Raw genomic sequence first — 115,343 nt, 5'->3', positions numbered from 1 at the left:
GATCCTCTGGCCGCTCAACGGCCGGACGTTCGAATCGTTCGACGCGTTCCGCACGTTCTTCTACGCGCTCATGCGCGACGACCTGCGGCACGCGCTCCTCGGCAACCTGACGAGCCCGGTCAAGGCGGCGACCGACGTGTTGCGCGACACGCGCGAAGCGTTGCGCGCGGCAGTCGAGTACGGCGGGCTGACGCCTGATTCGCATCGATACTTCGTCGACGAATTCAACGCCATCACCAACCGCGTGTCGTTCGGCCCGCCGCTGCGGCGCAATCGCGAGCATCTGGCCCTGCACCGCGCCGGCCTGCTCGACATCGCCGGCGGTCCCGGCGCGCGGGTTGTCGCCGACGAGACGTGCGCGCACTTCCGCATCGAAGCGCATTACGGCGAGCGGGTGGAACGCCGCTACGCGGACGTGCTCGTCGTCGCGCGGCTCGATCCGTATTCGCCGGCGACCGACGGCTCGCCGCTGTCGGCGGCGCTGCTCGGCCGCGGCATCGTCCGTCCGTACCGGAACGGCGACTACCACCCTGGCGGACTCGACGTCGATCTTGGCATGCATCCGCTCGGCCGGGACGGGGAAGCACGGACGCGCCTCTGGGCCGTCGGATTTCCGGTCGAGGGCGCGCACTTTTACACGCATGCGCTGCCGCGTCCGGGCATTGCGTCGCGGCAGACGCGCGACGCCGAGCGCTGCGTGCTCGAACTGCTCGACATGATCGCGGCCGAACAGGCGACCGGCCCGGCCCGCATCGGCCTGCCGGCCGGCGACGCCGCCCCGGCTCGCGATCCGCTCGCGTCCGCGCTGGAACCCGCGTTGACGTCGGCGCTGGAGGACAACTGACCATGCTGACCCTGCATGATTTCCACCGCTCGTCGGCATCGTTCCGCGTGCGCATCGCGCTCAACCTGAAGAACGTCGCGTACACGTCGGTCGTTCAGGATCTCGACGCGCGCGCGCATCGCGCCACCGCGTATCTCGCGCTCAATCCGCAGGGCCTGCTGCCCGCGCTGCAGATCGGCGACCATGTGCTGACGCAGTCGTCGGCGATCGTCGAGTATCTCGACGATCAATATCCGGAGCCGCCGCTGCTGCCTGCCGGGGCGCTGGAACGCGCGCGCGTGCGCGCGCTGTTCCAGACGATCGCATCGGACACCCACCCGGTCACGGCGATGCGCGTCGCCCAGTACCTGAAGCAGGCGACCGGCTGCGCCGACGATCTGGTGCTCCGCTGGAAGCAGCACTGGATCGTCGAGAGCCTGGCCGCGCTCGAAACGATGCTTGCCGGCAGTCCCGAGACAGGCCGCTTCTGTCACGGCGATCGCCCGTCGCTCGCCGACATCGCGCTCGTGCCGCAGATCGTCTCTGCGCGCAACGTCGGCGTCGACATCACGCCGTATCCGACCGTATCGCGAATTCACGATGCGTGCATGCAGCTTGCCGCGTTCCGCGACGCCCATCCGGATACCTGTTCATCCAACCCTGCGTACCACAAGGAGTAACCATGCAGACGATCGAAGGCGACATCCTCTCGTTCTCGGAATATCTCGAACTGACGTCGAAACCACCTGCCGACCCGGTGGTCTGGAAGTGGCAGTCGATCGAATCGTTGACGGGCAGCCGCCCGCATAACCCGCAGGGCACGCTTGCGCTGTCCGGCGGCAACGTCGATGAGCACGGGACCGTCGCCCCCGATCTGTCGCTCGTCATTCAGGTACTGAAGCCCGGCGAGATGACGGAGCGGCATCGCCATTCGTTCTGGCATCTCTACATCGTTCATTCGGGGTCCGGAGAGATGGCGTTCGGCGACGACCAGACGAGCGACCGGCTCGTGCCGGGCGACACGGTGTACGTCCCCGCCTGGTGCTACCACGCCGTCGGCAACCAGTCGGGCACCGAGCCGTTCGTGCTGTTCCGTATCCAGAACCTTCCGCAGAACGCGAGCTCCGGCAACCTGATGCGCGAAATCCAGGGGGAGCTGCAAATCATCTATGCCGGTGCGGGGCTCGCATCCCATCGGTAAAACGACGCGCGGACCGGCGGCACGCGGCGGCCGGTCCGCCTTCAAATGAAGGAGGTGTTCGTTGGCTTACACGTTCGAGAAGGGCCGCATCTATCGAATGCCCACGCACTTCGGACCGGCGCCGGGCCCCCGGCAGGTGCCGGACGCGCTCGCAGGCGACCCGCACCGCAATCCGACGCGCATGACGGTGTCCGCGTCGTTTCTCACCGATGCCGCCCGGCTGGAACGGCATCTTCCGGAACGCTTCACGCTTGCGGGCGAACCGGTCGTGACCGTCGAGTTCCACTACCTGACCGGCATCGACTGGCTCGCCGGGCGCGGCTACACGATGGTGCACGTGAGCTGGCCCGCGATCTTTGCGGGAACGCGCGACCGCGCTGCCGGAAAGTTTCTCGCGGCGGTATGGGAAAACCTCGCGGATCCGATCATCACCGGCCGCGACGAGATCGGCCATCCGAAGCTCTTTGCGGATGTCGCGGCGCCGCGGCACTTCAACGGCGAACAGCATTGCGAAGCGAGCTGGATGGGCTTTCGCTTTCTCGAGCTCGGCGTGGCGGGACTGCGGGAACCGGCCGCCGACACGCCGCCCGCCCGGCTCGACGGCACGTTGATGCTGAAGTACACGCCGCGCACCGGCGACTGGGGCGAGACCGAGCTGTGCCAGGTCACGCTGACGCCGGTTCACGACCCGTACGTCACGGTCGACCGGCGGCACGTCGGAGATGCGCGCGTGCGCTTCAACGTCGCGAGCTGGTCGGACCTGCCGACGATGGCGCACGTCGTCAATGCGCTTGCCGAACTGCCGATCATCGAGATGCGCGGCGGCTCGATCGTGCACGCGCATGGCGGGAAGCCGTACCTCGACCAGCGTGTGCTGTCGTAGCGCGCCCATGCTGCCGCCGGATGTTCAACCTTTGCTTGACCCGACCCGCCGGGCAGTCCGGCGGGCACAACCTCAACCCACAGGTGCCAAAATGTCCCGAGCCTTCACACAGAAATTCGACGTCACGTATCGCGACCAGGATCCCGCCGGCCACGTCAGCGCGACGATGTATTACGTGTACATGCTGAATGCGTACATGGCTTACGCGCATGAACTGCTGGAGGTGCCGCTCGATCGGGGCATTCCGCAGATCATGCTGAAGACGTCGTGCGAATACGTCCGTTCCGCGAAATGGGGGGAATCGCTCGAAGTGAGCGCGCGCATCACGCGCCTCGGCACGAAGAGCTTCGACCTCGAATACCTGATCACGCTCGCGAACGACACCGACACCGTGATCGCGCGAGGCGCGTCGACGCACGTCGCTTACGACTATGCGACGGAATCGACGGTGCCGCTTTCGGACACGTTCCGCGCTCGCGTCAGGCAATACCAAGAGGAGGAGGCGCCCGAATTGTCCGAGGTCGCCTGACTGCCCACGCCCATGCGGTGCCCGGTCCGAGGCCGGGCGCTGCCTCTCGACCGGTCCAAGGAGACTGGCATGTCCACTGTCGTCTCGATCCAGAATGGCGATCGCACGTCGGCGCTGTATCGCCGGCTCGACCGCCGCCTGCTGTCCTTCCTGCTCATCTGCTATCTGTTTGCGTGCCTCGACCGGCTCAACGTCGGTTTCGCCCGGCTGCACATGCAGTCCGACATCGGCTTGACCGATGCGCAATACGGCCTGGCCGCCGGCATATTCTTCATCGGCTATGCGCTCTTCGAGGTGCCGTCCAACCTGCTGCTGCCGCGGATCGGCGCACGCAAGACCATCAGCCGGATCATGGTGCTGTGGGGCCTGACGTCCGCGGCCATGGTCGTGACGCGCGATGCGACGACGTTCTATGCGCTGCGCTTTCTTCTCGGCGTCTTCGAGGCCGGCTTCACGCCCGGCATCCTGTTCTATCTGACCTGCTGGTATCCCGAATCGCGCCGGGCGAAAGCCATCGCCGCGGTCATGATCGGCGGCCCCCTCGCGGGCGTGCTCGGCGGCCCGGTGTCGATGTGGATCATGACGACCTTCGCAGGCTTGGGCGGCCTGTCCGGCTGGCAGTGGATGTACCTGCTCGAAGGCCTGCCGTGCGTCGCGCTCGGCCTCATGGTTCGCGTGCTGCTTGCCGATCGCCCCGAGACGGCGTCGTGGCTGTCGCCCGAGGAACGGCAGGAACTCCTCGACACGGTCGCGAAGCCCCGGCATGCGGAGCGGCACGGTTTCGCGGAGGTCGTGAAGGATCCGTACGTCTATTTGATGAGCGCCGCCTATTTCTGCATCATCTGCGGCATCTACCTGATCAATTTCTGGCTGCCCGGCCTGCTGGCGGCCGGCGGCGTCACCGATCCGATGAAGATCGGCCTCTATTCGTCGATTCCGTTCGTTGCCGCGACCATCGGCATGGTCGTCGCCGGCCGCAGTTCCGATCGCCGCAACGAGCGGCGCTGGCACAGCGCGATTCCGGCGCTGGTCAGCGCGCTGTCGCTCGCCGCCACGGTCGCGTCGAGCGACAGGCTCGACGTCTCGCTCATTTGCATCACGGTTGCGACCACCGCGATGTGGATGGCCTACACGGTATTCTGGGCCATTCCATCCACCTATCTGAAAGGGCCCGCCGCCGCGGGCGGCATCGCGCTGATCAATACGATCGGTGTGCTGGGCGGCTTCTTGAGCCCTGCGGCGATCGGCTGGCTGCGGACGTCGACCGGGAGCTTCCGCGCGAGCCTGCTGTTGATGGTGGCAATCATGGCCATCGGCGCCGCGCTGCTTGCGGCCACCCGGCCCTCGTTCGCCTCCACGCGGGGAAAAAGTAAAATAAGTGATTAAAAATATCGAAATATTGAATTATTGTTAGAGGAATTGATCGATCGAATATTGCCTTTCTTTACGAAAATATAATCAATGCCTGTCAAAAATCGGCGGTATAGTTCCATATCCGCCCCACGCAACGATATCGCAACATTTCAAGTTGACTAAAATCGCTCGCCGCTGGCCGGAAAAGAAACGGACGAACAGGCTTTTTCGTCTTCCAGAATAACTACATTCTTCCGATCCGAGGGACTATGGATTTGCTGGCGGCCATGCGAATTTTCGTGCGGGTTGTCGAGCGTGGCAATTTGTCAAGGGCCGCGAAAGATCTCGGCCTGGGCCAACCTACCGTAAGCGACCGCGTCGAGCGGCTCGAACGGTTTCTCGGCGTCAGATTGCTGCTCCGGAGCACGCGCGCGGTGTCGTGCACGGATGAAGGCATCCTGTTCTATCAACGAAGCAAGATCGTGCTCGACGCGGCCGACGAAGCGCGGGCCGTCGTCACGCTCGGCAACAAGATCGTGCGCGGACGCATTCGCATTGCCGCGCCACATGGGCTCGGCGAAGTGGTGCTGCCGGAAATCCTCACAGTCATTCGTGAACATAATCCGCAGCTCTATATCGATCTCATCCTGAACGACGAGATCACGGACCCCGTCACCGAGGGCGTCGATATTTCGTTGCGGCTCGGCCAGATCGGCGACGGCAATTTCGTCGCGCGTCGATTGGGCTACGTGCGACGCGTACTGGTCGCGTCGCCGTCTTATATCGACAAGCACGGGCTGCCGGAGGAGCCGACCGACATCGTCGGGCACCCGTTCATTCGCGTCACGGGGCTCTTCAACGACGGCCAGCTTCGCCTGATGAGCGCGTCGAAATCGGTGCGGCCAACACCGATCAACATCGTGATCAGCACGAGCCACTGGCGGCCGGTGTACGAGCTGCTGCTGAACGGCGCGGGCATCGGCGTCCTCCAGGAACACGTGTGCGTCGACGCGCTGGCGTCCGGCCGGCTCGTCAGGCTGCTGCCGGATTACACGGTGCCGGGATTCGACCTGCATGCGCTGTTGCCGGTCACGCGGCCCGTTCCGTCGAAGACCCAGGTCGTCGTGAAGATCCTCGAGGAGTATCTGCCGAAGGCGATGGCGCGGGCTGCGGACCCAGCCACGCTCGACGTATAGCGGCCGCGCCATCGCCACGCTCACGAGCGCCGCGACGGCAGCGCGTCCAGCCCCGCCCCCGCCGGCGCGTCGCCTGTCGCGCCGCCGTCCGAAATCTCGTCGAGCGCCCGGTTGTTGGTCTTCGGCCCGAACACGCCGATCGACACCATCACGATCAGCATGCTGCCGCCGATCAGCACGAACACGGCCGACACCCCGGCGCGCTCGAGCAGCAGCGCGACGATGAAACTGCTCGCGATGCCCGTCAGGCGGCCGATCGAGTGCACGAAACCGAGCGCGCGCCCGCGGATCTCGGTCGGAAACACTTCCGACTGGTACGCGGTGCCGTTGCTCGCCAGCACCGTGCTGGACAGCGTGACGAGCAGGCCGAACGCGATCACGAACGGCGCCTGCGCCGACATCGCGAACGCGGTGCCGAACAGCGCGACGCCGAACGCCGACGCGACGATCAGCCATTTGCGCTCGATCCGGTCGGCGAGCAGGCCGGCGACGAACGGCGACACCGGATACGCGAACGCGATCACGAACGCATACCAGAGGCTCTTCGTGACGCTCGCGCCTTGAGCTGCGAGCAGCGTCGGCAGCCACTGGCTGAAGCCGAAGAAACCGATGCTCAGGAATGCATTGAATGCGATCAGCATCGTCGTGCGGCCGCGATGCCGCGCATCCCACATCGACGGCGCGCGCTGAGCGGCCGGGGCCGGGGCCGGGGCCGTTGCAACGGGTGCCGGGACCGCGGGCAGCGGCCGGCCGGATTCGCGCTCGACGGCCTGCTCGAGCCGCTGCAACACGGCTTCGGCCTCGGCCTCGCGACCCGTGCGGGCGAGCCAGCGCGGCGACTCCGGCAACCGCGACTGCAGCCACCACACGAAAATCGCGCCGCTGCCGCCGAGCAGCACGACCCAGCGCCATCCGGAGAGGCCGAGCGGATCGCGCGGCACCCATAACCACGACACCAGCGCCAGCACGGGCATCGCGAGATAGCCGACCGCGAAGCACAGCGCGAACGCGCGGCCGCGCACCGCCTTCGGCACCAGCTCGGTCAGGAACGCGCCGATCGTGATCAGCTCCGCGCCGATGCCGCAGCCCGCGATGAAACGGCATACGAGAACGCCGAGCGCATGTGTCTGCACGCACATCGCCAGGCTCGCCGCCGTGTAGAGCAGCAGCGCGCCGGTGAACAGCACGCGCCGCCCGTAGCGGTCCGCGAGGCGCGACACGAACATCTCGCCGACGAACAGCCCGGCGAACGTCGCCGCGCCCAGCGCGCCCTGGTCCGACATGCCGAGCACGCCGTGCGAGCCCGCGTGAAAGATGCCGTCGCGGATCAGCCCGGGCGGCAGGTAGGTCATCTGGAACAGGTCGTAGACCTCGAAAAACCCGCCGACGCTCAGGAACAGCACGAGCGTCCAGATGGTGGCCGTCGCGGGCAGGCGGTCGATGCGGGCGGCGATCGACGCCGCATGGGAATGGGACATGGCGATTCCTCGATGATCCGCCCGCGCGGCCTGCGCGAAGCGGCGAAGCGGCAAACCCGGCGCCGGCGCGGCGTGCGCGCGGCGCCGGCGTTCATACGGTGGCGACCGGATTGACCGGCGACCCGACGAGCCCGCGCAGGTGCAGCGGCGGCGCGGTCAGCAGGAAGCGGTTGCGCCGGTGCGCGCGCAGCCAGTCGGCAAGCGGCGTCAGGTGCCACAGCTCGCCGAGATGAATGCCGAGCTTGAACAGGCACAGCTCGTGCAGCGGCATCAGCGCGCCCGGCCGCTCGCGCGCGCGCGCATCGCGCGGCCGCTCCTCGACCGCGTGGTTGTCCGCCGCGAGCGCGGCGAGCCCCGATGCGTCGATCCATTCGAGCAGGCGCGGGTCGTGGCCGTCGAGCACGCAGCACACGTCCGGCGCGCCGGGCTCGCCGCGCGCGTCGGCGTCGAGCAGGCGATCGGCGAAACCCGTATGCACGCACACGATGTCGCCGCGCTCGACGATCACGTCGTCCGCGCGCAGCACCGCCATCCACTCCGCGTAGCCGATCTTGCGCCGCTCGTCGCCGAAGTGGCGCCGCAGGTCGACCAGCACGCCGCGCCCCTGCACGCCCGTTTGCGCCATCACCTCGATGCCGAGCGCACGCGCGCCGCCGCGCGGCGCACCCGCTTCGGGCACCTGGATGTGCTCGTCCATCCGGTAGCCGTTGTAGAACACGCGGGCCCGCTCGCCGTCACCCGCCGGATCGAACAGCGAGCCGACGTGCGACAGCGCATCCCACTGCGTCGAGAACTGCGAGTGCATGCAGAACGCATCGTCGCAGACGACGTCGGTTGCGTTCGCAACCTGTTCATCCGCGCGATAGCCGAAGTACGGCTTGTCGCCGAGCAGCGCCGGCATGATCGCCGGCGGCCGGCGCCGCGCGTTCAGCCCGCCGCCGCGCGGTACGTCGAGCGGCAGGCTCAGCGAAAACACGCGGCCTTCGCGCACCTCCGCGACGCCGCGCAGCACCGCGTCGGCGGTCAGCCAGTTCAGGCGCCCTTTCTGATCGTCCGGGCCGAAATCCCCCCAGTTCGAGCCGGGCGGCCGATGGGTCCAGCGTGGCTTCATGGTGTCTCCTCCATGCAATGTCCAGGGTGCGGCGGCCGTCGTTCGCGACCGCGTCGCGCGTCGCGCGTCGCACCTAGCGCGTGCGGATCACGCCCAGCCCCGCGAGCCGCTCGTATTCGCGTTCGCCGAGCAGCGGCAGCAGGATCTCGCGATTGTTCTCGCCGAGCGCGGGCGCGGGCCGGCGGAACGTGCCGGGCGTGGCCGACAGGCGCGGCGTGATGTTGTGCATCGGCAGGCTGCCGACGTCGTCGTCCGGCAGCTCGACGAGCGCCTCGCGCTCGATCACATAGTGATCCTGAACGATCTGCGCGATATCCTGGATCGGCCCGACCGTCACGCCCGCTTCTTCGAAGAACGCGAGATTGGCGTCGAGATCGCGCGCGGCGATGAATTCGCCGACGATCGCGTCGAGCGCTTCCGCGTGCTGCACGCGCTGCACGTTGGTCGCGTAGCGCGGATCGTCGATCAGCTCCGCGCGGCCGATCGCGCGGAACAGCCGCTCGGCCATCGCCTGCGTCGAGCTCGACAGGCACAGCCACTTGCCGTCGCGGGTGCGATACGCATTGCGCGGCGCCGTGTTCGACGAGCGGCTGCCGGTGCGTGCCTTGATCTCGCCGGTCATCACGTAGTTCGCGGCGGCCGGGCCGAGGATCGACAGCAGCGGCTCGAACAGCGACACGTCGATCACCTGCCCCGCCGCGCCGTGCGCGTCGCGCGCATGCAGCGCGACCAGCACCGCGATCGCGCCGGACAGCCCGGCCGTCATGTCGCCGAGGAACATCGGCGGCAGCACCGGCTCGCGATCGGCGAAGCCGTTGATCGCCGCGAACCCCGCATATCCTTCCGCGAGCGTGCCGAAGCCCGGTTTGTGGCGGTACGGCCCCGTCTGCCCCCAGCCGGAGATCCGCGCGATCACCAGCTCGGGACGGATCGCGAGCAGGTCGTCCGGGCCGATCCCCATCTTCTCGGCGACGCCGGGCTTGAAGCTTTCGACGAACACGTCCGCGTCGCGCACCAGCCGGCGGACGATCTCGATTCCGTCGGGCGCGCGCAGGTCGACGCACACGCTGCGCTTGTTGCGGCCGTATACCTTCCAGTTGGTGCTGATCCCGCCCGCGCCGACCGCGCGCAGCGTGTCGCCGCGCTCGCTCTCGACCTTCACGACGTCCGCGCCGAAATCGGCGAGCTGCACGCTCAGCATGTTGCCTGCCATCAGGCGCGACAGGTCGACGACGCGCACGCCCGCGAGCGGCCCCTGCGCGCCGGCATCGAACGGTTTCGGATGAATCGGGCCGGTGGACGCGCGACGGTGCGCGCCGGCCGCGTGAGCGGCCTGCGGGTCGGGAACGAACATGCTTGTCTCCTGGTTGGTGTGTGTGCGTCGTTCGATGCGGACTTCAAGGCTGACTTCGAGGCGAGGCGCGCTCAGCCGCGCGCGGCGCTACTCGAGCAGCGCGCCGAGCTGGTCGGCCGCGCGGAATGCCGCGCCTGCCGCGGGCAGATCGCCGCCGAGCGCATGCGTCAGCTCGGCGGCCGCCGCCTGCACGCGCGGCAGGTAGTCGGCCAGCACCTTCTTGTTGAAGCGATAGCGCGGCACGCCGAGCGAGATCGCGCCGCTGAGCACGCGGCCGACGCCGAAAGCCGGGCACGCGATCGCCGCGCTTTCCGGGTCGCGCTCGGCGATCGACACCGCGTAGCCCTGCTCGGCCGTCTTCTCGTAGTCGCCGCCGCGCGTGCCGCTGAACGCGAGCAGCACACGGCCGGCCGCGCCGACGTCCAGCGGGAAGCGGTCGCCCTCGCGCAGGTGCGTGCGTACCGAGCGCTGCGCCTGGATGCGGAACAGGCACACGCGCTGGTCGGCTTCGCGCACGTAGAACGCGGCCGTCTCGCCGGTTTCCGCCGACAGCCTCGACAGGATCGGCATCACGTACTCGCGCAGCTGGAACGACTCGCGATACATCATCCCGAGCTGGAACACGGCGGGCCCCAGCACGTAGCGCCCGTCCGGCAGGCGCTTGATGAAGCGGAACTGCTCGAGCGACTCGAACATCCGCAACAGCGTGCTCATGTTGAGCCCCGTCTCCTCGCTGACCTGCGCGAGCATCAGCCCGCCGGGGGCGTTGCCGAACGCCAGCAGCGCGGTCAGCGCGCGGTTGACCGCGGCCACGCCGCCCTCTGCGGGATTGCTTGTCTCCACCTTGTTCATGTCCACCTCGTGCGATGCCGGGCTGTCCGTGTCACGTCGGTGGTGTCACCACGGTGCCACGGTGTGGCGGCCGGCATCAAAAAAATGAAAGTCACTTTCATTATACGCAGATCGCCGATGACATCAATATGAATCCGCGCAGCTTCGTTCGTTCATCATCCTGCCATGTTCCTTGATACTAGGCGTTAACGATAATCTTGACGAATGCGGCCATCAACCACAAAAATGAAAGTGACTTTCATTTTATGAGATCGCAGATGAATCCATCATCCCAACCCGTCTGGCGCTCGCTGCTGTACGTCCCCGCCCACGTGCCCCGTTTCGTCGCGTCGGCCGCCGCGAGCGACGCCGACGCGCTGATCCTCGATCTCGAGGACAGCGTTCCGCCCGCATGCAAGGCGGCCGCCCGCGACGGGCTGGCCGACGCCGTGCCGGCGCTGCGCGCGCCGGGCCGCGACTTGCTGGTGCGCGCCAACGGCCCGCTCGACCAGCTGGTGCCGGACCTGCGCGCGGCCGTCCGGGCCGGCGTGGACGGCGTCGTGCTGCCGAAGGTGCGCGGCGGTTCGCACGTCGAGGCGATCGACGAACTGCTGGCCGCGCTCGAAGAAGAAGCCGGCGCGCCGCCCGGCCGCACGCGGATCGTCGCGATCGTCGAAACGCCGCGCGCGTTCCAGGCCATGGACCGGATCGCGCAGGCGTCGCCGCGCGTCGTCGCGATGATGCTGGGCGGCGGCGACTTCGCGCTGAACTGCGAAAGCGGCGCGAACGCCGACGTGCTGCGCGTGCCGAAGCAGTTGCTGATCATCGCCGCGCGCGCCGCCGGCATCCTGCCGCTCGGCCTCATCGGCGGCCTCGACGAACTGCGCGATCTCGACGCGTTCGAGCGCATCGCGCGCGCGTCCGCGGAGCTCGGCTATGCGGGCGCGACCTGTATCCACCCGCTGCAGGTCGGTGCGCTCAACCGTGCGTTCCGGCCCGACGACGCCGCGGTGCGCGACGCGCACGCGGTGCTGGCCGCCTACGACGACGCGCGCGCGAACGGGCGCGGCGCGCTGCGCGTCGACGGCCGGATGGTCGACGCGCCCGGCGTCGCCCGCGCGAAGCGCGTGCTCGCGCGTCACGCGGCCGTACAGGCGCGCGCGGACGGCACGCCCCGGTGATGCCAGCGCCGCCCGTCATCGCTGCGCGCCGTTCCCATGCCTGCGCGCGTCGCGCGATGCGCGCAGGCGTCCCGTCACGATGCCGCCCGTTCGCCACCCGGCCCGGATAGCGTCGCCCCGCAGCACCGCCGCACCGCTCGACCGGCGCGGCGCCGAACTCGAACAAAGAACAAAACCCTGGAAGGAGACAAGCCATGGGCAAGCGGATGTCCGCACTGTGCGGACTGGGCCTCGTATCGGCCGGCGCCTGCGCGCAGAGCACGATCACGCTGTATGGCGTGGCCGACATCTATACGGAATTCCTCACCCACCAGGCCGCGCCCGGCGACAAGTCGTCGGCGTCGCTCGTGCGGATGGCGTCGGGCGGCAAGAGCGGCTCGCGCTGGGGGCTGAAGGGCGTCGAGGACCTCGGCGGCGGCTGGCAGGCCGCGTTCCGGCTCGAAAGCGGCATCAACCTGAACAACGGCACCGGCACCGGCGCGGGCGGCTTCGACCGCTCCGCGTGGGTCGGACTGCAGCACGAGCGCTGGGGTGCGTTGCGGCTCGGCCACCAGTACACGACGCTGTTCGACGTCATGGAGCGCTATTCGCCGACGGGCGCGTACTCGACGCTGTACGAGCCGGCCGGTGCGATCGTCGGCGTCAACTTCCGCGAGAACAACGTCGCCAAGTACCTGGCAAAGATCGGCCCGCTGACGCTCGAAACGCACTATTCGTTCGGCGGCACGCCCGGCGCGTTCCAGTCGAACGCCGCCTACGGCGCCGGCTTCGACTATGCCGGCGGCGCATTCTCGTTCGCCGCCGCGTTCGACAACGTCAACACGCCGCAGCCGGGCGGCTTCGCGCATTTCCGCCGCTACGCCGCCGCCGCGATCGTGTCCGTCGACCGCGCGCAACTGCTGGCCGGCGTCACGCACGGCCAGGGCGGCGTCGCCGCGCCGTCGGTCGTGACGCGCTACACGTTCTGGTGGGCCGGCGTGCGCTACGCGATCACGCCTTACCTGCAGGCGGTCGGCGCGTTCTATTACGAGGACATCCGCGCGCAGAACGCGCCGAACGCGCAGACGCCCGCGCCGCACCCGGCCAACCCGCAGCAGGTCACGCTGCAGTTGAACTACTTCCTGTCGAAAGCCGTCACGCTGTACCTGGCGGGCGGCTACGCGCGCCGCGCCGCGCTCGATTTCGACAACTACAACTACAACTTCCTCCACTACACGCTGGCCGGCGACCGCGCCAGCAGCGCGGGCGTCGCACTCGGCCTGCGCAAGCTGTTCTGACCTCGCCTCTCCCCAGTTTCAGGAACCTTCGGAGTCTTCGCACAATGAACCGCCGCCACTTCCTTTCCACGCTGACCGGCGCGGCGCTCGCGCTGCCGTTCGCCCATGCCCGCGCCGGCGCGTCGCCGGCCGCCGGCGCCACCGCCCCCCACCCCGATCTCGCGCAGCAGCTCGCCGACTACGCGGCCGGGCTGCAGTATCGCGACCTCGACGCCGCGACGATCGAGACGATCAAGGCGCACCTGATCGACGCGCTCGGCTGCGCGATCGCCGCGCACGACGAACGTCCGGTGCGGATCGCGCGCGACGCGGCGCTCGCGTCGCCGGGCGGCGTGTCGACGATCGTCGGCACGAACCGGCGCACGAGCCCCGATCTCGCCGCGTTCGCGACCGGCACCGCGCTGCGCTACTACGACTTCAACGACGCGTACGCCGGCAAGGAGACCGGCCATCCGAGCGACAACATGTCCGCGTGCCTCGCGGTCGCCGAAGCGCAGCATGCGAACGGCCGCGACCTGGTCCTGTCGATCGCGATCGCTTACGAGATCGCGTGCCGGCTGATGGACGCCGCCGCGATCAGCCCGCGCGGCTGGGACCACACGTGCTACAGCCTGCCCGCCGTCGCGCTCGCCGCGGGCAAGCTGATGCGCATGCCCGCGCCGCAACTGGTGCAGGCGGTGAACCTGTCGATCAACGGCCATCTCGCGCTGAACCAGACGCGCGTCCAGCAGTTGTCGAACTGGAAGGCGCTCGCCGATGCGGACGCGGCGCGCAACGCGGTGTTCTCGACGCAGCTCGCGCGCGCCGGGCTGACCGGCCCCGCGCCGATCTTCGAGGGCATGGCCGGGTTCTTTCCGCAGGTGTCCGGGCCGTTCACCGTCGATACGCGCGAATTCGGCGGGCGCGGCGGCACGTTCCGGATCGGCAAGTGCTTCGTGAAGTTCTATCCCGCGCAAGGGCTCACGCAAACCGCGATTCCGGCGGCGCTCGACGTCGCCGCGCAGGTCGGCGACCTGCGCCGCATCCGGCGCATCGAGATCGCCACGACCGAAGTCGGTTATGTGACGGCCGGCCGCGACCGCGAAAAATGGGCGCCGTCGACTCACGAGACCGCCGATCACAGCCTGCCGTACATCGTCGCGCGCGCGATGCTCGACGGCGACATCACGACCGAGAGCTACCGGCCCGACGCGCTGCACGATCCGGCGCTGCACGCGTTGATCGAGCGGATCGCGGTGCGCGAGGACCCGGCGCTGACCGCCCGCTATCCCGCGCACGCGCCGAACCGGGTGACGGCCGTGTGCGAAGACGGGTCGACCTGCACGAAGCAGGTGGACGACCTGCCGGGCTCGCCGACGCGGCCGATGCGGCGCGACGACTACGAGGCGAAGTTCACGAAGAACTGCCGGCGGCACTGGAGCCCGGCGCAGATCCGCGCGGCGCTCGATTACCTGTGGCGGCTCGACGAACAGCCCGACGTCGCGACGCTGCCGCCGCTGCTCGTCGTCGGCTGAGCCGCGGGAAGAGCCGCTAAGCCTCCGCCGCGACGCCGTGCCGCTCCAGTGCCTTCGCGACCTCGACGATGCGGCTGCGCAGCCACGCGTGCGCGTTGCTGCCGTCGTAGCGCCGGTGCCAGTACAGCGACCACGCGACGGGCTCCATCGCGAGCGGCAGGTCGCGGATCACGAGCCGCGCATCGTCGAGGCTCAGCGCATGCCGCTCGGACATGATCACGGCGTACGGCAGCGCATCCAGCATGTTCGGCACGACGAGCCAGTGCGGCACGTTGAGCGCGATGCGCCGCGTGCAGTTCATGTTCGCCAGCAGGTTGTCGACCAGGCTGTGGTCGACCGGATTGATCGTCACGTTGAGGAAGTCGAGCGCGAGGAACCGTTCGAGCGTCAACGGCGCGCCCGCGTCCGGATGGCTGCGGCTCATCACGCAGACCATCCGGTCATGAAACACGATTTGCGACGACAGCGTGCCCGAATGTTCGAGGCCGGCGCTGATCGCCAGGTCGAGCAGCCCCGATTCGAGTGCGTCGGCGGTCTTGGCGGCACTCATGTGCACGACGTCCATGCCGATATTCGGGCTCGTCAAGCGCATGCAGCGCAGCAGCGCCGGCAGCAAAAGCAATTCGGTGAGATCCGACATGCGCAACGTGAAATGGCGCTCGGACGTAAAAGGATTGAATTGATAATCCGATTCAAATAATTCCTCGATTTGTTGCATGATCTGTCGAATCGGCATCGCCAGCGCCTGTGCGCGCGGCGTCAACTCCATGCCGAGCGCGGTGCGCGCCAGGATCTCGTCCTTGAACAGGAACCGCAGCCGCGCCAGCGCGTTGCTGACGGCCGGCTGCGTGAGGCCGACCTTCTGGCCGGCCCGTGTGACCTGTTTCTCCGTCAATAGCGCATCGAGTATGACCAGCAGGTTCAGATCGATCGAACGTAGATTCATGTTTGCGACCATCCACTAAACAGGTTAATCACCGCCTGCGGCTGCTGCATTTCGCAACCGGAGCAATCCCCTGATATTTAGTGCAATGCACAAGAATAGTCCAATCTTGACGCATCGATATTTTTTAGATAACGGGCGATATTAGTTATATTTTTAAATTAAATCGCCCGTTTCGCGCCGATTCTTCTGAATGCCTTGCCAATCGACAATTTAATTCACGCTTTGCGCCAGCCGATCGCATTGCAAAAAAAGTGCGGGCGGCCACCGCCACAGCCACCGCCCGCAGGGTCAAACGGTCGCGACGGGATTCGCCGGCGCGCCGACCAGGCCGCGGATATGCAGCGGCGGCGCTGTCAGCAGAAACCGGTTCCGGCCGTGCGCATGCAGCCAGTTCGCGAGCGGCGTCAGGTGCCACAGCTCGCCGAGGTGAATGCCGAGCTTGAACAGGCACAGTTCGTGAAGCGGCATCAGTGCGCCCGGCTGCGCGAGCGGCTGCGCATGCTGCGGACGTTCCTCGATCGCATGGTTGTCGGCCACGAGCGCGGCCAGCCCCGATTCGTCGATCCATTGCAGCAGCCGCGCATCGCTGCTGTCCAGCACGCACGCGCTCGCGACCGTCGCCGGTGATCCGCCGTCATCGTTCAGCAACAGGTCCGCGAAGCCGGTATGAATGCAGACGATGTCGCCGCGCTCGACCTGCACGTGGTCCGCCTCCATCACCTGCATCAGTTGCGCGAAGCCCACCTTCGTGCGCGCGTCGCCCACATGACGCCGCAGGTCGATCAGCACGCCGCGCCCCTGCACGCCCGTTTGCGCCATCACCTCGATACCGAGCGCGTGCGCGCCGCCCGTCGCGTCGCCCTCCCGCGGCACCCGCAGATGCTCGCCCATCCGGAAACCGTTGTAGAACACGATTTCAGGCACGCCGTCGTCGTCCGCGTCGAACACGCCGCCCACGTGCGACAGGCCGTCCCATTGCGTCGAGAACTGCGAGTGCATGCAGAACGAATCGTCGCAGACCACATCGGTTGCGTTCGCAACCTGTTCGTCCGCGCGATAACCGAAGTACGGCTTGTCGCCGAGCAGCGCCGGCATGATCGCCGGCGGCCGCCGCCGCGCGTTCAGCCCGCCGCCGCGCGGCACGTCGAGCGGCAGGCTCAGCGAGAACGACAGCCCTTCCCGCACTTCGGCTGCGCCCTGCCGCACCTTGTCCGGCGTCAGCCAGTTCAGCCGCCCCTTCTGGTCGTCGGGACCGAAGTCGCCCCAGTTCGAGCCGGGCGGCCGCTTTTTCCAGCGGGGTGCATTCAAGATCGGTGTCCTCCTTCCGTGCCCGAGATCAGCGCCGCGAGCGCATCGAGCGGTGTATCGTCGGCAAGCGCCTGTACCGCGTCGCGCAGCGCGAGCGCGCGCGCCATGCCGAGCGCCGAACTCGCCGCCAGCACGAATTTTGCGGTGAGTTCCTGTTCGGTCAGCGGCCGCGAATTCGTGCCCTTGCTCGACTCGATCCGCGCCTCGCGCACTTGCCCGTCGCGCAGCTCGACACGCAGCACGGCCGGCAGGAAATGCGGGAAGCGCGCATCGCACCATGGATCGGCCACGCAACGCACCTTCGCGGCCAGTGCGCGCCGTGCGGGGTCCTGCGCACGCGCATCGTCGAAATCGTCGAACCAGACGCCGAGCCCGCCGCCGCCGAGCAGCGCCGCCGCGATCGTGTACGGCCCCGAGAACGCCGCCGCATAACCGTTCGGCGGATTCGCCTTCAACTCCGCCGGCTCGCCGATCGTGCGCAGCGTCGACGTCGCGACCCGCAGCTCGGCCGACACCACGTCGTCCGCCGTCACGCCTTGCGCCTTCAGTTGCAGCGCCGCGTCGATGCCCGGATGCGTGAAGTGGTTGCACGGATACGGCTTGAAGATGATCCGGCTCGTCTCCCATTCGTCGCCCAGGTCGCGCAGCACCGCGTCGACGTCGGCGAGGTCGCCGCACCACGCGTGGAAAAAGCCGAAGCGGCCTTCGAGCGCGGTCGGCGGCGCGGTGACGCCCGCGCCCGCCAGTTCCGCCGCGCTCACGCCCGCATGCGCCGCCCAGCCGCAGTGGATCCGCTTCACCGAGCCGCCGGTGCGGTTCGCTTCGAGCAGGCCCGCGCCCATGCTCGCGGCGATGCCGAGCGCCGCCGCGATCTGCGCGGCGTCGAGCCCGAGCAGCATCGCCGCGGCCGCCGCCGCGCCGACCGTGCCGCAGATCGACGTCGCGTGCTGGCCGCGCTCGAAGAACACCGAATTGCCGAGCCGCTCGTTGTAGGCGGCGACGCCCAGCCGGATGCACACCTCGGTGCCGACCGTGATCGCATCGAGCAGCGCCGCGCCCGACGCGCCGCTCGCCTGCGCGGCGGCGAGCGCGGCCGGAATCACCGACGCACTCGGATGCAGCACCGACAGCATGTGCGAATCGTCGAAATCCATCGCATGCGCGAGCGTGCCGTTGACGAGCGCGGCGCTCGCGGCCGGCAGCCGGTCGGGCGCGCCGATCACGCTCGCGGGGCCGGTGCCCGCCCAGCGCCGCGCGACCTGCAGCACCGACTGCGCGACCGGTTCGTCGTGGGCGATCAGGCTGTTGCCGACCACGTCGAGCACGCGCGCGGCGGCCTCGATGCGCAGCCGGTGCTCCAGCCCGCCGGCGCGCACCTCCGCCGCAAAGCGGCCGAGCGCGCCGACGATGCCGTCGGGCGGCGCGGGGCGGTCCGGCGCGACCGGCGCGGCGGCCGCCGCCGGAGCGGAAAGCGTCTCGGGTGTGCTCATGCCAGTGCTCCACTGAGTCGAAGATTGTTCGCGAGCGCGAGCGTCACGCGCGCGTTGGCGATCAGCGGCGGCGCGACCACGCGGCCGTCCGGCAGCACGAACACCGACGACGCCGAGGCCTTGCCCGCCGCCGCATCGACCGCCTCGAGCACCCGCTCGGCCGCGCGGATCTCGTCTTCCGACGGCGTGAACACCTCGTTGATCACCGGGAGCTGCGACGGATGAATCGCGAAGCGGCCGAGGAACCCCATCGATTTCGCGCGCAGCGTCGATTCCCTCAGCCCGTCGAGATCGGGCAGCGTGTGATAGACGGTCTGGATCGGCCCGCTCAGCCCCGCCGCGCGGGACACCACGACGCAGCGCGCGCGGCACACCTCGAGCGTGAAGTTGTCGACGCCGATCTGCAGGTCCGCGCGCAGGTCGCTCTCGCCGAGCCCGATGCGCTCCAGCCGCGGCGACGCGGTCGCGAGCTGGTAAGCCGTCTCGACACCGTACGCCGACTCGATCAGTATCTGGATGCCCGCATCGCTGCCGAGCGCGTCGAGCCAGCCCGCCACTTCCTGGATATGCTGCGGCAGGTCGCATTTCGGCAGCCGCAGCGCCTGCAGCGCCGGCTGCGCGATCGCGTCGACGTCGTCGCGGCACCACGGGCTGCCGATCGGGTTGATCCGCACGTACGTCGGCTTCGGCGGGCCTTCCGCGAGAATCGCGGCGGCCGCCTCGCGTGCTTCGGCCTTGTGGCTGGCCGGCACGGCGTCCTCGAGGTCGAGCACGATCGCATCGGCTTCGCTTGCATACGCCTTTTCCACCACCTGCGCCTTGTGCGCGGGCACGTAGAGGTAACTGCGGTAGGTTGCGCTGGTTTTCATACGATGCCCCGTTCGGTCAAATCGGCGATCTCGTGCCGCGCCAGTCCCAATGCGCCGAATACTTCGTCGTTGTGGGTGCCGCGCGCCGGCCCGCCCCAGCGGATCGCGCCGGGCGTGTCGGACAGCCGGAACGGCACGTTGTGCGTGCGGAACGCGCCGAGTTCCGCGTCGGGCACCGACACGACCGAGCCGAGCGCCGCGTACTGCGGATCGCGGAGCACGTCGGCGACGTCGTAGATCGGCGCGACCGCCGCCTGCGCGCGCTCGAACTCGGCGATCACGTCGTCGCGCGAGCGTTGCCCGATCCAGCCGCCGACCGCCGCATCCAGTTCGTCCGCATGCTTCGCGCGCTCGGCGCCGTTCGCGAACCAGGGTTCGTCGATCAGGTCCGCGCGGCCGACGAGGCGCATCACGCGCTCCGCGATGCTGTGCGCCGACGTCGACAGCGCGACCCACTGGCCGTCCGACGTGCGGTAGACCCCGCGCGGCGAATTGTTCGGCGAACGATTGCCGGTGCGCTCGGGCACCCGGCCCGTCTGGTCGTAGCTCGCGACCTGCGCGCCCATCGCGGCGAGCATCGTCTCGATGATCGCGAGATCGACGACCTGGCCGCGCCCGGTGTGCTCGCGCGCCTTCAGCGCGGTCATGATCGCGAACGCGGCGGTCAGCCCCGCGACCGTGTCGGCAAGCGGGAACGACGGCAGCAGCGGCGGCCCGTCGGCCTCGCCGGTGATCGACGCGAGCCCGCTCATCGCCTCGGCCAGCGTGCCGAAGCCGGGGCGGCTCGCATACGGGCCGAACTGGCCGAAACCCGTCACCCGCACGAGCACGAGCCGCGGGTTGAGCGCGGACAGCACGTCGTAGCCGAGCCCCCAGCGTTCGAGCGTGCCGGGCCGGAAATTCTCGACGACCACGTCCGCCTGCGCCGCCATTTCGCGGAAGATCCGCTGGCCGTCGGCCGTGCCGAGATTCAGCGTGACCGCCCGCTTGTTGCGCGCGAGCACCTTCCACCACAACGGCACGTCGTCGCGACGCGCGCCGTACTTGCGCGCCGGATCGCCGTCCGGATGCTCGACCTTGATCACGTCGGCGCCGTAGTCCGCGAGCATCGTCGCCGCGAGCGGGCCCGCGAACAACGTCGCGGCGTCGATCACGCGAATGCCGTCGAGCGGCGCCGGTTTGGACGCGTCCGACGCCGCACCGGCGTCGACGCCCCCCATTTCCACAGTGGCCATGCCGTTCTCCAGTCAGATGGATTGCACGGCGCGCCGCCCCACCGCAATCATCTGCATGACTAATCGTCTTGCAGCGATGCGGGCGCGGCGCGCGACCTGCCGCTCAGACGGCGTTGATCCGGTAGATCGGGAAATACGTCTGGATCTTCCCGTTCAGGTAGTCGGACGCGAGCTTCGGCACCTCGTCGAAATCGAAGATCTCGGTCGGCTCCTGGCCGATCCAGCCGCTCGTTTCCTGGAAATCGCGGATCGCGATGCTGTCGTCGTAGCGCCACGCATGCGTGTGGATGTGCAGGCGGCGGTTGATGCATTCCGTCGCGCGCAGGTTCCACAGGCGCATCCCGGTCTTCCAGCCGACCGTCGCGATGATGCCGGTGCGGCCGACCACGCGCATCGTCGCGCGATACAGTGCGCCGCCGAGGTTGTCGAGGAAGATCGCGACGCCGCGGCCGCCGCTCAGTTCCGCGATCGTCTCCGCGAACGCGCGCTCCGACTCGCGATAGCTCGCCTGGTACTCGGGATCGGTCTTGTAGCGCTCGTCGTCGTACGCGAGGTTCGGGAACTTGCGGCGATCGACCGGCGTGATGCCGAGCTTCGCGAGCTCCTCGAGGCGCCGGTCGTTGCTCGCCGTCATCGCGACGCGAAAACCCTCGCGCTTCGCGAGCTGCAGTTCGGCAAGCGTCGTGCCGCCGCCCCAGCCGAACACCAGGTAGTCGGCCGGATCGACGTCCGGCAGCTGCGAGCGCCAGCACGTCGACGCCACCTTCCAGTTGTCCCACGCGGTGAAGTAGCGGCCGTACGTCGCCCATTGCAGCAGCGAATGCCGGCTGTCCGTCGGCACCGCCACGAGGTTGTCGGCACGCATCTTGGTCCGCTGCGCCATCACGCCGATCGTGCCCGGCGCGTCGTACGCGTAGACGAGCTCGGCGAACCCGTATTCGTCGCGCTTGCCGAACGGCATCACCATGCAGATCTCGCCTTCCTTCAGCGTCTTCACGCCGCTGCCGCGCTCGACGATGCGCACCAGCGCACCGTTGCCGAGCACGATCTTGTCCTCGCGGCGCTGCCGGCAGATGTCGACCGGATTGCGCGACAGCGCGTGGTCGAGGTTCGCTTCCCACGATCCGTACAGCGGCTCGACCAGCACCTCGTCGGCTTCCAGATCGGAGAATTCGAAGGTCTCGCGACGCAGCTCGCCCGCCACGGGCGCCTGCTTCCTGCTCGGTTCCGGTCCTGCGTAGAGAACCCATGCATCGGTCTTGATCATCGTCATGCCTCGGTAAATGACTCTGTTTGAAGGGTGCACGCCGAACACGCCGCTTCGTTCAGCGCGAATACGCCAGCTCCAGTGCCGCCTCCACGTCGGACGTCGCGGCGACCTGCCCGAGTTTCGGGAAGATCTGCGTCAGCGCGAAGGTCTGTGCGTCGGCGGACGACGTGCTGACCGCGTCGCTGACGACGACGACGTTGTAGTTGTTCTCGTATGCCTGGCGCGCCGTCGATTCGACGCCGATGTTGGTTGCGATCCCGGTCAGCACGATGTCCGTGATGCCGCGCCGGCGCAGCTGCACGTCGAGGTCGGTGCCGGTGAACGCGCCCCACTGGTGCTTCGTCACGACGATGTCGGACGGCCCGACGCCGAGCGCCGGCGCGAACGCGCTCCATTCGGGGTCGAGATTCGGCGGCGCCGACGGCGCATCCGTCCTGACCTTCAGCGCAACGCCGCCGTCCGGCTGGTAGCTCGTGTGCACGTAGATGACGGGAAGCTGCAGCGCACGGAACGCGGTCGCGAGCTCGACCGTCTTCGCCACGACCTGCGCGCCGGTATAGGGCACGACCGGCAGCGACACGATGCCGTTCTGCAGGTCGATGGCGACCAGGGCGACCGTGCGATTGAGCGTCGGAGTGGACATGTCAAAACCTCACTTCTGTTGGGGGATGGAAGAAGCGGCGGCATCCAGGTGCCGGCTCGACGCAGCATTGAGCAGCAGCAGCACGCTGATGACCGCCAGGACGATGGCCAGCTCGCGCAGGCCGCGATCGCTCGCCGGATGGCCGAGCGCCAGCCCGACGAGCGCAAACGACAGGCTGCCGCCCACATACTGCGCGGTGCGGTACAACCCCGAAGCCGTGCCGATCCGGTCGTGCGGCGCGCTCCGGTAGAGCGCGGCCTGGTTGCCGAGATTGTTGAAGCCGTTCGGCACGCCGAACACGATCGATAGCAGTACGATCGACCACACCGGCATCGCACTGGTGAGCAGGTTCATCACGACGCTGCCGGCGCACAGCATCGCGGAGCCGATGATCAGCACCGGCCGCGAGCCGTGACGGTCTGCGAGGCGGGTCGCCAGCATCGTCGCCACGGTGCCGATCCCGGCGACCGGCAGCATCACGAGGCCGGCGTCGGCGGCGGACAGGTGCTTGGCCTCCTGCAGCCACATCGGCAGCGCATAGAAGATCGCGTAGAACACCGCGTAGGTGCCGACGCAGCGCAGGTACGTACTCGTGAGCGCACGGTTGTCGCCGAGCATGCGGATGTCGATCAGCGGCGTCGCGGCCCGCCGCTCGTGCCCGACCAGCACCGGGCACAGCACCAGCGTCGCGGCGAGCAGCAGCCAGTCCGGATCGTGCGTGACCGATTGCAGGAACAGCAGCAGGCTCGCGAGCGTCAGGATGAACAGCACGACACCCGGCAGATCCAGTTCCTTCAGCGTGCCCGGCAGCGTTCGGCGTGGCTGCGCGCCGCGCGGGGCGACGTCGGCCGGAATCCACAGCCACGCCAGCGCGAACGCCAGCAGCACGATCGGCACGTTGATCCAGAAGATCGCACGCCAGCCGGCGAACTGCACGAGCGCGCCGCCGAGCGGCGGCCCGAACGCGACGGCCACCTGCGCCGCGACCGAGATCGCGCCGAGTCCGCCCGTCGGCGTCGCGCCGTTCGCGTGCCGCTGCGACCACGTGCGGATCATCGCCATGCCGGCCGGATATGCGGCGGACGTGCCGATGCCGAGCGCGACGCGCGACGCGATCAGCCACCCGAGCGACGGTGCGAACGGCGCGAGCGCGGACGCGATCAATACGATCGCGAGGCCGACGCAGAAGATCCGCTTCGCGCCGAACCGGTCGGCGAGCCGCCCCATCGTCGGCTGGCCGACGGCCGTCGCGAGATACAGGCCCGACACGAGCCACATCGTGTCGATGCGTTCGTGCCCCTGCGGATGGAACGCCTGCTGGATGCTGACGAGCGCGACCGCGATCATCGACGAGTTCAGCGCATTGAGCAGCGTGCCGAGCACGATCGGGCCCACCAGCCTGGCCGGCAGGCGCGGGCCCGCCGCACGCGCATTGCCGCCGCCTGCCGGCGCGCCGCCGGGGGTCGAGGGTGCTGCTTGCGCAGGTCGATCGGAAGTCGTTTTCATGGCGTCGTCGAGTGGTGATTTCGCATCGCTCGATCAAATTCGAACGTGCGTTCACCTTACCGTTACGATTGCCGCGAATGAAATGGATTGTTGCGATGCACACATTCGTCGCTTGAATGCGGATCGCGAGCGGCGCAAGGGGGCGGATACGCTTTGGCGCATCGGGCGGCATCGCGAAGCGCCGCGCCGGCCTTGCCTGAAGGACGGTAGCGACGAAACGCCGAGGGTCGCTCGCGCAACGTTCGGCATGCCGCGCGCGCGGTCGCCGCAGGCGCCGGATGACAGTTTTATGCGGCGGTGCGAGGTGAAATCAGAGGGTAGGCTCTAGCCACGCCAAAGCCGCTCATGCAACGGTCGCGTGCCGACCGGCCGGCGACATCAGGCGTGCATGCGAAGCGCGCTCGAACGCGACGGCGCGCGTACCTGCTTTTCCAGATACGCGAGCGCGTCACCGATCGACAACGCATGCCGTTCGCCGTTTCTCAACCTCAGCGACACCGCGCCGGATTGCGCTTCCTTCGGTCCGGCTACCGCGAAGATCGGCGCAGCCAGTTCGCGCGCGTCGAAGATCTTGCGCGGCAGGCGTTCCGGGCGAAAGTCGCGCAATACGCGGCAGCCGATCGTTTCGAACGCGAGCGCCGCGCTGTCCGCAAACGGGCGCTCTTCGTCGCCGATGTTGGCCACGACGATCTGGTCGGGAGCAAGCCACGTCGGCAGCCATCCCTCATAGTGCTCGAGCAGGATGCCGATGAATCGCTCGAGGCTTCCGAGGACCGCATGATGCAGCATGACCGGCGTCGCCTTCGCGCCGCTCTCCGACACATACGTTGCGCCGAGCCGCTCCGGCAGCACGAAATCGAGCTGGATCGTGCCGCACTGCCACTTCCGTCCCTGGCGGTCGAGCAGATGGAATTCGAGCTTGGGCCCGTAAAACGCGCCTTCTCCCTGCTGTATCTCGAAGTGCAGTCCGGCCGAGCGCGCGGCAAGCGCCAGCATCGATTCGGAGCGGTCCCAGAGCGCGTCGTCGCCGGCGCGAACCGACGGCCTCGTCGACAACGCGACATCGAAGCGGTCGAACCCGAAATCCGCGTAGATCGTCTTCAGCAGACGGCAGAACCGTGCGACCTCGGCTTCGACCTGATCCTCCATGCAGAGCACGTGGGCATCATCCTGCGTGAACGCCCGGGCGCGCATCAGGCCGTGCAGCGAACCGGACGGCTCGGCCCGGTGGACTGCGCCGAATTCCGAATATCGGACGGGCAGGTCGCGATACGAGCGCGACCCTCGCTTGAATACCTGCACATGGCAGGGGCAACTCATCGGCTTGAGGCAGAACGGCTGCCCGTCGCTGTCGAGCGAGAACATGTTCCTGCCGAACTTCTCCCAATGGCCGCTTTGCTCCCAGAGCGCGCGCGACGCGATTTGCGGCGTGCGCACTTCCGCGAACCCGGCCTGCCTCATCCGTTCCCGAACATATTCCTCGACGACGCGATAAAGCGCCATTCCGCGCGGATGCCAGAAAACGGCGCCGGGACTTTCATCCTGCTGGTGAAACAAATCGAGCTTGTTGCCGAGCACGCGGTGATCGAAAGCATCCATCATGTTCTCCATTCACGTTGATGCCGACGAAAACGGAGCATGAAAAAAGCCCCGTCGTCTCCGGCGGGGCTTTGGGGTGATCCGACGCATCGATCTACGACGCGCGACCTCCTCCACGCCCGCCATATGCGGTCGCGGTGGTGGTGGTCGTAGTCGTGACGAAAAATGCGTTCATGCGAGCAATCTAGCGACGCGATTTGTCGTTGTCAACACGCGCCTTCTTCGGATTCAAGGCGCGCGCCCGATCTCGTCGATGTCCGGCTTGAACCGAAGCACCGTGTATTCCAGCACCGATACGCTCGACCATCCGGCCGGGCCTTGGACGACGATCGCACGGACCGCGCCTTTCCGGTCGAATTTCAGCGTCGTGCCGGTTGCATCGTTGCGCAGCGCGTCGAGCTCTTCGATGCGCGCCACCGCGAGTTTGCGCACCGCCCCGCAGACATACACCGGAAGAAACGCCAACGCGATGAACATCGAGAACGCGTCCTTGATCATCGTGTCGAGCAGCATGTGGCCGTACAGCGCGAGCGACACCGACGTCGCATGGACGAAGATCGCCATCACGGTCGCGCCGGCGCCGAGCGACGAGAAGCGTTCGGCGGCCTGCTTCGTGCGCGCTCTCATCACGGCTCGCGTCGTGGGCGACGACACGAGAATTTCGCGCTTCGCGCCGTAATAGCCCGCCACGCCAACGAACAGCGTCACGGCGGCGCTCAGCAGGAGCGCCCAGCCGATCTGCTCGAACAGGACGAGCACGAACAGCAGCACGAAAATGCCGGCCAGCGGATACAGCAGAAGCCTGAAATCGTAGCCGTCCTCGCCGTGCCCCCGGACCCACCGTTTCACCAGTGTGTTTTCCCAGAGCCGGCTCTCTTCGTGCAGCGGAATCTCCTGACTATTCGACAATTTTTCACCTGTGGGGGGCCGGCGCCGATCATCGCCCGCAACGGTGTAGCGATCGCGCAGCCATTGTGAACATTCGATGGAGACGTTTGCATTTCCGCGGATTTTCGCGTCGAATCAGCCGGCAGTATTGCGAGAAAATGGAGATTCCATGGCTGACGTTGTTTCGAGCCCGACGCCACGCCAACATTGCATCACACTCCTGTTACGCGAAACGCAGCTGAACCAATGAATGCGCTGATACTGATTGCTGAAGACGAGCCGGAAATTGCGGAAATCCTCGACGCATACCTGACCCGCGAGGGATTTCGCACTTACCGGGTCGGCAACGGGCAAGCCGCACTCGACGTGCAGCCCGTGCTGAAACCCGACCTGATCCTGCTCGACGTCAGGATGCCGAACAAAGACGGCTGGGAGGTGCTCATCGAGCTGCGACGCCGCGGCGACACGCCGATCGTCATCATCACGGCGCTCGACCGCGAAATCGATCGCTTGCAGGGGCTACGCTTCGGCGCGGACGACTACATCACGAAGCCGTTCAACCCGGCCGAGGTGGTCGCCCGCATCCGGGCGGTGTTGCGGCGCTCCGGCACGTCCCTGCAAGGGGGCGTGATGCGGGTCGGCAACCTCGAGATCGACACCGAAAGCTATCTGGCCAGGGTCCGGTCGGACTCCGGTGAAACCCAGGTGTCGCTGACGCTGACCGAATTCCGGCTGCTCGCCCACCTGGCCGGCTCGCCGAACCGCGTGTTCACGCGCAGCGAACTGATCGACGCCTGCCTCGCCGACGTCGATGCGCTGGAGCGTACCGTCGACAGCCATATCAGCCGGTTGCGCAAGAAGCTCGAATGCGCGGGCGCGTCCGGGATGCCGGAGGTGATGCGCGGCGTCGGCTACCGGCTGCAGAGAATCCAGTGAACACGCGCAGCAAGCTGAGCCGGCAGATCGTGCTGTCGATGGGGCTGGTCTCGGTCACCACGACGCTGATCATCTTTGTCGGCCTGTTCGTCATCTACGGGTTGCTGTTCACCTTTTCGCCGCCCACGCACGAGCGCGTCATCGATGTGCTCATCCCGCACGCGGCCGATTACCTGATCTTCGCGATCCTGTTGCTGACGGGGCTGATCGCCGCGGTCGTGATGGCGACCCGGCTGGCCCGGCGCATTCTCAAGCCGCTCAACTCGCTTGCGGAAAGCGCGCGCAGCATCGCCGCCGGCGACCTGGACGCCCGGGCGATTCCCGGCGACCGCTCGCTCGGCGAGACGGCACTGCTGGTCGACGACTTCAACGCGATGGCGATCCGGCTGCAGGGCATGACCTCCGAGATGACGGCGTGGAACGCGGCGATCGTCCATGAACTGCGCACCCCGCTCACGATCCTCAGGGGCCGGCTGCAGGGCCTGCGGGACAAGGTGTTCGAGCCTGACGAATCGCTGTTCCGGGGCCTGCTGAATCAGGTCGAAGGCTTGTCCCGGCTCGTCGACGACCTGCACATCGTCACGCTGCAGGACATCGGGCGCCTGGACATGAACATCCAGCCGACCGACATCGAGCTCGAAGTCCGGAGCGCCGTCGATTCCGTCAGCGACGCGCTGCACGACGCCGGTTTTGCCGTCGAAATGGCGACCACCGCGAGCGTCGTGCCATGCGACGGCGCGCGCATCCGGCAGGCGCTGCTCGCGCTGCTCGACAACGCGCGCCGCTATGCGGTGCCCGGCAAGCTTCGCATCGAGATGGCGGTCCAGGGTTCGAGCGTCGTTCTTCGCGTGGAAGACGAAGGCCCCGGCCTCAGCCCCGAATTCGCGCGACATGCGTTCGAGCCTTTTACGCGTGCGGACGTGTCGCGTTCCCGCAAATTCGGCGGCTCCGGCCTCGGCCTGTCCGTCGTCCGCGCGATAGCGCAGGCGCACCAAGGCCAGGCGCGGTATGTCACGTCGCGCGCCGGCGGGTCGATCTTCGAGCTGGACATTCCGCGTCGCAAATCGTGACCTCGATGTTCGTTTAAAGTGCTCCCGTTGACGAACCCCTCTTCAGAGGACAGCGCTTGAAAGTCCCGTACGAATGGCAGATCGGGTTGCGGTACACCCGCGTCGGCAAGCGCACGACCGGCACGACAGGCAACGGCTTCATTTCGTTCATCGCCGTTGCGTCGATGTCGGGCATCGCGCTCGGCGTGGCCGCGCTGATCATCGTGCTGTCCGTGATGAACGGGTTCAGGAGCGAGGTGCGGGACCGCATGCTTGCCGTGCTCGCGCACGTGGAAATCTTCTCGCCCACCGGCGCGCTGCCCGACTGGAAGCAGACCGCCGGCGAGTCGCTGCGCAATTCGTCGGTCAAAAGCGCGGCGCCGTATGTCGAGGCCCAGGCGCTGCTCACGCACGGCGGCAAGGTCACCGGCGTCGCGTTGCGCGGCATCGACCCGCGGCTCGAGCCGCAGGTGTCCGGCATCGCGAAAGACATGAAGAGCGGGCGCCTCGACGCGCTCGCGCCGGGCGAGCTCGGGATCGTGCTCGGCGCCGCGCTCGCGTCCACCCTGCAGGTGCAGGCCGGCGACCGGCTGACGTTCTTCGCGCCCGGCGGCGGCGCGCAGATGCGCAATCTCCTTCCGCAATTCAGGCAGTTCAACGTGGTCGGCACGTTCGAGTCGGGCCATTACCAGTACGACAGCGCGCTCGCCTACATCCATATCCGCGACGCGCAGACGCTGTTCAACGTGCGCGCGCCGACCGGCATCCGGCTGCGCCTCGACGATCTGCAGCGCGCGCCGGACATCGCGCTGGAACTGTCGCGCTCGCTGTCGGGCGATCTCTACATCCGCGACTGGACGCGGCAGAACCGCACGTGGTTCGTCGCCGAGCAATTGCAGAAGCGCATGCTGTCGCTGATCCTGATGCTGATCGTCGCGGTCGCCGCGTTCAACCTCGTGTCGTCGCTCGTGATGACCGTCACGCAGAAGCAGGGCGACATCGCGATCCTGCGCACGCTCGGCGCGCCGCCCGGGTCGATCATGAAAATCTTCGCGATCCAGGGGATGACGATCGGCCTGGTCGGGACGATGACGGGCGTGGTGATCGGCTGTGCGATCGCAGCGAGCATTCCCTGGTTGCTGCCCGCGATCGAGCACATGCTCGGCATCCGCTTCCTGACGCCGTCCGTCTATTTCCTCGACAAGCTGCCGTCCAAGCTCGTCGTGACCGACGTGATCGAAGTCGGCGCCATTGCGTTCCTGCTGTCGGCGCTCGCGACGCTCTACCCGAGCTGGCGCGCCGCGCGGGTACGGCCGGCCGATGCATTGCGCTACGAATGAGCGCCGCCTCTACGCCGGCCGCGCCCTTTTCCGCTACAGTAAGCGCAGGGGCCGCGAATGCGGCCACACTTTCTTCAAGCACATGGGGTCGCGATGCATTCTCCACAAGCCTATAGCGCCGATGCGCCCACCCGCGCGGAGGTCGAAGCGCTCGCCGGCGCAACCGTCATCGAATTCGGCGCGAACTGGTGCGGGATCTGCCAGGGCGCGCAGCCCGCGATTCGCGACTCGTTTTCGGCGCACCCCGCGGTCCGGCATCTGAAAATCGAAGACGGTCCCGGCCGCCCGCTCGGCCGCTCGTTCGGCGTGAAGCTGTGGCCGACACTCGTCTTCCTGCGCGACGGTGTCGAGGTCGCGCGCGTCGTGCGCCCGGCCGACGCGAAGCAGATCGAAGCCGACGGCTTCGCCGCGCTCGCCTGAGCACATCGGTATTGCAACGATCATGAAACAGGCGATTCAACACGTTATCGTCGACGCACGCGGGCGCGGCCTCGTCGAATTCACGCCGCAGGTGCGCGCATTCGTCGACCAGCAGGCGATCCGCACCGGCCTGCTCACGGTGTTCTGCCGCCATACGTCGGCGTCGCTGCTGATCCAGGAGAACGCGGATCCGTCGGTGCAGCGCGATCTCGAACGCTACTTCGCGACGCTCGCACCGGAGGACGCCACGCGCTACGCGCACGACACCGAAGGGCCCGACGACATGCCCGCGCATCTGCGCACGGCGCTCACGCAGGTACAGCTGTCGATCCCGGTCGAGCACGGACGCATGGTGCTCGGCACGTGGCAGGGCATCTACCTGTTCGAGCATCGCCGCGCCGCGCACCGGCGCGACATCGTGCTGCATCTGATCGGGGAGTGAGGGCCCGTCGTTTGCGGTGGCCGAAGCGAGATGCCGTGAATGCGGGTACCGCAGGATCGAGGCCGTTGACGCAGGGTCACGCGCTTCGCGCGTGACGATCTAGCGGCCGACGAATGGAACCGCAGTGAACACCCACATTCCGATCAGAATCAACCACTCAATGGTGAACATTGCCTCGTCATATGCGTTGCGCGGTGCCGAGCGCCTCGCATAAACGATGTAGATCAACGTAAAGAGTGGCGTCACGACCCACGTGGCAACGGTGAATCCGAGGAATTCCATGAGTCCGGCGGCGAAGATTCCGCCGTCCTGTGCATACCAGTACGCGAAGCCGATCCACGGAAGCCACAATCCGATGAGGGTGGTAAGGGCGAGTTTGATCGCGCCGGATGACGGTCCAGAGTCGGCGTTCTCGGGATCTTCGGTCCCACCGCTGGCGTTATTCATCCCCATGGATCAGGGTTGACGTTTGCCACGGCCGCCGGCGGGTTTGCCGGCCGGCTTGCGCGATCCCGCAGCCGGCTTGCCCGCCGGTTTGCCGCGCGGTTTCTGCACGCTGAACGGGTTCCCGCTGGACGAACTTGTGCCTTTACCTGCGGCGACAGCACGCTGCGCCGCAGGCTTGCGTTTGTTTTCGCCACTTTGCGGGCGCGGTTTCTTGCTGAGCGCCTGCGTGGCGCCCGGCGCCGCTTGCGGCACTTTGGGCTTCTTCGGCTTTTTGGGCTTCTTGATGATCTGACCCGTCGCGCTGGTTTCCGGCACGCGGTGTTCGGCCTCGAAACCCGGCTCTTCCTCACGGCGCAGCGTTTGCCGGATCAGCGCTTCGATCGCGGCCAGTTGCGGCGCTTCGTCGGCACATACCAGGGACACCGCGACCCCGCTGGCGCCCGCGCGCCCGGTACGGCCGATCCGGTGCACATAGTCTTGCGCGACGATCGGCAGATCGACGTTGATCACCAGCGGCAGGTCGTCGATATCGAGCCCGCGCGCCGCCACGTCGGTGGCGACCAGCATCTGGACGTCGCCCGTCTTGAAGCGCTCCAGCGCCCGCAGGCGCGCGGGCTGCGGCTTGTCGCCGTGGATGGTGTCGACCGCATAACCCGCTTCGTCCAGCATGGCCGCCAGGTAATCCACGCCGTTGCGCGTCTTGACGAACACCAGCGCATGCTCCCACTTGTTCTCGGCCACGAGGTGCATGAAGAGGTCGGGCTTGTTCCGCTTGTCCACCGGCACCACCCACTGCTTGATCTTGCTGGCCGTGGCATTGGGCGGGCTGACGCTGATGTTGACCGGGCCGCGCAGAATGCTCGCCGCCATCGCGCGAATCTCGTCGCCGAACGTGGCCGAGAACAGCAGCGTCTGGCGCCGGGCCGGCAACGCGGCAAAAACCGCGTTCAGTTCGCGCGCAAAGCCGAGGTCCAGCATGCGGTCGGCTTCGTCCAGCACCAGCGTCTGCACCTGATCGAACTGCACCGCGTTCTGGCGATTGAGATCCAGCAACCGGCCCGGCGTGGCCACGAGCACATCCACGCCCTTGCGCAACTTCATCATCTGCGGATTGATGCTCACGCCGCCGTACGCGGCCAGGAATCGCAGGTCGAGGCCCTTGCCGTAAGCGATGAAGCTTTGCAGCACCTGTTCGGCCAGTTCCCGCGTGGGCACCAGCACCAGGACGCGCGCGCGGTTGCTGGACACCGCCGGGCCGTGCTGCACCAGCCGCTGCAACAGCGGCAGCGCGAAACCTGCCGTCTTGCCGGTGCCGGTCTGGGCCCCGGCCATCACGTCCTTGCCGTCGAGCACGGCAGGAATCGCCTTGGCCTGCACCGGCGTAGGAGCCTGGTAATTGAGGTCCTGCAGGTTACGCAGCAAGGGATCGATCAGGCCGAGCGAGGCAAAGGACATGGACGTATTCCGGGCTAAAACCGCAATTCTAGCGGTTGCCGCGCTGATTGCACCGGGCACCCCGCATCGCCACCCACCGTCCGAAACAAGGCCGAGGGAAAGTCGCGACGGCACGAACAGGAATGCTTATTTCCAATGCGTCGACTCCCAATCCGATTACTCGCCTGATCATGGCGTTCACCTAACATGCCGTGCCGCCCTCGACACGCAGAGTTTGGGTCGCGCCCCCGTGGGTGATTGTCAGGAAACCGGTTTGTTGGGTCGAATCGGCTTGCTCATTCGTGGCGCCATTCCTGAGAGTCTCGACCACCCGAGTGTTGCGCGAAGCATCTTCGAACACGTGGGTGTACCGGAGTACTCTCTCGGCGCTCGACTCATCCACCTTGCTTGCTGTCAAATGTACTCGGATGAGCGTGCCATCAATCCGAATGAAGCCGGTTCCTTCGGTATCCGAGCTACTATCGCGGAAAACGGCCCCGGCCGACTCCGGCGCCCCCACACGCGTCAATTCGGTCGTGCAGCCATTGAGCTCATTTTCACCGTCGTCGAGCGAAAGCGTATTGACTGCAAAGGCACGAGGCGACGGGCGTGTCGATGACTTACGCTGCTCCGTTTCAGCGTGATAAGTGGCGGCATGAGATGGCGTTGCCGAATGGTCGTTGCAGGCCGTGAGCGAGCTCGCTGCACCGCACAGCATCAGCAAGAGCGGGATGACTTTTATTCTTGACATCGATGGATGAGCCGAATTTTCTAAAATTTATATATTTAGTATTCCGTTATATCATCAAACTCAAGTAGCATCCGCATCCGCCATCGGTGGCGGATATGCGGAAGGCGACAGGTTTCGAATGACCATGCGGTCGAGTTCGGCTTGTGCCTGCGCAATTTTCGCATCGGCTGCGGCAATTTTCATTTGGTGGCGATAACGCGCCACGAGTACCGAACCGATTATCACGAGACCGAAAACGACATTCGCAACGGCAGGCGTATTGTCTGCCAGTTGACCGGCCACGGTACCTACGATCGCGCCGATAAGCACGCCGAACGCAGCAGCCAGGATGCCATCGACGATCCAGCTCTTCGAAGGGTATTTGAGCCGCGCAACGTTGATTGCGACAACGGCATCGACCATGCCGTCCACCTTGCCCTGTACGGCATCAAGCTGCTCCTCGATGACCTCCATCAGGTGGTTGGCATGCTCCTTGTCCGATTTGGCAAGCACACCGGCGCTGGAATAGGTTTGCAGGATGCGTTCCACTTCTTTCCACGTGGCTTCCAGATCGGTTGAAACCAGACCTTCTTCCCGCAGATGGCGCCAGCCGGTATCCACATCGTTGAGGTCGACGTAGGTGCCGTGCGATGCACAGCATTCGAATACCGCAAATGCCCGGCGCAGCTCGAGCTCCGTGGTGAAGTTGTCGTTCGCTCGCGACCGCTGGCTTTTCGCCATGTCGGTCGTCGAGTTGCCGGTTGATTCGCTGCGTTTTCCGAATCCGAATCCCATGCGCGTCCTTTGTTTGTCTGGAGGTCAGGATTCGACATGTTGAGATTTCCCGACCGACCAATTTTACGACGATTACATCTTCAGCTTCCAAACGTGCCAAGCCCGTTATTCACGATTCAAATCCTGCTCGCGGACAGGCCGAAGCATTCCCCGCATCGCCGCGCTATACTCCCCCCATGGATACGAACCCGACCTCGCTGAACCTGCATCGTTGGTGGCACGCCTGATTCCGGCGGCCCGTTTCCCCACGCATTTCGCAAACGTGATGCCGCCAGCCATGGCGGCATTTGCGTTTCAGCGCGCTGATGGCTGGTGGCATCCAAACCATGAGGCTCCAGTCCATGACACACGCAAACCACCCCGTTATCCTCACCGGCGACCGCACGACCGGCCCGCTGCACCTCGGCCACTACATCGGCTCGCTGCGCGCGCGCGTGCAGATGCAGCACGAAGCGAAGCAGTTCCTGCTGCTCGCCGATACGCAGGCGCTGACCGACAACGTCGGCCGGCATCAGAAAGTGACCGAAAACGTGATCGAAGTCGCGCTCGACTATCTCGCCGTCGGCATCGATCCGGCGATCTCGACGATCGTCGTGCAGTCGCAGGTGCCCGAGCTCGCCGAACTGTCGCAATACCTGCTCAACCTCGTCACGGTCGCGCGCCTCGAACGCAATCCGACCATCAAGGAAGAAATCCGCCTGCGCGGTTTCGAGCGCGACATCCCGGCCGGCTTCCTGACCTACCCGGTGAGCCAGGCGGCCGACATCACCGCGTTCAAGGCGACCCACGTGCCGGTCGGCGACGACCAGTTGCCGATGATCGAGCAGACCAACGAACTCGTGCGCCGCTTCAACAACACCGTCGACCGTCCGGTGCTGGTCGAATGCGAGGCCGTGCTGTCGGCGGTCACGCGGCTTCCGGGCATCGACGGCAAGGCGAAGATGAGCAAGTCGCTCGGCAACGCGATCACGCTCGGCTCGACGCCGGACGAGATCACGCAGGCCGTGAAGGACATGTACACGGACCCGAACCACCTGCGCGTGAGCGATCCCGGCCAGGTCGAGGGCAACGTCGTGTTCACGTTCCTCGATGCGTTCGAGCCGGACACGCAGAAGGTGGACGAGCTCAAAGCCCGCTATCGCCAAGGCGGACTGGGCGACAGCGTCGTCAAGCGCGTGCTGAACGAGCGGCTGCAGGCGCTGATCGAGCCGATTCGCGCACGCCGTCTCGAACTGGAGAATGACCGGGCCGAGGTGCTGGCGATCCTGCGTCACGGCACGATGCATGCGCGGGACGTGGCCGGCGCGACGCTGTCCGAGGTCAAGCGCGCGCTGGGTTTGACCTACTTCCAGAGCTGAACAGCGGTTTTCGGCCGAACTGACCGGCGACGTGAAGGTACTGATCGACGCTCGTGGCCGCGCCCGTTGGGCGCCGTCTCGGCATCGTCATTCGCCCATCTTGATCCCGTCCGCCCCGTCCCTTGGCCCGTGCCCCGTCCACCGCTTGAACGCGCGCCGGAAGTTGTGCGCGTCGCTGAACCCGACTTCGTGCGCGACGTCCTCGATCGACAGCCGCGGATTGCTCAGCAGCGTGAACGCGCGCTTGCGGCGGATCGTGTCGATCACCGTCTGGTACGACACGCCCTGGTCGGCGAGCCGCCGCCGCAGCGTGCGCTCGCTCATGCACAGCTGCGCGGCGATCGCCGCGAGCGACGGCGCGTGCCGCAGGTCGCGCCGCATGATCCGTTCGATCGATTCGAGAAATTCGGTGCCTTCGGGTTCGGGCGGCAGCGCGTCCTGCAGGAATTCGAGCACCTGGCGATGCGCGAGCGGATCGTGGGTCGCGATCGCCCGATCGCCCCACGCGGCATCGAACGCGAACAGGTTCTGCTCCTGTTCGAACCGCACCGGGCACGGGAACACGCGCATATAGTGCACCGCGTAGTCGGGCCGCGGGTAGCTGAGATCGACGACCTTCGGCTGGAACGCGGGGCCGACGAGCGAGCGCCCGATCTTCATGAAGCTGCCGAACGCCTCCTCGACGAGGAATGCCTCGATGTCGGGCTCGAGGAAGACGTTGGTCGCGCGGACCGACAGCGTGCGCGCATCCGACATCACGTCGAAGCGCATCAGCGGCCCCGTGTGGCGCTGCAGCCGCATGCCCACTGCGATCGCATCCTTGACGGTGGGGCTCGTCAGCATCGCATAGCCGACCAGCCCGATCGACGCGATCGTCTCGCTCGTGCCGAGTTCGAGGCCGAGCGCCCGCCCCGGCGCCATCTCGAGCGCGCGGCGGATCATCGTGCTCGCCTGGCGCAATGAAATCCGGCACGACGGATTCGACAGGTCCGCGACGTCGAAGCCGAGCCCGAGGCACAGCCGCGTGGGGTCGATGCCCAGTTCCTTGCTTGTCTCCGCGAGGCACCGCAACAGATGGACCGGCAGATTCGCCGTCGTATAACGGTCGGTATCGTCCATGGATGCTCCGTATTTTTTTCCATGGATTGTACTCGTCCCGCCCGGCCGGGGCGCCTCCGCCGCCTCGGCCATCACCCGTCGGTTCCGCTCAGAAGTAGTGACGCAGGCCGACCGTCGCGCCGAGCTGCGTGGTGGCGGTGCTCGGCGCCTGCCCGTTCACGCCGACCAGTTGCGCGCCGACCAGCCCGCCGCGGTAGATCGCGTAGTCGACTTCCGCATAGAGCATGCTGCGCTTCGACAGGCTGTAGCCGGCGATCACCTGGAACTGGCGCGCACGGCCGTCGAAATCCGCCGTATAGCCGGACTGCTGCGTCCACCACGCGTTGACGGCCGCCGTGAACGCCGACGTGAAGCGGTAGGTCAGCCCCGCGAGCGCCATCTTGCGGCGGCGGAACCCGCCGGGCACCGTCGGGTCGACCACCTGCGCGGGCGAGATGATGCCGAGCCCCGCCAGATCGGTCGGGCTGAACGGGCCGTTCTCGAACGACGTGAAGTCGTTGTCGCGCGCGTTCTCGATGTAGCCGGCGTTGACGGTCGCGTTGCCGATCGTCACCGAGCCGCCGCCCGTGTAGATGTCGAATTTCCCGTGCGTGACGTCGTCCCAGCTGCGCATGAACGATGCGCCGACCGTGAACGGCCCCTTGTCCGGCGCATACGCGGCGGCCGCGCCGAGCTGGCCGCCGCGCACGCCGCCGCCCGCGTGGCCGCCCGGCGCGTATTGCGCGAGCAGGTAGAAGCTGCCGAGCTGCGCGCCGTACTGGATCATGTTGCTGGTGCGCGCGCCCGCGAGCATCGTCTGCTCCGGCTTGAACAGGTTGAAGTACGGGTCCTGCGGGCCGGCCCACAGGTTCGAGCCATAGGTCAGCGACACCATCTCGAACGGCACGTTGTACTGGCGCCCGAGCGAGAGCTGGCCGAGCGACGTCGACGTCAGCCCCACGTACGCGACCTGGAAGAAATTCGGCGAGCCGGCCGGCACGATGGCGCCGCTGTTGGGGCCGAAGTGGCTTTCGACGTTGAACTGCGCGGACAACCCGCCGCCCAGGTCCTCATTGCCCTTGAGCCCCCAGTAGCTTTCCGTCAGGCCGCCGCCGTCGGCCATCGAGATCTTGCGGCCCGTCGACACCGGCGTGCCGTCGGCGCCGTAGGACACGCCGTGCGTTTCGTAGCGGATGCCCGCATCGATCACGCCGTACAGCGTCACGTTGCCTTGCGCGTGCGCACCCGTACCGGCCAGGACCATCATCGCGCAGCACGCGGCGCGAACGCTATCGTGACGATTCATGCTTCTGGACTCCGCATCGAACAGGGGACGGACGGCTCGCACCGTCGGGAACGACTGTAGAAAGCCAAATTTGCACGGGCCAAGGCCGCGGCGGCCATTCTGGTGGTGCGTCGCGGCCACGGCATGGCGCACTGCGGTCAGGGCGCCGCGCCGGCCACGGCAGCGGGTGCCGCGCGGCGCAGCGCCAGCCGCACGAACGGGGCGGCGGCCAGCACGGCCACGCACAGCACGTGGGCGACGTGCGTGCCGCCGAAGCGGCCGAGCAGCGCGCCGGACAGCGCGGTGCCGATGCCGGCCGCGAAGAACGTGACGACGAGCGTGCGCGCGACCAGCGAGCCGTCCGGGTCGACGTCGGACAGCATGCCGGTGAGGAACGGCACGATCACGAAGAACGCACTGTTCAGCACGAACTGGCTCAGGAAGTACGCGCTGCCGCCGCGCGCGCCGAAGAACCATTCGATCGACGCGATCATCGCGAGCTGCGCGGCCCAGATCAGCGCGAGGCGGTGCTTGTGGCTGGCCGGATGCGACGGTATCGCCGCGCCGACGAAGCCGAGCAGCGACGACACCGACAGCAGCACGCCGATCGTCGTCGGCGACAGCCCGGCACGCTCGCCGACGAAGCCGGCGATCGCCCATTGCGACGCCTGCACGCCATAGACGAGCGCCGTCACGACCCAGATCGCGACGATCGGGCGCCAGGGCAAACTGCCGTCGTGCGTCCGCGCCTGGACCGGCTGCGCCGCGAACGCGTCGATGCCGCGGATCGCGGGCGCCAGCACGGCGACGACCGCGGCCAGCAGCGCGAACACCCAGCGCCCCAGCCACGCGGCCGGCAGCGCTGAGATCAGCACGAGGATGCCGCCGTTGATGACACCCGCGAGCAAGTTGATTTGCCCCCACAGGCGGTCGGTCGATGCGCGCTGCGACACGCCGGACGCAACGACGACGAACAGCATCCCCTCGAACAGCCCCGTCATCCCGCGCGCCGCGCCGGCCGACACGATGCCGGGCGCGACCGCGCCGAGCGCCTGGCCGGCGATCGCGCCGGTCAGCCCGGCCAGCGTGAACGGCCGCGCGGCGCGCGCGATCCGGTGCGACAGCAGCGCACAACTGATCGCGATGCCGAGGATCTCGGCGCTGACGAGCGCGGTCGCGGTGCCTTCGTCGAGCCGGAAGCGCGTCATCACCGCCGCGACGAGGAACGGCGACAGGATCAGGCCGTTGGTGGCGGCCGCGAACGCGAGCGCCAGGCGGACGACGGCGCCGGTCGACGGATCGGGACGCGACCGGCCGGCGGAATCGAAAGCGGTTGATCTCATCTGCTCTCCTGATAAATAGGTCCGATCCATCGCGAGCGGCGCAAATGCACCGCCCGCTATACACCGAACAGATCACGCAGGTACGGGGTCAGGAAGCGGCCGTGCGGGTCCATCCGTTCGCGCAGCGCGAGGAAATCGTCCCAGTGCGGGTAGCACGTCGCCAGCTCGGCCGCCTTCATCGCATGCACCTTGCCCCAGTGCGGCCGCCCGCCGTGATTGCGGCAGATGGCCTGCACGCCCGAGAAATACGCGTCGAACGGCATCCCGCGATACTGGTGCGCCGAGATGCGCACGCTGTCGCGTCCGTAGTCGGGGCTCAGCCAGATGTCGTCGCCGCGCACCCAGCGGTATTCGATCGGGAACATCAGCGGGAAGCTGCGGCGCGCGATGAAGTCGCGGATTTCGCGCAGCGCGTCGGCGCCGCGCTCGGCCGGCACCGACCATTCCATTTCGTTGAAGCGCACGCGGCGCACCGTCGACAGCATCGCGTAACTCGCATCCACGTGCCGGCCGGCCGACACGGTCGACGCGCACAGCCGGCTCAGCGCCGGGCACAGCGACGGCACGCGCCGGCCGAGCCCGCACAGCGCGCCGAACACCGTGTTCTCGAGGAACGCTTCGGCGGCGCGGCCGGCCCGGTGCGCGGCGTCGATCGCCTCGTCGGTCATGTCCCACGCCTTGGTCAGCACGGTGTCCGTATGCGGGAACCAGTAGAACTCGAACGAGCGATGCTTCGCGATCAGCGTGTCCGCCTGCGCGAGACAATCGTCGAGGCGCATGCCGCCGCGCTCGAGACGCAGCTTGAACGCGGGCACGAGGCGCAGGCCGATCTCGGTCAGCACGCCGAGCGCGCCGAGCCCGATCCGGCCGCCGGCGAACAGCTCGGGATGCGTGTCGGCGCTCGCGCGGATCTCGCTGCCGTCCGCGCACAAGAAGGTCAGGCTGTCGATCTGCGTCGCCAGGTTGCCGAGCGTGATGCCGGTGCCATGCGTGCCGGTGCTGGTCGCGCCGGCGATCGACTGCACGTTGATGTCGCCGAGGTTCTCCATCGCGAGGTCGTGCGCGGCGAGCGCCGGGCCCAGCGCCCACAGCCGCGTGCCGGCATGCACGCGCGCGACGCGCCGGTCGCGGTCGACGTCGATCACGCCCTGCATCGCGTCGAGCGACAGGATCACGTCGTCGGTCTGCACGAGCGGCGAGAACGAGTGACCGGCGCCGGCCGCGCGCACGGTGGCGCCGGCTGCCGCCGCGTCGCGCAACACGGCAGCCAGCGCGTCGCGCGTCGCCGGTGTCGAGACGGTGGCCTTAGGACTGCGTACGTATCCGGACCAGTTGCGCCACATGAAGGTTTCCTTGTCGATTGCGTGTTATCTGAAATGCCGCCTAGAAAAAGCTCTTGCCTTCGCCGCGATAGGTGGGCGCCTCGCCGACCACGCGGCCGCCGCGGATCAGCAGCAGCGTGTTGAAGCGCTCGCACAGTTCGCCGGCCTTCGCGTGGCGGAACAGGATCGGATCGCCGATCGCCGGTGCGACGCCGCGCGGCACGCGCACGGGTGTCTGCACCTCGCCCGCGCCTTCGTTGTCGATCAGCGTGCAGCCGGCCGGCAGCCACGGCCGCGGCAGCCGGCTCTTGCCGGCCGGGCCCGATGCGATGTAGCCGCCGCCCGAGCAGGTCACGATGCCGGGCTGCGGAATCCGCACGACCGGCAGCGCGAAGCCGGCGGCCGGTTGCACATGAAACGCCGCGTAGTGATCGAACAGCGCCGGCGCGTAGAGGCCGGAGCCGGCGGCGAGCTCGGTGACCGACACGTCGCCGAGCGTGCTTTCGAAGCTGCCGGTGCCGCCGCCGTTCACGAAGCGCAGCGTGTGGCCCGCCGCCGCGAGCGCCTGCACGGCCGCGTGGCGGCGCGCGTTGATCTCGCGCGCCGAGCGGCGCTTCAGGTGGCGCACCAGCGCGTTGCGCGCGCCGCTGCCCGGCGCCGTGTCGGCCACGCCGGCGATCTGGCCTTCGTAACCCATCAGCCCGTCGAGCCGCACGCCCTGCCGCCGGGCGATGTCGTGCGCGAGCGCAACGGCGCCGGCGACGTCGCGCACCGGCGAGCGGTACATGCCGAAATACAGGCCCGGATACGCGGACGACATGTCGAGATCGATCGCGAGCGGAAACACGACGCCTTCGGCGCGCGCGAACCGGTCGATGCGCTCGACCTGCGCGGCGTCGTCGACCATCAGTGTGATCGCACGATGCTGCCGCAGTTGTGCGGCGACTGCGCGCAGATCCGCGGGCTCGACGGTCGGATAGGCGACGACGATGTCGTCGAACCCGCCGTCCGCGAGCCATGCGGCTTCTCCCGCGGAATAGCACAGCAGCCCCTGCATGAACGGGCCGGCGGCGAGCACCGCGCCGATCAGGTCGCGCGAGCGTACCGATTTCGTCGCGAGCCGGATCGGCAGGCCGCGCGCGCGGCGCTTCAGGTCGGCGAGGTTCGCGTCGAGGCGGTCGAGATCGACGAACGCCGCCGGCAGTGCGCGGCCCGCGAGCGCGTCGCGGTAGTACCGGTAATCGTGCGCGGCGGGTAACGCCCGGCGCGGCGTGTCTGCACGGCTCATCGACCTGGCTCGGACAAGGGGGAAGGCACTTTGCGCATCGACCGTCGATGCGCGCGGGAAATCAGCATAGGGCCAACCGCGGCGCGGCCCAAGCGCTCAGCGGGTCGTTCGACGGGTCTTATCCGGCCAATCGCATCGCGCGCACGCCCGCACGACCGGCCGTCCGCACGCGGCTGGACCGCCGCTTGCTTGGCACGGCGACGCGCATGAACCGCCGGTCCGCGTCGCGCGCCGCACGGGCATGGCGCGCGTTGTCGCGCCGCAACGCGCGCGACGCGCGGCGCGTTCGCGCGGATCGAATCGGCGCGCCTGGCCGGCGTCCGTCTAGTGGATGGGTTCTAGCGCCGGTTTTGACGACCAGCGGGTTTCGACCTAGAACCCAGTCGCGATGCCCCCGACGGAGAGCGGCATGAAACCCCAGCGAAACGGCGTGAACAAGAACCGGACATTCTGGCGACGCGCCGGCGCGGTTGCAGCAATCGCCGCCGCCGTTGCAATTTGGCGATACGAATCGCCGACTCAGGCGGCCGCGTCGCCCGCAAACTCGGGCGCGGTCGCGAACGCAGCGCGGGCCGCGGCCGACACGCCCGCCCCAACCACGGTCGCGCCCGGGCCGGCGGAACGCCGGCTCGATCTCGATGCGCTGCGCCGCAGCCTCGCGGGCCGTCCGGATGCGGACGCGGAAGTGAAGCGCATCGTCGCATTCGCGCGCTTTCGCGACGAAATCGCGGCGTACGGCAACGGCCGCGACCGCCTGCCGCCCGCCGAACGCGCGGCGCTGGCCCGCCGAATCCTCGACGAACTTCCCGACCACGTCGCACGCAACGAGATCGTACCCGTGCAGGCCGAAGCGCTGAGCGCGGCGCTGCTGGCCGACACCGAAGCCGACCCGGCGACGCGCAGCGCGGCGATCCGGTCGATGCGCGCGCAATGGGACACCTATGCGCGGCGGACGGTCGGCCCCTCGCCGGCGCAGGACCCGCGTTACCAGGACTACGCGCGACAAAGCCGCGACATCGTCCTGCAAGTGCAGGCCAGCGTGCCCGATCCCGACCAGCAGCAGGCCGTCATCGCGCAACGCCTGCAGGCGCTGCGCGTCCAGCTGTTCGACGGCGCTTCACCGTCCGGCGTGCACTGAGCGCCGGACGCCCGACGCCGCGCCGGGACGCGGCGAGACCACGTCGCATTCATCGAAATGGAGGGGGCATGTTCACAGCGAACCATCTGCGCGGACTCGCGCTCGCGGGCCTGTTGGGCTGCGCGGCGCTCAACGGCCAGGCGGCCGATACGACGATGCCGGATCCGTCGGTTCCTTATTATTCGTGGTACGAAGTGACGTTGCCCGAGAGCACCGGTGCATCGTGCGGCAACGGCACGCCGATGCGCTTCTACATCAATCGCGCGCAGTCGGACAACCTGCTGTACATGATGGAGCCGGGCGGCGCGTGCTGGGACTACGGCACCTGCACGCAGACGTCGACCGGTGCCGAGGCCGGCCTCGGCGGCTTCAACCCGGACGGCATCCCGCACAACTACATGAACGGCACCGCGAACGAGAGCCTGCTGTCGTCGTTCCTGTCGCCGCTGCTGACGCGCATGGATCTCGCGCACATTCTCGTCGGCGAGCCGAAGGTCGAAACGCAGCAATGGACACAGGTTTTCGTGCCCTATTGCACCGGAGATATCCACATGGGCAGCGCGGTGCGCAACTACACGTCGCCGTCCGGCGACTGGCGCCTGCAGCACTACAGCGGGCTGAAGAACATCCAGGCCGTCGCGCAGTGGCTGACGTCGCACGGCTTCGGCAAGCCGAACCGGCTGCTCGTGTACGGGATGAGCGCGGGCGGCTACGGCACGCTCGCGAACTACGCGACGCTGCGCAACACGCTGCAGCCGCAGGCGCACAGTTCGCTGCTCGACGACGCCGGCACGGTGTTCAACACGCCGTTCGACGCCGACCCGGCGACCTCTCCGTCAGTGGGCCTGTACAGCAGGGTGCGCGACGAATGGGGGATGACGGGCCCCGACGGGATGATCACCGTGAACAGCCGGCTGACCCGCAACTTCGATCCCGGCAATCTCGGCAGCGCGTACGCTGCGTTGGCGGCGACGTTCCCGCATGACCGCTTCGGCTATTCGACGTATCAGCGCGACAAGATCGAGGCGGCCTACCATTACCGCGCGTTCGTGCCGGCCGTGATCGCGGCGCCGGATGACGCGACGAAGGACGCGCTGTCGCTCGCGATGTTCGGGAAGGAGCTGGACGGGCTGAAGCAGACGCTGAACCCGTTGCCGAACTTCGGCTACTTCATGCCGTGGGCGCGCAACGACTTCATCCAGAATCACCAGGTCACGGTGGTCAGCTTTACGGGATCGGTGATTCGCGAGAACGGCATCGACGCGGACGTCGGGAACTTCGTCGCCGACCTGCTGAACCAGCAGGACCCGGCCGATACGCCGGTGATGAAGGCGTTCCGCACGCAACAGTGGTCGGATTTCACGTTCTCGACGTTTCTCGCGTGGATCGACAGCGTGTTCAACCTGACCGGCGAAGCGGGGCCGATCTCGGGGCACCGAGCCTGACGAGCACGTCATGGAAAAAACGCAGTGACGGGATGGACGAGCTCCGCTAGCGTGTCACCACGCCGATCAAAACGGCACGCGGCGACGTAGTGTGACAACGTCGTCGGAAGGGGGCGATCTCATGCATTCCAGGCATCCCGTTACCGCGTCGTCGGCCGCACTTGCCGGCGCCCCCTCCACACAAGCCCACGGCGTCGCGCCCGGCGCACCGGGCGCGGCAGGCGGCTGGAATCCGGCGAACAAGCACGGCTTCGGCACCTCGACGACGCTTGAAAGCAAGGTCTGGTTCACGCTCGGCAGCGCCGGCCTCGACGAGATCTATTACCCGCGCCTCGACACGCCGAGCGTGCGCGACCTGCGGTTCGTGGTCTCGGACGGCAAGACCTTCGCGGAACGCGTCACCGATCATGCGACGCACGAGACGACATTGATCGACGCGGACGGCCTCACCTACCGTCAGATCGACGTCGACGACACCGGCCGCTACCGGCTGACGACGACGTACGTAACGGACCCGGCACGCCCGGTGGTGCTCGTCGACGTCACGTTCGAATCGCTCGACGGACGGCCCTATCACGTCTACGCGCTGCTGAACCCCGCGCCCGGCAATGCGCTGACGAACACGACCGGCGAGACGAACGGCACGACGCTGACCGCGCGCAACGGCAACGTCGCGACCGCGTTCGCGTCGAATCCGCCCTTTACCCGCCTGTCGAACGGCTATGCCGGCGCCAGCGACGGCTGGCAGGACATCGGCCGGCACTTTTGCATAACCCGTGCCTATGCGTGCGCGCCGCGAGGCAATGTCGTGCAGACCGGCCAGACGCCGCTCGACGGCATGACGCGCACGCACGTCACGCTCGCGATCGGGTTCGGCGGCGACACCGCGCAGGCGGCCAGCAACGCGCAATGCGCACTGGCCGACGGATTTGCATCGACGGCCGGCCGGTATGCGGAAGGCTGGCATCGCTACCTGCAGTCGCTCGAGCCGGCGCCGGCGAGCGCGGCCGGCCACTTCCGCCTGTACAACGCGGCCGTGATGATCCTCGCCGCGCATGAGGACAAGACCTGGCGCGGCGCGTTTGTCGCTTCGCCTTCGATGCCCTGGGCGTGTGGCGCAGCGCTCGACCATCCGTCCGGGCCATACCATCTCGTCTGGGCGCGGGACCTCTACCAGATTGCGACCGCGCTGATCGCCGCGGGCGACCGCCGCGCCGCCGAGCGCGCGCTGGACTGGCTGTTCATGACGCAGCAGAAAGCCGACGGCGCGTTCCCGCAGAACTCGCAGGTCGACGGCACGCCGTACTGGCGCGGGCTGCAGATGGACGAAGTGTCGTTTCCGATCGTGCTGGCCTGGCAGTTGCAGCGCTTCGACGAGCCGACGTATCTGAATCACATCAGGAAGGCCGCCGATTTCGTCGTCGCGACAGGGCCGTACACGCCGGCGGAGCGCTGGGAGAATCAGGGGGGTTACTCGCCGGCCGCCATCGCGGCCCAGATCGCCGGCCTCGTCGCCGCGGCGGATATCGCGCGCCGCAACGGCGATGCGGCGTCGGCCGCAACCTATGCGGCCACGGCGGACGCGTGGCAGCGCAACGTGGAATCATGGACGGCGACCTGCACGGGCCCGTACTCGCGCTCGCCGTACTACCTGCGGCTGACCAAGGACCGGCGTCCCGATGCCGCCACGGCGTACGCCATCAGCGACAGCGGTCCGGACGGCATCGACCAGCGCGCGGTGGTCGACCCGAGCTTCCTCGATCTCGTCAGGCTGGGCGTGAAGCCGGCCGACGATCCGGTGATCCTGAACAGTCTCGCGGTGATCGACGCGCAACTGGGCGTGGCCACGCCGAACGGCATGTTCTGGCATCGCTACACCTTCGACGGCTATGGCGAGCGGCGCGACGGCGGCGCATGGCGCATGGACCTTCCGGCCGGCAGTCGATTGACGATCGGCCGCGCGTGGCCGATCTTCGCGGGCGAGCGCGGCGAGTACGAGCTGGCCGCGAACCGGCCCGATCTCGCGCGGTCGCGCCTCGACGCGATGGCGGCAAGCGCGAACGACGGGCTGATGCTGCCGGAGCAGGTCTGGGATCGGCAGGCGCCGTCGGGGCAGCCAGGTTTCGCCCCGGGAACCGGCACGACGTCGGCGACGCCGCTCGCGTGGACCGCGGCCCAGTTCGTGCGCCTTGCGTGGTCGATCGACTGCGGTGCGCCCGTGGCGATGCCGTCCATCGTCGCGAGCCGGTATGCCGGGAGGTGCAAGGATGACGACGAGGACTGACCGCTCGGCAGCCGTCCGAATGCGCTGCATCAACTCGCCGCTGCGCCGGCTCGGCCGACCAAAAACCACGTGCGCAACTCGCCCATTCCCTTCGCCGCGATCGTGCCGCGCGCCTCGCAGACGAACGGATCGCCCAGCCGCTCGCGCGTGGCCTCCGTCAGTTGCACGCGCCCTGCCACGCCATGCGACTCCATCCTGCTCGCGAGGTTGACGGCCATCCCCCACAAGTCGTAGATGAACTTGCGTTTCCCGATCACGCCGGCCACGACCTCCCCGCTGTTGATGCCGATCCGCAATTGCAGGTTGCAGCGTCTCAGCGCGTTGAAGCGGGCCAGCGCATCGATCATGTCGAGCGCCATATGCGCGGCCCGCTCCGCGTGGTCGGCCACCGGGACGGGCAGCCCCGCAGCCGCCATGTACGCGTCGCCGATGGTCTTGATCTTCTCGAGGCCGCGCGCGTCGGCGATGTGATCGAACTCGGTGAAGATCTCGTTGAGCATTTCGACGAGTTGTTCGGGGCGCATCCCCGCCGAAAAGCAGGTGAAATCGACGAGATCCGCGAACAACACCGACACCTCGGGAAACCGGTCCGCGATCACTTCCGGGAAACTGTCGGCGATGTCGTCGACATGGGCCTTCAGGCGCTCGGCGATCGGAGAAGGCAGCATGTTGAGCAGCAGCCGTTCGGAGACCTTCTGCTCGGCCACGACCTTCGCATACAGGCCCTTCAGCTCGTCGCTCTGTTCGCGAATCAGCTCGCGGCTCGCCTCCACTTCGCGCACCTTCTGTTCGAGCGCCTTGCCGTAGTCGCGCAACGCCCGATGCAGCAGGCGCACTTCCAGCATGTTGTGAACCCGCATCAGCACTTCGGCCAGATCGAACGGCTTGCTGATGAAGTCCTTCGCACCGGCCTGCAATGCGCGCAATTTATGGGTCGGCTGGGCGGTAATCACGATGACCGGCAGATAGCTGTCCGCCTCGATCTCCTTCAGGCTCTCCATCACCTGAAAGCCGTCGATGCCGGGCATCTGGAGATCGAGCAGGATCAGGTCGTAGCCGTTCCGGCGGTGCAGCTCGCACACGGCGCCGGCATCCGTCGTCGACGCGACATGCGTATAGCCCGCCCGATGCAGAATCTGCGCGAGCAACAGGATATTGGCCTCCAGATCGTCGACGACCAGAATCCTGGCGTCGAGGATGGCTGACGAATCGATCATGGTGCGCAGCCCCGCATCATCGCTTTCCTTCCGCAAACGCAATCGCTTCGGCCAGCGCATGCATGAAAGGCTCGATCCGGATCGGCTTCGTCAGATAGCGGAAGAAGCCCGCCTTCAGGCCCTGGTCGATGTCGCGCGGCATCGCATTCGAACTGAGCGCCACGACCGGAATCCCCGCCGTTTCGGGCTGGCTGCGCAACAGGCCCAGCGCGTCGACGCCGCTGATGTCGGGCAGGTTGATGTCCATCAGGATCACCCGCGGCAGCGCGCTGCGCGCCAGCGCCACGCCGAGTTGCCCGGTCGCCGCGCTGAGCATGCGCAGGTCCGCGCGCCGCGCGAGCAGTTGCTCGACCAGCGTCCGGTTGGCCGCATTGTCCTCGATGTAGAGCACGGTATGAGCGGGCGCCTCGGCGGCCGTCTCGGCAGTCGCGCGTTCGGCTGACGCGGCAGGCCCGGCGTCGCCCAGCGCGGCGGCTTCCGGGGCGGACGCCGCATCGAGCTCGATCCAGAACACGCTGCCCTTCCCGATGGTGCTGTCGGCGCCGATGACGCCCCCCATCAGTTCCGTCAGCCGCTTCGCGACGACCAGCCCGATGCCCGTGCCCTCCTCGCCGCCGGCGTCCTGTCCCAGGCGATTGAACGGCTGGAAGAGCTGGGCCAACTGCCCCTGCGACAAGCCCGGGCCCGTGTCGCGCACGCTGACGCGAATCCGGCCGGGCGCGCGCAGGTCGCAATCGACGTCGACCGCGCCCGACGCCCGGTTGTATTTGATTGCATTCGACAGCAGGTTGAGCAGGATCTGCCTGAAGCGCGTCCGGTCCGCGCGAACATGGCAATGCGGTTCGACATCGGGAAAGCTCACACGAATGCCGCGTTGCCGCGCCTGCGGCTCGATCATCGATTCGCATTCGCGCAAGGCGTCACTCAACGCAACGGCTTCCGGCGCGATCGCGACTTGCCCGGATTCGATTTTCGCCAGGTCGAGCACGTCGTTGATCAACTCGAGCAGATGCCATCCCGCCCGCAGGATCTGGTCGATGCTCGCCTGCTGCGACGGCGTCGGCGGCGGCGAATCGGACGCCATGAGCTGCGCGAAGCCGAGGATCGCGTTGAGCGGGCTGCGCAGCTCGTGGCTCATGCTGGACAGGAAATCGGACTTCGCGCGGTTCGCGCGCTCCGCGGCGGCCCTCGCCTGCTTCAGGTCTTCGATATCGGTCTCGGTGCCGAACCACTTGACGATCTTTCCGTCGTGATCCCGGAACGGCAACGCGCGACAGAGAAACCATCGATAAGCGCCGTCGGAAGCCCGTCTCAGCCGATATTCGATCTCGAACTCGACGCCGCTCCGGATCGCGCGCGTCCACGTATCGATCGCGAGTTGCAAATCGTCCGGGTGAAGGAAGGATTCCCAGCCCTGCGCCTGGGCCTGCTCGAGCGTGACGCCGCCATAGCTGAGCCCCCGGCAGTTCATGTAGTCGACCCAGCCGTCCGGATCGGCCGTCCACACGATATGGGGGATCGCATCCGCGAGTGACCTGAAGCTCCGTTCCCCCTCGATGGCTTCGACCTCTCGAGGGGGAAATTGAGCAGATGAATGAGCACGACGCATTCGCATGATCTTTTCCCGGATGAGCACGGGCGCCCTTTCAGTTTAGGCTCGAGCGAACCGAAGAGGGCGACGCCGGCACGGAAACCGGCGCCTGACGCCGATACCGATACCGATACCGACGCCGAGCCGGTCGTTTAAGATCACGAATCAATTTCGCGCTTTGATCCGGGCGGCCTCAAATCTGAAGTGCAACACTCTCGCCATCCGGTAATGTCCGCGAATGGCAAAGAGAACGTACCAACAACTGCAACCTGAAGAACGTATGCGAATCGATTTCTGGCGGGACGAAGGCTTGAGCTTGCGGGCGATCGCCCGCAAGCTCAAGCGCGCGCCGTCGACGCTCAGTCGCGAGTTGGCCCGCAATACCCAATCCAACGGCCTGTACTGCCCGCGCGCCGCGCAGGCATCTCGCGACGCGCGCCGACAGGCTGGACGGCCGGATCCGAAGCTCGCACCAGATTCGATCCTTTGGGGCCTCGTTCGTCGCTTGCTTTGCGAACGTCAGTGGTCGCCGCAGGAAATCGCCGGTACTCTGAAGCGTGTCTTTCCCGACGACCCGAGCCTGCACGTGTCCCACGAAACGATTTACAACGCCATCTACGCCCAGCCTCGCGGCGAGTTGCGCCGCGAACTGATTGCCTGCCTGCGCCAGCATCGCAACAAACGCCTGCCGCGATCGCGTGGCGCCGATCGGCGCGCGACGATTCCCGACATGATCAGCATCCACGTGCGTCCGCCCGAAATCGATGATCGCCTCATGCCGGGCCATTGGGAGGGCGACCTTATCAAGGGTGCCGAGAACAAATCGTCGGTGGCCGTGTTGGTCGAACGCATGAGCCGCGCCGTCCTGCTGGCGAAGATGCCCGACGCGACGGCCGCTTCGGCGCTGGCCGCGTTCACGACCAAGCTGCAATCGCTCGTCGAACCGCTGCGCCAGACGCTGACCTACGATCAAGGTCGCGAGATGGCGCGACACGCCGAACTGAGCGCCGCGACCAATGTGCGCGTCTATTTCTGTGATCCGCACAGCCCTTGGCAACGCGGCACCTGCGAAAACACCAACGGCCTGCTGCGGCAGTACCTGCCAAAAGGCACTGATTTGTCCGTCTACTCTCAAGATGACCTCGACGCCATTGCCGACAAACTCAATACCCGACCGCGCGCCACACTGAACTGGCACACCCCTCTGGAAATCCTTGCCCAAGTCCTGGCTAACCCCATAGACCGGCTTCCCGTTCAGTAACCCGCGAGGTGTTGCACTTCGCCCTTGAAACCGCCCCGTTTCAGCGCGCGAGCATTACCGCGATTGCATCGCTTCAAAAAGCGCCTACCCAATAGAACTGTCAGGAGACGGCGAGCCTTCTAATTCCTAGAATTCGATTTGGGCGAGCCAACCATCCAGTCACCCGCACCACAAGAGCAAAGCTCGGCCACGGCATCTTTTTTTCATTCACCGTTGAACAAAGGAATATCGCCACGTCTACCAATCAATTCGACGAAATCCGCGCACGCGCGAAAGCCGCAGGCGGGTTGGTACAGGTCAAGTCCATTCAAGTCGCTTATACGTTTTCCGGAAGCAATGGACCGGAGTTCTTTCAATTCATGTTCAATAGCGACGACGGCAACGCCGTTGTCAACGTCAAGCCTACCGATACCGCTTTGCTGACTCAAATTGGCAACGCGATTGCCGTGCTCGGGCAGAAGCAGAAGGTCGAAGCGCTGGTGGAGGATCAGCAGCTCACTTACCTCGTCACGTTTCCGTCGTAGCAGCTAGCCGGGCCGCTTCCCGGCCGGCAACCTACGGGCCTTTGCCCGCGCCCGGCGCGGGCTCTCGTGTGTCTCAGCGGATACTGCCTCGGTATTCGCCTCTGGCGACCATCGCGTCATGCGGCGGTCGCCTTTTTTTGCGCGCCATCGCGCGCCGCGCCGTTTCATCCCGCCAAACAATGCGGCGCTTCGCATACCGGCTTGTACGCCGAACTTCCGCCGCTCATCCGAAAACGCAGGCAGCCTGAATCGACGCGCGTCCCTCACGAGCCGTCTGAATATTCAGATTAACGCCATCAATAATCCAATTGAATAGCCAATGAAATAAAACGCGGCAGCCGCCACGCATGCCGCGGATTTTCCTCAGACCGAGCCGCACAGGATCATTTCATATTTCTCACCAATTCCCGACTCGATTCATGCCAACACAATCAAAAGTTAATTTATTTGCAATTATCTTGTAAATATTAATTTCACCTCCTAGCATGGCTTTGCAGTTCACAGTACCTCTCTTGCTTAGTGGTTGCATTCAATAAACTTTCAATAATTGCGCATTCATTATCTGGAGGATTACATGAAGAAACTGTCTCGCCTGCTGTCGGTCGCCGCGATTTCCCTTGCCAGCTTCAGCGCATTTGCGCAAGCCGGCGACCAGCAGGCCACAGTCGACCGGGCGCTGCAACTGATCCAGCAGAACCCGTCCAGCTTCAACCTGGCCGCCGGCAGTGCCGCGCGCACGCTCAAGTTCGCGAAGACGAACGTGCCGACGGACGGCGATCAATTCGAGGTACGCGACGTGATCGTCGACCCCGACGGCACCGAGCACGTGCGCTTCGACCGCTTCTACGCGGGCCTGCCCGTGATCGGCGGTGACGTGGTCGTCCATTCGAGCAAGGGGCAGCTGAAGCAGGCGAGCGTGACCCAGTCCGTGCCGATCGATCTTGCCGGCAAGATCGGCAAGATCGGCGACCGCTTCGTGGTGCGCAACGCGCCCGACGTGGGCGCAGCCGTGGCCCGGCGTGCCGCTTCCACGCGCTTCGGTGCGCAGGTGCGCCGCGTCGAAGGGCCGGAGCTCGTCGTGTTCGCGCGCGACACCGCGCCGACGCTGGCCTACGCGGTGCGCGTATACGGCAAGTCGAACGACGTGCACGGCGATGCGGTGCTGTACTACGTCGACGCCCGCACGGGCGCCGTGCTCGATGCGCAGGACCTGATCAAGACCGCCGCCGCGACCGGCACCGGCCGCTCGCTGTACTACGGCAACCTGACGCTGACCACCGACCAGACAGGCACGAACGCGTACCGGATGCTCGATCCGAATCGCGGCGGCGGCTCCGTGTACGACGGCCGCGGCCTGTCCTCGGACGATGTCGCGCAATCCACTGACCTGCCGATCTTCACGAGCAGCACGAACGTGTGGGGCAACAACGCGACCACCGACCGGCAGACCGTCGCCGCCGACATCGATTACGGTCTGGCGTTAACTTGGGATTACTACAAGACGACGCACAACCGCAACGGCATCTTCAACGACGGGCGCGGCGTGAAGAGTTTCGCGCACGTGGTGTTCGACACCGGCAGCGGCACGACCGGCGCGAACGCGGCGTGGCTGGGGGACACGCGCATGATGGTGTACGGCGACGGTGAACCTGGCACCCGTCTGCCGAAGCCGGTCGTGTCGGTCGACGTGGCCGGACACGAAATGAGCCACGGCGTGACCGAGGCCACGGCCAACCTGAACTATTCGGGCGACGCGGGTGGGCTGAACGAATCGACTTCCGACATTTTCGGCACGCTCGTCAAGTTCTACGCGAACAACCCGAACGATCCCGGCAACTACGTGATCGGTGCGCGCGTGGTGAGCGGCGGCCTGCGCAAGATGTACAAGCAGGACCTCGATGGCCGGTCGTTCAGCTGTTACCCGTCCGGTGGATTCTCGTGGTCGAATCCGCGCCACGATCCGCATTTCACGTCGGGCGTCGGCAACCGCCTTTTCTACCTGCTGGCCGAAGGCCCGACGGTGCCGTCGACCGATACCGGACTGTCGAGGAGCCAGCTGGTCTGCAACGGCGACACGACCTTCACCGGGTTGGGCCGCGAGAAAGCCGGCAAGATCTGGTACCGGACGCTGACCGTGTATCTGAACGCCAACTCCAGCTACCCGAACGCGCGGCGTGCATCGATCCAGGCGGCGAACGACCTGTACGGCGCGAATTCGGTTGAGAGCGCAACGGTTGCGCGCGCATGGAGCGCTGCCGGCGTGAACTGACGGCAGCACGCGCGTGCGTCAGCGGCCTGACGCACGCGCGGCCGAATTTCCACGCGTGCTCACCGGCTCCGTTCGCCGGCCCCTTTAAGCTTCAACGCGATTTCCAGCTTCGCGATCCATGCCGTGTGATCGAGCCTGGCGCCCAGGATGTTTTCGATCCGCTCGCGACGGTGATCCAGCGTGTCCGGATGAACGCCGAGCGCCGCGGCGGTCACTTTCCGGCGCTGCATATTGGCGGGGTAAGGTCAACCAGCCTCGGGCGAGGTGATGAGTGACGTTTTCGCGCACCGGCGCGCCCGGTGCCATTTCCATCGCCGGAAATGCAAAAACCCCCGCCTTTTGGGCGGGGGTTTCTGGCTTAGGGAGCCTGACGATTACCTACTTTCACACGGGAATCCGCACTATCATCGGCGTAGAGTCGTTTCACGGTCCTGTTCGGGATGGGAAGGGGTGGGACCGACTCGCTATGGTCATCAGGCAAAGAGGGTTGTTGTGCTGGCTTCGCAGCACAACCAATCTTGGAAGAAGCAGTAATTAGGTTGTGTGTATCACACACGAGAATCCAACCGTCCGACGCGCTCTGTAGCGCGAAACAGACTTGTTATAGGATCAAGCCTTACGGGCAATTAGTATCAGTTAGCTGAACGCATTACTGCGCTTACACACCTGACCTATCAACGTCCTGGTCTCGAACGACCCTTCAAGGGGATCTAGTCCCCAGGGATATCTCATCTTAAGGCGAGTTTCCCGCTTAGATGCTTTCAGCGGTTATCTCTTCCGAACATAGCTACCCGGCGATGCCACTGGCGTGACAACCGGTACACCAGAGGTTCGTCCACTCCGGTCCTCTCGTACTAGGAGCAGCCCCCTTCAAATATCCAACGCCCACGGCAGATAGGGACCAAACTGTCTCACGACGTTTTAAACCCAGCTCACGTACCTCTTTAAATGGCGAACAGCCATACCCTTGGGACCGGCTACAGCCCCAGGATGAGATGAGCCGACATCGAGGTGCCAAACACCGCCGTCGATATGAACTCTTGGGCGGTATCAGCCTGTTATCCCCAGAGTACCTTTTATCCGTTGAGCGATGGCCCTTCCATACAGAACCACCGGATCACTATGACCTGCTTTCGCACCTGCTCGACTTGTCGGTCTCGCAGTTAAGCACGCTTATGCCATTGCACTATCAGCACGATTTCCGACCGTACCTAGCGTACCTTCGTACTCCTCCGTTACGCTTTGGGAGGAGACCGCCCCAGTCAAACTGCCTACCATGCACTGTCCCCGACCCGGATCACGGGCCAAGGTTAGAACCTCAAACAAACCAGGGTGGTATTTCAAGGACGGCTCCACCGAAACTGGCGTTCCGGTTTCATAGCCTCCCACCTATCCTACACAGATCGGTTCAAAGTCCAATGCAAAGCTACAGTAAAGGTTCATGGGGTCTTTCCGTCTAGCCGCGGGTAGATTGCATCATCACAAACACTTCAACTTCGCTGAGTCTCGGGAGGAGACAGTGTGGCCATCGTTACGCCATTCGTGCAGGTCGGAACTTACCCGACAAGGAATTTCGCTACCTTAGGACCGTTATAGTTACGGCCGCCGTTTACCGGGACTTCAATCAAGAGCTTGCACCCCATCATTTAATCTTCCGGCACCGGGCAGGCGTCACACCCTATACGTCCACTTTCGTGTTTGCAGAGTGCTGTGTTTTTATTAAACAGTCGCAGCCACCAGTTTATTGCAACCCCTTCACCCTCCTGGCGCAGGCCAGTCAAGCTACAAGGGCGTACCTTATCCCGAAGTTACGGTACCAATTTGCCGAGTTCCTTCTCCCGAGTTCTCTCAAGCGCCTTAGAATACTCATCTCGCCCACCTGTGTCGGTTTGCGGTACGGTCATCGTTAGACTGAAGCTTAGAGGCTTTTCTTGGAACCACTTCCAATTGCTTCGCGCCCTAGAGCGCTCGCGCCACACCCTTGAATCCTGCGCCCGGATTTGCCTAAGCGCCTTCTCCAATGCAGCGACCGGGACTTCCAACACCCGGACAACCTTCCGCGATCCGTCCCCCCATCGCATCTAACGACGGTGCAGGAATATTGACCTGCTTCCCATCAGCTACGCATTTCTGCCTCGCCTTAGGGGCCGACTCACCCTACGCCGATGAACGTTGCGTAGGAAACCTTGGGCTTACGGCGAGGGGGCCTTTCACCCCCTTTATCGCTACTCATGTCAGCATTCGCACTTCCGATACCTCCAGCACCCTTTACAAGGCACCTTCGCAGGCTTACGGAACGCTCTCCTACCATGCGTACACTCCTTCAAATCCACCGCTCATCACACCGCAACGATCATTGTTGGGTGCTTTGTCGCCACTGCGTGGCGACAAGCTCGGTGCACTTGAAGGAGTGCACGCATCCGCAGCTTCGGTATATGGCTTAGCCCCGTTACATCTTCCGCGCAGGACGACTCGATCAGTGAGCTATTACGCTTTCTTTAAAGGGTGGCTGCTTCTAAGCCAACCTCCTGACTGTTTTAGCCTTCCCACTTCGTTTCCCACTTAGCCATATTTGGGGACCTTAGCTGGCGGTCTGGGTTGTTTCCCTCTTGACACCGGACGTTAGCACCCGATGTCTGTCTCCCGTGATTGCACTCTTCGGTATTCGGAGTTTGCTATGGCGGGGTAATCTGCAATAGACCCCCCAACCATGACAGTGCTCTACCCCCGAAGGTGAGACACGAGGCACTACCTAAATAGTTTTCGGAGAGAACCAGCTATTTCCAGGTTTGTTTAGCCTTTCACCCCTATCCACAGCTCATCCCCTAACTTTTCAACGTTAGTGGGTTCGGACCTCCAGTACGTGTTACCGCACCTTCATCCTGGCCATGGATAGATCACCTGGTTTCGGGTCTACGCCCAGCAACTGAACGCCCTATTCGGACTCGCTTTCGCTACGCCTGCCCTATACGGTTAAGCTTGCTACTGAACGTAAGTCGCTGACCCATTATACAAAAGGTACGCCGTCACCCCTTACGAGGCTCCGACTGTTTGTATGCATGCGGTTTCAGGATCTATTTCACTCCCCTCCCGGGGTTCTTTTCGCCTTTCCCTCACGGTACTGGTTCACTATCGGTCGATCACGAGTATTTAGCCTTGGAGGATGGTCCCCCCATCTTCAGACAGGATTTCACGTGTCCCGCCCTACTTGTCGTACACCTAGTTCTTTCATACTGTTTTCGCCTACAGGGCTATCACCTGCTATGGCCGCACTTTCCAGAGCGTTCGGCTAACAATACAAATAAAGAGTACAAGGCTCATCCCATTTCGCTCGCCACTACTTTGGGAATCTCGGTTGATTTCTTTTCCTGCGGTTACTTAGATGTTTCAGTTCACCGCGTTCGCTTCGCATGGCCTATGTATTCAGCCATGGATACTCCATACGGAGTGGGTTTCCCCATTCGGACATCTACGGATCAAAGCTTGTTTGCCAGCTCCCCGTAGCTTTTCGCAGGCTACCGCGTCCTTCATCGCCTGTGATCGCCAAGGCATCCACCACATGCACTTGTTCGCTTGACCCTATAACGAGTCTGTCTCGTTACAGGTTGAGTTCTCGCGTTGTGCCGTATTCCAATTGAGCCGAACATGAAGTTCGAATCATCTTGAGATACATCGATACAATCACAACCCGGATAGTTTCCACGTCCATCTCAAAGACGCTTGCGCTATCCAAATTACTTACTTCTTCCAGATTGTTAAAGAACGACAGCCGATACAGTTACCTGCATCACTCTGACTGGCTCAATCGCCAATGCCAAATCCTCGGTTCGCTTTCGAACCAAGCACTTCGCATTGAAGATTGTGGTGGAGGCAGACGGGATCGAACCGACGACCCCCTGCTTGCAAAGCAGGTGCTCTCCCAGCTGAGCTATGCCCCCATGTGTACAGAGACTCTCAGGTTTCCACGTCAGACAATGGTGGGTCTGGTTGGATTCGAACCAACGACCCCCGCCTTATCAAGACGGTGCTCTAACCGACTGAGCTACAGACCCCTGAGTCTGTCCTAATTTACAGCCGATAAGCGTGAGCGCTCAACTTGTGCGAGATAGCTCTGGAAAGGAGGTGATCCAGCCGCACCTTCCGATACGGCTACCTTGTTACGACTTCACCCCAGTCATGAATCCTACCGTGGTGACCGTCCTCCTTGCGGTTAGACTAGCCACTTCTGGTAAAACCCACTCCCATGGTGTGACGGGCGGTGTGTACAAGACCCGGGAACGTATTCACCGCGGCATGCTGATCCGCGATTACTAGCGATTCCAGCTTCATGCACTCGAGTTGCAGAGTGCAATCCGGACTACGATCGGTTTTCTGGGATTAGCTCCCCCTCGCGGGTTGGCGACCCTCTGTTCCGACCATTGTATGACGTGTGAAGCCCTACCCATAAGGGCCATGAGGACTTGACGTCATCCCCACCTTCCTCCGGTTTGTCACCGGCAGTCTCCTTAGAGTGCTCTTGCGTAGCAACTAAGGACAAGGGTTGCGCTCGTTGCGGGACTTAACCCAACATCTCACGACACGAGCTGACGACAGCCATGCAGCACCTGTGCGCCGGTTCTCTTTCGAGCACTCCCGAATCTCTTCAGGATTCCGACCATGTCAAGGGTAGGTAAGGTTTTTCGCGTTGCATCGAATTAATCCACATCATCCACCGCTTGTGCGGGTCCCCGTCAATTCCTTTGAGTTTTAATCTTGCGACCGTACTCCCCAGGCGGTCAACTTCACGCGTTAGCTACGTTACTAAGGAAATGAATCCCCAACAACTAGTTGACATCGTTTAGGGCGTGGACTACCAGGGTATCTAATCCTGTTTGCTCCCCACGCTTTCGTGCATGAGCGTCAGTATTGGCCCAGGGGGCTGCCTTCGCCATCGGTATTCCTCCACATCTCTACGCATTTCACTGCTACACGTGGAATTCTACCCCCCTCTGCCATACTCTAGCCCGCCAGTCACCAATGCAGTTCCCAGGTTGAGCCCGGGGATTTCACATCGGTCTTAGCGAACCGCCTGCGCACGCTTTACGCCCAGTAATTCCGATTAACGCTCGCACCCTACGTATTACCGCGGCTGCTGGCACGTAGTTAGCCGGTGCTTATTCTTCCGGTACCGTCATCCCCCGATCGTATTAGGACCAGGGATTTCTTTCCGGACAAAAGTGCTTTACAACCCGAAGGCCTTCTTCACACACGCGGCATTGCTGGATCAGGGTTGCCCCCATTGTCCAAAATTCCCCACTGCTGCCTCCCGTAGGAGTCTGGGCCGTGTCTCAGTCCCAGTGTGGCTGGTCGTCCTCTCAGACCAGCTACTGATCGTCGCCTTGGTAGGCCTTTACCCCACCAACTAGCTAATCAGCCATCGGCCAACCCTATAGCGCGAGGCCCGAAGGTCCCCCGCTTTCATCCGTGGATCGTATGCGGTATTAATCCGGCTTTCGCCGGGCTATCCCCCACTACAGGACATGTTCCGATGTATTACTCACCCGTTCGCCACTCGCCACCAGGCCGAAGCCCGTGCTGCCGTTCGACTTGCATGTGTAAGGCATGCCGCCAGCGTTCAATCTGAGCCAGGATCAAACTCTTCAGTTCAAACCTGTTACTGTTTTCGGTTCCGTAGAACCGGTCGCTCACTCAAAGCTGACAGGAATATGAATTGCTTCATAAACCTGACTTACTTTAGTGTGAGACTCTTGATACTTTTGCTAATCCGATCTGACGATCGGCTCGCTGTCATCAAGCGCCCACACTTATCGGCTGTTAATTTTTAAAGAACGTGTCCGCGAGAAAACCGTCTTTCTCAGCAGCGCTGCGTTGTCAGCAGCAGAGAAGCGAAATTATGAACACTGTTTCGCAGCTCGTCAACAACTTTTTTACTAGCTCGTTGCGACTGCGGGGTTCATCTTCCTTCCCCCTTCCGCGCCGCGTTGCCGTCAGCGCGAAAGAGGCGTGATTCTAGGCACCTCCCGCGCCAAGCGCAAGGGGGTTCGCGAAATAAATTCAAAAGCCCCCGTGCGCTGCCGCGCACGGGGGCTTTTGCGTTGACGCGCCCTCTATATATAGGAGGAGAACGCGTAGCCGATCAAACGATCAGTCGTCGTCGCGGCTCGCCACCTTCTGCGTGCGACCCTTGAGCTTCGGATACGGCTTCGAGCCCATCATGCCCTTCCACAGCACGCGGTTGAACTGATCCGCCGGCACCTCGTCGGCATCGTCGAAGTTGAACTTCGCCGTTACCTTCGCCCAATACGCCGCGTCATGCTTCGGCGTGACGTCCGACCCGGCCGCGTATTGCACGCTCGCGTCCGTTCCCTGGGCCAGTTGCAGGCCGGTGGTCTTCAGCACCGTCGATGCGACGGCCGTATAGCCCCACGAAGCCGGACCGTGCACGTCGAACACGTCAGTCATCGGGCGCTGGTACGCGGTGTTCAGGTTCATGTGCTGCGTGCCGAGCACGTCCTCGATCGTGCGCAGCGCGTTGACCTGGCTGTAACGCGTCTTGATCACCGCGCCCTGCTTCACGTACGGCCCGATGATGTACGCGGGCCCGCGGTGCGAATCCACGTGATCGGGACCGTCCTGCACGTCGTCCTCGGTCACGACGATCAGCGTGTCGTTCGCATACGGGCTCTTCGCGACGACCTCGACGAGCCGGCCGACCGCCAGATCATTGTCCGCCTGCTGCGTTTCCGGCGTGTTCACGCCGGCGAACGCCGTGCCGAACGCCCCCATGTGATCGTGGGACAGACGCACCAGCGACAGCGTCGGCAGGTTGCCTCCCGCGACGTACTGGTCGAACTCGTGCTTCCACTCGTTCAGACGCCACTGATCCGGATAGGTCTGGTCGAAGCCGCGGAAGTACACATCGGTCATCGACGCGAGCCTCGGATCGAGCGCGGCAACCTGGACGACGCCTGCCGCGCGCGGATCCGTGATCGGGCTCGCGGCCGTGCCGATGCTGCCGATGTTGTTCACGAGGAAGCCGTAATTGCGGACCGTGCCGCCGGCGGCGAGCACCGCGTCGAAGATATAGCCTCGCTGGCGGCCGAACGGCGCATCGGACGACGCGTGATTGCCGGTGCCCAGCAGCAGGTTTGCCGCGCCGCCCGGAAGGCCGGCGGCGGCATTGCTGTAGTTCGTGCTGCCGGCCGGGCCCGCCGCCGCATCGCGTTGCTGCACCGTATCCCAGTTGACCGGCACGTTGCGGTTCGAGCCCTCGCTCTCATAGGACAGGCCGCGGTTGACCGCCGCGTAGTTGATCTGCTGGGTAATCGTCTCGGTGTTGGTGACCCGCCCCTGGAGCGCCCACGACCAGCCGTCCATGCTGCCGTCGCCCGGGTTCATGAAATTGTCGAGCGTCACGAACTGGCTCGCCAGGCGATGGAAGTTCGGCGTGATGCTCCGGCCGAACTGGGCCAGCCGCGGGTCGCCGTTGGCGCCATTGCCGATGTCGCCGAGCACCTGGTCGAACGTGCGGTTTTCCTTGACGACGTAGATCACATGCTTGATGTGGCGACGCAGGAAACCCATCACTTCATTGTCCTGGGCGTTTTCCTCCGGACGATAGAAGTTGTTGCGCGCGGCCTGCTGCGTCAGCTTCGGCAACTCGTTGGCCGCCGGCACCGGCGCGCTCACGAGCGACGCGCGCTCGAGCTGGAACTGGTACTCGTTCGACGCGCGCGACGCGGCGGCCTGCGCCGGGGTCGCACCGAACAGATGGTCCGGATTCGGGCCGGTCGCACTCTTGCCGTTGACCACATACATCCACGTACCGTCGGCGCTGAACGTCACGTCATGCGGCTCGAAGGCGGTCGGGATCAGTCCGGTGACGCGATATGCGCGCGGGCCGACGAGCGGGATGACGGCGATCTCATTCGCGCCGGCGTTGGTCGCGTAAAGCGTGCGGCCGTCGCGCGACAGCGTGACCGAGTACGTCGCCGCACCGGTGTGCGCCTGGCCATGCGCCAGCACGCCGGCCGGCGCACGCGCGTCGATCCGGGTCACGACCGCATTGCTGTTCGTATCGATCACCGCGACCTGGTCGGCGTTGTCCTGCGCGACGAACAGCATCGATTGCGACGCGTCGAGCGTCATGCCGAGCGCGCTGCCGTCCAGCTTGATGCGCTTGATCAGGCGGCCGTGGGACGGCGACGCGATATCGATCGCGACGATTTCGCGATCGCGATCCGACGACACGTACGCGACACCGTTGCCCTTGACGACCACCGCGAACGGAAAGGTGCCGCCGGCTTCGCCGTTCCGTCCTTCGTTGCCGGAGAAGAACGGACGCAGGTCGTGCTCGTAACGCACGCTGTTGGTCGCGGTATCGATCACGCTGATCGAATCGTTGTAATTGTTCGCGACGACGAGCGTCTTGCCGTCGGACGACAGCGCGAGACCGGCCGCGTTCGGCTGGACGCGAATGCCGACGCCCTTGCCGTTGTGGCCGAGCGCGATCGTGCCCGACAGCGCCCATGCGCCGCCTTGCCGGGCGTAGACGTAAACCGCGTCGTCGCTGCCGCCCGTCGCGTAGAGCTTGCTGCCGTCGTGCGAAAAGGCCAGGCCGACGAACGCGTTGGTCTGCTGGAGCACCTGCTTCAGCGCGGGGCGGGCCTTGTTCGCGCCCGAAACGTCGTACAGGAAGATGTATTGCGTCGAGTTCGCGGTGTCGACCGTGCCGTCCGGCCGGTACAGCGAATTCTGTCCGGCGGTGATGATCGCCAGCGTCTTGCCGTCCGGGCTCAGTTGCGAGCGCACCGCTTCGCCCGCGACGAAATGCGGGTAGGCAGGCAAGCCCGGATTCAGAAACTGCTGGACCGCGCCGCGCACGGCCAGCGGCGTGACGAACTGACCGCTCGGCACGCGGGCGGCATCGGCGGCGCCGAAACCATCGGCGCGAGCCGGTGACGCAAGAAGCACGGCGGACATGACGGCTCCGAGCCGGAGCACGCGCTTGACGTTGCAGTGTTTCATAGGATTCCTCATGACATGGAGGGAGACGGATATCGTCTGACATGATCGAGGCTTCGTCAGGCCGTGTCGCGCTGCGTCGAGGGTCCGTGCCAGTCGATCGAATGTCTCGTGCCGACGATCGTCGGCGCCCCGGCATTACAGCTCCGCCCAATGTCAAGCGGATGACCGGTCCCGTTCCGGCCCGGTCAATTACATATGGTTACAGCAAAGACGTTTCCATGACAGCGATAACGATGCTGCGGTCAGCGCCTGCGGACCAGCATGTCGGACGTGAGCTCGCCGCAGCCGTTCGCGCCCACCATCGCCATGTTGCGATCGATCTCTTCCTGCAGCAGCCGGATCGCATGCGTCACGCCGGCCTCACCCGCGACGGCAGCCGCATAATTGAACGGGCGTCCCACGAACACCATGCGCGCGCCCAGCGCCAGCGCCTTGAGCACGTCCGCCCCCCGCCGAAAACCGCTGTCGACCATCACCGGATACTCGCTGCCCACGGCTTGCACCACGTCCCGCAGGATCCGCATCGGCGACGTAGCGCCGTCGAGTTGGCGACCGCCATGATTGGACAGAATGACCCCGTCCGCGCCCGCCTCGCGCGCGATGACGGCATCGTCCACGCTGAGGATGCCCTTGATCACCAGCTCGCCCTTCCATTGCTGTCGAATTCGCGTCAGGTGTTCCCAGTTGAGATGGTCGCGTGCGGAGAAGTCCCGCAGCACGTTGGCGGAGAGGATCGGCGCGCCGCGCGTGGCGAAGGAGTTCTCGAAATGCGGCATGCCGTGCGCGAGCAACGTCCGGGCGAAGGTGCCCAGCAGCCAGCGCGGCCGCGTCAGCCCATCCCAGCAAAGACGCAGGCTGGGGCGCAGCGGAGTCGAGAATCCCGCACGGACGTTGTTTTCGCGATTGGCGGACACGGGGATGTCGACCGTGATCACGAGCGTCCGGTAGCCGGCCCGCGCCACGCGTTCGAGCAGCGCGCTGATGCGGGCATGATCGCCCGGAATGTACGCCTGAAACCACGTTCCCGGCGCAGCCTCGGCAACGTCTTCCAACGGAATGAGCGACGAGCCGCTCATGATCGACACGATCCCGGCCGCCTTCGCTGCGCGCGCCAGCACGATATCGCCGCGATAGGCCGACAGCGCATGGATCCCCATCGGCGCGATGCCGAAAGGCGACGCAAAACGCTGACCGAACAATTCGACCGTCTGTTGCCGCTGGGAAACGTCACGCAGTACGCGCGTCAGCAACCCGTACTCGTCGAACACGGCACGGTTGTCGTCGCGCGTGCGGTTGTCCTCCGCCGCACCGCTGACGTAGCCGAAGATCGGGCGCGGCAAGATCCGCCGCGCCCGGGCCTCGAAGTCGTGCAGGCTCAGCACGTTCCGCAAGGCACGGGGCGACACGCTGGCGCCGGACGCAGGTTGACGCGCTTCCGCGATTCGAGAAGTAACGGTGGTCATCAATGAGTTTCCGTGAAACGACGCTGCCATTCTAGGTAGCTGCATCATCGAATAAAAGCGATAATATTCAAACGATCTCGTTCTATAAAAGCGAAAGACAATGGCTACTCCGACTCTCAAGCAGCTCGACGCGTTCTACTGGGCGGCGACCTGCGCCAACTTCTCGACCGCGGCGCAACGGCTGCATCTGTCGGTGTCGTCGCTGTCCAAGCGCATCAACGAGCTGGAGCAGGCCACGGGGCGCGTGCTGTTCGACCGCAGCGGCCATCGAGCCGTATTGACGGAAGATGGCGAGACGTTGCTGCCCGCCGCGATCCGGGTGCTGGAATCCGTGGCTGCGCTGCAGGATGCGTTCGCGCAAGACAAGGGCTTGACCGGCCGCCTGCGCTTCGGCGTCGGCGAACTGTCGGCGCTGACGTGGCTGCCGCGCTTCGTGGCGGCCGTCCAGAAATTGCATCCGCAATTGAAGCTGGAGCCGTACGTCGACGTCGGCGCCGTGCTCGAAGCCAAGGTCGATGCGGGTGAGCTCGACTTCGCGGTGATCGCCGGCCGGTCGTCGCGCAGCAGCGTGCTGTCGCAGCCGGTGGCGGAAGCGCGGTTCGCGTGGATGGCGTCGGAGCGACTGGTCGGCAGCGCGCGCACGTTGACGCCCGCGTTGCTGGAACGACACCCGCTCGTCACGTTGCCCGCCGGCGCCGGTACGACGCACATCCTGGACGAGTGGTTGCTGGCGACCGGCGTCAACCATGCGCGCCGTATCACGTGCAACAACTGGAGTGCGGTGGCCGGCATGCTGGGCGAAGGCGTCGGCATCGGCTTCCTGCCTGCCGATTGGGCCGCCGCGCACACGGACGCGGCGTTGGTGCGACTGGCGAGCAAGCCCGCGTTGTCGCCGCTGCCCTATGCGTTCCAGTGGCGCCGCGGCGACGTGCGCGGGCTGATTCCGTCGATGCTGTCGCTGGTGCGGCAGTACGCGGATTTTCGCTAGCCCAACCAGCGGCGCGTTGCAGCGTCGGTCGCACGGTCGCGATGCTCAATCCTGATCGATGCAGGAGACCTGCTTGGGATCGGGCATCCACAGGTAGCACAGCAGCGACACGAGCACGCATGCCGACACGTAGTAGAAGAACCACGCTTCGTGTCCGATGCTCTTCATCCACAGCGCGACGTATTCGGCCGTTCCGCCGAACAGCGACACCGTGATCGCGTACGGCAACCCGACGCCCAGTGCGCGCACGCCGACCGGAAACAGTTCGGCCTTGGCCACGGCGCTGACCGATGAATACAGGCTGACGATCAGCAGCGCAGCCAATATCAGCATGAGCGCGCCCCCGATGCTCTGAACCCTGGTCAGTTCGTGGAAGATCGGCACGGTGCAGAGCGTGCCGAGTACGCCGAACGCGATCAGCAGCGGGCGGCGGCCGATCCTGTCGGACAGGCTGCCGAACACCGGCTGCAGCAACACGAACACGATCAGGCTGATCACGGAGACCATCGATGCGTCGGCCTTGCTCATCCCCGCGCTGTTGACGAGGAATTTCTGCATGTACGTCGTATACGCATAGAACGCGACCGTGCCGCCGAGCGTCAGGCCGGCCACGATCAGGCACTCGCGTTTGTGCTTGAACAATGCCGCAAGGGAAGGCGGCGGGCGCTTGTGCTTGCGTGCCAGTTCGAACGACTCGGTTTCTTCCATGTTACGGCGCAGCAGGATCGCCGCGCAGGACGCCAACGCCCCGATGAGGAACGGGATGCGCCATCCCCAGCTTTCGAGTTGCGCGGTGGTCAGGAAAAACTGCTGCAGCACGACCAGCACGCCCATCGCGAGCAACTGGCCGAGCGACAGCGTCGCGAACAGGAAGCTCGAATAGAAGCCGCGGTTCGTCTTGTCGGCCATCTCGCTCAGGTACGTTGCCGAACTCGCGTATTCGCCGCCAAGACTCAACCCCTGCATGAGACGCGCGGCGACCAGCAGAATCGGCGCCGCCAGGCCTATGCTGTTGTAGCCCGGCGTCAGGCCGATGATCAACGAGCCCGCGCACATCGCCAGCACCGAAACGAGCAAGGCTGCCTTGCGCCCCTTGCGATCGGCATACAGGCCCACCAGCCAGCCGCCGATGGGACGCATGACGAAGCCGACCGCAAAGATGGCCGCGGTATTGAGCAACTGGACCGTCTGGCTTCCGCTCGGGAAGAAGACCTTGGCGAAGTACAGCGAAAACGCGGAATACACGTACCAGTCGTAATACTCGATGAGGTTGCCTACCGATCCGCTGAAGATGGAGCGCAGGTGCGCGAATGTCCCGGTCTGCCGGACGCCGGCGGTCGGTGCGAGGGGGCTGGCTTTGGGCACGTCAAGTCTCCGTTTCGGTTATTTCAATTGCGCGCACGGATGGCCGACGACGGCGCGCAATTGGGTGCCGTGAGAGTAAACGGAGGCACTGAGCCACGAAAAGCGAAAAAAATTGAACGAATTTGTTCGCCAAACCGAAATGCCGTGACGGTTGCCTCCGTAACAGGCAACCGTTCCGCCGACATCTCCAAAGCGCTACGCTCCAGCGGCAGCCCACGGCTCCGCGAGCGGGTACTCGCACACCAGGTCGATGGGCTTCAAAAGCCTGTGCCGCGTCGATTTGGGGGATAGAGCCGCCCCGCAAGCCCGCGAGCAATGATTTCCTGCGGATGCACGACATTTCCCTCTCCGCCGGACGAAATGGTTTGCCGACTGGATCATATGGCCTTGTTGCGCGAGCAATCGCGAGACAGGGGTATCGCCCTCGCCAGGGATTTCCATACACACGACGAGATTGCTTCGGGTCGCCTGCCGGATACTCCCGCCACTTTGCGGTGTTAGCATCATGGAAGGAGCGTGTTCGTAAAGCGGAACCTTGACGGACATGACTGAAACGAAACATGAACGAGCATCGCGTCCGTGGAATTCCTTTTTTTTCCGTTGTTCATTCTCGTCGGGCTCATCGTACTTATATCCCCATGGGTTGCCGTGGCAGGCACCCTCATCTGGCTGTCCTGCTTCGTATTCAACGTATCCACTCCGCAAAACCGGAAGCGGCTCCGCTTGAAAAGGAAACGTTGGTGGTGGCTGACGGCATGCATCCTGCTGATCCTCGATGCAGCACTTGTTCCCAAAATCCGGGAAAGCCACGAAAGGCAGATGAACGACTATCGGATGAAGATTTCATACACCGGAAACGATTCGGTTTTAACAAAAACCGACATTGAATATCATGGATTATTGATCCCGGCCGGATCGATAGTGGAGTGCCTTGGATACGACTATGGAACCTTCGATCGCTTAACCGCCCTCAATCCGGCAGACGAGCTTTGTGCCGCGCGATTTTCCCGTCCGGTAACCGCGCAAGGAATCGAGTTCATTGCGCTTGTCCCGGACGGCTACAACGGCACCAACCTACATAACTATGGATACGTAGAGCTCTCCAAGGATCAGGAGATAAACGGCCAATCCTGCAAGAAAGGAGACATGGCGCACTACACCACACCCGGAGTTTCATTCAGGGAACCTCTCGACCCGGAAAAGTGGAAATTCGAAGGATGCGGAAACGATGAAAAACCCATCCGGCTGACCGCTGCTCCTCCGCCACCGAAACCGGGATTTTGGGATGCCTTTTTCGATGCGCTATTGCCTCATCCGGGCGGATTTTACTGTTGCTGAAAATTATTCCGGGAAGAAACTTGCGGAGCGCTACCCCGCAAAATCGAACGGTGTAGTCAGCAGCATTTACTGCCTGGATGCCGGTGCCGCTTGCTTCGGACGCCGTGCGAGCGTCTCCGCTACGTCCAAAGCGACCTCGATGAAGGCGCGTGCAGCGGCCGTTTGGTAGGCGCCCTTGCGCTGCATGAGGACCGCCGTTCGTTGCAGCGGCAACGGGTCCAGGGCGACGGCGGCCAGATCGTCCCTCCCTCGCGCGATCGTCGCCGGCAGCAAGGTGGACAAACGGGTTCTTTGAATGACCTCGATCACCGCGCTGATCGAATTGACCTCCATGAGCACCTGAGGACGCAGGTCGTTCTGGCGGCAATAGCGATCGATATGCTCGCGCGTCGCGAATTCAGCACTCAGCAAGATCAGCGATTCGTCGTTCAGTGCGCTCACGCGAACCGAGCGCCGCTTCGCCAATGGATGATGCCGCCCCACGACCAGGGCAAGCGTCTCGACCAGCAAGCGTTGCGCGTCGATGTCCTGCGAGCGGACCTCTTCGAATGCAATGCCGACGTCGAGTTCGTCGTCGACCAGCAATTCTTCCATGCGCTCCTGGGACATCTCGCGCACCGTCAACGTGACGCCGGGGTAACGACCGTGAAACGATTCGACCAGCGGCCCGATGAGATAGGACGTGAACGTCGGCGTCACGGCAATACGCAGCGAGCCTCGGCTCAGGTCCCCCACGTCGTGGATCGCGCGCTTGCCTTCCTCCAGGCCCTGCAACGCACGGCGCGCATATCGGCAGTACACGTCGCCGGCGTCGGTCAGCCGCGTCATTCGCCCCGTGCGATCGAAGAGCTGCGCCCCGAGGCTTTCCTCCAGCTGCTTGATCTGCTGCGACAAGGCCGGCTGGGACACATGCAACGCAGCAGCGGCACGCGTGAAGCTGTGATGTTCCGCAACGGCCAGGAAGTATCTGATGTGGCGTACGAGCATGTCGGCATCACATAAGCAAATCAAATCGGTCGCATAATAAATCGGTATTTTTCCTTATGCAAGTCGACGCGTAATCTTCGGTTCATCGTATCGCCCAACGCGATTGCCCACGGAGGATTCGCCATGAAGGACATCATCGAAGGCTTCCTGAAGTTCCAGCGCGACGCCTTTCCCAAGCGCGCCGAACTGTTCAAGGACCTCGCCACGCACCAGAACCCTCGCGCACTGTTCATCTCGTGCTCGGACAGCCGGCTCGTGCCCGAACTCGTCACGCAGCGCGAACCGGGCGACCTGTTCGTGATCCGCAATGCCGGCAACATCGTGCCGTCGTACGGCCCCGAGCCGGGCGGCGTGTCGGCGTCCGTCGAATACGCGGTTGCGGCTCTGCGCGTATCGGACATCGTGATCTGCGGACATTCGGACTGCGGCGCAATGACCGCGATCGCCACCTGCACATGCATGGATCACATGCCGGCGGTGGGCAGCTGGCTGCGTTATGCCGATTCGGCGCGCGTCGTGAACGAGGCGCGCACCCACGAGAGCGCGCATCACCGGGTGGATGCAATGGTGCGGGAGAACGTGATCGCGCAGCTCGCGAACATCCAGACGCATCCGTCCGTACGCCTGGCCCTCGGCGAGGAGCGCGTTGCGCTCCACGGCTGGATCTATGACATCGAAAGCGGTCGCATCGACGCGTTCGATGGCGCCACCCGCAGATTCGTCTCCCTGGCGGACCATCCCGAGGTCCGTGCTACCCCTCATCAGCTCGTGGCAGCTGTTTGATTTCCGTCCCTCACCCAAGGAGATATCACTATGATCCAATCCCAAGCCAGCAAGAACGCTCGCCTCGACCTGGCAGACGCCATCCTCCTCGTCAAGGCCAGGAAGAACCTGTCGTTCGCGCAGCTCACCGAAGGCACGGGCCTGAGCGAAGCGTTCGTGACGGCCGCGCTGCTCGGCCAGCACGCGCTGCCGGCCGATGCTGCCGTGCACGTCGGCAAGAAGCTGGACCTCGACGCCGATGCCGTGGCGCTGCTGCAGACGATCCCGCTGCGCGGCAGCATCGACGATCGCGTGCCGACCGACCCGACCATTTACCGCTTCTACGAAATGCTGCAGGTGTACGGCACGACGCTGAAGGCACTCGTTCACGAGAAGTTCGGCGACGGCATCATCAGCGCGATCAATTTCCGGCTCGACGTGAAGAAGGTCGACGATCCCGAAGGCGGTTCGCGCGCGGTGATCACGCTCGACGGCAAGTACCTGCCGACCAAGCCGTTCTGACTCCCCGTCGAAACGACACGGCTGGCGCGTCCGTCGGTGTGTTCAGTATGACTTGCCGCCGACGGTGGCCGATTCCAGTTCGCGCGTCAGGATCTGGATGCCGCCGATATCCGCGACCGACTTGACCATACCGACGCCTGGCGCCAGCCAGTCGTCCGCGGTCGTCGTGCTCGTTCGAACCGGATTGGACAGGGTCTCGGTGGTGCGGTAGTGGCACGCGTCATCGAAGACCTTGCCGTTTTTGAGGCTCACTGTTTCCCGGGCGACATACGCACGCTGTATCGATATCGATGTTTGCGCCCCGCCTGACGGAATGACGGGCGTATTCACATAAGTCGCCGTCTCGCTCCCCGAAAGCCCGATCGTCTCGACATACGGCGGCGAGTTCACGTCGCGCAGCGCCAGGGTTCCGGAGCTGTAGACCTCGCCACCGTAATTCGTGCGCACGCCATTGCCGACGAGATAGTAGTGGTTGGTCTGGATGGGCGAGCCGGATGACGTTTCAGCCTGCTGTTCGAGCGTGCATTGGCCGAATTCGGGACCGCGTACGCGCCCATTTCGGATGTCGCGATCCGCTATCGCCGCAAGATGGTCGAATGGATCGGCGAACTGCTCGCGGATCTCGTCTCGCCCGAGACGGCAAAGCGGCTGGCGGCCGTCTATATGATGCTGCTGGACGGTGCGACAGTGGAAGCGAGAGCGTTCAACGATTCGGCGTCTGCCGGGCGAGCGTGGCAAGCCGCAAAATCGCTTCTGGAACAGGAAATGCGGGCCGATGCCGAGCACGCGAAACACGCGGACGCCCATACGCAACACGCGTGACAAGTTTTCCGTGTAGGTAGCAGGTCGAATCTCGAAGCACGGCAAATCCAGGCTAATCAGAGTTCTGCAAAATCATCTGTCGTGTGCCGGCGATGGCATGCGCTGGTCGACGTCGTTGGGTCCGCTTTCGGTGACGCATTCCTCAATGCGATCGATGCCGCGACCGACGCCGCGCCGGTCCGATCGAACCGGCGCGGCCAAACGGCTCTCACGCGGCGCGCGATCGACGTCGGCGCCTCATCGAGCGATCGAACGCCGGGATGGTCACGACGCCGCGCCCTTCACGGCATTCACGGCATTGGCGGCATTCCCCGCCGCCGTCTCCGTCGAGCCGCGCCGCGGCGTGTCGCCGCCGGCCGCGCGCGCTTCCCACCAGTATTTGCCCGCGCGCTGCTGCGGATCGCGGATCGCGAGATACGTCGTACTCCAGAGCTGCGCCGCGTTCGCCTCGGTGGCGTCCGCGCTGCGCGTGCCGAACGCCTCCGTCCGGTATTGCCCGTTCGCGTACGACCACGACCACATCTCGGTCGAGCGCATGTCCTTCGCGTTCGCGATCACCTGCCAGATCTGCTGGCGCGCCTGCGTGAGCAGCGTGCGCACGTCGCTCGGCAAATCGGTGCGCGCGAGCTGACGGTCGAGGCCCGCGACCCACATCGCCTGCTGCCACGACCAGATCACCGTGCCGTGATAGGCGGAACTCGTGAAGCGCGGCCACAGCGTCGGGTCCGCGTACGCCGGATTCGCGATCAGCATGCCGGCATCGGTCACGAGCCCGGCCGGGAACGGCCGCGTGACGTCGGTGACGATGCGCGCGAGCAGCGCGGGCGACGGATTGCCGAACAGCAGCACAAAGCCGCCGTCCGAGTGCATGATCGGAATCGGGTTGCCGCTCGCGTCAAGCGCGATCGCATCGAACTGCAACGCCGTGTTCGGCACCACGCCGGCCGGCACGCCCGCCTGCGGCGCATAGGCGGCGAGCTTCGCGCGCGCGTCGTTCGGCGTGACGGCCACCTGGAAGTACAGCGGCGCGGCGCGCTCCCAGACATCGGCCGCCGCGCCCGCGTTCGCGAGCACGGCGCGCTGGTCGGCGCTCAGGTACGGGTCGAGCAACCCGCGCGCGAGGAAGTTGCTCGTCGCGCGCAACGCGGCCGGCACGAGCACCGCGTTCACGTCATACGGGTAGACGCCGCCGCCGAGCCCGTCGGTGCTGTCGCGCCAGTTGCCGACGATCTCGCCGGGCCGCAGGTGGATCAGGTTCGCGACCGACGGCTGCTGCGCGAACGGCTGCGCGGTCTGCGCGACGCGCAGCAGATTGGCGACGAAGCGGCTGCCGTTCGTCACGCCATCGCCGCCCTTTTGTGCGAGATACTCGGCCGCGCGCGTTTGCCCGCGCGGATCCTCGATCAGCCAGTCCTCCATGATCGGCGCGAGCAGGTAGTCGCTGTCGATCATCTTGTAGTCGTAGGTCGGCGTCGGATCGTTCGGCTTCCCGTTCTTCTGGTTGTCGACCAGCGCGAATTCGCCGATGCCTTCCTCGTGCGCGACCTTGCCGTCGGTCGACAGCCGGCTCAGCACCGAGCCGAGCCCGGCCTCGATCACGTCGGGCTGCAGCACCGGCATCAGCATGCGGACCGAGATCAGCGTGTCGCGGCCGAAGTAGGTGTCGTACTGCCACGAGCCGGCCAGCAGCTTGTCGTGGAAGCTCAGGAATTCGAGCACGTTCTGGCTCAGCGGATCGGGATTGACCGCCGGCGTGAACAGATTCGCGTGCGTGATCGGCTGCAGCGGCGTCTCGCCGCTGAACGCCTCGATTCGCAGCCGCAACGCCGGCGCGCCGGATGGCGATTGCAGCAGCAGCTTGCCGGCGCCGTCAGCGGCGATCGCATTGCCGTCGATCGCCGTGACGCGCAGCGCGTAGCCCGGCGCACCGTCGACGCGATTGCGCTGCCATAGCGCGACGTTGCCGGACACGGACGGCGGCGCGACGATGTCGGACGGCACGGTCGCGCCGCCGTTGAAGTCGCGCAGGAAGCGCACGGAGCTGAGCAGCGCCTGCCGGATCGACAGGTGGTTCGTATCGGCCGATACGTCGACGCGGATGCCGTACAGCATCCGGCCCGACGCGTCCTGCGTGGTCGTGGGTGAAATCGGCGTGTCCTGGCTCCAGTTGACCGGCTGCGCGGTGTCGTCGAACCACAGCCCCGTGCCGCTGTTGCCGGCGGGGAAGACCACGAGCAGGCGCGGTTTCGTCGACGAGCGCACCAGCAGGTGCGCGGCGACCTTGTCCTGCCGGTAGAACGCGTTGATCTGGCCGCCGCGGTCGAGCCGGAACGCGAGCGCGGATGCGGGCGGATCGCCGCCGCCGGAAATGTCGTCGTGATCGGAGCAGCTCGCGAGAAAGGCAATGAAAAAGGCGAATAAATAGCTGAAGACTTTCCTCGTATCAAGACGCGCCTTCATATCTCCTCCATTTGCTCGTGGGCAAGGGAAATCGTGTCGAAGAGCCCGATGAACGGGCGTCGCCTGGCGGCGAAGGCACTGCTGATTGACGCTTGAATCGGGATGCTGATGCTCGCGGGATCGTGATGCGGATCGCGTGCCGACGCGGCAATGCGTGGTGGCTGTGCGCGTTGCGCGTGTAGCCGTAGCCGCATGGGCCGGCGAGCCGCTGCTGCTGCCGGATGCGGGCCGGGTGGAGTGCGGATGATGCGCACCGCGCTCGCCGTGTGCGGCGCGAGCCTGTCGCACATCGGCGGAAACATTTGGACTTCGGCTACGTCGCGTGCCGCGCTTGCTCCCACACGCAGGTGTGGTTCGTCAGCGCGATTGCATGCTAAACCATTTGTCTGATTAATTGGATGGGAATGCGCGCTGCTTAGCCCATTTTTAATCGCGCAGAAGAACTGTGGGCTCTCAGAAAAGATGTCTTTGGGCCCCTAGACAGATCAAGGACTTGGACATCTTTTTTGAGAAATCCACATGCGTCTCGTCTCAGAAAAGATGTCTGCGGCCCCGGCATTTCTCAGAAAAGTCGTCCTTAGGAATGTCACGGCCCTGACCTGCCCCCCCTGCAAACGCCATGGAGATGGATTACCTCCCAGTTGTCAGATCGATTGACAACATCTTGACAAACATCGACCACACATTATGATGATGTCATAGTAAATTTATGACATTGGTGACTTTCGATGAGAGATGACGTAGTGATCACTGCCGAGCATGTGAGGGCAGCGCGTAGCCTTCTCCATTGGTCGCAGCAAGATTTGGCTTTGAAAGCAAACGTCGGAGTATCGACAGTTGCTGATTTCGAACGCGGGCAGCGTATGCCTGTGGCCAACAACGTGCTTGCGATTCGTCGCGCCCTGGAGTTAGCGGGCGTAACGTTTACCGCCGGTGGCGTCGACTATGGCTTTCAGTGGACCTTCATTACGGAGGCCGGGATCAGTTCGATGCACATGGGTTTCGGGCCAGAAAGTGCCGCCACATTGCGCGAATTCATGGCGATCTTTGGCTCAGGTGAGGCAGCCGCGACTAATGCCGTGAAGCTGAACATGGTCCAATGCGCCACTAGCGAACTTAAAAGCAAGCTGTCGAGCTATGTCGATAGTTTTGGCAAATCGGCTCCGCATTTGTATCGTCTGCAGAAGCTTGTGAACGGACTACGCGATGCCGAATTCTTTCTGGTTGTACCTGTGCCCTTAGCTTCAACTTCTGAACAATACCAGCTTGAGCAACTGGTTTATCAGCTCAATCATCCCGACGAACGCTCGTTCGCCGCAGAGCACAAACGTTTATTCGGAGATCTGCTGGCAGCCTACGACATGGTTGCACCGCGAACCGATAAGCGCGTCGATATCGGGAATGCTCGCAAGAGCGATCGGACATGCCGATTCTGTGGCCGAACAAAGGCGACGGGTGCAACATTCTCTGACGAGGCGCACGCAATCCCGGCAGCACTGGGAAATCAATTTCTCAAGCTTTCAGACGAATGCGATACCTGCAATCACTTTTTTGGTGAAGAGATCGAGCCAACGTTGATCGAGCTTCTTAACGTGCAGCGCGTATTTCTGGGAACAGAGTCGCGGGGCTCCAAGCCGACAATCAAGTTCGCTAATGGTCAGATGCTCAATGACGGTAAGCAGATGATCGTCATTTCCGAAAAAATATCCGAGGAAGCGTCTGGCGTGCTTACCGCTCAACTCGGCGAGGGTAAACGCATCGTGCCCGTTAATTTCTATAAGGCGCTTTGCAAGATCGCACTTTCAGTGATCCCCGAAGCGGAGCTACCAGCGTTGGAGAAAACTGCTCGCTGGTTGCGTTTCGGTGAACCGGGTGGCGTGCGTTTGCCGAAGGTTGCCGCCGCAATTGTTCCATTGCCGCCCGAGCCTTCGGCTCAGATCGTCCTTTACGTACGTCGCGAAGACACTTCAAAGCTGCCGCATGTAGTCTGCGAATTCCGCTTAGGCTGCTACATCTATGTCTACGCATTGCCTTTTTCTGCACGTGACGCATGGGATTTGATCGGTTTTTTTGAAGACGATACGTTCAAGGAGACGTTCCGTCATTACGCTAGCGTACCTTCGTGGGTTCATCAGGACTACAGCAACGACAAGGAAATCACCGTAGTTCAGAACATCAAGATGGTGCCAAGAACTCGTGATTGACGGTGTGACCTAAGCCGGCACCCGAGATCTCTAAAGACCATGATTCCGCCAAGGGTTTTGGCGGAACCAATACTCTGGCATCGGGGCCAATTAAACGCAGCGCTTCGTTGCTTGCGACATCGGGGGCACAAGAGAGGTGGCCGCGCAAATTCGGACAGCCGGATAAGTGGAGCGTCTGGGGCCTGAGTCGGGGCTGGCGAAGGCGATTAGATACTCGCTGGGCCACTGGCACGCTCTCACACGCTATTGCGAAGACGGGCGCGTCGAGGTGGAAAACAATACGGCGGAGCGCGCGATCAGGCCGCTGGTTCTCGGCAGGCGTTATGTCCGGTCCACGATTATGCTGAGTAGTAGCGGCGAGCCCCATCTGTTAGCGTGACTCACCCCTTTCAACCATACATAATCAAAGCGCCTGCAGGAACTTCAGCAGCGCGTCCGTCGGGCGGTAGCGCGTGCGTCGGGTTTCGGGCGGCATGATCGCAGCCAAGGCGCGCTCCTTCATGGCCAGATCAGCCTCGACGTAGCCATGGGTCGTTACCGGACTCTCGTGCCCGAGCCAAAGCGCAATGACCGTGAGGTCAACGCCGGACTGCAGCAAGTGCATCGCTGTCGTATGCCGCAGCGTATGTGGCGAGATCGTCCGTCCACGCAACGAAGGACATTGGGTCGTCGCAGTGCTTACAGCCCGTGCGATTCGCTCGGCGACGTTTGATCGGGTCATCGACTTTCCCCAGCGATTAGGCAGCAGAGGTTGAGCCTCTTGCAAGCCGGTGAATTCTATCCAGCGGCGAATTTCGACGGCGGTTTCCTTCCATAGTGGTACGGTGCGCTGCTTGCGCCCCTTACCATGCAGGCGTACCGACGGCGTGATGTTGAACTCCACATCGTCGACGCGTATGCCGATCAACTCGGAAACACGAGCGCCGGTGTTGTAGAGCATCTTGAGGAGCACCCGATCCCGGCGGCCGTACCATGTCGTTGTGTCCGGTGCATCGACAATCGCCCGAACTTCGTTCCTGGACAGGAATCCCAGCAATGGTTTGTCGAAGCGTTTCATCGGAATCGCGAGGATCCGCTGGACGAGTAACAGCGCCGGAGGACATTGGGCGGCGACGTATCGCGCGAAGGCCCGTATTGCCGCGAGCCTCGCATTTCGAGTCCGAACGGTATTGTGCCGTTCAGCTTCGACATGCGCGAGGAAACCAAGAATCAACTCCGCATCGAAGTCGCCCAGCGTCAGTTTGGCCGGTGGCTTTCCGAGTTCGCGTTCGGCATAGGCCAGCACCAGCCGGAAGGCATCCCGGTAAGCAGCTACGGTTCTCGGACTGGCAGCCTGCTGTTGCAGCATCCGCTCGGCAAAGAAGCGCTGAAGCAAAGCTGCAAACTCAGTTGGTTCGGCGAGCAGCGGGTTCATGTCGATACTCCTTCGGCGTAGCGGTGGAAACGCTCACCAGCGACGGCCATCAGTTCCGGAATGCCGGTGAAGTACCAGTAGGTATCGACTACCTTCGCGTGACCCACATAGATCGATAACGCCGATAGACACCGAGCGACGTCCTCTTCCTGCTTGTAGAAGCGCAAGGCGCTGTGCACGATAAAGGTATGGCGCAGATCGTGTAGCCGGTGATGCGCGTAATCTCCACGAGGCTGCCAGCCGAGCTGTCTGCAAAGCGAATGCAGCGCATACAGCACCCTTCGCCGATCAACAGGCCGACCGTCGTCGCGCAAGAAGAAGCGATCGGAGTCGGGACGCAAGACGAGCCGGTCTCGTAGCTCCGCGTACGTCTGCAAATGCGGCGGGACGCTCGCATGCAAGGGAACGAAACGGTGCTGATGACGCTTGGCGTCGCGGATATCAAGCACTCCGGCCTCGAGATCTACGTCGGCGCGAGTCAGTGCCAGCGCTTCGGAGATGCGCAGTCCGGTTGACGCGAGCAGCCCGAACAGAGTGCGGCAAGTGGCTGGGCGTAAGCTTCCAGGCGGTCCCAGGCTGTCGGTCTCCACCAGGAGCGTTCGCAGTTCTCCGTCAGTATAGATATGCGGCACTAGCCGTCGGTGTCCGGGACCGAATAGATTCCGCGGGGGTACGATCGTTTCCGCGTCGCTACGCAAACAGAACTTGGCGAAGCTGCGTAGGACTTCTATGCGACGCGCCCAACTAATCCGGTTTGGACGCTTCGATGCCCGTGCCCAGTCTGCTGCAAGTTCCAGAGTAAGCCTCTCCGCGCCGCATTGATCGGCGAAGTGGGCAAACGATTCAAGCTGTAGGCCATCGATTGTTAGCTCAAAGCCAAAGCCGCGACGATAGGCAAGATATGCGGCCACGCGAGCCGCCCAGGTCATGGTGGCGCTCATGATGTACTCCCCGGCCAAGGCAGTGCGACGCTGCGCAAGCCCTCCAGATCGACACGCGCATAGACCCGGGCTGTGTTCAAGCTCCGATGTCGCAGCAGGTCCGAGATCTCTTTGAGCGACACGCCGGCCTTCTGCAGCCGCGTTGCTGTCGAACGCCGAAGCACATGCGTACTGCAGAACTGATCCGCCAGGCCGCTGCGTGCAAACGCACGATTCATTGCATTACGGATGGCCGCTACGCTGAGGGGGACACCAAAGGGCGCACGGTGGCGCACGAATATGGCGCGACTATCGGTTCGGGGGCGACCTTCCCGAAGATAACGAGTAAGGGCTTCGCCGGTCTGTACCGGCAGGGGCAGATGTTGCGCGCGCTGGCTCTTGGTGCGATGAAGCGTCACAATCCCGTTTCGCCAATCCACGCAGTCCAGCGTCAAGTGAGCGGCTTCATCTCCCCGCAGGCCGAGATCGAGTATGCAGCGGGCGATGGCATAGTCTCGTAGACCAACTGGACAGCTTACGTCGAACGCTTGCAGGAAGTGTCTGAGCTGAACTTCAGAGAGCACCTTCGTCGGACTCCGGCGCGGCCAGCTTGCAATCGCTGGTAGTGTCGCGGCGAGTATCTGGGTATCGTCACCTCGCATCGCACGAAAGCGCAAATAGCTGCACAGGCTCGTGCAAATGACACCGCGCGAACTGGGTTTCCAGCGGGCCGCCAGGTCCTGCAGGAATGAGTCGATATCTCCAGTAGTCAGCCGTTCAATACTGGGAACGTTGCCCTCGAAGCGACTGGTAAAGAATGCTTCCAGATGTCGCACACGATAGGTGCACGTCGACGATGTCAAACCACAGGTGTTCTGCAAATGATCGTGGAAACGCTGGAGCTCGACGGCCATCGGGCTCATCGTTTTAGTGGTCGTCCCGCCCGCATTGGGCAACAGTGCAAGCAGATGATGGAGCGCCGCCCGCGTCTCCGATACGACAGACCGGCACGGTGCCGGACAGGTGCAGGTGGGGAAGTGAAGTCGAATGAAGCGTTCGATAAGCGCGTGGTCAATGCCCGTGACAGCCAACCGCTCAGACATCATCCAGTAGCTGAAATGTGCGAGGCAGCGGAGATAGGCCCCGATGGTACCCCTTGCATAGCGTCGGCTCTGCAGGGTCTCGATGTATGAAGTGATGAAGTTGCTCAGTGGGCCGTTCAACAGCCAATCTCGGCGAGCAAGGTGCGCCAAGCATGCGTCGGTGGACATGGTGATCTCCCGCGTCAGGTTTGCGGAATACCATGAAACCACCGATTATTATGTTCAGCTCTGGCCGACCATGATCGGGTTGTTGGTCCGTTGGCGATGCCGCGAGACAACACTCCCTCGCTCAGGCATCAGCATAATCGTGGACCGGACATAATTGCGATTATGCCGACTTCGGCATAACAGACGCAATTATCTGTTCGCAGGCTCCGACGGCGGTGGCCAAAGCGCGGCGGTGATCTATAGCCTGATCGGTACGGCGCGCCTGAACGGCATCGAGCCGTTTGCCTACGAGCGCTGCAGAGCCCGGCTAAGGCCGAAGCCTATAAGGCCAGTGTTTTTCCTCTCGAGGTCAAGATCCCGCCATTTGACGATACAGACGCGACCGGTTCCGTTCGTAGCCCGGCCGTGGAGCTTCCGTCCGCCCTTGCCGAAATCGAGGCGCTGCTGAGGCGTTGCAGCTTCTCGCCTTACATTTCGCACGTCACTGTGGGAAGGTAAATTCCAGCCAAAGGCCGGCTAACAGCTCGATGGTTTGAGCGGCGAAATTGCTGCATTTCGTCGCTCCCGAACGAGCATTAAGCGCCGGTAGCAGTACATCGTGCCACTGCCGGCCACCCCCGCTAAAATTGCGCACTGGAAAGCTAGCAGCCCGTGACCTGCCCCCTTCAATAGGGCCAATGGGTTTCTAGCAAAGTCCCTTTAAACCAACTCCTGGAAAGCGGCAGGAGCATCCGCGGTCGCCCGGTGTTTCGCCACAAACTCTGACGGCGCAAGGCAGTTCAGTGATCAGGGAGGCGGCGGCGGTTCGATCGCTTGACCAAAGTAAGCCATGCAAACGGCCTCCCGAAACGCAGCTGGTAGCTGGCCTTGGGCGTGGAGATCTTCCACGGTTCTGACGGCTAGAAAAGGCTTGTTTTTGCGAGGCGCTTGATATCCCAAGAGGCCCTCCAGATCTGGTGCAACCAAATGCCGTTGATTTGCACCAGCGACTAACAGGGCGAGAATATTCTGGTTGTTTGCCTGCTCGGCCGGATTGCCAGGATCTTCGTCGTGCAGTACGCGATAGGGGATGTTGAATGCGTTCAGCACGCGCTGAAACGCTGGGATGTTCGATTTTCCGTTGCAGTCCACAAGCGACACTTCGCGCCGAAGCCGTAGATGTCGTTCGAACAGTCCCATTAGCTCTGCGCCTCGCTCGAAGGCTGCAATAGCGCTAAATTCCTCCATAAGCACGACCCGTTTGGCGAAGAAAAGCTCGTTCACGGTAGGATCGAAGCGTGCCACAGTATTCAGTCGCTGCCTGTCGGCTTGGAGAGGTTGCCCGGGAAAGAGATCTTGGGTCACCTGATGCGCAGCCGCGTCACCTTGTGGCGTCTTGAACATCCTAACGATGGCTCGATACTTGGTGGCGATATTAAGGAACACTGGTGAATGAGTGTGGACTTGCCCCTGCATGACCGGACACACGGTCACGCTTGGGTTGGAGAATTTGCTTGCTGGCGAAACTCGCGTGGCGAGCGGTATTTCAAGGCGCTGTGCGGATGCGATTCGTTGTAGTGGTCGAACGCAATGGCCAAGTTCTGCAGCGCCGTTCTGGCGTCGGGCTTGGGCATCCACGAAACGTAGTCACGCTTCATCGTCTTCACGAAGCTCTCGGCCATCCCATTGCTCTGCGGACTTCTGACGGGTGTCGTGACCGGCTTCAGGCCGATTTCCCGCGAGAACGTCAGCGTCTCGTCGGCAATGTAGCAGGAACCGTTGTCGCTCAGCCACTCGATTTCGCTTTCAGCCTTCAATGCACCGGCGAAACGGTTTTCGACCGCCTGAAGCATCACGTCGCGCACCATGTCGCCGGTGTAGCCGCCGGTGGTCGCAGCCCAGCTCATGGCTTCCCGGTCGCAGCAGTCCAGTGCGAAGACGACGCGCAAGGGGGCACCGTCGTCGCATCGGAATTCGAAACCGTCCGAGCACCAGCGCACGTTGCTTCGGTCCACCGCGACCTTGCCATCGTGCCGACGCGTAGACGGGGCATGACGAGCTCGGCGCTCGAGCAGCAGGCCGTGGCGACGCATGACGCGATACACCCGCTTTGCATTGACGCGGGGCTGACCGAGCGCATCCCGGCTTCGCCTCAACAGCGCCCATGCACGCCGGTAGCCGTATGTGGGCAGCTCGGCAACCAGCTCTCGCAGTTCGGTGACGAGCGGCATGTCATCCAGAACGGGCGTCTTGCGCCGGTCGACCCATTCAGCGGGGCGCTTCGATTTGACCGTGAGATTCGAGCGCGACACACCCAGGACTTCGCAGACCGTCTTCAACGGTCGTCCCCCGGCAGCAATGGTGAGCGCGCAATCAATTTTTTTGCTCGACCGTACTCCACTGCTTCGCGGAGAATTTCCACTTCCATCGTTTTCTTGCCCAGCAGCCGCTGGAGCTCACGAATCTGCTTCATCGCTTCGGCCAGGTCCGATGCCGGAACCACCTGTTCGCCGGCACTGACCGCCGACAGGCTTCCGTCCTGATAGAGCTTGCGCCAAGCAAACACCTGATTCGCATTCACCTGATGGCGACGGGCAACACCGGAAACCGTGGCGCCGGGCTCGAAAGTCTCGCGCACTATCGCGAGCTTCTCTTCGACAGAACGCCGGCGGCGCTGCTCCGGCTGGGTCAGAACTTCGACAGGTTCTACGTTGTGGTTAGGTTTAAACATAGGCAGAAGACTACCTCATAATTTAAGCGTTACCCCGTGTCCGGTTTTCGCGGGGGCCAGCCCACAGAGTTCGACTGTAGTCAGTCGCGGTTATTGGGTTGTTGACGTAAGATTGACGATGACTAGTCACACTACGACGTCATCGAACGATGCAAATAATGCTGTTGTACTGAGGCGTCAGTGTTCAAGACAGTTTGATATCGGGGAGAGATCGCATGCGTCTGTGTCGCTTCGAGGTCAGAAATTTTAAGTGTGTTGAGTATGCCAGCTTGGAGTGGGAGGACATGCTGGTGTTAATCGGTGAAAACAACGCCGGCAAGTCAACCATCCTGTCTGCCATTGCCGCTTTTCTGAGCGGCAGTGCTATTAAAGACCCTTCGCTGTTTCGGCGACACCTGACCGATGTGGTGAACGCGATCGAGCTCATTGGACATTTCGACAGTCTCAGCGACGAAGAGACGACTCAGGTAGCCGTTCGTGGTCGCATGGACGGTGACCGTTGGATCTTGAAGAAGCGCTACTGGTTCGAGGCCGGCGAGGACGGCGAATCGGGTGGATGGAAAGAGGCTCTGTATTCCTTCTCCGGCGCGGAGCGATTCGAAGGCTGGCCAGAGATTGACACGGCGTGGAATGCATTTCCAGAGGAATATCAGCCACTCATTGCGGTGCTGCCAAATCGCGGAGTTCGCCCGACGAACGCGGCGAGGGAGGCGTTGCGCGAGGCGGTGCGACAGCAACGGCCTGACCTCGTGGCTTTCGACGCGCCCAATTGGGTGCCTAACCCCGGTGGAGGCGGAAATTGGAAAAGCAACGCCAACTCCATCCTGCCTCGCCCCATACTGGTACGGGCGGTGCAAGAAGCTAGCGACGAAACCAACGCGAAGGATGCGTCGACCTACGGCAAGTTGGTGAACCTCATTGTCGAGCGAAGCTTGGCACAGCGCCCAGAAATGGTTCGGTTGCAAGAGGCGTTGGACGAGGTGCTGGCCTTGTTCCGCCCAGACGAGGCCAATCCTCAACGCCAAGCCCAGGAGGTTCGGAACCTACAGGACCGGATCAACCGGAGCCTCAACGAAGTAGTAGGAGGTCAGGCGCTGATTCGTACGGAAGCGCCGGAGATTCGATCGATGGTGTTGCCATCAACGTCTCTGGTCATCCGTGACGTGGAAGCTGGCATCGATACTGAAGTTGGACACCAAGGACACGGCCTTCAGAGGACATTGGTAATTACCTTGCTGCAATCACTGGCCGATGCACAGGCACAGGTTGTGCCCGGCGCGGCCCTCGCACCGGTAAGAGCCAACATCCTGCTGATCGAAGAGCCGGAGCTATATCTTCATCCGCAAATGGAGCGGTTGATGCGTGACGTTCTGTATCGATTGGCTGAGCAAGCTTCTACCCAAGTGGCATGCTGCACTCTGCAGTCGACTTATATGGTCGGCCCAATATCACAATAGGATCAGCCTTGGATTCGATAAAGCAACGTGCCGTCATCAATAGCCAACGACATACCGCGAGGTCCGGATCGGTGTATGGCGCGACGACATAAGCAAATGCAACTGCCGCGCAGCATCGCCTCACTCACGTCGACCGTCTCGCCTCTCAGTCATTCAAGCACTCTCATCCTCGGCTCGAACTCCGACATCCGCATCCGGCACGACCAGGTTTTCCGCTCCATAGTCACCGGCTTTCCCCTAGGCCATCAGCGCCAGTCGCTACTTCGCTTTCTCGGGGCCATGACACTCTTGCCGCATTGTAATCAGCCGATTCCCTACCAACACCCCCGTCGACACAAAATCTCGATCAAGATGCACGGTCGGCAGGTTGCCGACTGCCGGACAACCGCCATCAGCGGTGTACTCCATAGCAAATAGCGTCTGGTTGAGGATTATTGCAGTAGCCCGTGCGCCTGCTATCGACTCCGGTGCAGCGACGATCACCGCCGCGATACCAAGTAAAGCCATCGGGGTAAACAGCTCGATAATGTCGCGCAAGTAGCGACCTTGCAGCGCCGGATCGCCTCGACGCCCGAAGCGCACTCTTCGCCACCAAATGAATACCCTGTTCGTCCTCTCCTTCGGGAGGAACTTGAACCAGGCTCGCACGGATCGCAACAAGAGCGACGGCAGGTTGATCAGAATAAGTATTGCACCGCACACGGTAAGGAAAATTGCCGCGCAACGGACAAAGTTTAGAACTACATACCAGGACGACAGAAGACCAACGAAGCTCGGAAAGTACTTCGCATCTGCGTGGGTCAACAGTCGCGTCGTACGTATTGCTTGCGCAGTTCCGACTGCGACACATACCGCAGTCGACAGCGCATACAACGCTTTTCCGAGCATCTTTCCCCACGACCACTTCGCGATCCGGGCAAGTATCAAATGTGCGTGCCGAAGTGCCGCAATCGAGGTCACCACACCGATGCAGAACATCTCGTGTATGGAACCGAGCAAGGGCATCCAATGCAGGGTGGCCAGGATCAGACGAGCAATTATGTACATCATGACAGCGCCATACAGGACCGGGACGTCGGGGGGAAGCTTACGCAGCGGCCGTAGCGCTTTCATGATGCGCATTGCACGCTTCAACATCATCCTGCGAAAAGGCGGCAGGAATCGCCGCCACTCCACGAACAGGTCCCACAACATAAAACTGAACAAGGCTGTGCCTACAAGCGTGACTCCCCAGCTATAGGTGACAATTCTCGTCGCCAACGCCAATCCGGAAAACGCGACTACAAGCCGAATCTCCGAGCGTCGCAGTACCCCGCGTACCGCATCAATCCAATGCTTCATACATCCCTCTATTATTTTGATGTTTATGCAAGCCTCGCATGTATTGCGACATTCAAATCGCCGATCGCCATATCGTGTCGATGCTGACTCGAGAAAGGCATACCGTAGATCGATTGCACAAACTAGGCCCGTTGTCTATAACGCAGACATGTGGTCGAGTATGCCCCTCCTTTCACGGAACGCCGCGACCGTCCGCGAGCGACAACGCGTCAGGCACCCGTTGGCAACGCACGGTCGATAAGCTCTTTGAAGTGCTTGTCGTCTTGCTCAATCGAGAGTTTTCGCCCGCGTTCTTCGACGCTAGTCGCGATGCGATCCGATACCAAAGCAAGCCCCCTGAGCAAAATCGATGTGTGCCAACTTCGGGGCCATCATCTCCTCGACCGCGGCAGCAGCCAGACATTGGCCAACGAGAATTTGAGTCGATTGCACCAACTCTGCATAGGCGATCATCTTGTTTTCAAGCGACATGTTTGATCTCGTGATTCGATAATGAGGTTCAACATCGACGAGCACGTACGAGGATAGCTAATTATTCAAGGACAACTTATTGAGAATGCGGACATCTTTTCTGAGAACCCACAACAACAACCCACAACAGCATCAGCACGCCCCACTCCGTACCGGCATCCGCCAAACCAACTGTACCGGTACTGTATAGCCAACTGTCGCTAGACTGCCTCCATCCCCCCCGCCTCACCGATGGAGAGTCACGCAATGGAATTCCTCACCCTGAGTGCGCTGCCCGCCGGCATGCTGTTTGCGCTCGTCACGTCGATCACGCCCGGCCCGAACAACACGATGCTGCTCGCATCCGGCGTCAATTTCGGTTTCCGCCGCACCATGCCGCACCTGTTCGGCATCAGCATCGGCGTCGCGATCCTGATGCTCTGCGTCGGCTTCGGCCTCGGCGAAGCATTCAAGCGACTGCCGCTGCTCTATACGATCCTCGAAGTCGCGAGCGTCGCGTACCTGCTGTACCTCGCGTGGCGCATCGGCACGTCGGGCGAAGTGAAGGCACACGGCGGCAAGCCGCGGCCGATGACGTTCATCGAAGCCGCCGCTTTCCAGTGGATCAATCCGAAGGCATGGATGATGGTGCTGACCGCCGCGACGACGGTCCGCCTGTCCGCCGACTACGGGTTGAACGCCGCGTGGATGGCCGTCGTATTCATTCTGATCGGCTTTCCGTGCATCAGCCTGTGGGCCGCGTTTGGCCAGGGCCTGCGACATTTCCTGTCGAATCCCCGCGCGCTGCGCCTCTTCAACGTGACGATGGCCGTGCTGCTGATCCTGTCGCTGTACCCCCTGATCGCGCACCTGCTGCCACAATAAGCGGCAACGAGCGCGCTCGTTGAGATTCAAGGCTCGCTGGCGTACGCTTGGATTCCGGGCGTGCAAAACCGCTGCGCCGGTAGAGCCGCTGCTGTCGGGAGACAACGGATGAAGCCAACGCTGAGAGCAGGCGAGCACATCGAAGGAATGCACTGGGTCGCCGAATATCACCAGGAGACCCACCACATCCGGATTCTGCGCGAAGACATCGAGATCGGCATCTATTGCGCGCCGCCGACGATGTTCGGCGAAGAGGAAGACATGGGCGCCGCGAACCTCTCCGATCATCGCAGCCGGGAGGCCGCGCTGCGCGCGTATCTGCGCAACTTCGTGAAGGAACACGACGCGGAAGAATAGCGGCGCTGCCCGGTGCTACCACCCGGCAGCGCCCCGGATTCCTCGATCAATGTCCGAGCGGCTCCGCGTTGCCTGACGACGGCGCGGCCTCATACGGCCGCGCCATCTGCTTGATCAGCAGCGCGACACACGCGAGCAAGCCCGCGACGGCGATCGTCGCGAACACGCCCGCGAACGAGAAATGCCGGCGCGTCAGCTCGGCGACGAGGAACGATCCCGCAATCCCGCCGAAGCGACCGACGCCGAGCATCCACGCGACACCCGTGCCGCGCCCCTCGGTCGGATAGAACGCGGCGGCGAGCGCCGGCATCGACGATTGCGCGGTGTTCATCAGCACGCCGGCCACGAACACGACCAGCACGAGCAGCCCGACGTTACCGGCCGCCTGCCCGATCGCATACACGCTGACGGCCGTCAGCGCGTAGCACACGGCGATCACGCGGTTCGCGTTGAAGCGGTCCATCAGCACGCCGCACAGCACGGCACCCACACCGCCGAGCGGGAACAGCGCGGAGATCAGCGTCGCGCTCTTCGGCGTCAGCCCGGCATCCTTCAGCAGGATCGGCATCCAGTTGATCGACGCGTAGAAAATCACGAGCCCCATGAAGTACGCGAGCCACAGCATCACCGAGCCGACGATGTACGCGCGCGACAGCACGACGCCGAGGCCCTTGCTGCCGGTTTGCGGCGCGGCTTCGGTCATCGCGAACGAGCCGGCGTTCAGCGCTTCGCGCGAGATGCGCGCGAGCGTTGCACGGATCTTGTCGACAGCCTGGCCGTTGGCGACCATGAAGCGCACCGATTCCGGCATCTTCAGCAGCAACAGCACGCCGAGCAGCAGCGGCGTCACGCCGCCGAGGATCAGCACGCTGCGCCAGCCGAAATGCGGAATCATCCACGCGGCCAGGAAACCGCCGAACGCGGCGCCGAGCGGGAAGCCGCAGAACATCAGGTTGATGACGGTCGCGCGGCGCTTGTCCGGGCAGAACTCGCCCATCATCGTGACTGCGTTCGGCATCGCCGCGCCCAGGCCGACGCCGGTGACGAAACGCAGGATCGTCAGGTGCCCGATGGTCGTCGAGAAGGCGGACACCAGGCATGCGACGCCGAACAGGAATACCGAGCCGAGCAGCAGCGAACGGCGGCCGAGCCGGTCGGACAGCGGGCCCGACACGAGCGCGCCGCACGCGAGGCCGAACAGCGCGGCGCTGAGCACCGGTGCGAGATCGGGCTTGGTGAGGTTCCATTCGCCGAGCAGCGACGGCGCGATGAAGCCGATCGCGGCCGTATCGAAACCGTCGAGCAGCACGATCACGAAACACATGAGGAACACGAGCCATTGAAAGCCGCCGAACGGCTGCTCGTTGATGAAGGTCTGTACGTTGACGACCGGGGTGCGATTCATCGCCTGTCTCCTGATATATAAGCGGCGCGGCTCATCGGCCGCGCCCTCCTTTGTTTGCGCACCGGATTCGATGCGCTGCGTGCCGATGCACTGTCGGCACGTTTGGTGTCAGCCCGTTCATGCGGGCTTCGGCGTCGGCGTCCGGCAGGCCGTCAACCCGCCCCGTCCTGTTCCTTGAAGATCTTGTCCGCGAGATGGAACGCGGAATTCGCAGCCGGCACGCCGCAATAGATCGCGGTCTGCAGCAGCACTTCCTTGATCTCGTCGCGGGTCACGCCGTTGTTGCGCGCGGCGCGCAGATGGAGCGCAAGCTCCTCGCCGCGATTGAGCGCCACCATCATCGCGATGGTCAGCAGGCTGCGCGTATGGCGCGGCAGGCCGTCGCGCGTCCAGATCTCGCCCCATGCATATCGCGTGATCAGGTTCTGGAATTCGTCGGTCACCTCGGTGCGGTTCTCGAGCGACCGGTCGACGTGCGCATCGCCGAGCACCGCGCGGCGCACCTTCATCCCCGCTTCGTAACGTTTCTGGTCGTCCATCGTCGGTGCCTCACGCGGTCAGGAAATCGAGCAGCGCACGGTTGAAACCGTCGGTGCATTCGATGTTCGAAATATGCGCGGCGTCGAATTCGGCGTGCTGCGCACTCGGAATCGCGGCGGCGAGCGCGCGGCCCTGGTCGGGCGGCGTCGACATGTCCTTCGCGCCGGTCACGACGAGCACCGGCAGCGCGATGCCTTTTACCTCTTCGCGCAGGTCGGCGGCATTCAGCGCGTCGCAGTTCGCCGCATAGCCGTCCTTGTCGGTATGCACGAAGGTGTCGCGGATCGCATCGAACAGGCGCGGCTCGCGCTCGACGAATGCGTCGGTGAACCAGCGCGGCAGCACGGCGTCGGCAAGCGCGGCCATCCCTTCGGCGCGTGCCTTCTGCGCGCGCGGCGCCCACACTTCCGGCGAACCGATCTTTGCCGCGGTGTTCGACAGTACCGCGCGCACGATGCGCGACGGGAAGCGTGCGGCCAGCGCCGCGCCCGTCAGCCCGCCCATCGAGATCCCGCAGAAATGCGCACGATCGATGCCGACGTGGTCGAGCAGGCCGATCACGTCGCCGGCGAGCTGCTCGATCGTGTACGAACCGGCCGGTGCATCGGAATGGCCGTGGCCGCGCGTGTCGTAGCGCAGGATGTTGAAGTGCTGCGTGAGCGGACGGATCTGCGGCGCCCACATCTGCAGGTCGGCGCCGAGCGAATTCGAGAAGACGAGCCATGGCGCGTCGTCGCGCGCGGCACGGTCGATCCGGTAATGCAGTTTCACGCCGTTGACAGTGGCGAAAGGCATCGAGGTTCTCCTGGTTATGGCGTGCCCGCGTGCAGCGCGAGCACGGCGTCGACGCAGGCCTGCGCCTCGCCGACGTAATGAGCGGGATCGAGCAGCCGCGCGAGCGCGTCGCGCGACAGGTGCGCCGACACGGTCGCATCGGCGGCGAGCACATCGAACAGCGTCGCGCCCGTGCGCACGGCTTCCTTCGACGCATGCTCGACGACGTGATGCGCGTCGAGCCGGCCGATCTTGTCGCCGAGCGCGAGCATCACCGCTTCGCCGAGAATCAGCCCGCGCGTCAGGTCGAGGTTCGCGGCAAGGCGTTCGGTGTTCACGTCGAGGCCCGCGACGATCTGGGCGATCTGCGCAAGCGCGCCGCCGGTCAGGCGCGCGAGATCGGGCAGCGCGTCCCATTCGGCCTGCCAGCCGCCGAGCGCACGTTCATGTTCCTGGACCATGCCCGCGAACACCGTCGCGACGAGGTTCGGTGCGCGCACTGCCGCGGTGAGCACCGCCGCGCAACCGACCGGGTTGCGCTTGTGCGGCATCGTCGACGAGCCGCCCTTGCCGGCGGCGGCCGGTTCGCCAAGCTCGCCGACTTCGGTCTGCATCTGCAGCGACACGTCGCGCGCGATCTTGCCGAGCGTACCCGTCAGCATCCCGAAGCAGGACGCGGCTTCCGCGATGCGGTCGCGCTGCGTGTGCCACGGCACGGCCGGTGCGGCGAGCTTCAGGTCCGCCGCCAGCGCGGCCGTGACGCCGGCCGCCTGTTCGCGCAGGCTCGCGAGCGTGCCGGCCGCGCCGCCGAACTGCAGCACGAGCGCGCGTTCGCGCAATTCGGCGAAACGCGCGCGATGGCGCAGCAGTGCGTCGAGCCATTGCGCGAATTTCAAACCGAGCGTGATCGGCAGCGCCTGCTGCAGCCACGTGCGGCCGATCATCGGCGTCGCGCGATGCGTGCGCGCGAGCGCCGCGAGCGACGCACACGCTTCGTCGAGCATCGGCTCGAGCACGTCGAGCGTGTCGCGCAGCTGCAGCACGGTGGCGGTATCGATGATGTCCTGGCTCGTCGCCCCCCAGTGCACGAACTTCGCGGCCTCGGGGTCGTCGGCCTTCACCTGTGCGGTGAGCTGCTTCACGAGCGGAATCGCGAGATTGCCGCCGAGCGCCGCGCCGTGCGCGAGCGCGTCGGCGTCGAGCCGGCTTGCGTCGCACGCGCGCTCGATCGGCGCGACCGCGGCGGCGGGAATCACCTGCCGCGCGGCAAGCGCACGCGCGAGCGCGGCCTCGACGTCGAGCATCCGCTGCATCGTCGCGCGGGGCGACCAGATCCGGTTGAGCGGCTCGGTGCCGCAGATGAGGGAGGTCAGGCGGGCGCTGTCTTCGAGCATGGCATCAGATTGGGGAAACGGCGTGCGCCTATTGTCCACCCAAGCGCGCCGGCATGCGCGCAAGCGCACGCGCCGGCACGTCGGTGGTTCAGGCAGCCGCCTTTTGCGTCGCGTCGATCAGCGGCACGCCGGTCAGCTTCTGCAGTTCGTCGAACGACAGGTCGGTGAAGATCTCGCTCACGGCCAGCCCGTCGGCCGTCACGTCGAGCACGGCGAGATCCGTATAGATGCGGCTCACGCATTGCACGCCGGTGACCGGGTACGAGCACTGCGCGACGATCTTGCTTTCGCCCTGCTTCGTCAGGTGCTCCATCATCACGAACACCTGCTTCGCGCCGATCGCGAGGTCCATCGCGCCGCCGACGGCCGGAATCGCATCGGGCGCCCCCGTATGCCAGTTCGCGAGGTCGCCGTTCGCCGATACCTGGAACGCGCCGAGCACGCAGTAGTCGAGGTGGCCGCCGCGCATCATCGCGAACGAATCCGAATGGTGGAAATACGCGCCGCCGGTGAGCAGCGTCACGTGCTGCTTGCCGGCGTTGATCAGTTCGTCGTCTTCCTCGCCGGGCGCGGGTGCGGGGCCCATGCCGAGCAGGCCGTTCTCGCTGTGCAGGAAGATCTCCTTGCTCGGGTCGAGGTGGTTCGCCACCAGCGTCGGCACGCCGATGCCGAGGTTCACGTACGCGCCTTCGGGGATGTCCTGGGCGACGCGCTTGGCCATTTCATCGCGGGTCAGTCGTTTCATCTGAATATCTCCCTCAAGCGGCTTGCGATGCAGCGTGTTCGGCGGCCAGCTCGGCCGCGTGCGCGGCCTGCGGCACCTCGACGACGCGCTGGACGAAAATGCCCGGCGTCACGATGTGTTCCGGGTTCAGCGCGCCGAGCGGCACGACTTCCGACACCTGCACGATCGCGACCTTCGCGGCGCTGGCCATGATCGGCCCGAAGTTGCGCGCAGTCTTGCGATACACGAGATTGCCCCAGCGATCGCCCTTGTACGCCTTCACGAGCGCGAAATCGGCGTGAATCGGCGTCTCGAACACGTACGGCTTGCCGTCGATCACGCGCGTTTCCTTGCCTTCCGCGAGCTTGGTGCCGTAACCCGTCGGCGTGAAGAAGCCGCCGATGCCGGCGCCCGCCGCACGGATACGCTCCGCGAGGTTGCCCTGCGGCACGAGCTCCAGCTCGATCTCGCCGGCGCGGTACAGCCCGTCGAACACCTGCGAATCGCTCTGGCGCGGGAACGAGCAGATGATCTTGCGCACCTGCTTCGCCTTCAGCAGCGCCGCGAGACCCGTCTCGCCGTTGCCCGCGTTGTTGTTGACGATCGTCAGGTCGCGCGCGCCCTGTTCGATCAGCGCGTCGATCAGCTCGGACGGCATGCCGGCCGTGCCGAAGCCGCCGATCATGATTGTCGCGCCGTCGTGGATGTCGGCCACCGCCGACTGAAGCGATTCGAAAATCTTGTTGACCATGTCTCTTCCTGATACGAACCCGCGGCTCGATGCGCGGCCTGTCGAGGGGACACGCGCGTGCCGCGTGCCGCGCCGGGGCCGAATGTCGATCCCGGTATTTGTTCGCCAATCGAACCTAGATTCGATTAGCGAACGATGGGCCGATCATAGAGTCGCGCACAGCGCGTTGTCAAGGCGGGTTCCCTCGGGGGCCGCCGTCGCGTCGTCGAACGGCAGCCCGACATAGTTTTCGGCGAGCGACTGCGCGGCGGCCCGCGAGCGCGTCACGTATTTCAGCTCGGCAAACTTCAGGCGATTGACGAACGGCGAGTCTTCCGGCGACGAATGCAGCATGTTCGTCATGAAGTACGAGAAGTGCTCGGCGCGCCACACGCGTTCGAGGCAGGTCGCCGAATACGTGTCGAGCGGCGTCGTGTCGCCCGTCCGGTAGCGTGCGCCGAGCGCGCGGGACAGCGCGCGGACGTCGGCCACCGCCAGGTTCATCCCCTTCGCGCCGGTCGGCGGCACGATGTGCGCGGCGTCGCCGGCGAGGAAGAGGCGCCCGTGCTGCATCGTCTCCGACACGAAGCTGCGCATCGGCGTCACGCTCTTCTGCGTGATCCGGCCCTCGGTCGGCGTCCAGCCGGTGTCGTTCGAGAAGCGCGTGTGCAGTTCGTCCCAGATCCGCGCGTCGGACCATTCGGCGAGGTTTTCGTCGGGCTTGCACTGCAGGTACAGGCGTGTGACCGTCGGCGAGCGCATGGAGAACAGCGCGAAGCCGTTGTCGTGATGCGCGTAGACGAGCTCGTCGAGCGACGGCGCCGCGTCGGCGAGGATGCCGAGCCACGCGAACGGATAGACGCGTTCGAACGTATTCAGCCGCTCGGCGGGAATCGTCTGCCGCGCGATGCCGTGGAAGCCGTCGCAGCCGGCGATGTAGTCGCAGTCGATGCGGTCGTCGCGGCCGTCGGCATGCTTGAACGTGACGAACGGGTGCTCGCCTTCGACGTCGTGCAACGCGACGTCGCTCACTTCGAAATGCATCGCGTGGCCGTGCTCGACACCGGCCGCGATCAGGTCGCGCACGACTTCATGCTGGCTGTAGACGGTGATCGCGCGCCCGCCGGTCAATTCGGACAGGTCGATGCGATGGCGCCGGCCCGAGAACAGCAGCTCGATGCCGTGATGTTCGAGCCCCTCGCGGCGCATCCGCTCGCCGAGGCCGGCTTCGTTCAGCGTATCGACCGTGCCCTGCTCCAGCACGCCGGCGCGAATGCGGTTCTCGCAGTATTCGCGCGAACGCGCTTCGACGAGGATGGAATCGACGCCTTGCAGGCGCAGCAGATGGGAAAGCAAAAGGCCGGACGGGCCGGCGCCGATGATGGCGACCTGGGTGCGCATTGTTCGTCTCCTGAACATTAATTCGAATCGTCGAACACATTTGAGCGCTTTCCCGACTATGCGGCAACGCGATTCAGGAGATATGTTGTATACGTTTCCCAGATACTGGCCTGGCGATGGACACGCTCGATCTGAACCTGATTCCCTACCTCGTCGCGCTCGACGACACGCGCAACGTGAGCCGCGCGGGCGACCTGCTCGGCGTGAGCCAGCCGCGCGTGAGCACGGCGCTCGGGCGGCTGCGCGAATACTTCGGCGATCCGCTGTTCGTGCGCACGTCGCGCGGGATGGAACCGACGCCGCGCGCGCTCGCGCTGCTGCCGGCCGCCCGCGACGCGCTCGCGCAGATCGAGCGCGGCCTCGTCGCGCCGCACGACTTCGACCCGGCCGCGAGCACGCATACGTTCTCGATCGCACTGTCGGACGTCGGCGAGATCGTGTTCCTGCCGAAACTGCTGCAGGCGTTCGCGACGCGCGCGCCGCACGCGAACCTGCGCTCGGTCTCGCTCGCGCACGACGAAGTCGGTCGCGGCCTCGAAGCCGGGTCGATCGATCTCGCGGTCGGCTACTTCCCCGATCTCGACGGCAACAACTTCTTCCAGCAGCGATTGTTCACGCACCGGTTCGTCTGCCTGATGCGGCGCGGCCATCCGTTCGAACAGGCGCCGCCGTTCACGGTCGAACAGTTCCTCACCTGCGGGCACGCGGTGGTGCGTGCCGAAGGGCGCAGCCAGGAGGTGCTCGAGAAATATCTCGCGAAGCAGCGCATGCAGCGCCGCGCGGTGCTCGAGACGCCGCACTTCATGAGCCTGCCGTTCATCCTGAGCCGCACCGACCTGATCGCGACAGTGCCGCATGCGATCGGCTATGTGTATGCGGCGGAGCACGCGTTCATCGTGCCCGTCGAGCCGCCGCTCGCACTGCCGCGCTTCGACCTGAAGCAGCACTGGCATCGCAAGTACCACAACGATCCGCGCACCGCGTGGCTGCGCGGCGTCGTCGCGTCGCTGTTCAACGACGAGCAGGACGAATGGCCGAAGTGAGCCGGCCGCGCGGTTGCCGCGCGACGCACGACCGTCGAAAGCATGAAACAATGCTCCCCATCTCGCCGCCGCCGCAGGCGGCCATACTCGATGGAGCGAATACATGGGTAAAAAATCCTCGCGGCCCGAACCTGCCGCGTCCCGGCCGAGCCGTTCGGAGGCCGAGGAAGCCGTCCGCGTGCTGCTGCGCTGGGCCGGCGACGATCCCGCACGCGAAGGCCTGCTCGACACGCCCGCGCGCGTCGTGCGCGCCTACGAGCAGTTCTTCGCCGGTTACGCGCTGGAGCCGCGCGACATCCTCGCGCGCACGTTCAGCGAAGTCGACGGCTACGACGAAATGATCGTGCTGAAGGACATCCGCTTCGAGAGCTACTGCGAGCACCACATGGTGCCGATCATCGGCCGCGCGCACGTCGCCTATCTGCCGAACCATCGCGTGGTCGGCATCTCGAAACTCGCGCGCCTCGTCGACGCGTTCGCGAAGCGCCTGCAGATCCAGGAAAAGATGACCGTGCAGATCGCCGACACGCTGTTCGACGTGCTGCAGCCGAAAGGCGTCGGCGTGATTCTCGAAGCCGCGCACCAGTGCATCTCGACGCGCGGCGTGCACAAGCCGGGCGTCGAGATGGTGACGTCGCGCATGCTCGGCACGTTCCGCACCGATCCGTCGACGCGGCGCGAATTCCTGTCGATCGTCGCGAATCCTTCCTCAGTCAACCTGACGAATACGTAATGGAGTCGACGAAGCAAACGGCGCACGCGCCCGTCGTGCTCGTGACCGGCGCCGCGCGCCGGGCCGGGCGTGCGTTCGCCGAGTATTTCGCGAAGCATGGTTATCGCACCGCGGTGCATTACGACCGTTCCGCCGACGCCGCGCACGCCGCCGCGCGCGCGATCGCCGAGCGCGGGACGGACGCCGTGGCGCTGCAGGCGGACCTGTCGGACGCCGCGCAGGTGGCCGCGCTGATCGACCAGGTGTATGCGCGCTTCGGGCGCCTCGACGTCCTCGTCAACAACGCGTCGGTTTTCTGGCAGGACCATTTCCCGAGCTTCGACCTCGCGGCGTTCGACCAGGCGTGGGCCGTCAACTGCCGCGCGCCGATCCTGCTCACGCGCGCGTTCTACGAACGGGCCCGCGCCGCCGGTACGCAGGGTGTCGTCGTGAACGTGGTCGACCAGAAGATCAAGGAAAACTTTCACCGCGACCATTTCAGCTATACGGTCGCGAAGGCCGCACTCGGCAACCTCACGCAGATGCTCGCGCTGTCGTCCGCGCCGGTGCTGCGCGTGAACGCGGTGTTCCCCGGGCTGATGCTGCCGAGCGACGACCAGACGCAGGCCGACTTCGAACACGCGAGCCGCGCATCGACGCCGCTCGCGCGTATCGCGGGCCCCGACGACGTCGCGAGCGCGATCCTGATGCTGACGGGCAACGCATACAACGGCGTGGATTTCGTCGTCGATGCGGGGCAGAACCTGATCCGCGTCGACCAGGACGTGCTGTACAAGCACCGTTCGCCGTCAGGCGAACGCTGACGCGCGCCGCGTTACGGCTTCTCGGCGCTCCCGCCTTCGCGAACCTTGCCCTGCGCGACGCTCGTGCCGGGCGGCACGCTGTGCGTGAGCCACACATTGCCGCCGATCACCGAACCGCGCCCGATCGTCACGCGGCCGAGAATCGTCGCGCCCGCGTAGATCACCACGTCGTCCTCGACGATCGGGTGCCGTGCGTTGCCCTTGACCAGCGCACCATCGCCATCGGCCGGGAAGCTTTTCGCGCCGAGCGTGACGGCCTGGTACACGCGCACGCGCTCACCGATGATCGCCGTCTCGCCGATCACGACACCCGTGCCGTGGTCGATGAAGAAGCTCGGGCCGATCTGCGCACCCGGGTGGATGTCGATGCCGGTGGCCGAGTGGGCGATTTCATTGATGAATCGCGCAAGCAGCGGTACGCCAAGCCGGTGCAGCGCGTGCGCGAGCCGGTGGTGCATCATCGCCAGCACGCCGGGGTAGCACAGCAGGATCTCGGTGATGTGCTGCGCGGCCGGATCGCCCGCATAGGCGGCCTGGATATCGCTGACGAGCAGCGCGCGGACCGCCGGCAGTTGCCGGCCGAATTCGCGCGCGATCTCGAACGCGCGTTCGTCGAGCTCGGCGAACGGCGTATCGGCATGCTCGGGCAGGAACGGCAGCGCGCGCCGAATCTGTTCGGACAGGATGCGCAGCGTGCTCTCCAGCGTATGGCCGACATAATAGTCGACGGTCTCGTCGGTCAGATCCGGTGCGCCGTAGTGCGTCGGAAACATCGACGCGCGCAGGCCGGTCACAATCTTGCAGATCGCATCGCGCGACGGCAGTTCGCGAATGCCGCGCGGATGGCGCGTGCGATGGAGTTCCTCGCGCGACTCACGCAAGCCGGCGACGATTTCTTCGAGGCCCCACTGACGGGCAAGCGATTTCGGCATATGCAAAAAGCAGGCAGCCGGCGCTGCACGCGCGGCCGCAAATAAAAGTGACGGGTCTGCCAAGATTACCGCGTTTTTCAGCCGGGGGCCGGCGTCAGATCGCGATGCTGCTGGCGTCGATCCATCGCACGGCCCAGTCGCGCGCGTGCGCGATCGCGTCGCCTTCGTCGTTGAACTGGAGCTCGATCGGGAAAAATCGGTTCGCGACGAGCTCCCCGTCGCTCGATCGGGAGATCACGACGTAGGGCTTGAACGAACCGTCGCTGGCACGCGCGGGCGCGCAATTCAACAGATAACCGCGGTGCGTGAAGGCAGTAGTCGCTTGCATGAATCCGCCACCTCTAGTCCCTTGCTTTCTTTTGTTCACGATCCGTCCGTGAGGGTGTTGCGGCGCCCTGGTCGGGGCGGAAGCGGCCATCCTGCGTCCCCTGTCGCCGCTTCGCAGGAAAAGAATCATACTCTGTAGAAAACGCGTCTTCTAGCTGAAATAAATCATGACAAATCAGTGCGCGTCGCGCGACCGCGGCGATCGCCCGCGCGCCTTTTCCCGTCACGCCCGGAACGGGATTTGCTTGGATCCGGAACGCTTCGCCGCGAGGAGAGCCGCGATGCAATCGTCTGCACAAATGCGTTCCACGCATCCGCGCAGCATCGAGCTCGACAACGACGACACGCACGACAGCACGGTCGACACCGACGGCAAGAACCGCGAAGCGGCACGCCTCGCGCGGGGCGAACCGATGTCGCCTGATCAAATCACGACGAGCAATGCGTCGCTCGACAACGCGATGCCCGAATCCGCCGACGGCCTCGCGGGATACGACAGCCGGCCGGGCGGCAATCATTTGGCGCTTGCGCTGCGCGAGGGCTACGTGATGATCGAGAAGGGCTTCGATGCGCCGCAACCGCTCGACGAAGAAGTCGTGAGCCCCGTGCGCCGGATGCGGGGGCGCGAGCACTGGCCGGGCCATGCGCGCCGGCCGGAACGGGTGATCGAGCTGAAGACGACGACGCGCTAGCCGCGGCGTTTGAAGCAACCGTTTGCACAGCCGTTGCCGCGCGCGTCGCGACGTCGGCGTGTCGTGAAACGGCACGCACCATCATGGCGCAGCGGCATGCGCGCGCTTGCGACGGCGTCAGCGGCAGCAGACATTCGACTGCCCGAACGGCGAACCGGACCATCAGTCTGCCACGATCCATCGGGGCGCCTGAGCGCCGCAAGCTGCGACGCCCCGTCGCACCTTCGCGCGCCCTTCCATCGCCGGCGCCCTGCCCGCCGCTTTCCTAGCATGTCCGCGCCGCATCCGGCATGTCGCCGCGCGGTTCCAACGTGCACATCGTTTGATCGACGTCAGGTCGCGTGACGTCTTTTACGCTTCAATGGCGAAGCCCGCGCAGCGCCGGTCCGGCGATCGTTGCGCAGGCACCGAACACCGACGTGCTCATCGTCCAGCGACGGTCCTGCGACGGCACCGCGGCGCAATCGGCCGCGGCGTTGCATGCGGCGTGCACACGCAACGGCCGCGACTCGCCCGATCGCAACCGACGTCGGCGTCGCGCTGCATGGCCGACGGCACTGCAAGGTCGCCGGCATTCGTTTAACCTGCGTCGCAGCAGCGCGCCGTGCAACCGGCCTCCGGCCGGTTCCTTTTCAACCCGCATCTCGGAGACACTATGTACAAGCGTATTCTGGTTGCCGTCGACGGCAGCGACACGTCCCGCCATGCGTTCGATGCCGCGCTGGCGCTCGCGAAATCGCACGGCGCCGAGCTGCAACCGTTCTACGTCGTCGAGAACGCCGCGATCTACTACAACGTGCCCGGCTACGATCCGTCCGTGCTGCGCGACCAGCTCGTCGCGCAGGGCGACGCGCTCGCGAAGGAATTCACGCCGCTGATGCAGGCGGCGGGCGTAAAGGGCGAGGCCCGGTTCGCCGAAGCGACGTCGCTCAACGACGTCTCCTCGCTGATCCTCGACGGCGCGAAAGCGTTCGGCGCCGATCTGCTGGTGCTCGGCACGCACGGCCGCCGCGGGTTCCGCCGTCTCGTGCTCGGCAGCATCGCCGAGCAATGCGTGCGCCACGCGACGCTGCCCGTGCTGCTGATTCCGGCGGCCGCGCACGCCGGCGAACAATCGAACTGAACCCCGGCCGGCGCGCGCAGCGGACGCCGTCGCGTCGCCGGTCATGCCTGCATGCCTATAACGAATCGCGACGTTTTGTCACCCGACAGCGGCAGGTTGCGGTGGGACAATGATTCGGTCGATTCAACGCCGGAGTAAACGATCATGCTGACGCCCGTCGCCACACGCCCCGCCGCCACGCCTCATGCCGGTAGCTGGGCGCCTCGCCAGGCCGCGCACTGCTCGACGTGCGCGATGCGGCACCTGTGCATGCCGCAGGGCCTGGCGCCCGAAGCGCTCAGTCGCCTCGAGTCGGTCATCTGCGCGGCGCGCCCCGTCAAGCGCGGCGAAGCGCTGTTCCGCGAAGGCGACGCATTCGACAACCTGTACGCGGTGCGCTCGGGTTCGCTGAAAACCGTCGCGACGCGCCACGACGGCCGCGAGCAGGTCACCGGCCTGCATCTCGCCGGCGAAGCGCTCGGCCTCGACGGCATCTGCGACGACACGCATCCGCGCACCGCGGTCGCGCTGGAAGACAGCTCCGTCTGCGTGATTCCGTACAGCGCGCTCAAGGCACTGTGCTCGGAAGCCGGTTCGATGCAGTTGCGCATGCACAAGCTGATGAGCGAACAGATCGTGCGCGAAACGTCGCAAACGATGCTGCTCGGTTCGCTGAATGCCGAAGAGCGCGTCGCCGCGTTCCTGCTCGACGTATCGTCGCGTTACCTGAAGCGCGGCTACTCGCCGTCGGAATTCAACCTGCGGATGACGCGCGAAGACATCGGCAGCTATCTCGGCATGACGCTCGAAACGGTCAGCCGCACGCTGTCGAAATTCCAGAAGCGCGGCCTGATCGAAATGCAGGGCCGCCACGTCCAGATCGTCGATTTCGACGGCCTGCACCACGTCTGACGTGATGCCGCACGGCGCGCATCTCGCGCGCCGCGCCGTCCGCGTCACGTTCGGTCAATTCGGTCAATCGAGGAACAGCGCGGCGCGCGCCTTCAGCGCCGCGCTGAAATCGTCGAGCCAGCCGATCGACAAACGCCAGCTCTGCCAGTAAAGGTCGATATCGATCGTTCGCCCGCGCGACATGTCGACCAGTTCACCCGCCGCCAGCTGGCGATCGACCATCCGGTCCGGACACATCCCCCATCCCAGTCCCGTCTCGCATGCGCGCAGATAGCCGGCGACGTGCGGTATCCAGTGCTGCGGCGGATCGAGATCCGCGCGCGTCACGCGCCGGATGAAACGCGCCTGCAGCCCGTCCTTCGGATTGAACATCACGCACGGCGCGCGACGCAGCGCATCGCGGGTAATGCCCGCGCCGAAGTAGCGTTCGTAAAACGCCGGCGAGCACACCGCGCGATAGCGGATCCGCCCGAGCCGCTCCGACCGGCACCCCTGGATCGGCTCGGCCTGTGCGGTCACGGCGCCCTGCACGCTGCCGTCGCGAATACGCGATGCCGTGTAATCCTGGTCGTCGATCACGAGGTCGAGCAAGGTTTCGCGCTCCGTGCAGAACGGCCCGACCGCGTCGATGAACCAGGTCGCGACGCTGTCGTCGTTGACGGCCACGCGCAACGTCGGCCACGCGCTCGCGATCTGGCCCGGCAGCGCCGGCATCCGCCCGCCCAGCTCGGCCTCGAGCAGCTGCACGCGCTCGGTGTGACGGCACAGCAGCGCACCCGATGTCGTCGCGACACACGGCTGCCCGCGCTTGACGAGCACGCTGCCGACCCGCTCTTCCAGCAATTTCACGCGCTGCGACACGGCCGACGGCGTGACGTTCAGCTCCTTGGCCGCACGCTCGAACGAACCATGCCGGATCACGGCCGCGAGGGCATCGAGCAACGCGTAGTCGAGCATTAGATTTCCTTAATCTGCATTAGGTGATTTAGCTTCTCTTATTTTCATGCTGACCGCAGACTAGCGCTACCCGATTCATCCGTCTACTGCTTCTCCGGCTGTCATCCATCATGAACTGGCTCGCTTTTTCCCACGGCGCCGCACTCTGCGGGTCGCTCATCGTCACCATCGGCGCGCAGAACGCCTTCGTGCTGCGGCAGGGCATCATGCGCTCGCATGTCGGCAAGATCGTGCTGCTGTGCGCACTGTCCGACATGATCCTGATCGGCGCAGGCGTCGGCGGCGCATCGGCGCTCGTCGAGCGCTATCCGACCTTCGTCCATGCGGTGCTGTATGTGGGCCTCGCCTATCTCGCGTGGTTCGGCATCAACGCGCTGCGCCGCGCGTTCAAGCCGGGCCACGAAACGCTCGACGTGCGCGGCGATGCGGTCGCCCCGCCGCCGCAGAGCGGGCTCGCGATCGTGCTGATGACACTCGCGTTCACGTGGCTCAACCCGCACGTGTATCTCGACACGTTCCTGCTGATCGGCACGGCCGGCGCGCGTGAGCCGGAAGGCGCGCGGCTCGCGTTCGCGATCGGCGCGATGTCGGTCAGCGTCGTGTGGTTCCTCGGGCTCGGCTACGGGGCGCGATTGCTCGCGCCGTGGTTCCGCAAGGCCGTTGCGTGGCGCGTGCTGGACGGCGCGATCGGCAGCATGGTGCTGTTTCTCGCGGCCGTGCAGTTGCGGTGATGCGTCAGCCGCGCGCCGCCTCGCGAAGCTCACGTGTTCGTTCGCGCAGGCCTGGGCCCGCCACGGCATCCGGGTGAATGCGGTCGTGGCGGTCGACGGCGAGTATTCGACGGCCCGACGCCAGCCTCGACCAGCTGCATGTTGCCAAAAACATGCACGACGTATACAGTTGCACATAGTGCATGTAATACGCCAGCGTGACGCTGAGTCAAGTTTCGTTGGTTTTCAAGGTCTTCCTGAAACCCTGCCGGACGTCGTCATGAATACAAGTCAGCTCCTTCAACACGCGCACGAAATCGTCAGCAACTGCACCTTCTGTTTTGTGTCTTCGAACGACGCGTCCGGCCAGATCAACTCCCGGGTCGTCGAGATTCTGGAGATCGGGACGGATCTCACGATTCGTTTCATGACCGACTCGAGAACGCGCAAGGCGCTGGAGATTCGCCAAGGGAAGACGATCAGCCTGTCCTTCCTCAGCATGGCTGACCGAGGATACGTAACGATCGGCGCCGCCCCGAAAACCTCCGCGGATACTGCGCTGAAGCAGCGCATCTGGAAGGAATCGCTGCACACCTGGTTCCCCAACGGGCCGGATGACCCCTACGTGATCACCGTCACCTGTGAGCCGGCCTGGGTTGAACTGTGGTCGCGCATGCGCGGGGTCGCGCCCGCGCCACTGGGCCTCAACTCGGTTCGGCTGACTCGGAAGGACGGCGACTGGCAAGCACATCAAACGTTTCCGACCGATGGCGGGCAACCGATCTCGACTTTCCAGCCATGATCGATCAACCATTCACGCTGGAGAAAGACGGCTTCGTCGTGACCTCGCTCGAGGCCGTCCTGGCGGCCGCGCGGACGAACAGCCTTTGGTACATGACGTTCGGTCTCGCATGCTGCGCGGTCGAAATGATGCATGCGGCGGGGGCCCGATATGACATGGATCGCTTTGGCATGATCCCTCGCGCATCACCGCGGCAATGCGACCTGATGATCGTTTCCGGCACATTGACCAACAAGATGGCTCCGGCCATGCGCAAGGTCTACGATCAAATGGCCGAACCGCGATACGTCGTGTCGATGGGATCGTGCGCCAACGGTGGGGGCTACTATCACTACAGCTACTCGGTGGTGCGCGGCTGCGACCGGATCGTGCCGGTGGACGTCTACGTTCCGGGCTGCCCGCCGACTGCCGAGGCATTGATCTATGGATTGATGCAGCTGCAACGCAAGATCATGGAACACAGCACCCACAGCCAGCCGCGCGTATTTGAGCGGCGGTGAGTGATTCGGCGTCGTCATCCGGCTGTTCAATCGCACGACACGCCAGATCTCGCTGACGGAAGCCGCCGAACAGTTCTACGAAGGGTGCATGCGCGTGCTCGCCGATCTCGACGCGCTCGAGGAAGGCGCATCGATGCTGGCGCGCGAGCCGACCGGCGTGCTGCGCGTGATCGCGCACGCCACGGCCGCGACGAGCCGCATCACGCCGCTGCTCGCGAGCTTCAAGCGCAAGCACCCGAAGATCGACATCGACGTGACGCTGGCCGAGCGCCCGGTCGATCTCGTCGCGGAAGGCTTCGACGTGGGCCTGCTGCTGCCGTTCATGCTGACGTCCGACACGGTCGTCACGCGGCTCGTCGAGCGCATTCCGTTTACGCTCGTCGCATCCCCCGACTATCTGAAACAGCACGCGTCGCCGCAGAATCCTGCCGACCTCGATGCGCACGTGTTCGTCGCGATCTCGCCGTCGATCCGCAAGGCCGAGCTGACGTTCCGCGTCGGCGATGACGACGTGGCCGTGCCGTTTCGCTACGAAATCGCGTCGAACAACGCCGTCTTCAATCTCGGCATGGTGCTGCAGGGCTTCGGCCTCGGCCTGCTGCCGAGCCCGCTGGTCCAGGACGATCTGGCGTCCGGCCGGCTCGTCCGCGTGCTCGATTCGTTCAGGATCGTCGACGCCGCGACCGAGTTGCGTCTCGCGTACAGCTCGCGCACGCTGCTGCCCGCCAAGGTGCGGACGTTCATCGACCATGCGGTCGCATTCTTCGACGCGCTGACGCCCCATTCGCCGCCCGCGTGACGGCGCTCGCCGCCCGCTCGCGTCATCCGGGCGCGGCCGGCGCGCACTGACGTCCGGCGGCCGTTCCGGGAGGGCGGCGGGCCTTCCCGTTAAAATCCTGCACTTTCCATCCCGACCGGCCGCTCCGCCATGCAACCCGCCTCCCCCGCCCAACCCGCCGCCCATGGCGCCGACGCCGCAGATTCGGCCCGCGACCTCGTCTACGGCCCGAACGACCGGCCGGCGCCGATGGTCGCCTTCGTCGCCGCGCTGCAGCACCTGCTGGCGATCATCGTGCCGATCGTCACGCCCGGCCTGCTGATCTGCCAGGCGCTCGGCGTGTCCAGCCGCGATACGACCCTCATCGTGTCGATGTCGCTGGTGATTTCCGGAATCGCCACCTTCGTCCAGTGCAAGCGCTTCGGCCCGCTGGGCGCCGGCCTGCTGATCGTCCAGGGCACGAGCTTCAACTTCGTCGGCCCGCTGATCGCCGGCGGCAGCTTGATGGTCAAGCAAGGCACACCGGTCGAAACCGTGATGGCCGCGATCTTCGGCGTCGTGATTGCCGGGTCGTTCGTCGAAATGGGCGTGTCGCGCATCCTGCCGTTCGTGAAGCGCCTGATCACGCCGCTCGTCACCGGCATCGTCGTGCTGCTGATCGGCCTCACGCTGATCAAGGTCGGCCTCATCAGCATGGGCGGCGGCTTCGGCGCGATGGCCAACGGCACGTTCGCGAGCGCGGAGAACCTGACGCTGTCGGGCCTCGTGCTCGGCACGATCATCCTGCTGAACCGCGTGCCGATCGTGTGGGTGCGCAGCACCGCGCTCGTCATCGCGCTCGTCATCGGTTATCTCGCGGCCGCGTTCCTCGGCCGCCTCGACTTCACCGGCATGCACCAGGCCGCGCTGTTCCAGGTTCCGACGCCGCTGCACTTCGGCATCGGCTTCTCGTGGTCGCTGTTCGTGCCGATGCTGATCATCTACCTCGTCACGTCGCTCGAAGCGATCGGCGACGTCACGGCCACCAGCAAGATCTCGAACGAGCCGGTCGAAGGCCCAGTGTGGATGCAACGGATCAAGGGCGGCGTGCTCGTCAACGGCGCGAACTCGCTGCTGGCCGGCGTGTTCAACACGTTCCCGAGCTCGGTGTTTGCCCAGAACAACGGCGTGATCCAGATCACCGGCGTCGCCAGCCGCTACGTCGGCATCTGGATCGCGGGGATGCTCGTGGTGCTCGGCCTTTTCCCGGTCGTCGCCGGCGTGCTGCAGGCCGTGCCGGAGCCCGTGCTCGGCGGCGCGGCGATGGTGATGTTCGGCGCGGTGGCCGCATCGGGCATCAACATCCTCGCGGGCGTCCAGCTCGATCGTCGCGCCCTGCTGATCATCGCGGTGTCGCTCGCGCTCGGCCTCGGCGTGTCGCAGGTGCCGGACATCCTCAACAGCCTGCCGCACGCGCTGAAGAACGTGCTGGAATCGGGCGTGGCGACGGGCGGCATCTGCGCGCTCGTGATGAACTGGTTCCTGCCGGAAAAGAAGTGACGGACTGACGGCGCCGCCGGGATAGCGGGCCGCGCAGATCGACGTTTATCCATCCACTCCGGAGCCGAAACGTGGATTCAACGACACTTCTGCTGTACGCGGTCACGGTCTCGGCCGTCACCATCACGCCCGGCCCCACGATGCTGCTGGCGCTGAACAACGGCGCGACGCGCGGCCTGCGCGTCGCGGCCTATGGCATCGCCGGCGCCGCCTTGTCCGATCTGATCCTGATCGGCGCCGTGGGCTGCGGGCTCGGCGCAATCCTGCAGGCATCGGAGCAGTTGTTCGCCGCGGTGAAATGGATCGGCGCCGCCTATCTGCTGTATCTCGCATGGGCGCTCTGGCGCGCGCCTGCGACGCTCGCTCGCCCCGAAAACACGGAGACGGTCGCGGCACATGACGGCTGGTCCGCCTTCAGGCGTTCGCTGCTGGTCGCGCTGTCCAATCCCAAAGGCCTGCTGTTCTTCTCCGCCTTTCTGCCGCAGTTCATTCATGCGCGTGCGGCTGTCGCGCCGCAGTACGTCACGCTTGCGATCACGACCGCACTGATCGACATCGCACTGATGTGCGTGTACGCGATCGGCGGTCACCATGCGATGAAAGCGCTGTCCGGGCGTGCATTGCAATGGCTCAATCGCGGCTGCGCCGGCATGCTGGCGGGGTTGGCCGTGGCGCTGAGCCTGTATCGGCGCAACGCGGGAAACTAGCCGGACCTGGCTTCATCCGGCTCCGGCAGATCGATCCGCGCCGGTGCGCCGGCGCGCGTCCGCCACCGAATCACGGTGGCATCGGCAACACCGGCCGCGACCGGGCGCGCAGGCCCGCCTAGCGATTCATCCCGATATCGGCAACGTAGTTTGCAATACTGAAAAAGCGGTAATCGCTCAGCAGGTCCAGCCCCGGGAACCCTTCCGGATGAATCCGCCCGTAAATCGGGCCGTCGGGGCGCAGGCCGGCCAGGGTCAGCGCGAGCGTGAATTCGTTGAACGGCGCCATGAACTGGCGCGACACGAAATGCATGCCCCAGTTGAACACCGACGGAAGCTGCTCGGTGCGCAACCACCCTTCCGGTCCGCCCTGCGTGTTCGCGCAGAGATTCTCCGCCCACGGGCTATGTCCTTCCACGATGAGAAAGCCATGCTTCGCGTGGGGCTTCCAGCGGGTCAGGAAATCGATCAGATCCGCAGCCGCCACGTAACCGGGAACGAGCCCTTCCGCGTCGCTGTACGCGACCTTGAACGCGCGCTTGATGTCGTCGAGCGCAACCGGGTATTCGGCCTGGTCCGATACCGTCAGGCGGCCCGGATAGTACTGGTCGACAACCGCGCGCAGGCTGGATCGATCGACGAGGCGGAGATGGCGCTCGAGGATCGCTTCGGCGGCGTCCTTGCGCCGGATGCCCAGCCGGCGGTTGTGGACCAGGAACATGAAGGTGTGCAGCAGGTCGCTCAGCCGCGCCGGGCGCACGCTGCCGTCCGGCTGCGTGACGGTCAGGCCGCTGTCGGCCACGGCTTCGTCGTAGCGGTCGGGCTGGGAGATGTCGGCGGCGATCACGCGTACCTGCACGCCGGGGATGTCCTTCAGCGCGGATAGCGTCGCGGCGGCGCGGCCGCGCGCGGATGCGTTGTAGTCGGCGCCGATCACGAGCAGCGGATAGTCCGCGAGGTGCCGGCCGCGTCGCGTCGACGTAATGACGTATTCCGCCAGGCGCTTCACCGCGCTGCCGTCGCCGCAGCCCATGTCGGCGATGCCGGCCGGCTGGCGATCCAGCGGCGTGTCGTCGAACAGCTCGCGCAGGATCTTCGTCGTGATTTCCTGCGACGCCGGCCCCGACCCGGCGCCGCTCGACGCATACACGTTCATCACGCGATCGATGTGGCCGTCGCTGTCGATATCGAGCGGATCGGGGTTGCCGAACAGGAGCTCGTCGAGCAGCGCATACGAACGCAGATACGACGCGGGCAGCCCCGCATAAGGCGCGGCGATCGGGCGGTGGATCCGGCCCGACTCGGTGAGGCGCACCTTTCCCTGGTCGATTTCCACCATGCCGAACTTGCCCATCAGCGCCCATGCCGCGTCCAGGACGACAGGGTCCGCCTGTGTCCAGGCGCCCACCGCGACCCCGCCGGGCTGCTCGACGAGCTTGCCGAGGATGCCGGGCGCCGACTGCGCGTACTGGCCATCCGGCTGCCTGTCGAACACCGGCATGTCGAGCGCGACCCAGGTCGGGCCCAGCAGCAGGCCGTCCATCGCCGTGCGCAGCTGTCCGTTCGCCTGGCGCTCCAGGTCGGTGGCCGCGGGCGCAAGCTCCGGCCAGCCCGCCACGCAGGCCCGCGCGAGCCGCGCATACAGCAGGCTGTCTTCGGCCGCCACGCGCGTTCGATGACACAGTGCGTGCAGATGCTGGAGCACCGACGTTGCATCCGCCAGTTGCTCGAACAGCGGCCGGGCGTGCTCGACGCACGCGACGACATATTCGCCGGCGGGAGTGAGCGCATATTCGGCGTCTTCGTCGCCGCGATCGAGGGTCAGCCAGCCGGCCAGGCTCAGCAGGTTGAAGGCGCCCCACAGAATCCCGAGGTTACGGGTCGGGTCGGGCTGGCGGGATGCCGCGAACGCGCGCATCGCGCGGGGCGCTCCGGCCCGCAGGCCGTCGAACGCGCCGGCAAACACCAGGCGCGCCAGCGTCGGCACCAGCACGATGCCGTTGGCCCAGTTGCAACTGCGCGTATAGGCCATCACGCGCTGTGCGTCGTGCCGGCCGATGCGCAGCGTGGCCGCATGCGTGTGTTGTTCGAGCCTGACGGGCAGTTCCTCGTCGAGCACCTCGACGCCGATCGCGGCGCCGGCCGGCAGGCCGAGCAACGTGCGCGTTTCGTCGGGATAGGCGTCGAGATAGTGTTCGAGCTGCCGGGCCAGCGCGGTGGTGGAATCACCAAGGTCGTATCGGGCGTATCGGGCGTGCATGTTGGACGGTCTCACAGGATCGAAGGTTGGGCTGCAATGGGCGAGGGCGCGTCCGAATCGGCGTGCGCCACGACCGCCGCCGGCGCGGCGCCGCGAGTACGGGGCGCGAGATGGGCGGCCAGCGCGCGAATGGACGGGTAGTCCCAGACCGCGGACGGATCGACGCTCACGCTGAACGCGTCGCTCAATACGATCGTCATTTCGACGGCGAGGATCGAGTCGAAGCCGATCTCGGCGAACGTCGACTCGCGCGTCAAGCGAAGCTTGCGGTGCTTGAGGCGCTCGCCCAGCCACGCGATGAGCCATTGTTCGACGGAAGCGACCCGCTCGCGATCGATCCGGCTCGCCGGCTCGGGCGCGATCAGGTCCGCCACCGAACCGACGTCTTCGCCGGCGGGCTCGTCGGGCTCGCGGGAAACCGAACGCGCACCGGCCTCGGCGTCCAGCAACGGATCGACGAGCTGGCTTGCACCCGGGACCGTTTGCTCGATCGCGCCGATCTCGAGCCCGATCCGCGCTGCCCAGTCGTTCAATTGCGCCGACGTGGTCAGTGCGGATCGCAGGCCGACCTGCCGCTGCGCCGCCTCGATCGCGAGTTCGTACCGGCGCTGCGCCCAGCGCAGCGCGCCGTCACCGATGCGCTGCTGCGCAGCCCCACGTTCGGTCACCGCGAGCAGCAATCCCCATTGCGCGACCGTGCCGAGCCAGTAATTGACCCAGACGGCGGCATGCGCGGCACCGCCGAGTTTCGCCGCATTGGCGAGCCCGTCCTGCGACAGCCGGGCGCCAAGCTCGCGCAGCTCCGTGGCCAGCACGCCGGCGCCCAGCGCACTTTCCAGATAGCGCGGAAGCTCGTCGCTTCCGTTCAGCAGACGGCTGCCGAGGTGAACCAGCAGCGTCTCGGTCGGCCCCTCGAAGATGCGGGTCAGGCGCGCGTCGCGGAAGATCTGCGGCGCGAAGTTGGTCTCGATGTAACCGCGGCCGCCGAGGAACTGCATCAGCTCGTCGGCGGATTGCGACAGCAGCTCGGAGCCGAGAATCTTCGCGATCAGCAGGCAGTCCTCGGGCAACGTGACGCCGAGGTCCAGCTCGGTGGCCAGATGCTCGACCAGCGCGTCGAGCCCGTCGATGCGGTCGCGCAGCTCGCCCAGGCGCAGGCGGCTCAGCGGATTGTCCAGCAGAAGGCCGGTGGCGACCTCGCGCCGCGCCCCGTAGCGATGCATCAGCTGCGCACAGCGCTTCATTCCGCCCACGCTGACGGCGGCGATGCCGAGGCGCGCGATGTTCATGGCGTGCTGCGCCACGGACATGCCCTGGCCGATGTCGCCGAGCCGGCATGCGTCGCCGATCCGCGCCCGATCCAGATGCAGCGAATTCTGGATCATGCCGCGCACGCCCATCGTCAGCTCCTCGGCGCCGATCCGCACGCCCGGCGTGCCGGGGCGCACCGCCAGGCCGACCATTCCCGTGCCGTCGGCCTGCTTCGCGAACACGTTGATGATCCCCGCCCACGCGGACGAGCCGCTCCAGCGCTTGGTGCCGCTGACCAGCCAGTCGCCGGACGCGGTGCGCTGTGCGCGGGAGGCGATCGCACGCACGTGCGAGCCCGCGGCCGGCTCCGTGATCGCGAATGCGGCGAGCATCCGGCCGCTCGCGAGGCTCGGCAGCAGTTCGTCGCGCAACGCGGGCTGCGCGTGCCGCATGATCGGCACGATGCCGAGCGTATTGTTCAGGGCGACGAAAAAAGCCAGCGTCGAATCGATCGCGGCCAGTTGCGAGATCACGCGCAACGTGTCGCGATGCGTGAAGCCAAGGCCGCCGTACGAACGGTCGATCGGCATGCCGAGCAGGCCCCGGTTGCCGAAATCGAGCACGACGTGCGGCGGAATGGTGCGTCGCTCGTCGATGGTGCGCGAATCGATCCGCGTGCGGGCGTAGTGCCTGAGCCAGTCGTTCAGTTCGTCGACGGTGGAGGCGTCATGCTGCCGGCGACCGTCGGCCGGCGGCGCGTCGATGGCGGCGGCCGGGCGCGCGGGTTGCCGGCGATCCGGCGGCCGGCGATCCGGCGGCCGGCGCTCCGGCGTCGGCGTGTGCGCACCGGTCTCGACGTCCCACTGCGCGAGGATCGTCAGCGCGCCGTCGTGCAGCTGCGTGCGGCACGTGCTGCGGCGCACCTTGCCGCTCGACGTCTTCGGCACGCTGCCGGGCGACACCAGCACGATCCTGCTCGGCCCGATGTCGAGGCGGTTCCAAATCGCCTGGCGAATCGCGTCGATGAAGCTGTCGAGATTGCCCTTGCGCTGCGTGCGCTCGACTTCGGCCACGACGATCAGGCGTTCCGCGTCGGCCTGGTCGTCCATGAAGGCCGCGCAGCCGTTCGGCACCAGTTCCGGCACGCCGACGATCAGCGCGTACTCGATGTCTTCCGAGTAGTAGTTGCGGCCGGCGAGGATCACCATGTCCTTGAGCCGGCCGGTGACATACAGTTCGTCATCCAGAATGAAGCCGAGATCGCCGGTGCGCATGAATGCCTGGTCCCGGTCGCCGGCCAGCGTGTGACGGAAGGTCGAATGCGTCTGCTCGTCCAGCCGCCAGTAGCCGGCGGCGACGCTCGGGCCGGCCACGCAGATTTCGCCGATGGTCCGGTCGTCGCACCGGGCGTTGGTCTCCAGGTCGCGCACGACCACGCGTTGGTCGCCGGCAGGGCGGCCCACGCCCACCAGCACCCGCTCGCCCGGGCGATCGAGCGGCGCCGGCGAGACCCCCGCGAACTCGCCGCGGATCACCACGGATTGCCGCTGGAGCGCGGCCTGGTCGGCGCAAACCGTCCTGATCGGCTGCTGCGCCGTGCGGCCGGCGACGTACAGCGTGCCCTCCGCGAGCCCGTAGCACGGCAGGAAGCCGCCGGCGGCGAAGCCCGCTGCCGCGAAGCGCTTGGCGAAATCCGACAAGGTGCCGGCGCGCACGGATTCGGCGCCGTTATAGGCCGTCCGAATACACGACAGGTCGAGCGTCGCCAGCTGTTCGTCGGAAATTCGCCGGCAGCACATCCGGTACGCGAAATCGGGCGCGCCGGTCAGGTCCGCGCGGTACTGGCTGATCGCGCGCAGCCACAGGTACGGATGCTGGATGAACCGTTCCGGGGCCATCAGCACGCTGCGGAAGCCGCCATACAGCGACGTCAGGATCACGCCGATCAGGCCCATGTCGTGATACGGCGGCAGCCAGCTGACGATCGTGCTCGACTCGTCATACGCAAGCCATTCGCGTATCAGCCCCAGGTTGTGCATCAGGTTGCCGTGCGACACCATCACGCCCTTCGGTGTGCCCGTCGTCCCCGACGTGTATTGCAGAAACGCGATGTGGGACGGCTGCACGCCGGCCGGCGCGTGCAGGGGCGGCACCGCTTCGGCGGCACCGACGTCGAGCAGCGTGCTGCCGGACGCGTCGGTATCGGCGAGCCAGGTCGTGCAACGTTCCAGGTCGTCGGGCGAGCACAGGATCGTGTCGGCGCCCGCATTTTCGACGATGCCGGCGATCCGCACCATATGCTGCTTGTTGCGCGGCGGGTAGGCCGGCACCGCGATCGCGCCCGCATACAGGCACCCCATGAAGGCGCCGACGTAATCGAGGCCCGGCCGGCACAGCAGCAGCACCCGGTCGCCGACGTCGACCGCGTTCTGCCGCAGCAGCGCGGCGACCCGGCGGGCGCGCGCGTCGAGCTCGGAGAAGGTCATCGATTCGGCCCGTTCCTGCTCGGGCGGCCCGCTCAGGAACACGTAGGCGGTGTGGTCGCCGCGTGTGGCGGCGCGGTTCTGAAGCAATTCGCCAAGCGTAGTCGGCAAGGTCGCAGTGGTCATGATGTCGTCGGAAGAGGAATGAAAACAGCGAGCAGGGGCCCCGCACCGGCCGGCGCCCGTGCGTTGCCGCGGCGGGAATCCGAAGGCGGCGTCTCGATCGTTTCGATCGCTTGTCGCCGCCTGTCGCACGCGGACATCCGGATACGGCTATTCGGCGCGATGGAACAGGTCGATCATGTGCGTCATGCTTTTGAGGTGCAGGAAACGCGGCACGACCTTTTCGCTTCTTGCCGCGTAACGGGCCGTCCACTGGTGGGCCAGTGCATGCGTGGCGGCGGCGTTGCCGCGAACCGCGCGTGCGTCGGCCTCGCGTGCATCGAGGCACGCGAGCGCATGCCGTGCGGCCGACCGGGCGAGCTCGCCGGTGAGGATGCCGTGGTGCCCCAGGGCAAGCCGCGGGGCATGCAGCTGTTCGATGACGTCCAGCGAGTGCCGGTACGCAAACAGGTCCTGGAAGACCAGCGGCAGCCAGTGGGAGGCGTCCTGAAACTCGCCGAGCGCATCCGACACGAAACCGATGTCCAGTTGCGGGCAGTAGTAGCCGAACTGGCAACGGCTGTGGCCCGGCAGCGCGATCGTGCGAATCTGCATCCCGTCGCCGATATCGAGCTGCGCGCCCGGATTGACCGGGTAGAACGGCAGGTCGGACAACTCGGTGAAATCGGCGCCGGCGGCGGGTTCCCACGACCGTGACGCGTGCTCGTCGAGCTGGCGGATGGTGCGGCAGGCCGACGGGCTCTGGAACGCATCGAACGCGTCGGGCGAACCGGATACATGGAGCCACGGCATGCGCGACTTGAGCGTCATCAGCAGGCTGCAATGGTCATAGTGCGAGTGGGTGATCAGCCAGTAGCGCAAATGCCGGATGCCGCCGAAATCCCGCAGCAGATCGTGAAGCTGCTGCCAGACGAGCGCCGTCATGCCGCTCAGGCCGCCCTCGATCAGCGTCGCGGCCTCGTCGTTGACGATCACGTACAGCGGCGAATCGATCCACCCGGGGGATGCGTTCAGCATGTCGTTCAGCTCCGATAGAGCGCGCAGGCCCATGTCGCGCCCGCGCCGTAGGTCACGAGGAGGTTGAGCTGGCCGGCCGGCATGCGGCCTTGCTCGCGGGCGAGGGAGAGCGCGACCGGAAACGCCGCGCTCGCCATGTTGCCCAGTTGATCGACGGAGATCATGCAGCGCTCGCGGGGCAGCCCGAGCCGCTCGATGACCGCGTCGAGGATGCGCAGGTTCGGCTGGTGCGGCACGACCAGGCCGATGTCCCCGATCGTCAGCCGGTGCTTGTCGAGCATCTGCCGGCACGCGTCGACGATGCGGCGCGTCGCGTCTTCGAACATCGGCGCGCCTTTCATCCGGAAGTGGTGGCGGCCGGCCGCGATGTCGTCCGCGTCGATGAAGCGCGGGCGTCGCGCGCCGGGCGCCTCGGTGGCGAGCAGGTCGAACTGGGTGCCGTCGGCGCCGAGCGTCAGGTCGATGAGCCCGCGCGCCGGCTCGTCCGTCGCCTGCAGCAGCAGCGCGGCGGCGCCGTCGCTCAGCAGGATCGACAGGTTGCGCCCGGCGTTGCTCGTGTCGATGCGCCGCGACAGCGCCTCGGCGCAGACCAGCAGCACGTTGCGATACAAGCCGCTCGCGAGGAAGTGGCGCGCGATCTCGAGCCCGTAGAGCCCGCCGCTGCATTGCGCGCGGATGTCGAAGCACGGCACCTCCCGCAAGCCGAGCCGGGGCTGGATGTAGCACGCCTGCGACGGGTCGTGATGATCGGGCGACAGCGTGTTGACGATCAGCAGGTCGACGTCGTGCGCCGTGACGCCCGCGTCGGCCATTGCGCGTTCCGCGGCCGGGCAGGCGAGATCCGCCAGATGCTGATCGGGGGCGAGATAGCGTCGCGCGACGACGCCGGTGCGTTCGCGAATGAACGCGTCGCTGGTGTCGATCATGCCGGCGACTTCGTCGTTGCCGACGATCCGCTCGGGCAGCGCATGGCCGAAACCGGCGATGACGAGACGGGCGCTCATGCCTGGCCCTCCTGTTCCGTCACGGCGGCGACCGCACCGCCCGCATCGGACACGACGGTTTCGCCCCAGCGCCACAATTGCGCACCGAAGCCCCAGCCCGCGCCCGCGCCGGCAATCACGACCTTCGATCCGGGCCGGATCACGCCCTGCCGGATCGACTCGGCCAGCGCGAACGGCACGGCGGCCGACACGAGGCACGCGCAATCGGCCACGCGAATCACGTACTGATCGGGCCTGAGCCCGAGCCGCTGCGCCCATGAGCGCACGAGCAGCGCGGAAGGCTGGTGGAACACCATCGCATCGACGTCGGCGATGCCGGTGCCGCTCCGGTGCAGCAGGCGCTCGACGATGTCGGGAATGGCCACCGGCATGAAACGCGAGATCGCCTCCTGCGCTTCGGGCTTGAGCGTGAAATACACGCCGAACGGGTTGTCGGCGCCGGTTTCCGCGTCGTCGTCGGCTGCGGCCTGCGCATTGCGCCACTGCATCGTCACGAGGTCGTAGCGGGTGGCGTCGCTGTGATACGCGGCATCCAGCCAGTCGGCGCCGTCGGGGTCGGCCGGCTCCGCGACGAGCACGGCCGCGGCCGCGCCGTCGCCGAAGTTCGTCGACGACTTGCTCGTGTAGTCGACCACCGCCGACATGCGCTCCGACGAGCACACCAGCGCCCGTTTCACGCGCCCTTGCTTGATGAGGTTGGCGGCGAGCTGCAGTTGCAGCACGAAGCTCGCGCACTCCATCTCGATATCGGCATCGAGTGCGCGCGTGGCGCCGAGCCGGTCGCGCAGCGCGCGCGAGAGCCGCGGCGCGAACCGGCGCCGGCCGTCGGCGAGCGACACGAACGGCGACGTCATGTTGAACAGCACCAGGTCGAGTTCGGCGGGGTCCACGCCGGCGCGCGCGAGGGCGTCGCGGGCCGTGCGCTCGGCCAGCGCGAGTTCGGATTCGCCGGCATCGGGGTCGATCATGTGGCGCGATTCGATGCCCCAGAATTGCCACCATTCCGCCGGAATGGGCTCGACGCCCGCGAAGACGGGATCGTCGTTGGGTACCTGGCGGGCCGGCAGGCGGCAGGCGAGACTTGCGATTCGGACGTTGTGCACCGTCAGACCTCCATCGTGCTGCAGGCGATGCGCGGCCGGAACGGATCCAGTGTCATGGCGATCACCGTCCGTTCATCGTCACGCAACGAAATCGAATCCGCGACGCGCGACGCGAGCCACGCGGGCAGCTGGAACGGGTTCGGAATCTCCGCCGAACCGGTGACGACGTCGACAGGCAATTCGCCCTCCGCGCCGGTGGCGATCGACGGCCATCCGCCCAGCCAAGATTCGCAGAACAGCGTGGCGGCACGCCGGTCGATGCGGCTTTGCACCTCGTCGACCACCGCGCGCACCGCGGCGCGCGCATTGGCCGGTTCGGCGTCGAACCGGCCAGTGGCGCGATCGAACCGGCT

98 protein-coding genes, 2 tRNA genes, 3 rRNA genes and 2 pseudogenes (2 of these 105 running past the window's edge) are annotated in these 115,343 nt (G+C 65.1%); 44 read left to right on the top strand and 61 right to left on the bottom strand.

Annotation, left to right across the window (positions count from 1 at the left end; all coding sequences use genetic code 11):
- The 7 genes from WT26_RS21245 to WT26_RS21215 all read left to right on the top strand — a co-directional run.
- A protein-coding gene (locus WT26_RS21245; protein WP_059802112.1) for an FAD/NAD(P)-binding protein crosses the window boundary here: on the top strand, nt 1-844 show its 3' end. 1,094 nt of this gene lie to the left of the window's left edge; the window shows 844 of its 1,938 coding nt (coding positions 1,095-1,938); the start codon falls outside the window, past its left edge; the stop codon is at nt 842-844.
- Between the two features lie 5 nt (nt 845-849).
- On the top strand, nt 850-1,503 hold the full coding sequence (maiA, locus tag WT26_RS21240) for a maleylacetoacetate isomerase (RefSeq protein WP_196774831.1): 654 nt from the start codon (nt 850-852) through the stop codon (nt 1,501-1,503).
- A 2-nt stretch (nt 1,504-1,505) separates the two neighbouring features.
- Nucleotides 1,506-2,024: a cupin domain-containing protein gene (locus tag WT26_RS21235; RefSeq protein ID WP_059802115.1), complete on the top strand. Its 519-nt coding sequence runs from the start codon at nt 1,506-1,508 to the stop codon at nt 2,022-2,024.
- A gap of 61 nt (nt 2,025-2,085) precedes the next feature.
- On the top strand, nt 2,086-2,907 hold the full coding sequence (locus WT26_RS21230) for an acetoacetate decarboxylase family protein (RefSeq protein ID WP_059802116.1): 822 nt from the start codon (nt 2,086-2,088) through the stop codon (nt 2,905-2,907).
- 91 nt (nt 2,908-2,998) lie between these two features.
- Nucleotides 2,999-3,436, top strand: coding sequence for an acyl-CoA thioesterase (locus WT26_RS21225; RefSeq protein ID WP_059885931.1), 438 nt, complete (start codon nt 2,999-3,001; stop codon nt 3,434-3,436).
- A 69-nt stretch (nt 3,437-3,505) separates the two neighbouring features.
- Entirely contained in the window at nt 3,506-4,822 is a 1,317-nt protein-coding gene (locus WT26_RS21220) for an MFS transporter (protein WP_069273873.1), read from the top strand.
- 236 nt (nt 4,823-5,058) lie between these two features.
- A complete protein-coding gene (locus WT26_RS21215; RefSeq protein WP_059854018.1) occupies nt 5,059-5,985 on the top strand; it encodes a LysR family transcriptional regulator in 927 nt (308 codons plus the stop codon).
- A 20-nt stretch (nt 5,986-6,005) separates the two neighbouring features.
- Here WT26_RS21215 and WT26_RS21210 read toward each other — a convergent pair whose 3' ends face one another.
- The 4 genes from WT26_RS21210 to WT26_RS21195 form a co-directional block, all read right to left on the bottom strand.
- The gene (locus WT26_RS21210) at nt 6,006-7,463 is read right to left on the bottom strand and encodes an MFS transporter (protein ID WP_069273872.1); all 1,458 of its coding nucleotides are present in this window, start codon (nt 7,461-7,463) and stop codon (nt 6,006-6,008) included.
- Nucleotides 7,464-7,554: 91 nt separating this feature from the next.
- The gene (locus tag WT26_RS21205) at nt 7,555-8,574 is read right to left on the bottom strand and encodes a cyclase family protein (protein WP_059733115.1); all 1,020 of its coding nucleotides are present in this window, start codon (nt 8,572-8,574) and stop codon (nt 7,555-7,557) included.
- A 73-nt stretch (nt 8,575-8,647) separates the two neighbouring features.
- Nucleotides 8,648-9,928, bottom strand: coding sequence for a CaiB/BaiF CoA transferase family protein (locus WT26_RS21200; RefSeq protein ID WP_069273871.1), 1,281 nt, complete (start codon nt 9,926-9,928; stop codon nt 8,648-8,650).
- Between the two features lie 87 nt (nt 9,929-10,015).
- The gene (locus WT26_RS21195) at nt 10,016-10,780 is read right to left on the bottom strand and encodes an IclR family transcriptional regulator (RefSeq protein WP_059524139.1); all 765 of its coding nucleotides are present in this window, start codon (nt 10,778-10,780) and stop codon (nt 10,016-10,018) included.
- Between the two features lie 257 nt (nt 10,781-11,037).
- On the opposite strand from WT26_RS21195, the gene WT26_RS21190 reads away from it, so the two are divergent.
- The 3 genes from WT26_RS21190 to WT26_RS21180 all read left to right on the top strand — a co-directional run bounded on the left by WT26_RS21190 (nt 11,038) and on the right by WT26_RS21180 (nt 14,731).
- On the top strand, nt 11,038-11,940 hold the full coding sequence (locus tag WT26_RS21190; RefSeq protein WP_059666448.1) for an HpcH/HpaI aldolase/citrate lyase family protein: 903 nt from the start codon (nt 11,038-11,040) through the stop codon (nt 11,938-11,940).
- A 194-nt stretch (nt 11,941-12,134) separates the two neighbouring features.
- Complete coding sequence (locus tag WT26_RS21185) at nt 12,135-13,217, top strand: porin (RefSeq protein ID WP_059733109.1); 1,083 nt, start codon at nt 12,135-12,137, stop codon at nt 13,215-13,217.
- A gap of 44 nt (nt 13,218-13,261) precedes the next feature.
- Nucleotides 13,262-14,731, top strand: a complete 1,470-nt coding sequence (locus WT26_RS21180; RefSeq protein ID WP_069273870.1) for an MmgE/PrpD family protein — start codon at nt 13,262-13,264, stop codon at nt 14,729-14,731.
- A gap of 16 nt (nt 14,732-14,747) precedes the next feature.
- Here the strand turns inward: WT26_RS21180 and WT26_RS21175 are convergent, their stop codons facing one another.
- The 10 genes from WT26_RS21175 to WT26_RS21130 all read right to left on the bottom strand — a co-directional run bounded on the left by WT26_RS21175 (nt 14,748) and on the right by WT26_RS21130 (nt 26,506).
- A complete protein-coding gene (locus WT26_RS21175; protein WP_069275102.1) occupies nt 14,748-15,677 on the bottom strand; it encodes a LysR family transcriptional regulator in 930 nt (309 codons plus the stop codon).
- A gap of 288 nt (nt 15,678-15,965) precedes the next feature.
- Nucleotides 15,966-16,985: a cyclase family protein gene (locus WT26_RS21170; RefSeq protein WP_069273869.1), complete on the bottom strand. Its 1,020-nt coding sequence runs from the start codon at nt 16,983-16,985 to the stop codon at nt 15,966-15,968.
- Entirely contained in the window at nt 16,982-18,475 is a 1,494-nt protein-coding gene (locus tag WT26_RS21165) for an MmgE/PrpD family protein (RefSeq protein ID WP_059666452.1), read from the bottom strand. Before WT26_RS21165 ends, WT26_RS21170 begins: the two co-directional genes overlap by 4 nt.
- Nucleotides 18,472-19,344 (bottom strand): HpcH/HpaI aldolase/citrate lyase family protein, encoded by an 873-nt coding sequence (locus WT26_RS21160; protein WP_059524127.1) that lies wholly within the window; start codon nt 19,342-19,344, stop codon nt 18,472-18,474. The genes WT26_RS21165 and WT26_RS21160 overlap by 4 nt, the downstream gene beginning before the upstream one ends.
- Nucleotides 19,341-20,579 (bottom strand): CaiB/BaiF CoA transferase family protein, encoded by a 1,239-nt coding sequence (locus WT26_RS21155; RefSeq protein WP_069273868.1) that lies wholly within the window; start codon nt 20,577-20,579, stop codon nt 19,341-19,343. The genes WT26_RS21160 and WT26_RS21155 overlap by 4 nt, the downstream gene beginning before the upstream one ends.
- A gap of 103 nt (nt 20,580-20,682) precedes the next feature.
- Entirely contained in the window at nt 20,683-21,846 is a 1,164-nt protein-coding gene (locus tag WT26_RS21150) for a quinone oxidoreductase family protein (protein WP_059524802.1), read from the bottom strand.
- A gap of 58 nt (nt 21,847-21,904) precedes the next feature.
- Entirely contained in the window at nt 21,905-22,492 is a 588-nt protein-coding gene (locus WT26_RS21145) for a hydrolase (RefSeq protein WP_059666455.1), read from the bottom strand.
- Between the two features lie 9 nt (nt 22,493-22,501).
- Complete coding sequence (locus WT26_RS21140) at nt 22,502-23,998, bottom strand: MFS transporter (RefSeq protein ID WP_069273867.1); 1,497 nt, start codon at nt 23,996-23,998, stop codon at nt 22,502-22,504.
- Between the two features lie 378 nt (nt 23,999-24,376).
- Nucleotides 24,377-25,597, bottom strand: a complete 1,221-nt coding sequence (gene thrS, locus WT26_RS21135) for a threonine--tRNA ligase (RefSeq protein ID WP_080485814.1) — start codon at nt 25,595-25,597, stop codon at nt 24,377-24,379.
- Nucleotides 25,598-25,825: 228 nt separating this feature from the next.
- Nucleotides 25,826-26,506 (bottom strand): hypothetical protein, encoded by a 681-nt coding sequence (locus WT26_RS21130; protein ID WP_069270791.1) that lies wholly within the window; start codon nt 26,504-26,506, stop codon nt 25,826-25,828.
- A 225-nt stretch (nt 26,507-26,731) separates the two neighbouring features.
- Between WT26_RS21130 and WT26_RS21125 the strand changes: the two genes are divergently transcribed.
- The 5 genes from WT26_RS21125 to WT26_RS21105 all read left to right on the top strand — a co-directional run bounded on the left by WT26_RS21125 (nt 26,732) and on the right by WT26_RS21105 (nt 30,672).
- Complete coding sequence (locus WT26_RS21125; protein WP_069273866.1) at nt 26,732-27,421, top strand: response regulator; 690 nt, start codon at nt 26,732-26,734, stop codon at nt 27,419-27,421.
- On the top strand, nt 27,418-28,491 hold the full coding sequence (locus WT26_RS21120; RefSeq protein WP_052686405.1) for an ATP-binding protein: 1,074 nt from the start codon (nt 27,418-27,420) through the stop codon (nt 28,489-28,491). The genes WT26_RS21125 and WT26_RS21120 overlap by 4 nt, the downstream gene beginning before the upstream one ends.
- A 56-nt stretch (nt 28,492-28,547) precedes the next feature.
- Nucleotides 28,548-29,810: a lipoprotein-releasing ABC transporter permease subunit gene (locus WT26_RS21115; protein WP_069273865.1), complete on the top strand. Its 1,263-nt coding sequence runs from the start codon at nt 28,548-28,550 to the stop codon at nt 29,808-29,810.
- Nucleotides 29,811-29,903: 93 nt separating this feature from the next.
- Nucleotides 29,904-30,230, top strand: coding sequence for a thioredoxin family protein (locus tag WT26_RS21110; RefSeq protein WP_069273864.1), 327 nt, complete (start codon nt 29,904-29,906; stop codon nt 30,228-30,230).
- A gap of 22 nt (nt 30,231-30,252) precedes the next feature.
- Complete coding sequence (locus WT26_RS21105; protein ID WP_069273863.1) at nt 30,253-30,672, top strand: secondary thiamine-phosphate synthase enzyme YjbQ; 420 nt, start codon at nt 30,253-30,255, stop codon at nt 30,670-30,672.
- A 99-nt stretch (nt 30,673-30,771) separates the two neighbouring features.
- Here the strand turns inward: WT26_RS21105 and WT26_RS21100 are convergent, their stop codons facing one another.
- The 4 genes from WT26_RS21100 to WT26_RS21085 all read right to left on the bottom strand — a co-directional run bounded on the left by WT26_RS21100 (nt 30,772) and on the right by WT26_RS21085 (nt 34,078).
- Nucleotides 30,772-31,119, bottom strand: a complete 348-nt coding sequence (locus WT26_RS21100; RefSeq protein WP_059826623.1) for a hypothetical protein — start codon at nt 31,117-31,119, stop codon at nt 30,772-30,774.
- Nucleotides 31,120-31,128: 9 nt separating this feature from the next.
- The gene (locus tag WT26_RS21095) at nt 31,129-32,574 is read right to left on the bottom strand and encodes a DEAD/DEAH box helicase (RefSeq protein ID WP_069273862.1); all 1,446 of its coding nucleotides are present in this window, start codon (nt 32,572-32,574) and stop codon (nt 31,129-31,131) included.
- 181 nt (nt 32,575-32,755) lie between these two features.
- Nucleotides 32,756-33,304, bottom strand: coding sequence for a hypothetical protein (locus tag WT26_RS37435; RefSeq protein WP_155123159.1), 549 nt, complete (start codon nt 33,302-33,304; stop codon nt 32,756-32,758).
- A 60-nt stretch (nt 33,305-33,364) separates the two neighbouring features.
- Entirely contained in the window at nt 33,365-34,078 is a 714-nt protein-coding gene (locus tag WT26_RS21085) for a hypothetical protein (RefSeq protein ID WP_069273861.1), read from the bottom strand.
- A gap of 341 nt (nt 34,079-34,419) precedes the next feature.
- Here WT26_RS21085 and trpS point away from each other — a divergent pair, with 341 nt between their 5' ends.
- Nucleotides 34,420-35,436, top strand: coding sequence for a tryptophan--tRNA ligase (gene trpS, locus WT26_RS21080; protein WP_069273860.1), 1,017 nt, complete (start codon nt 34,420-34,422; stop codon nt 35,434-35,436).
- Nucleotides 35,437-35,523: 87 nt separating this feature from the next.
- Here the strand turns inward: trpS and WT26_RS21075 are convergent, their stop codons facing one another.
- From WT26_RS21075 to WT26_RS21055, 5 genes are all read right to left on the bottom strand, one after another.
- Nucleotides 35,524-36,555, bottom strand: a complete 1,032-nt coding sequence (locus WT26_RS21075) for an AraC family transcriptional regulator (RefSeq protein ID WP_069273859.1) — start codon at nt 36,553-36,555, stop codon at nt 35,524-35,526.
- Nucleotides 36,556-36,643: 88 nt separating this feature from the next.
- Nucleotides 36,644-37,840 carry a porin gene (locus tag WT26_RS21070; RefSeq protein WP_059730381.1) on the bottom strand — a complete coding sequence of 399 codons (1,197 nt, stop codon included), beginning with the start codon at nt 37,838-37,840 and terminating at the stop codon, nt 36,644-36,646.
- 137 nt (nt 37,841-37,977) lie between these two features.
- Nucleotides 37,978-39,162 carry an MFS transporter gene (locus WT26_RS21065; protein ID WP_069273858.1) on the bottom strand — a complete coding sequence of 395 codons (1,185 nt, stop codon included), beginning with the start codon at nt 39,160-39,162 and terminating at the stop codon, nt 37,978-37,980.
- 56 nt (nt 39,163-39,218) lie between these two features.
- The gene (locus WT26_RS21060; RefSeq protein ID WP_069273857.1) at nt 39,219-40,505 is read right to left on the bottom strand and encodes a D-arabinono-1,4-lactone oxidase; all 1,287 of its coding nucleotides are present in this window, start codon (nt 40,503-40,505) and stop codon (nt 39,219-39,221) included.
- Between the two features lie 40 nt (nt 40,506-40,545).
- Complete coding sequence (locus tag WT26_RS21055) at nt 40,546-41,772, bottom strand: amino acid deaminase/aldolase (RefSeq protein ID WP_069273856.1); 1,227 nt, start codon at nt 41,770-41,772, stop codon at nt 40,546-40,548.
- A 430-nt stretch (nt 41,773-42,202) separates the two neighbouring features.
- Here WT26_RS21055 and plcR point away from each other — a divergent pair, with 430 nt between their 5' ends.
- From plcR to WT26_RS21040, 3 genes are all read left to right on the top strand, one after another.
- Nucleotides 42,203-42,910, top strand: a complete 708-nt coding sequence (gene plcR / locus WT26_RS21050; RefSeq protein ID WP_069275101.1) for a phospholipase C accessory protein PlcR — start codon at nt 42,203-42,205, stop codon at nt 42,908-42,910.
- A gap of 68 nt (nt 42,911-42,978) precedes the next feature.
- The gene (locus WT26_RS21045) at nt 42,979-44,355 is read left to right on the top strand and encodes a pectin acetylesterase-family hydrolase (RefSeq protein WP_069273855.1); all 1,377 of its coding nucleotides are present in this window, start codon (nt 42,979-42,981) and stop codon (nt 44,353-44,355) included.
- A 121-nt stretch (nt 44,356-44,476) separates the two neighbouring features.
- Entirely contained in the window at nt 44,477-46,639 is a 2,163-nt protein-coding gene (locus tag WT26_RS21040; RefSeq protein WP_069271805.1) for a glycoside hydrolase family 15 protein, read from the top strand.
- Nucleotides 46,640-46,668: 29 nt separating this feature from the next.
- On the opposite strand, the gene WT26_RS21035 is transcribed toward WT26_RS21040, so the two are convergent.
- On the bottom strand, nt 46,669-47,856 hold the full coding sequence (locus tag WT26_RS21035; RefSeq protein WP_060153178.1) for an adenylate/guanylate cyclase domain-containing protein: 1,188 nt from the start codon (nt 47,854-47,856) through the stop codon (nt 46,669-46,671).
- A 16-nt stretch (nt 47,857-47,872) separates the two neighbouring features.
- Nucleotides 47,873-49,465, bottom strand: a complete 1,593-nt coding sequence (locus WT26_RS21030; protein WP_080485813.1) for an ATP-binding protein — start codon at nt 49,463-49,465, stop codon at nt 47,873-47,875.
- A 220-nt stretch (nt 49,466-49,685) separates the two neighbouring features.
- Here WT26_RS21030 and WT26_RS21025 point away from each other — a divergent pair, with 220 nt between their 5' ends.
- The 3 genes from WT26_RS21025 (at nt 49,686) to WT26_RS21015 (ending at nt 53,501) form a co-directional block, all read left to right on the top strand.
- Nucleotides 49,686-50,708, top strand: coding sequence for an IS30 family transposase (locus WT26_RS21025; RefSeq protein ID WP_059807745.1), 1,023 nt, complete (start codon nt 49,686-49,688; stop codon nt 50,706-50,708).
- A gap of 359 nt (nt 50,709-51,067) precedes the next feature.
- Nucleotides 51,068-51,232, top strand: a complete 165-nt coding sequence (locus WT26_RS21020; protein ID WP_155123157.1) for a hypothetical protein — start codon at nt 51,068-51,070, stop codon at nt 51,230-51,232.
- 574 nt (nt 51,233-51,806) lie between these two features.
- Entirely contained in the window at nt 51,807-53,501 is a 1,695-nt protein-coding gene (locus WT26_RS21015; RefSeq protein WP_069275100.1) for a M4 family metallopeptidase, read from the top strand.
- Nucleotides 53,502-53,560: 59 nt separating this feature from the next.
- On the opposite strand, the gene WT26_RS36055 is transcribed toward WT26_RS21015, so the two are convergent.
- From WT26_RS36055 to WT26_RS20980, 8 genes are all read right to left on the bottom strand, one after another.
- Nucleotides 53,561-53,731, bottom strand: a complete 171-nt coding sequence (locus WT26_RS36055; RefSeq protein ID WP_080433277.1) for a helix-turn-helix domain-containing protein — start codon at nt 53,729-53,731, stop codon at nt 53,561-53,563.
- 135 nt (nt 53,732-53,866) lie between these two features.
- Nucleotides 53,867-53,979: ribosomal RNA gene (gene rrf / locus WT26_RS21010) — 5S ribosomal RNA — on the bottom strand.
- A gap of 127 nt (nt 53,980-54,106) precedes the next feature.
- A 23S ribosomal RNA gene (locus WT26_RS21005) occupies nt 54,107-57,080 on the bottom strand.
- Between the two features lie 283 nt (nt 57,081-57,363).
- Nucleotides 57,364-57,439, bottom strand: a tRNA-Ala gene (locus tag WT26_RS21000).
- Between the two features lie 37 nt (nt 57,440-57,476).
- Nucleotides 57,477-57,553, bottom strand: a tRNA-Ile gene (locus tag WT26_RS20995).
- Nucleotides 57,554-57,616: 63 nt separating this feature from the next.
- Nucleotides 57,617-59,147, bottom strand: a 16S ribosomal RNA gene (locus WT26_RS20990).
- The 16S, 23S and 5S rRNA genes sit together here with 2 tRNA genes alongside, the layout of an rRNA operon.
- A 498-nt stretch (nt 59,148-59,645) precedes the next feature.
- Nucleotides 59,646-62,528, bottom strand: coding sequence for a bifunctional YncE family protein/alkaline phosphatase family protein (locus WT26_RS20985; protein ID WP_080485703.1), 2,883 nt, complete (start codon nt 62,526-62,528; stop codon nt 59,646-59,648).
- A gap of 242 nt (nt 62,529-62,770) precedes the next feature.
- Entirely contained in the window at nt 62,771-63,991 is a 1,221-nt protein-coding gene (locus tag WT26_RS20980; RefSeq protein ID WP_069273854.1) for an alpha-hydroxy acid oxidase, read from the bottom strand.
- A 100-nt stretch (nt 63,992-64,091) separates the two neighbouring features.
- Here WT26_RS20980 and WT26_RS20975 point away from each other — a divergent pair, with 100 nt between their 5' ends.
- Nucleotides 64,092-64,979 (top strand): LysR family transcriptional regulator, encoded by an 888-nt coding sequence (locus tag WT26_RS20975; RefSeq protein WP_069273853.1) that lies wholly within the window; start codon nt 64,092-64,094, stop codon nt 64,977-64,979.
- 45 nt (nt 64,980-65,024) lie between these two features.
- On the opposite strand, the gene WT26_RS20970 is transcribed toward WT26_RS20975, so the two are convergent.
- Nucleotides 65,025-66,344, bottom strand: a complete 1,320-nt coding sequence (locus tag WT26_RS20970) for an MFS transporter (RefSeq protein ID WP_069273852.1) — start codon at nt 66,342-66,344, stop codon at nt 65,025-65,027.
- Nucleotides 66,345-66,923: 579 nt separating this feature from the next.
- Between WT26_RS20970 and WT26_RS37425 the strand changes: the two genes are divergently transcribed.
- The gene (locus WT26_RS37425) at nt 66,924-67,682 is read left to right on the top strand and encodes a hypothetical protein (protein ID WP_155123156.1); all 759 of its coding nucleotides are present in this window, start codon (nt 66,924-66,926) and stop codon (nt 67,680-67,682) included.
- 66 nt (nt 67,683-67,748) lie between these two features.
- Here the strand turns inward: WT26_RS37425 and cynR are convergent, their stop codons facing one another.
- Nucleotides 67,749-68,669 (bottom strand): transcriptional regulator CynR, encoded by a 921-nt coding sequence (cynR, locus tag WT26_RS20965; RefSeq protein WP_069273851.1) that lies wholly within the window; start codon nt 68,667-68,669, stop codon nt 67,749-67,751.
- Nucleotides 68,670-68,792: 123 nt separating this feature from the next.
- Here cynR and WT26_RS20960 point away from each other — a divergent pair, with 123 nt between their 5' ends.
- Both WT26_RS20960 and cynS read left to right on the top strand, forming a co-directional pair.
- Nucleotides 68,793-69,452 (top strand): carbonic anhydrase, encoded by a 660-nt coding sequence (locus WT26_RS20960; protein WP_069273850.1) that lies wholly within the window; start codon nt 68,793-68,795, stop codon nt 69,450-69,452.
- A 30-nt stretch (nt 69,453-69,482) separates the two neighbouring features.
- The gene (gene cynS, locus WT26_RS20955; RefSeq protein WP_069273849.1) at nt 69,483-69,953 is read left to right on the top strand and encodes a cyanase; all 471 of its coding nucleotides are present in this window, start codon (nt 69,483-69,485) and stop codon (nt 69,951-69,953) included.
- 42 nt (nt 69,954-69,995) lie between these two features.
- Here cynS and WT26_RS38480 read toward each other — a convergent pair whose 3' ends face one another.
- The 3 genes from WT26_RS38480 to WT26_RS37420 all read right to left on the bottom strand — a co-directional run bounded on the left by WT26_RS38480 (nt 69,996) and on the right by WT26_RS37420 (nt 73,537).
- Nucleotides 69,996-70,760 (bottom strand): hypothetical protein, encoded by a 765-nt coding sequence (locus WT26_RS38480; protein WP_230461698.1) that lies wholly within the window; start codon nt 70,758-70,760, stop codon nt 69,996-69,998.
- Nucleotides 70,761-71,039: 279 nt separating this feature from the next.
- Complete coding sequence (locus WT26_RS20940; protein ID WP_069273848.1) at nt 71,040-73,235, bottom strand: hypothetical protein; 2,196 nt, start codon at nt 73,233-73,235, stop codon at nt 71,040-71,042.
- A complete protein-coding gene (locus tag WT26_RS37420) occupies nt 73,232-73,537 on the bottom strand; it encodes a hypothetical protein (RefSeq protein ID WP_155123155.1) in 306 nt (101 codons plus the stop codon). Before WT26_RS37420 ends, WT26_RS20940 begins: the two co-directional genes overlap by 4 nt.
- 426 nt (nt 73,538-73,963) lie before the next feature.
- On the opposite strand from WT26_RS37420, the gene WT26_RS37415 reads away from it, so the two are divergent.
- Nucleotides 73,964-75,439, top strand: coding sequence for an HNH endonuclease (locus tag WT26_RS37415; protein WP_155123154.1), 1,476 nt, complete (start codon nt 73,964-73,966; stop codon nt 75,437-75,439).
- 187 nt (nt 75,440-75,626) lie between these two features.
- A pseudogene (locus WT26_RS20930) lies at nt 75,627-75,761 on the top strand (IS66 family transposase); the annotation flags it as partial.
- A gap of 81 nt (nt 75,762-75,842) precedes the next feature.
- Here WT26_RS20930 and WT26_RS20925 read toward each other — a convergent pair.
- The 3 genes from WT26_RS20925 to WT26_RS36030 are packed head-to-tail and all read right to left on the bottom strand — an operon-like array spanning nt 75,843 to nt 79,044.
- Nucleotides 75,843-76,853 (bottom strand): site-specific integrase, encoded by a 1,011-nt coding sequence (locus tag WT26_RS20925; protein WP_069270781.1) that lies wholly within the window; start codon nt 76,851-76,853, stop codon nt 75,843-75,845.
- Entirely contained in the window at nt 76,850-77,794 is a 945-nt protein-coding gene (locus WT26_RS20920; RefSeq protein WP_069271800.1) for a tyrosine-type recombinase/integrase, read from the bottom strand. Before WT26_RS20920 ends, WT26_RS20925 begins: the two co-directional genes overlap by 4 nt.
- Entirely contained in the window at nt 77,791-79,044 is a 1,254-nt protein-coding gene (locus WT26_RS36030; protein WP_080485701.1) for a site-specific integrase, read from the bottom strand. The genes WT26_RS20920 and WT26_RS36030 overlap by 4 nt, the downstream gene beginning before the upstream one ends.
- A 181-nt stretch (nt 79,045-79,225) precedes the next feature.
- Here WT26_RS36030 and WT26_RS39100 point away from each other — a divergent pair.
- Nucleotides 79,226-79,492 (top strand): annotated as a pseudogene (locus tag WT26_RS39100) (hypothetical protein); the annotation flags it as partial.
- Between the two features lie 338 nt (nt 79,493-79,830).
- Here the strand turns inward: WT26_RS39100 and WT26_RS20910 are convergent.
- Nucleotides 79,831-80,427: an ATP-dependent endonuclease gene (locus tag WT26_RS20910; protein WP_230461697.1), complete on the bottom strand. Its 597-nt coding sequence runs from the start codon at nt 80,425-80,427 to the stop codon at nt 79,831-79,833.
- An 86-nt stretch (nt 80,428-80,513) separates the two neighbouring features.
- Nucleotides 80,514-81,754 (bottom strand): IS3 family transposase gene (locus WT26_RS20905; RefSeq protein ID WP_155123153.1). Its coding sequence is split into 2 segments (ribosomal slippage): nt 80,514-81,400 and nt 81,400-81,754, totalling 1,242 coding nucleotides; the frame shifts between segments, so codons are not numbered across the junction.
- A gap of 215 nt (nt 81,755-81,969) precedes the next feature.
- Here WT26_RS20905 and WT26_RS20895 point away from each other — a divergent pair.
- A complete protein-coding gene (locus WT26_RS20895) occupies nt 81,970-83,211 on the top strand; it encodes an AAA family ATPase (protein WP_230461696.1) in 1,242 nt (413 codons plus the stop codon).
- A 258-nt stretch (nt 83,212-83,469) separates the two neighbouring features.
- Here WT26_RS20895 and WT26_RS20890 read toward each other — a convergent pair whose 3' ends face one another.
- Complete coding sequence (locus WT26_RS20890) at nt 83,470-84,552, bottom strand: hypothetical protein (protein WP_069270778.1); 1,083 nt, start codon at nt 84,550-84,552, stop codon at nt 83,470-83,472.
- 300 nt (nt 84,553-84,852) lie between these two features.
- A complete protein-coding gene (locus tag WT26_RS37410) occupies nt 84,853-85,023 on the bottom strand; it encodes a hypothetical protein (protein WP_155123152.1) in 171 nt (56 codons plus the stop codon).
- 246 nt (nt 85,024-85,269) lie between these two features.
- Here WT26_RS37410 and WT26_RS20885 point away from each other — a divergent pair, with 246 nt between their 5' ends.
- Nucleotides 85,270-85,887: a LysE family translocator gene (locus WT26_RS20885; RefSeq protein ID WP_069273847.1), complete on the top strand. Its 618-nt coding sequence runs from the start codon at nt 85,270-85,272 to the stop codon at nt 85,885-85,887.
- Nucleotides 85,888-85,995: 108 nt separating this feature from the next.
- Nucleotides 85,996-86,244 carry a hypothetical protein gene (locus WT26_RS20880; protein ID WP_069273846.1) on the top strand — a complete coding sequence of 83 codons (249 nt, stop codon included), beginning with the start codon at nt 85,996-85,998 and terminating at the stop codon, nt 86,242-86,244.
- 46 nt (nt 86,245-86,290) lie between these two features.
- Here the strand turns inward: WT26_RS20880 and WT26_RS20875 are convergent, their stop codons facing one another.
- From WT26_RS20875 to pobA, 7 genes are all read right to left on the bottom strand, one after another.
- Complete coding sequence (locus tag WT26_RS20875) at nt 86,291-87,649, bottom strand: MFS transporter (protein ID WP_069273845.1); 1,359 nt, start codon at nt 87,647-87,649, stop codon at nt 86,291-86,293.
- A gap of 152 nt (nt 87,650-87,801) precedes the next feature.
- Nucleotides 87,802-88,188, bottom strand: coding sequence for a 4-carboxymuconolactone decarboxylase (gene pcaC, locus WT26_RS20870; RefSeq protein ID WP_069273844.1), 387 nt, complete (start codon nt 88,186-88,188; stop codon nt 87,802-87,804).
- A gap of 10 nt (nt 88,189-88,198) precedes the next feature.
- Nucleotides 88,199-88,984, bottom strand: coding sequence for a 3-oxoadipate enol-lactonase (pcaD, locus tag WT26_RS20865; protein WP_069273843.1), 786 nt, complete (start codon nt 88,982-88,984; stop codon nt 88,199-88,201).
- Nucleotides 88,985-88,998: 14 nt separating this feature from the next.
- Nucleotides 88,999-90,357, bottom strand: a complete 1,359-nt coding sequence (locus WT26_RS20860; RefSeq protein WP_059523511.1) for a 3-carboxy-cis,cis-muconate cycloisomerase — start codon at nt 90,355-90,357, stop codon at nt 88,999-89,001.
- 88 nt (nt 90,358-90,445) lie between these two features.
- On the bottom strand, nt 90,446-91,102 hold the full coding sequence (locus WT26_RS20855) for a CoA transferase subunit B (protein ID WP_006482308.1): 657 nt from the start codon (nt 91,100-91,102) through the stop codon (nt 90,446-90,448).
- A gap of 13 nt (nt 91,103-91,115) precedes the next feature.
- The gene (locus WT26_RS20850; protein ID WP_021157587.1) at nt 91,116-91,832 is read right to left on the bottom strand and encodes a 3-oxoacid CoA-transferase subunit A; all 717 of its coding nucleotides are present in this window, start codon (nt 91,830-91,832) and stop codon (nt 91,116-91,118) included.
- A 144-nt stretch (nt 91,833-91,976) separates the two neighbouring features.
- Nucleotides 91,977-93,212: a 4-hydroxybenzoate 3-monooxygenase gene (pobA, locus tag WT26_RS20845; RefSeq protein ID WP_069273842.1), complete on the bottom strand. Its 1,236-nt coding sequence runs from the start codon at nt 93,210-93,212 to the stop codon at nt 91,977-91,979.
- 116 nt (nt 93,213-93,328) lie between these two features.
- Between pobA and WT26_RS20840 the strand changes: the two genes are divergently transcribed.
- From WT26_RS20840 to WT26_RS20830, 3 genes are all read left to right on the top strand, one after another.
- A complete protein-coding gene (locus WT26_RS20840) occupies nt 93,329-94,255 on the top strand; it encodes a LysR family transcriptional regulator (RefSeq protein ID WP_069273841.1) in 927 nt (308 codons plus the stop codon).
- Nucleotides 94,256-94,358: 103 nt separating this feature from the next.
- Nucleotides 94,359-94,988, top strand: a complete 630-nt coding sequence (folE, locus tag WT26_RS20835; protein WP_069273840.1) for a GTP cyclohydrolase I FolE — start codon at nt 94,359-94,361, stop codon at nt 94,986-94,988.
- Complete coding sequence (locus WT26_RS20830; RefSeq protein ID WP_069273839.1) at nt 94,988-95,791, top strand: SDR family oxidoreductase; 804 nt, start codon at nt 94,988-94,990, stop codon at nt 95,789-95,791. Before folE ends, WT26_RS20830 begins: the two co-directional genes overlap by 1 nt.
- Before the next feature lie 11 nt (nt 95,792-95,802).
- Here the strand turns inward: WT26_RS20830 and epsC are convergent, their stop codons facing one another.
- Nucleotides 95,803-96,723, bottom strand: coding sequence for a serine O-acetyltransferase EpsC (epsC, locus tag WT26_RS20825; RefSeq protein ID WP_069273838.1), 921 nt, complete (start codon nt 96,721-96,723; stop codon nt 95,803-95,805).
- A 94-nt stretch (nt 96,724-96,817) separates the two neighbouring features.
- Nucleotides 96,818-97,051, bottom strand: coding sequence for a hypothetical protein (locus WT26_RS20820; protein ID WP_059523499.1), 234 nt, complete (start codon nt 97,049-97,051; stop codon nt 96,818-96,820).
- Between the two features lie 280 nt (nt 97,052-97,331).
- On the opposite strand from WT26_RS20820, the gene WT26_RS20815 reads away from it, so the two are divergent.
- The 3 genes from WT26_RS20815 to fnr all read left to right on the top strand — a co-directional run bounded on the left by WT26_RS20815 (nt 97,332) and on the right by fnr (nt 99,756).
- Complete coding sequence (locus tag WT26_RS20815) at nt 97,332-97,742, top strand: DUF3005 domain-containing protein (RefSeq protein ID WP_069273837.1); 411 nt, start codon at nt 97,332-97,334, stop codon at nt 97,740-97,742.
- Between the two features lie 655 nt (nt 97,743-98,397).
- Nucleotides 98,398-98,865 (top strand): universal stress protein, encoded by a 468-nt coding sequence (locus tag WT26_RS20810; protein ID WP_069273836.1) that lies wholly within the window; start codon nt 98,398-98,400, stop codon nt 98,863-98,865.
- A gap of 144 nt (nt 98,866-99,009) precedes the next feature.
- Nucleotides 99,010-99,756, top strand: a complete 747-nt coding sequence (fnr, locus tag WT26_RS20805; protein ID WP_059523493.1) for a fumarate/nitrate reduction transcriptional regulator Fnr — start codon at nt 99,010-99,012, stop codon at nt 99,754-99,756.
- Between the two features lie 63 nt (nt 99,757-99,819).
- Here the strand turns inward: fnr and WT26_RS20800 are convergent, their stop codons facing one another.
- Entirely contained in the window at nt 99,820-100,713 is an 894-nt protein-coding gene (locus WT26_RS20800) for a LysR family transcriptional regulator ArgP (protein WP_039344521.1), read from the bottom strand.
- 110 nt (nt 100,714-100,823) lie between these two features.
- Here WT26_RS20800 and WT26_RS20795 point away from each other — a divergent pair, with 110 nt between their 5' ends.
- The 6 genes from WT26_RS20795 to WT26_RS20770 all read left to right on the top strand — a co-directional run bounded on the left by WT26_RS20795 (nt 100,824) and on the right by WT26_RS20770 (nt 105,749).
- Complete coding sequence (locus tag WT26_RS20795; protein WP_021157577.1) at nt 100,824-101,444, top strand: LysE/ArgO family amino acid transporter; 621 nt, start codon at nt 100,824-100,826, stop codon at nt 101,442-101,444.
- Nucleotides 101,445-101,703: 259 nt separating this feature from the next.
- Nucleotides 101,704-102,225 carry a pyridoxamine 5'-phosphate oxidase family protein gene (locus tag WT26_RS20790; RefSeq protein ID WP_060018717.1) on the top strand — a complete coding sequence of 174 codons (522 nt, stop codon included), beginning with the start codon at nt 101,704-101,706 and terminating at the stop codon, nt 102,223-102,225.
- Nucleotides 102,222-102,725 carry a NuoB/complex I 20 kDa subunit family protein gene (locus tag WT26_RS20785; RefSeq protein WP_059592126.1) on the top strand — a complete coding sequence of 168 codons (504 nt, stop codon included), beginning with the start codon at nt 102,222-102,224 and terminating at the stop codon, nt 102,723-102,725. The genes WT26_RS20790 and WT26_RS20785 overlap by 4 nt, the downstream gene beginning before the upstream one ends.
- Nucleotides 102,726-102,813: 88 nt before the next feature.
- Nucleotides 102,814-103,524 (top strand): substrate binding domain-containing protein, encoded by a 711-nt coding sequence (locus WT26_RS20780; RefSeq protein WP_069270773.1) that lies wholly within the window; start codon nt 102,814-102,816, stop codon nt 103,522-103,524.
- 129 nt (nt 103,525-103,653) lie between these two features.
- On the top strand, nt 103,654-105,042 hold the full coding sequence (locus tag WT26_RS20775) for a nucleobase:cation symporter-2 family protein (protein ID WP_059529801.1): 1,389 nt from the start codon (nt 103,654-103,656) through the stop codon (nt 105,040-105,042).
- Nucleotides 105,043-105,113: 71 nt separating this feature from the next.
- Nucleotides 105,114-105,749 carry a LysE family translocator gene (locus tag WT26_RS20770; protein WP_059803024.1) on the top strand — a complete coding sequence of 212 codons (636 nt, stop codon included), beginning with the start codon at nt 105,114-105,116 and terminating at the stop codon, nt 105,747-105,749.
- 118 nt (nt 105,750-105,867) lie between these two features.
- On the opposite strand, the gene WT26_RS20765 is transcribed toward WT26_RS20770, so the two are convergent.
- From WT26_RS20765 to WT26_RS20740, 6 genes are all read right to left on the bottom strand, one after another.
- Nucleotides 105,868-108,009, bottom strand: a complete 2,142-nt coding sequence (locus WT26_RS20765) for a hypothetical protein (RefSeq protein ID WP_069273835.1) — start codon at nt 108,007-108,009, stop codon at nt 105,868-105,870.
- Between the two features lie 11 nt (nt 108,010-108,020).
- Entirely contained in the window at nt 108,021-111,869 is a 3,849-nt protein-coding gene (locus WT26_RS20760) for an AMP-binding protein (RefSeq protein ID WP_069273834.1), read from the bottom strand.
- Between the two features lie 147 nt (nt 111,870-112,016).
- Nucleotides 112,017-112,883 carry an MBL fold metallo-hydrolase gene (locus WT26_RS20755; protein ID WP_069273833.1) on the bottom strand — a complete coding sequence of 289 codons (867 nt, stop codon included), beginning with the start codon at nt 112,881-112,883 and terminating at the stop codon, nt 112,017-112,019.
- 5 nt (nt 112,884-112,888) lie between these two features.
- Nucleotides 112,889-113,887: a ketoacyl-ACP synthase III gene (locus WT26_RS20750; RefSeq protein ID WP_059817958.1), complete on the bottom strand. Its 999-nt coding sequence runs from the start codon at nt 113,885-113,887 to the stop codon at nt 112,889-112,891.
- Nucleotides 113,884-115,014 carry a 3-oxoacyl-ACP synthase III family protein gene (locus WT26_RS20745; protein WP_196774830.1) on the bottom strand — a complete coding sequence of 377 codons (1,131 nt, stop codon included), beginning with the start codon at nt 115,012-115,014 and terminating at the stop codon, nt 113,884-113,886. The genes WT26_RS20750 and WT26_RS20745 overlap by 4 nt, the downstream gene beginning before the upstream one ends.
- Nucleotides 114,993-115,343 carry the final stretch of a hypothetical protein gene (locus WT26_RS20740; protein WP_069273831.1) on the bottom strand. Its footprint extends 537 nt past the window's final position, so only the last 351 of its 888 coding nucleotides appear in the window; its start codon lies off the right edge, out of view; it ends in the stop codon at nt 114,993-114,995. The genes WT26_RS20745 and WT26_RS20740 overlap by 22 nt, the downstream gene beginning before the upstream one ends.

It is taken from the genome of Burkholderia cepacia (assembly GCF_001718835.1).
GTDB lineage: Bacteria > Pseudomonadota > Gammaproteobacteria > Burkholderiales > Burkholderiaceae > Burkholderia > Burkholderia cepacia_F.
This window is presented reverse-complemented; position numbering and strand designations above follow the sequence as displayed.

Excerpts from the sequence above, each read along its gene's own strand:
- WT26_RS21235 (WP_059802115.1), top strand. The coding sequence starts at position 1,506 with ATGCAGACGATCGAAGGCGACATCCTCTCGTTCTCGGAATATCTCGAA.
- WT26_RS21225 (WP_059885931.1), top strand. The coding sequence starts at position 2,999 with ATGTCCCGAGCCTTCACACAGAAATTCGACGTCACGTATCGCGACCAG.
- WT26_RS21220 (WP_069273873.1), top strand. The coding sequence starts at position 3,506 with ATGTCCACTGTCGTCTCGATCCAGAATGGCGATCGCACGTCGGCGCTG.
- WT26_RS21215 (WP_059854018.1), top strand. The coding sequence starts at position 5,059 with ATGGATTTGCTGGCGGCCATGCGAATTTTCGTGCGGGTTGTCGAGCGT.
- WT26_RS21210 (WP_069273872.1), bottom strand. The coding sequence starts at position 7,463 with ATGTCCCATTCCCATGCGGCGTCGATCGCCGCCCGCATCGACCGCCTG.
- WT26_RS21205 (WP_059733115.1), bottom strand. The coding sequence starts at position 8,574 with ATGAAGCCACGCTGGACCCATCGGCCGCCCGGCTCGAACTGGGGGGAT.
- WT26_RS21200 (WP_069273871.1), bottom strand. The coding sequence starts at position 9,928 with ATGTTCGTTCCCGACCCGCAGGCCGCTCACGCGGCCGGCGCGCACCGT.
- WT26_RS21195 (WP_059524139.1), bottom strand. The coding sequence starts at position 10,780 with ATGAACAAGGTGGAGACAAGCAATCCCGCAGAGGGCGGCGTGGCCGCG.
- WT26_RS21190 (WP_059666448.1), top strand. The coding sequence starts at position 11,038 with ATGAATCCATCATCCCAACCCGTCTGGCGCTCGCTGCTGTACGTCCCC.
- WT26_RS21185 (WP_059733109.1), top strand. The coding sequence starts at position 12,135 with ATGGGCAAGCGGATGTCCGCACTGTGCGGACTGGGCCTCGTATCGGCC.
- WT26_RS21180 (WP_069273870.1), top strand. The coding sequence starts at position 13,262 with ATGAACCGCCGCCACTTCCTTTCCACGCTGACCGGCGCGGCGCTCGCG.
- WT26_RS21175 (WP_069275102.1), bottom strand. The coding sequence starts at position 15,677 with ATGAATCTACGTTCGATCGATCTGAACCTGCTGGTCATACTCGATGCG.
- WT26_RS21165 (WP_059666452.1), bottom strand. The coding sequence starts at position 18,475 with ATGAGCACACCCGAGACGCTTTCCGCTCCGGCGGCGGCCGCCGCGCCG.
- WT26_RS21160 (WP_059524127.1), bottom strand. The coding sequence starts at position 19,344 with ATGAAAACCAGCGCAACCTACCGCAGTTACCTCTACGTGCCCGCGCAC.
- WT26_RS21155 (WP_069273868.1), bottom strand. The coding sequence starts at position 20,579 with ATGGCCACTGTGGAAATGGGGGGCGTCGACGCCGGTGCGGCGTCGGAC.
- WT26_RS21150 (WP_059524802.1), bottom strand. The coding sequence starts at position 21,846 with ATGATCAAGACCGATGCATGGGTTCTCTACGCAGGACCGGAACCGAGC.
- WT26_RS21145 (WP_059666455.1), bottom strand. The coding sequence starts at position 22,492 with ATGTCCACTCCGACGCTCAATCGCACGGTCGCCCTGGTCGCCATCGAC.
- WT26_RS21140 (WP_069273867.1), bottom strand. The coding sequence starts at position 23,998 with ATGAAAACGACTTCCGATCGACCTGCGCAAGCAGCACCCTCGACCCCC.
- thrS (WP_080485814.1), bottom strand. The coding sequence starts at position 25,597 with ATGGATGCTTTCGATCACCGCGTGCTCGGCAACAAGCTCGATTTGTTT.
- WT26_RS21125 (WP_069273866.1), top strand. The coding sequence starts at position 26,732 with ATGAATGCGCTGATACTGATTGCTGAAGACGAGCCGGAAATTGCGGAA.
- WT26_RS21110 (WP_069273864.1), top strand. The coding sequence starts at position 29,904 with ATGCATTCTCCACAAGCCTATAGCGCCGATGCGCCCACCCGCGCGGAG.
- WT26_RS21105 (WP_069273863.1), top strand. The coding sequence starts at position 30,253 with ATGAAACAGGCGATTCAACACGTTATCGTCGACGCACGCGGGCGCGGC.
- WT26_RS21100 (WP_059826623.1), bottom strand. The coding sequence starts at position 31,119 with ATGAATAACGCCAGCGGTGGGACCGAAGATCCCGAGAACGCCGACTCT.
- WT26_RS21095 (WP_069273862.1), bottom strand. The coding sequence starts at position 32,574 with ATGTCCTTTGCCTCGCTCGGCCTGATCGATCCCTTGCTGCGTAACCTG.
- WT26_RS37435 (WP_155123159.1), bottom strand. The coding sequence starts at position 33,304 with ATGTCAAGAATAAAAGTCATCCCGCTCTTGCTGATGCTGTGCGGTGCA.
- WT26_RS21085 (WP_069273861.1), bottom strand. The coding sequence starts at position 34,078 with ATGGGATTCGGATTCGGAAAACGCAGCGAATCAACCGGCAACTCGACG.
- trpS (WP_069273860.1), top strand. The coding sequence starts at position 34,420 with ATGACACACGCAAACCACCCCGTTATCCTCACCGGCGACCGCACGACC.
- WT26_RS21075 (WP_069273859.1), bottom strand. The coding sequence starts at position 36,555 with ATGGACGATACCGACCGTTATACGACGGCGAATCTGCCGGTCCATCTG.
- WT26_RS21070 (WP_059730381.1), bottom strand. The coding sequence starts at position 37,840 with ATGAATCGTCACGATAGCGTTCGCGCCGCGTGCTGCGCGATGATGGTC.
- WT26_RS21065 (WP_069273858.1), bottom strand. The coding sequence starts at position 39,162 with ATGAGATCAACCGCTTTCGATTCCGCCGGCCGGTCGCGTCCCGATCCG.
- WT26_RS21060 (WP_069273857.1), bottom strand. The coding sequence starts at position 40,505 with ATGTGGCGCAACTGGTCCGGATACGTACGCAGTCCTAAGGCCACCGTC.
- WT26_RS21055 (WP_069273856.1), bottom strand. The coding sequence starts at position 41,772 with ATGAGCCGTGCAGACACGCCGCGCCGGGCGTTACCCGCCGCGCACGAT.
- WT26_RS21045 (WP_069273855.1), top strand. The coding sequence starts at position 42,979 with ATGTTCACAGCGAACCATCTGCGCGGACTCGCGCTCGCGGGCCTGTTG.
- WT26_RS21040 (WP_069271805.1), top strand. The coding sequence starts at position 44,477 with ATGCATTCCAGGCATCCCGTTACCGCGTCGTCGGCCGCACTTGCCGGC.
- WT26_RS21035 (WP_060153178.1), bottom strand. The coding sequence starts at position 47,856 with ATGATCGATTCGTCAGCCATCCTCGACGCCAGGATTCTGGTCGTCGAC.
- WT26_RS21030 (WP_080485813.1), bottom strand. The coding sequence starts at position 49,465 with ATGCGTCGTGCTCATTCATCTGCTCAATTTCCCCCTCGAGAGGTCGAA.
- WT26_RS21025 (WP_059807745.1), top strand. The coding sequence starts at position 49,686 with ATGGCAAAGAGAACGTACCAACAACTGCAACCTGAAGAACGTATGCGA.
- WT26_RS21020 (WP_155123157.1), top strand. The coding sequence starts at position 51,068 with ATGTTCAATAGCGACGACGGCAACGCCGTTGTCAACGTCAAGCCTACC.
- WT26_RS21015 (WP_069275100.1), top strand. The coding sequence starts at position 51,807 with ATGAAGAAACTGTCTCGCCTGCTGTCGGTCGCCGCGATTTCCCTTGCC.
- WT26_RS36055 (WP_080433277.1), bottom strand. The coding sequence starts at position 53,731 with ATGCAGCGCCGGAAAGTGACCGCCGCGGCGCTCGGCGTTCATCCGGAC.
- WT26_RS20985 (WP_080485703.1), bottom strand. The coding sequence starts at position 62,528 with ATGAAACACTGCAACGTCAAGCGCGTGCTCCGGCTCGGAGCCGTCATG.
- WT26_RS20980 (WP_069273854.1), bottom strand. The coding sequence starts at position 63,991 with ATGACCACCGTTACTTCTCGAATCGCGGAAGCGCGTCAACCTGCGTCC.
- WT26_RS20975 (WP_069273853.1), top strand. The coding sequence starts at position 64,092 with ATGGCTACTCCGACTCTCAAGCAGCTCGACGCGTTCTACTGGGCGGCG.
- cynR (WP_069273851.1), bottom strand. The coding sequence starts at position 68,669 with ATGCTCGTACGCCACATCAGATACTTCCTGGCCGTTGCGGAACATCAC.
- WT26_RS20960 (WP_069273850.1), top strand. The coding sequence starts at position 68,793 with ATGAAGGACATCATCGAAGGCTTCCTGAAGTTCCAGCGCGACGCCTTT.
- cynS (WP_069273849.1), top strand. The coding sequence starts at position 69,483 with ATGATCCAATCCCAAGCCAGCAAGAACGCTCGCCTCGACCTGGCAGAC.
- WT26_RS38480 (WP_230461698.1), bottom strand. The coding sequence starts at position 70,760 with ATGGGCGTCCGCGTGTTTCGCGTGCTCGGCATCGGCCCGCATTTCCTG.
- WT26_RS20940 (WP_069273848.1), bottom strand. The coding sequence starts at position 73,235 with ATGAAGGCGCGTCTTGATACGAGGAAAGTCTTCAGCTATTTATTCGCC.
- WT26_RS37420 (WP_155123155.1), bottom strand. The coding sequence starts at position 73,537 with ATGTTTCCGCCGATGTGCGACAGGCTCGCGCCGCACACGGCGAGCGCG.
- WT26_RS37415 (WP_155123154.1), top strand. The coding sequence starts at position 73,964 with ATGAGAGATGACGTAGTGATCACTGCCGAGCATGTGAGGGCAGCGCGT.
- WT26_RS20925 (WP_069270781.1), bottom strand. The coding sequence starts at position 76,853 with ATGAACCCGCTGCTCGCCGAACCAACTGAGTTTGCAGCTTTGCTTCAG.
- WT26_RS20920 (WP_069271800.1), bottom strand. The coding sequence starts at position 77,794 with ATGAGCGCCACCATGACCTGGGCGGCTCGCGTGGCCGCATATCTTGCC.
- WT26_RS36030 (WP_080485701.1), bottom strand. The coding sequence starts at position 79,044 with ATGTCCACCGACGCATGCTTGGCGCACCTTGCTCGCCGAGATTGGCTG.
- WT26_RS20910 (WP_230461697.1), bottom strand. The coding sequence starts at position 80,427 with ATGTTCAAGACGCCACAAGGTGACGCGGCTGCGCATCAGGTGACCCAA.
- WT26_RS20895 (WP_230461696.1), top strand. The coding sequence starts at position 81,970 with ATGCGTCTGTGTCGCTTCGAGGTCAGAAATTTTAAGTGTGTTGAGTAT.
- WT26_RS20890 (WP_069270778.1), bottom strand. The coding sequence starts at position 84,552 with ATGAAGCATTGGATTGATGCGGTACGCGGGGTACTGCGACGCTCGGAG.
- WT26_RS37410 (WP_155123152.1), bottom strand. The coding sequence starts at position 85,023 with ATGTCGCTTGAAAACAAGATGATCGCCTATGCAGAGTTGGTGCAATCG.
- WT26_RS20885 (WP_069273847.1), top strand. The coding sequence starts at position 85,270 with ATGGAATTCCTCACCCTGAGTGCGCTGCCCGCCGGCATGCTGTTTGCG.
- WT26_RS20880 (WP_069273846.1), top strand. The coding sequence starts at position 85,996 with ATGAAGCCAACGCTGAGAGCAGGCGAGCACATCGAAGGAATGCACTGG.
- WT26_RS20875 (WP_069273845.1), bottom strand. The coding sequence starts at position 87,649 with ATGAATCGCACCCCGGTCGTCAACGTACAGACCTTCATCAACGAGCAG.
- pcaC (WP_069273844.1), bottom strand. The coding sequence starts at position 88,188 with ATGGACGACCAGAAACGTTACGAAGCGGGGATGAAGGTGCGCCGCGCG.
- pcaD (WP_069273843.1), bottom strand. The coding sequence starts at position 88,984 with ATGCCTTTCGCCACTGTCAACGGCGTGAAACTGCATTACCGGATCGAC.
- WT26_RS20860 (WP_059523511.1), bottom strand. The coding sequence starts at position 90,357 with ATGCTCGAAGACAGCGCCCGCCTGACCTCCCTCATCTGCGGCACCGAG.
- WT26_RS20855 (WP_006482308.1), bottom strand. The coding sequence starts at position 91,102 with ATGAAACGACTGACCCGCGATGAAATGGCCAAGCGCGTCGCCCAGGAC.
- WT26_RS20850 (WP_021157587.1), bottom strand. The coding sequence starts at position 91,832 with ATGGTCAACAAGATTTTCGAATCGCTTCAGTCGGCGGTGGCCGACATC.
- pobA (WP_069273842.1), bottom strand. The coding sequence starts at position 93,212 with ATGCGCACCCAGGTCGCCATCATCGGCGCCGGCCCGTCCGGCCTTTTG.
- WT26_RS20840 (WP_069273841.1), top strand. The coding sequence starts at position 93,329 with ATGGACACGCTCGATCTGAACCTGATTCCCTACCTCGTCGCGCTCGAC.
- folE (WP_069273840.1), top strand. The coding sequence starts at position 94,359 with ATGGGTAAAAAATCCTCGCGGCCCGAACCTGCCGCGTCCCGGCCGAGC.
- WT26_RS20830 (WP_069273839.1), top strand. The coding sequence starts at position 94,988 with ATGGAGTCGACGAAGCAAACGGCGCACGCGCCCGTCGTGCTCGTGACC.
- epsC (WP_069273838.1), bottom strand. The coding sequence starts at position 96,723 with ATGCCGAAATCGCTTGCCCGTCAGTGGGGCCTCGAAGAAATCGTCGCC.
- WT26_RS20820 (WP_059523499.1), bottom strand. The coding sequence starts at position 97,051 with ATGCAAGCGACTACTGCCTTCACGCACCGCGGTTATCTGTTGAATTGC.
- WT26_RS20815 (WP_069273837.1), top strand. The coding sequence starts at position 97,332 with ATGCAATCGTCTGCACAAATGCGTTCCACGCATCCGCGCAGCATCGAG.
- WT26_RS20810 (WP_069273836.1), top strand. The coding sequence starts at position 98,398 with ATGTACAAGCGTATTCTGGTTGCCGTCGACGGCAGCGACACGTCCCGC.
- fnr (WP_059523493.1), top strand. The coding sequence starts at position 99,010 with ATGCTGACGCCCGTCGCCACACGCCCCGCCGCCACGCCTCATGCCGGT.
- WT26_RS20800 (WP_039344521.1), bottom strand. The coding sequence starts at position 100,713 with ATGCTCGACTACGCGTTGCTCGATGCCCTCGCGGCCGTGATCCGGCAT.
- WT26_RS20795 (WP_021157577.1), top strand. The coding sequence starts at position 100,824 with ATGAACTGGCTCGCTTTTTCCCACGGCGCCGCACTCTGCGGGTCGCTC.
- WT26_RS20790 (WP_060018717.1), top strand. The coding sequence starts at position 101,704 with ATGAATACAAGTCAGCTCCTTCAACACGCGCACGAAATCGTCAGCAAC.
- WT26_RS20785 (WP_059592126.1), top strand. The coding sequence starts at position 102,222 with ATGATCGATCAACCATTCACGCTGGAGAAAGACGGCTTCGTCGTGACC.
- WT26_RS20780 (WP_069270773.1), top strand. The coding sequence starts at position 102,814 with ATGCGCGTGCTCGCCGATCTCGACGCGCTCGAGGAAGGCGCATCGATG.
- WT26_RS20775 (WP_059529801.1), top strand. The coding sequence starts at position 103,654 with ATGCAACCCGCCTCCCCCGCCCAACCCGCCGCCCATGGCGCCGACGCC.
- WT26_RS20765 (WP_069273835.1), bottom strand. The coding sequence starts at position 108,009 with ATGCACGCCCGATACGCCCGATACGACCTTGGTGATTCCACCACCGCG.
- WT26_RS20760 (WP_069273834.1), bottom strand. The coding sequence starts at position 111,869 with ATGACCACTGCGACCTTGCCGACTACGCTTGGCGAATTGCTTCAGAAC.
- WT26_RS20755 (WP_069273833.1), bottom strand. The coding sequence starts at position 112,883 with ATGCTGAACGCATCCCCCGGGTGGATCGATTCGCCGCTGTACGTGATC.
- WT26_RS20750 (WP_059817958.1), bottom strand. The coding sequence starts at position 113,887 with ATGAGCGCCCGTCTCGTCATCGCCGGTTTCGGCCATGCGCTGCCCGAG.